The 114,388-nt window shown below is 61.5% G+C and carries 100 protein-coding genes and 6 tRNA genes (2 of these 106 only partly in view); 37 read left to right on the top strand and 69 right to left on the bottom strand.

What is annotated here, in order from left to right; all coding sequences use genetic code 11:
• The 3 genes from AC1D13_RS08745 to AC1D13_RS08735 all read left to right on the top strand — a co-directional run.
• Positions 1-519, top strand: the 3' portion of a protein-coding gene (locus tag AC1D13_RS08745; protein WP_457280352.1) for a ferredoxin--NADP reductase. 255 nt of this gene lie to the left of the window's left edge; 519 of the gene's 774 nt are visible here — the last part of the coding sequence; the start codon falls outside the window, past its left edge; its stop codon occupies positions 517-519.
• 102 nt (positions 520-621) lie between these two features.
• A complete protein-coding gene (locus tag AC1D13_RS08740; RefSeq protein ID WP_457280351.1) occupies positions 622-1,320 on the top strand; it encodes a TetR family transcriptional regulator in 699 nt (232 codons plus the stop codon).
• Positions 1,321-1,350: 30 nt separating this feature from the next.
• Positions 1,351-2,544 (top strand): amidohydrolase family protein, encoded by a 1,194-nt coding sequence (locus AC1D13_RS08735; protein ID WP_457280350.1) that lies wholly within the window; start codon positions 1,351-1,353, stop codon positions 2,542-2,544.
• Between the two features lie 176 nt (positions 2,545-2,720).
• Here AC1D13_RS08735 and AC1D13_RS08730 read toward each other — a convergent pair.
• From AC1D13_RS08730 to AC1D13_RS08675, 12 genes are all read right to left on the bottom strand, one after another.
• A tRNA-Pro gene (locus tag AC1D13_RS08730) sits at positions 2,721-2,797 on the bottom strand.
• Positions 2,798-2,832: 35 nt separating this feature from the next.
• Entirely contained in the window at positions 2,833-3,321 is a 489-nt protein-coding gene (locus AC1D13_RS08725) for a MerR family transcriptional regulator (RefSeq protein WP_457280349.1), read from the bottom strand.
• A 171-nt stretch (positions 3,322-3,492) separates the two neighbouring features.
• A complete protein-coding gene (locus tag AC1D13_RS08720; RefSeq protein WP_457280348.1) occupies positions 3,493-3,819 on the bottom strand; it encodes an integration host factor subunit alpha in 327 nt (108 codons plus the stop codon).
• 48 nt (positions 3,820-3,867) lie between these two features.
• Positions 3,868-6,294, bottom strand: coding sequence for a phenylalanine--tRNA ligase subunit beta (gene pheT / locus AC1D13_RS08715; RefSeq protein ID WP_477689365.1), 2,427 nt, complete (start codon positions 6,292-6,294; stop codon positions 3,868-3,870).
• Positions 6,295-6,325: 31 nt separating this feature from the next.
• Positions 6,326-7,390 carry a phenylalanine--tRNA ligase subunit alpha gene (gene pheS / locus AC1D13_RS08710; protein ID WP_457280346.1) on the bottom strand — a complete coding sequence of 355 codons (1,065 nt, stop codon included), beginning with the start codon at positions 7,388-7,390 and terminating at the stop codon, positions 6,326-6,328.
• A 175-nt stretch (positions 7,391-7,565) separates the two neighbouring features.
• Positions 7,566-7,925 (bottom strand): 50S ribosomal protein L20, encoded by a 360-nt coding sequence (rplT, locus tag AC1D13_RS08705; RefSeq protein WP_348046678.1) that lies wholly within the window; start codon positions 7,923-7,925, stop codon positions 7,566-7,568.
• A 25-nt stretch (positions 7,926-7,950) separates the two neighbouring features.
• Complete coding sequence (rpmI, locus tag AC1D13_RS08700; RefSeq protein WP_007870723.1) at positions 7,951-8,154, bottom strand: 50S ribosomal protein L35; 204 nt, start codon at positions 8,152-8,154, stop codon at positions 7,951-7,953.
• Between the two features lie 207 nt (positions 8,155-8,361).
• Positions 8,362-8,961, bottom strand: a complete 600-nt coding sequence (gene infC / locus AC1D13_RS08695) for a translation initiation factor IF-3 (protein WP_457280968.1) — start codon at positions 8,959-8,961, stop codon at positions 8,362-8,364.
• 95 nt (positions 8,962-9,056) lie between these two features.
• A complete protein-coding gene (gene thrS / locus AC1D13_RS08690; protein WP_457280345.1) occupies positions 9,057-10,964 on the bottom strand; it encodes a threonine--tRNA ligase in 1,908 nt (635 codons plus the stop codon).
• Positions 10,965-11,252: 288 nt separating this feature from the next.
• Positions 11,253-11,432: a hypothetical protein gene (locus tag AC1D13_RS08685; RefSeq protein WP_431095808.1), complete on the bottom strand. Its 180-nt coding sequence runs from the start codon at positions 11,430-11,432 to the stop codon at positions 11,253-11,255.
• 167 nt (positions 11,433-11,599) lie between these two features.
• Complete coding sequence (gene aceA / locus AC1D13_RS08680) at positions 11,600-12,919, bottom strand: isocitrate lyase (RefSeq protein ID WP_457280344.1); 1,320 nt, start codon at positions 12,917-12,919, stop codon at positions 11,600-11,602.
• 321 nt (positions 12,920-13,240) lie between these two features.
• Positions 13,241-13,675 carry a gamma-glutamylcyclotransferase family protein gene (locus tag AC1D13_RS08675; RefSeq protein ID WP_457280343.1) on the bottom strand — a complete coding sequence of 145 codons (435 nt, stop codon included), beginning with the start codon at positions 13,673-13,675 and terminating at the stop codon, positions 13,241-13,243.
• 172 nt (positions 13,676-13,847) lie between these two features.
• On the opposite strand from AC1D13_RS08675, the gene AC1D13_RS08670 reads away from it, so the two are divergent.
• Positions 13,848-14,795, top strand: a complete 948-nt coding sequence (locus AC1D13_RS08670) for a DMT family transporter (RefSeq protein ID WP_477689364.1) — start codon at positions 13,848-13,850, stop codon at positions 14,793-14,795.
• Here AC1D13_RS08670 and AC1D13_RS08665 read toward each other — a convergent pair.
• The 4 genes from AC1D13_RS08665 to AC1D13_RS08650 form a co-directional block, all read right to left on the bottom strand.
• Positions 14,740-15,570 carry an ABC transporter permease gene (locus AC1D13_RS08665; protein WP_457280967.1) on the bottom strand — a complete coding sequence of 277 codons (831 nt, stop codon included), beginning with the start codon at positions 15,568-15,570 and terminating at the stop codon, positions 14,740-14,742. The two genes, AC1D13_RS08670 and AC1D13_RS08665, sit on opposite strands and share 56 nt — an antisense overlap.
• Positions 15,571-15,631: 61 nt before the next feature.
• Complete coding sequence (locus tag AC1D13_RS08660) at positions 15,632-16,573, bottom strand: ABC transporter permease (RefSeq protein WP_457280341.1); 942 nt, start codon at positions 16,571-16,573, stop codon at positions 15,632-15,634.
• A 36-nt stretch (positions 16,574-16,609) separates the two neighbouring features.
• Complete coding sequence (locus AC1D13_RS08655) at positions 16,610-17,713, bottom strand: ABC transporter ATP-binding protein (RefSeq protein WP_457280340.1); 1,104 nt, start codon at positions 17,711-17,713, stop codon at positions 16,610-16,612.
• Between the two features lie 100 nt (positions 17,714-17,813).
• Positions 17,814-18,977: an extracellular solute-binding protein gene (locus tag AC1D13_RS08650; RefSeq protein WP_457280339.1), complete on the bottom strand. Its 1,164-nt coding sequence runs from the start codon at positions 18,975-18,977 to the stop codon at positions 17,814-17,816.
• A 512-nt stretch (positions 18,978-19,489) separates the two neighbouring features.
• Between AC1D13_RS08650 and AC1D13_RS08645 the strand changes: the two genes are divergently transcribed.
• Complete coding sequence (locus AC1D13_RS08645) at positions 19,490-21,625, top strand: acyl-CoA dehydrogenase (RefSeq protein WP_457280338.1); 2,136 nt, start codon at positions 19,490-19,492, stop codon at positions 21,623-21,625.
• Positions 21,626-21,634: 9 nt separating this feature from the next.
• Here the strand turns inward: AC1D13_RS08645 and AC1D13_RS08640 are convergent, their stop codons facing one another.
• The 7 genes from AC1D13_RS08640 to lgt form a co-directional block, all read right to left on the bottom strand.
• Positions 21,635-23,167: a malonate--CoA ligase gene (locus tag AC1D13_RS08640; protein ID WP_477665746.1), complete on the bottom strand. Its 1,533-nt coding sequence runs from the start codon at positions 23,165-23,167 to the stop codon at positions 21,635-21,637.
• On the bottom strand, positions 23,154-23,984 hold the full coding sequence (locus AC1D13_RS08635; RefSeq protein ID WP_477665745.1) for an enoyl-CoA hydratase/isomerase family protein: 831 nt from the start codon (positions 23,982-23,984) through the stop codon (positions 23,154-23,156). The genes AC1D13_RS08640 and AC1D13_RS08635 overlap by 14 nt, the downstream gene beginning before the upstream one ends.
• Positions 23,985-23,991: 7 nt before the next feature.
• On the bottom strand, positions 23,992-24,975 hold the full coding sequence (locus AC1D13_RS08630; RefSeq protein WP_457280335.1) for a Bug family tripartite tricarboxylate transporter substrate binding protein: 984 nt from the start codon (positions 24,973-24,975) through the stop codon (positions 23,992-23,994).
• A 55-nt stretch (positions 24,976-25,030) separates the two neighbouring features.
• Positions 25,031-27,157 (bottom strand): alpha/beta hydrolase domain-containing protein, encoded by a 2,127-nt coding sequence (locus AC1D13_RS08625; protein WP_477689363.1) that lies wholly within the window; start codon positions 27,155-27,157, stop codon positions 25,031-25,033.
• Between the two features lie 62 nt (positions 27,158-27,219).
• Positions 27,220-28,698 carry a malonyl-CoA decarboxylase domain-containing protein gene (locus AC1D13_RS08620; RefSeq protein ID WP_457280333.1) on the bottom strand — a complete coding sequence of 493 codons (1,479 nt, stop codon included), beginning with the start codon at positions 28,696-28,698 and terminating at the stop codon, positions 27,220-27,222.
• Positions 28,695-29,363 carry a GntR family transcriptional regulator gene (locus AC1D13_RS08615; protein WP_457280332.1) on the bottom strand — a complete coding sequence of 223 codons (669 nt, stop codon included), beginning with the start codon at positions 29,361-29,363 and terminating at the stop codon, positions 28,695-28,697. The genes AC1D13_RS08620 and AC1D13_RS08615 overlap by 4 nt, the downstream gene beginning before the upstream one ends.
• A gap of 303 nt (positions 29,364-29,666) precedes the next feature.
• Entirely contained in the window at positions 29,667-30,503 is an 837-nt protein-coding gene (gene lgt, locus AC1D13_RS08610) for a prolipoprotein diacylglyceryl transferase (protein ID WP_477689362.1), read from the bottom strand.
• Between the two features lie 91 nt (positions 30,504-30,594).
• On the opposite strand from lgt, the gene AC1D13_RS08605 reads away from it, so the two are divergent.
• Positions 30,595-31,188: a DUF4124 domain-containing protein gene (locus AC1D13_RS08605; protein WP_477669055.1), complete on the top strand. Its 594-nt coding sequence runs from the start codon at positions 30,595-30,597 to the stop codon at positions 31,186-31,188.
• Here AC1D13_RS08605 and AC1D13_RS08600 read toward each other — a convergent pair.
• A complete protein-coding gene (locus AC1D13_RS08600) occupies positions 31,175-32,146 on the bottom strand; it encodes a LysR family transcriptional regulator (RefSeq protein WP_457280329.1) in 972 nt (323 codons plus the stop codon). The two genes, AC1D13_RS08605 and AC1D13_RS08600, sit on opposite strands and share 14 nt — an antisense overlap.
• Before the next feature lie 133 nt (positions 32,147-32,279).
• On the opposite strand from AC1D13_RS08600, the gene ilvD reads away from it, so the two are divergent.
• Positions 32,280-33,980: a dihydroxy-acid dehydratase gene (gene ilvD, locus AC1D13_RS08595; protein WP_457280328.1), complete on the top strand. Its 1,701-nt coding sequence runs from the start codon at positions 32,280-32,282 to the stop codon at positions 33,978-33,980.
• 127 nt (positions 33,981-34,107) lie between these two features.
• On the opposite strand, the gene AC1D13_RS08590 is transcribed toward ilvD, so the two are convergent.
• Positions 34,108-34,353, bottom strand: coding sequence for a TIGR04438 family Trp-rich protein (locus tag AC1D13_RS08590; RefSeq protein WP_457280327.1), 246 nt, complete (start codon positions 34,351-34,353; stop codon positions 34,108-34,110).
• Between the two features lie 124 nt (positions 34,354-34,477).
• Here AC1D13_RS08590 and AC1D13_RS08585 point away from each other — a divergent pair, with 124 nt between their 5' ends.
• Positions 34,478-34,792, top strand: a complete 315-nt coding sequence (locus AC1D13_RS08585; protein ID WP_457280326.1) for a c-type cytochrome — start codon at positions 34,478-34,480, stop codon at positions 34,790-34,792.
• A gap of 185 nt (positions 34,793-34,977) precedes the next feature.
• On the opposite strand, the gene acs is transcribed toward AC1D13_RS08585, so the two are convergent.
• Positions 34,978-36,975, bottom strand: a complete 1,998-nt coding sequence (gene acs / locus AC1D13_RS08580) for an acetate--CoA ligase (protein WP_457280325.1) — start codon at positions 36,973-36,975, stop codon at positions 34,978-34,980.
• 149 nt (positions 36,976-37,124) lie between these two features.
• On the opposite strand from acs, the gene AC1D13_RS08575 reads away from it, so the two are divergent.
• Positions 37,125-37,739, top strand: a complete 615-nt coding sequence (locus tag AC1D13_RS08575; protein ID WP_457280324.1) for a YqhA family protein — start codon at positions 37,125-37,127, stop codon at positions 37,737-37,739.
• Between the two features lie 18 nt (positions 37,740-37,757).
• Here AC1D13_RS08575 and nhaA read toward each other — a convergent pair whose 3' ends face one another.
• The 4 genes from nhaA to fumC form a co-directional block, all read right to left on the bottom strand.
• A complete protein-coding gene (nhaA, locus tag AC1D13_RS08570; protein ID WP_457280323.1) occupies positions 37,758-38,951 on the bottom strand; it encodes a Na+/H+ antiporter NhaA in 1,194 nt (397 codons plus the stop codon).
• A gap of 144 nt (positions 38,952-39,095) precedes the next feature.
• Positions 39,096-40,430 carry an oxalate/formate MFS antiporter gene (gene oxlT, locus AC1D13_RS08565; RefSeq protein WP_457280322.1) on the bottom strand — a complete coding sequence of 445 codons (1,335 nt, stop codon included), beginning with the start codon at positions 40,428-40,430 and terminating at the stop codon, positions 39,096-39,098.
• Positions 40,431-40,806: 376 nt separating this feature from the next.
• Complete coding sequence (locus AC1D13_RS08560; RefSeq protein ID WP_477689361.1) at positions 40,807-40,935, bottom strand: hypothetical protein; 129 nt, start codon at positions 40,933-40,935, stop codon at positions 40,807-40,809.
• Between the two features lie 104 nt (positions 40,936-41,039).
• Positions 41,040-42,431 carry a class II fumarate hydratase gene (gene fumC, locus AC1D13_RS08555; protein WP_457280320.1) on the bottom strand — a complete coding sequence of 464 codons (1,392 nt, stop codon included), beginning with the start codon at positions 42,429-42,431 and terminating at the stop codon, positions 41,040-41,042.
• A 182-nt stretch (positions 42,432-42,613) separates the two neighbouring features.
• Here fumC and AC1D13_RS08550 point away from each other — a divergent pair, with 182 nt between their 5' ends.
• Both AC1D13_RS08550 and murI read left to right on the top strand, forming a co-directional pair.
• The gene (locus AC1D13_RS08550) at positions 42,614-44,164 is read left to right on the top strand and encodes a fumarate hydratase (protein WP_477665742.1); all 1,551 of its coding nucleotides are present in this window, start codon (positions 42,614-42,616) and stop codon (positions 44,162-44,164) included.
• Positions 44,161-44,964, top strand: a complete 804-nt coding sequence (gene murI / locus AC1D13_RS08545; RefSeq protein ID WP_477689360.1) for a glutamate racemase — start codon at positions 44,161-44,163, stop codon at positions 44,962-44,964. Before AC1D13_RS08550 ends, murI begins: the two co-directional genes overlap by 4 nt.
• Before the next feature lie 79 nt (positions 44,965-45,043).
• Here the strand turns inward: murI and AC1D13_RS08540 are convergent, their stop codons facing one another.
• Positions 45,044-46,039: a Bug family tripartite tricarboxylate transporter substrate binding protein gene (locus tag AC1D13_RS08540; protein ID WP_477689359.1), complete on the bottom strand. Its 996-nt coding sequence runs from the start codon at positions 46,037-46,039 to the stop codon at positions 45,044-45,046.
• A gap of 287 nt (positions 46,040-46,326) precedes the next feature.
• A complete protein-coding gene (locus AC1D13_RS08535; RefSeq protein ID WP_457280316.1) occupies positions 46,327-47,232 on the bottom strand; it encodes a LysR substrate-binding domain-containing protein in 906 nt (301 codons plus the stop codon).
• A 131-nt stretch (positions 47,233-47,363) separates the two neighbouring features.
• On the opposite strand from AC1D13_RS08535, the gene AC1D13_RS08530 reads away from it, so the two are divergent.
• The 5 genes from AC1D13_RS08530 (at position 47,364) to AC1D13_RS08510 (ending at position 53,036) form a co-directional block, all read left to right on the top strand.
• Entirely contained in the window at positions 47,364-47,951 is a 588-nt protein-coding gene (locus AC1D13_RS08530; RefSeq protein WP_457280315.1) for a cysteine dioxygenase family protein, read from the top strand.
• Positions 47,952-48,009: 58 nt separating this feature from the next.
• On the top strand, positions 48,010-49,602 hold the full coding sequence (locus AC1D13_RS08525; RefSeq protein ID WP_477689358.1) for a rhodanese-like domain-containing protein: 1,593 nt from the start codon (positions 48,010-48,012) through the stop codon (positions 49,600-49,602).
• 67 nt (positions 49,603-49,669) lie between these two features.
• Positions 49,670-50,665, top strand: a complete 996-nt coding sequence (locus AC1D13_RS08520) for a Bug family tripartite tricarboxylate transporter substrate binding protein (RefSeq protein WP_477689357.1) — start codon at positions 49,670-49,672, stop codon at positions 50,663-50,665.
• A 26-nt stretch (positions 50,666-50,691) separates the two neighbouring features.
• Positions 50,692-51,897, top strand: a complete 1,206-nt coding sequence (gene metC, locus AC1D13_RS08515) for a cystathionine beta-lyase (RefSeq protein ID WP_457280312.1) — start codon at positions 50,692-50,694, stop codon at positions 51,895-51,897.
• A 122-nt stretch (positions 51,898-52,019) separates the two neighbouring features.
• Positions 52,020-53,036 carry a YeiH family protein gene (locus tag AC1D13_RS08510; protein WP_457280311.1) on the top strand — a complete coding sequence of 339 codons (1,017 nt, stop codon included), beginning with the start codon at positions 52,020-52,022 and terminating at the stop codon, positions 53,034-53,036.
• Positions 53,037-53,102: 66 nt separating this feature from the next.
• Here AC1D13_RS08510 and oppF read toward each other — a convergent pair whose 3' ends face one another.
• The 8 genes from oppF to AC1D13_RS08470 all read right to left on the bottom strand — a co-directional run bounded on the left by oppF (position 53,103) and on the right by AC1D13_RS08470 (position 65,318).
• Complete coding sequence (oppF, locus tag AC1D13_RS08505; protein WP_457280310.1) at positions 53,103-54,089, bottom strand: murein tripeptide/oligopeptide ABC transporter ATP binding protein OppF; 987 nt, start codon at positions 54,087-54,089, stop codon at positions 53,103-53,105.
• Positions 54,082-55,086: an oligopeptide/dipeptide ABC transporter ATP-binding protein gene (locus AC1D13_RS08500; RefSeq protein WP_477665741.1), complete on the bottom strand. Its 1,005-nt coding sequence runs from the start codon at positions 55,084-55,086 to the stop codon at positions 54,082-54,084. The genes oppF and AC1D13_RS08500 overlap by 8 nt, the downstream gene beginning before the upstream one ends.
• A gap of 8 nt (positions 55,087-55,094) precedes the next feature.
• Positions 55,095-56,018, bottom strand: coding sequence for an ABC transporter permease subunit (locus AC1D13_RS08495; protein ID WP_457280308.1), 924 nt, complete (start codon positions 56,016-56,018; stop codon positions 55,095-55,097).
• A gap of 12 nt (positions 56,019-56,030) precedes the next feature.
• A complete protein-coding gene (gene oppB, locus AC1D13_RS08490) occupies positions 56,031-56,951 on the bottom strand; it encodes an oligopeptide ABC transporter permease OppB (RefSeq protein ID WP_457280307.1) in 921 nt (306 codons plus the stop codon).
• Positions 56,952-57,116: 165 nt separating this feature from the next.
• The gene (locus AC1D13_RS08485; protein ID WP_477689356.1) at positions 57,117-58,739 is read right to left on the bottom strand and encodes a peptide ABC transporter substrate-binding protein; all 1,623 of its coding nucleotides are present in this window, start codon (positions 58,737-58,739) and stop codon (positions 57,117-57,119) included.
• 611 nt (positions 58,740-59,350) lie between these two features.
• A complete protein-coding gene (locus AC1D13_RS08480; RefSeq protein WP_477689355.1) occupies positions 59,351-60,841 on the bottom strand; it encodes an efflux transporter outer membrane subunit in 1,491 nt (496 codons plus the stop codon).
• Positions 60,842-60,848: 7 nt separating this feature from the next.
• Positions 60,849-64,028 (bottom strand): efflux RND transporter permease subunit, encoded by a 3,180-nt coding sequence (locus tag AC1D13_RS08475; protein WP_457280304.1) that lies wholly within the window; start codon positions 64,026-64,028, stop codon positions 60,849-60,851.
• A gap of 12 nt (positions 64,029-64,040) precedes the next feature.
• Entirely contained in the window at positions 64,041-65,318 is a 1,278-nt protein-coding gene (locus tag AC1D13_RS08470) for an efflux RND transporter periplasmic adaptor subunit (protein WP_457280303.1), read from the bottom strand.
• 174 nt (positions 65,319-65,492) lie between these two features.
• Between AC1D13_RS08470 and AC1D13_RS08465 the strand changes: the two genes are divergently transcribed.
• Positions 65,493-66,164: a TetR family transcriptional regulator gene (locus AC1D13_RS08465; protein WP_457280302.1), complete on the top strand. Its 672-nt coding sequence runs from the start codon at positions 65,493-65,495 to the stop codon at positions 66,162-66,164.
• Here AC1D13_RS08465 and AC1D13_RS08460 read toward each other — a convergent pair.
• The 11 genes from AC1D13_RS08460 to AC1D13_RS08410 form a co-directional block, all read right to left on the bottom strand.
• Positions 66,161-66,796 carry a DUF6806 family protein gene (locus AC1D13_RS08460; RefSeq protein ID WP_477689354.1) on the bottom strand — a complete coding sequence of 212 codons (636 nt, stop codon included), beginning with the start codon at positions 66,794-66,796 and terminating at the stop codon, positions 66,161-66,163. The two genes, AC1D13_RS08465 and AC1D13_RS08460, sit on opposite strands and share 4 nt — an antisense overlap.
• A 63-nt stretch (positions 66,797-66,859) precedes the next feature.
• Positions 66,860-66,952: transfer RNA gene (locus AC1D13_RS08455), tRNA-Leu, on the bottom strand.
• Between the two features lie 82 nt (positions 66,953-67,034).
• Positions 67,035-67,108 (bottom strand) — tRNA-Cys (locus AC1D13_RS08450).
• A 99-nt stretch (positions 67,109-67,207) separates the two neighbouring features.
• A tRNA-Gly gene (locus AC1D13_RS08445) sits at positions 67,208-67,283 on the bottom strand.
• Between the two features lie 74 nt (positions 67,284-67,357).
• Positions 67,358-69,787 (bottom strand): endopeptidase La, encoded by a 2,430-nt coding sequence (lon, locus tag AC1D13_RS08440; protein ID WP_477689353.1) that lies wholly within the window; start codon positions 69,785-69,787, stop codon positions 67,358-67,360.
• 116 nt (positions 69,788-69,903) lie between these two features.
• Complete coding sequence (gene clpX / locus AC1D13_RS08435) at positions 69,904-71,169, bottom strand: ATP-dependent Clp protease ATP-binding subunit ClpX (RefSeq protein WP_457280299.1); 1,266 nt, start codon at positions 71,167-71,169, stop codon at positions 69,904-69,906.
• Positions 71,170-71,290: 121 nt separating this feature from the next.
• On the bottom strand, positions 71,291-71,947 hold the full coding sequence (gene clpP / locus AC1D13_RS08430; RefSeq protein WP_477689352.1) for an ATP-dependent Clp endopeptidase proteolytic subunit ClpP: 657 nt from the start codon (positions 71,945-71,947) through the stop codon (positions 71,291-71,293).
• A 157-nt stretch (positions 71,948-72,104) separates the two neighbouring features.
• Positions 72,105-73,415 (bottom strand): trigger factor, encoded by a 1,311-nt coding sequence (gene tig, locus AC1D13_RS08425; RefSeq protein ID WP_457280297.1) that lies wholly within the window; start codon positions 73,413-73,415, stop codon positions 72,105-72,107.
• Positions 73,416-73,523: 108 nt separating this feature from the next.
• Positions 73,524-73,610 (bottom strand) — tRNA-Leu (locus AC1D13_RS08420).
• A 118-nt stretch (positions 73,611-73,728) separates the two neighbouring features.
• Complete coding sequence (locus AC1D13_RS08415; RefSeq protein ID WP_457280296.1) at positions 73,729-76,974, bottom strand: efflux RND transporter permease subunit; 3,246 nt, start codon at positions 76,972-76,974, stop codon at positions 73,729-73,731.
• A gap of 7 nt (positions 76,975-76,981) precedes the next feature.
• Positions 76,982-78,169 (bottom strand): efflux RND transporter periplasmic adaptor subunit, encoded by a 1,188-nt coding sequence (locus AC1D13_RS08410; protein WP_477689351.1) that lies wholly within the window; start codon positions 78,167-78,169, stop codon positions 76,982-76,984.
• Between the two features lie 134 nt (positions 78,170-78,303).
• On the opposite strand from AC1D13_RS08410, the gene hpnC reads away from it, so the two are divergent.
• The 4 genes from hpnC to hpnE all read left to right on the top strand — a co-directional run bounded on the left by hpnC (position 78,304) and on the right by hpnE (position 82,248).
• Positions 78,304-79,167 (top strand): squalene synthase HpnC, encoded by an 864-nt coding sequence (hpnC, locus tag AC1D13_RS08405; protein WP_477689350.1) that lies wholly within the window; start codon positions 78,304-78,306, stop codon positions 79,165-79,167.
• Positions 79,168-79,227: 60 nt separating this feature from the next.
• Positions 79,228-79,962: a hypothetical protein gene (locus AC1D13_RS08400; protein WP_477689349.1), complete on the top strand. Its 735-nt coding sequence runs from the start codon at positions 79,228-79,230 to the stop codon at positions 79,960-79,962.
• Between the two features lie 38 nt (positions 79,963-80,000).
• Entirely contained in the window at positions 80,001-80,843 is an 843-nt protein-coding gene (hpnD, locus tag AC1D13_RS08395) for a presqualene diphosphate synthase HpnD (RefSeq protein ID WP_477665732.1), read from the top strand.
• A gap of 133 nt (positions 80,844-80,976) precedes the next feature.
• Complete coding sequence (gene hpnE, locus AC1D13_RS08390; protein WP_477689348.1) at positions 80,977-82,248, top strand: hydroxysqualene dehydroxylase HpnE; 1,272 nt, start codon at positions 80,977-80,979, stop codon at positions 82,246-82,248.
• Positions 82,249-82,343: 95 nt separating this feature from the next.
• On the opposite strand, the gene AC1D13_RS08385 is transcribed toward hpnE, so the two are convergent.
• A complete protein-coding gene (locus AC1D13_RS08385) occupies positions 82,344-82,976 on the bottom strand; it encodes a glutathione S-transferase family protein (RefSeq protein WP_477689347.1) in 633 nt (210 codons plus the stop codon).
• Between the two features lie 28 nt (positions 82,977-83,004).
• Positions 83,005-83,700 (bottom strand): HAD family hydrolase, encoded by a 696-nt coding sequence (locus AC1D13_RS08380; protein WP_457280289.1) that lies wholly within the window; start codon positions 83,698-83,700, stop codon positions 83,005-83,007.
• Positions 83,701-83,733: 33 nt separating this feature from the next.
• Here AC1D13_RS08380 and hemH point away from each other — a divergent pair, with 33 nt between their 5' ends.
• Complete coding sequence (gene hemH / locus AC1D13_RS08375) at positions 83,734-84,864, top strand: ferrochelatase (protein ID WP_457280288.1); 1,131 nt, start codon at positions 83,734-83,736, stop codon at positions 84,862-84,864.
• Positions 84,865-84,886: 22 nt separating this feature from the next.
• Here the strand turns inward: hemH and AC1D13_RS08370 are convergent, their stop codons facing one another.
• From AC1D13_RS08370 to AC1D13_RS08350, 5 genes are all read right to left on the bottom strand, one after another.
• A complete protein-coding gene (locus AC1D13_RS08370; protein WP_477665728.1) occupies positions 84,887-85,882 on the bottom strand; it encodes a Bug family tripartite tricarboxylate transporter substrate binding protein in 996 nt (331 codons plus the stop codon).
• 161 nt (positions 85,883-86,043) lie between these two features.
• Positions 86,044-87,069, bottom strand: coding sequence for a Bug family tripartite tricarboxylate transporter substrate binding protein (locus AC1D13_RS08365; protein WP_457280286.1), 1,026 nt, complete (start codon positions 87,067-87,069; stop codon positions 86,044-86,046).
• 24 nt (positions 87,070-87,093) lie between these two features.
• The gene (locus AC1D13_RS08360; RefSeq protein WP_477689346.1) at positions 87,094-88,599 is read right to left on the bottom strand and encodes a tripartite tricarboxylate transporter permease; all 1,506 of its coding nucleotides are present in this window, start codon (positions 88,597-88,599) and stop codon (positions 87,094-87,096) included.
• Positions 88,599-89,117, bottom strand: a complete 519-nt coding sequence (locus tag AC1D13_RS08355) for a tripartite tricarboxylate transporter TctB family protein (protein WP_457280284.1) — start codon at positions 89,115-89,117, stop codon at positions 88,599-88,601. Before AC1D13_RS08355 ends, AC1D13_RS08360 begins: the two co-directional genes overlap by 1 nt.
• Before the next feature lie 145 nt (positions 89,118-89,262).
• Positions 89,263-90,222, bottom strand: coding sequence for a Bug family tripartite tricarboxylate transporter substrate binding protein (locus tag AC1D13_RS08350; protein ID WP_457280283.1), 960 nt, complete (start codon positions 90,220-90,222; stop codon positions 89,263-89,265).
• A 408-nt stretch (positions 90,223-90,630) separates the two neighbouring features.
• On the opposite strand from AC1D13_RS08350, the gene AC1D13_RS08345 reads away from it, so the two are divergent.
• The 3 genes from AC1D13_RS08345 to AC1D13_RS08335 all read left to right on the top strand — a co-directional run bounded on the left by AC1D13_RS08345 (position 90,631) and on the right by AC1D13_RS08335 (position 93,262).
• On the top strand, positions 90,631-91,329 hold the full coding sequence (locus AC1D13_RS08345; protein ID WP_477689345.1) for a response regulator: 699 nt from the start codon (positions 90,631-90,633) through the stop codon (positions 91,327-91,329).
• The gene (locus tag AC1D13_RS08340) at positions 91,326-92,789 is read left to right on the top strand and encodes a sensor histidine kinase (RefSeq protein ID WP_477689344.1); all 1,464 of its coding nucleotides are present in this window, start codon (positions 91,326-91,328) and stop codon (positions 92,787-92,789) included. Before AC1D13_RS08345 ends, AC1D13_RS08340 begins: the two co-directional genes overlap by 4 nt.
• A 71-nt stretch (positions 92,790-92,860) precedes the next feature.
• Complete coding sequence (locus tag AC1D13_RS08335) at positions 92,861-93,262, top strand: RNA-binding S4 domain-containing protein (RefSeq protein ID WP_457280280.1); 402 nt, start codon at positions 92,861-92,863, stop codon at positions 93,260-93,262.
• Positions 93,263-93,388: 126 nt separating this feature from the next.
• Here AC1D13_RS08335 and AC1D13_RS08330 read toward each other — a convergent pair whose 3' ends face one another.
• Both AC1D13_RS08330 and AC1D13_RS08325 read right to left on the bottom strand, forming a co-directional pair.
• On the bottom strand, positions 93,389-94,147 hold the full coding sequence (locus tag AC1D13_RS08330) for an aspartate/glutamate racemase family protein (protein ID WP_457280279.1): 759 nt from the start codon (positions 94,145-94,147) through the stop codon (positions 93,389-93,391).
• A gap of 161 nt (positions 94,148-94,308) precedes the next feature.
• Positions 94,309-95,202: a transporter substrate-binding domain-containing protein gene (locus tag AC1D13_RS08325; protein ID WP_457280278.1), complete on the bottom strand. Its 894-nt coding sequence runs from the start codon at positions 95,200-95,202 to the stop codon at positions 94,309-94,311.
• A gap of 254 nt (positions 95,203-95,456) precedes the next feature.
• On the opposite strand from AC1D13_RS08325, the gene AC1D13_RS08320 reads away from it, so the two are divergent.
• Positions 95,457-96,668, top strand: a complete 1,212-nt coding sequence (locus AC1D13_RS08320; RefSeq protein ID WP_477665726.1) for a D-amino acid dehydrogenase — start codon at positions 95,457-95,459, stop codon at positions 96,666-96,668.
• Positions 96,669-96,671: 3 nt separating this feature from the next.
• Here the strand turns inward: AC1D13_RS08320 and AC1D13_RS08315 are convergent, their stop codons facing one another.
• Together AC1D13_RS08315 and AC1D13_RS08310 are read right to left on the bottom strand one after the other, a co-directional pair.
• Entirely contained in the window at positions 96,672-97,595 is a 924-nt protein-coding gene (locus AC1D13_RS08315; RefSeq protein ID WP_457306945.1) for a LysR family transcriptional regulator, read from the bottom strand.
• Positions 97,596-97,648: 53 nt separating this feature from the next.
• Positions 97,649-98,512 carry a LysR substrate-binding domain-containing protein gene (locus tag AC1D13_RS08310; protein ID WP_457280275.1) on the bottom strand — a complete coding sequence of 288 codons (864 nt, stop codon included), beginning with the start codon at positions 98,510-98,512 and terminating at the stop codon, positions 97,649-97,651.
• 109 nt (positions 98,513-98,621) lie between these two features.
• Here AC1D13_RS08310 and bla point away from each other — a divergent pair, with 109 nt between their 5' ends.
• Together bla and AC1D13_RS08300 are read left to right on the top strand one after the other, a co-directional pair.
• Complete coding sequence (bla, locus tag AC1D13_RS08305; protein ID WP_477689343.1) at positions 98,622-99,530, top strand: class A beta-lactamase; 909 nt, start codon at positions 98,622-98,624, stop codon at positions 99,528-99,530.
• Between the two features lie 296 nt (positions 99,531-99,826).
• A complete protein-coding gene (locus AC1D13_RS08300; protein WP_477689342.1) occupies positions 99,827-100,153 on the top strand; it encodes a hypothetical protein in 327 nt (108 codons plus the stop codon).
• Positions 100,154-100,370: 217 nt separating this feature from the next.
• On the opposite strand, the gene AC1D13_RS08295 is transcribed toward AC1D13_RS08300, so the two are convergent.
• The 7 genes from AC1D13_RS08295 to cysS form a co-directional block, all read right to left on the bottom strand.
• A tRNA-Ser gene (locus AC1D13_RS08295) sits at positions 100,371-100,463 on the bottom strand.
• Between the two features lie 35 nt (positions 100,464-100,498).
• Positions 100,499-101,767 (bottom strand): aspartate kinase, encoded by a 1,269-nt coding sequence (locus AC1D13_RS08290; protein WP_457280272.1) that lies wholly within the window; start codon positions 101,765-101,767, stop codon positions 100,499-100,501.
• Positions 101,768-101,897: 130 nt separating this feature from the next.
• Positions 101,898-102,866, bottom strand: coding sequence for a tRNA lysidine(34) synthetase TilS (tilS, locus tag AC1D13_RS08285; RefSeq protein WP_477689341.1), 969 nt, complete (start codon positions 102,864-102,866; stop codon positions 101,898-101,900).
• Positions 102,863-103,456 (bottom strand): hypothetical protein, encoded by a 594-nt coding sequence (locus AC1D13_RS08280; RefSeq protein ID WP_477689340.1) that lies wholly within the window; start codon positions 103,454-103,456, stop codon positions 102,863-102,865. Before AC1D13_RS08280 ends, tilS begins: the two co-directional genes overlap by 4 nt.
• A 35-nt stretch (positions 103,457-103,491) precedes the next feature.
• The gene (locus AC1D13_RS08275; RefSeq protein WP_092131429.1) at positions 103,492-104,472 is read right to left on the bottom strand and encodes an acetyl-CoA carboxylase carboxyltransferase subunit alpha; all 981 of its coding nucleotides are present in this window, start codon (positions 104,470-104,472) and stop codon (positions 103,492-103,494) included.
• 27 nt (positions 104,473-104,499) lie between these two features.
• The gene (locus tag AC1D13_RS08270) at positions 104,500-105,207 is read right to left on the bottom strand and encodes a DNA-3-methyladenine glycosylase family protein (protein WP_457280269.1); all 708 of its coding nucleotides are present in this window, start codon (positions 105,205-105,207) and stop codon (positions 104,500-104,502) included.
• A 76-nt stretch (positions 105,208-105,283) separates the two neighbouring features.
• Positions 105,284-106,660, bottom strand: a complete 1,377-nt coding sequence (gene cysS / locus AC1D13_RS08265; protein ID WP_457280268.1) for a cysteine--tRNA ligase — start codon at positions 106,658-106,660, stop codon at positions 105,284-105,286.
• A 322-nt stretch (positions 106,661-106,982) separates the two neighbouring features.
• Between cysS and AC1D13_RS08260 the strand changes: the two genes are divergently transcribed.
• The 9 genes from AC1D13_RS08260 to AC1D13_RS08220 all read left to right on the top strand — a co-directional run.
• A complete protein-coding gene (locus AC1D13_RS08260) occupies positions 106,983-108,026 on the top strand; it encodes a L,D-transpeptidase Cds6 family protein (RefSeq protein WP_457280267.1) in 1,044 nt (347 codons plus the stop codon).
• Between the two features lie 86 nt (positions 108,027-108,112).
• The gene (locus AC1D13_RS08255; RefSeq protein ID WP_477689339.1) at positions 108,113-109,357 is read left to right on the top strand and encodes a L,D-transpeptidase family protein; all 1,245 of its coding nucleotides are present in this window, start codon (positions 108,113-108,115) and stop codon (positions 109,355-109,357) included.
• Positions 109,357-110,073 (top strand): peptidylprolyl isomerase, encoded by a 717-nt coding sequence (locus AC1D13_RS08250; protein WP_477689338.1) that lies wholly within the window; start codon positions 109,357-109,359, stop codon positions 110,071-110,073. Before AC1D13_RS08255 ends, AC1D13_RS08250 begins: the two co-directional genes overlap by 1 nt.
• Positions 110,074-110,099: 26 nt before the next feature.
• A complete protein-coding gene (locus tag AC1D13_RS08245; protein ID WP_477689337.1) occupies positions 110,100-110,609 on the top strand; it encodes a peptidylprolyl isomerase in 510 nt (169 codons plus the stop codon).
• Positions 110,610-110,672: 63 nt separating this feature from the next.
• A complete protein-coding gene (locus tag AC1D13_RS08240) occupies positions 110,673-111,449 on the top strand; it encodes a UDP-2,3-diacylglucosamine diphosphatase (RefSeq protein ID WP_477689441.1) in 777 nt (258 codons plus the stop codon).
• 37 nt (positions 111,450-111,486) lie between these two features.
• Positions 111,487-112,254: a M90 family metallopeptidase gene (locus AC1D13_RS08235; RefSeq protein WP_477689336.1), complete on the top strand. Its 768-nt coding sequence runs from the start codon at positions 111,487-111,489 to the stop codon at positions 112,252-112,254.
• A 204-nt stretch (positions 112,255-112,458) separates the two neighbouring features.
• Positions 112,459-113,370 (top strand): hypothetical protein, encoded by a 912-nt coding sequence (locus AC1D13_RS08230; protein ID WP_477689335.1) that lies wholly within the window; start codon positions 112,459-112,461, stop codon positions 113,368-113,370.
• A gap of 164 nt (positions 113,371-113,534) precedes the next feature.
• Positions 113,535-114,134 carry a sigma-70 family RNA polymerase sigma factor gene (locus AC1D13_RS08225; RefSeq protein WP_477665722.1) on the top strand — a complete coding sequence of 200 codons (600 nt, stop codon included), beginning with the start codon at positions 113,535-113,537 and terminating at the stop codon, positions 114,132-114,134.
• On the top strand, positions 114,131-114,388 hold the 5' portion of the coding sequence (locus AC1D13_RS08220; RefSeq protein ID WP_477689334.1) for an ankyrin repeat domain-containing protein. 909 nt of this gene lie beyond the right edge of the window; the window shows 258 of its 1,167 coding nt (coding positions 1-258); it begins with the start codon at positions 114,131-114,133; its stop codon lies beyond the right edge, outside the window. Before AC1D13_RS08225 ends, AC1D13_RS08220 begins: the two co-directional genes overlap by 4 nt.

Here is a 114,388-nt window from a genome sequence, read left to right as displayed (position 1 = left end):
GGCGACAAAATCATCGTTGGACGCAAGCCAACCGGCACACTGGTAATTGATTACCTGCTGCCGGGCAAAAGGCTTTACCTGCTCTCGACCGGCACGGGCCTGGCGCCATTCATGAGCATCATCCGGGACCCGGAGACTTACGAACGGTTTGAGCAGATAGTGCTCGTCCATGGCGTGCGGCAGGCAGACGAGCTGGCCTATCACGACCTGGTTGTGGATCACTTGCCCCAACATGAGTTTCTCGGTGAGCTGATCTCCAGGCAGTTGCTGTACTACCCTACCGTTACGCGGGAGGCTTACCGCAACATGGGTCGCGTCACCGACCTGATCGAAAGCGGGAAGATGTTGGCCGACCTGCAGTTGCCGGCACTGGATCCGGCGCATGACCGTGTGATGATCTGCGGCAGCCCCGCCATGCTCAAGGACCTCAAACACATGCTCGAAGGCAAAGGCTTCATCGAAGGCAATACGTCCAAGCCGGGAGATTTCGTGATCGAACGCGCCTTTGCCGAACAATGAAGATGGCCCAGCGCTTGCTTTCAAATCATTGCATTTCCCCGGGAAGCCATCCATCACACCTTTTCGCTTGATCACGCATAAACCGCGACTGGACACCTCTACATGACAGCGAAGACGGCCAAAACCATCAAGCCGCGCACTGCCACAACCAAACGCACGATTGCCAAGCGGCCCGGCGTACGGGAGCAAGCCGCGCAGACCACGCGCGACAACATCCTGCGGGCAGCCACCCGCGTCTTCGCGCGCTATGGGTATGACGGCGGGAGCGTAGAGAAAATATCCAGGTCGGCCAAGTCATTCGACCGCATGATTTACTACTACTTCGGCAGCAAGGAAGGCTTGTTCATCGAAGTGTTGGAAGACATGTACCGCCGCATGAATGACGCCGAGCTCGAGTTGTCGCTGGACATCGAGCATCCCGTGGAATCCCTGACCGACGTGATTTGCTTCGTGGTGTCCTACTACAGCAAAAATCCGGAGTTCATCACGCTGCTCAATACGGAAAACCTGCACCGCGGCAAGCACATTGCCAAATCGCAACGCGCCCGGGATTACTCGTCTCCCGCCATCGCCATCATCCGGCAACTGCTGGAAAGCGGTGTGCGCAAGAAAATTTTCCGGGCAGACATCTCCGCCCGCAATGTCTACCTGCTGATTGCCGCCACCGGCTACTTCTATATCTCTAACCGCCACACGCTGTCAGCCTTCCTCGGCGAAGACCTGCAAACACCTGAGGCGCTGGCGCAATGGCAGGCCTTCATCATCAGCACCGTGCTGCGCACTGTCATGCTGAATCCTTGAGCTCAACCCCACGCATTTGAAAGGCCACCCATGGCAGAAGCGGCATCAAGCGGAAAATCAGGAAAGGTCGTCATCAGGAACATTGGCCTGCTGCTCTCCGGAGACATCGACCAGCCTATCCTGGACGCGGACACCATCGTTGTGAACGACGGTCTCATCGTAGCTATCGGAAAGGCCAAGGACTGTGACACGGCGCATGCGCAGACCGTGATTGACGCGCACCAGACTTGCGTGGCACCCGGTTTGATCGACAGCCATGTGCATCCGGTTTTCGGCGACTGGACGCCGCGCCAGAACCAGATCGGCTGGATTGACTCCACCATGCACGGCGGCGTCACCACCATGATTTCTGCCGGCGAGGTTCACCTGCCAGGGCGCCCCAAGGATATCGTGGGCCTCAAGGCGCTGGCCATAACCGCACAACGGGCATTCGACAACTTCCGCCCAGGCGGCGTCAAGGTACTTGCCGGTGCACCCATCATCGAAAAAGGGATGACCGAACAAGATTTCAAGGACCTTGCCGACGCCGGCGTAACCTTGCTCGGCGAGGTGGGCCTGGGTTCAGTCAAGGCGGGCTACGAAGCCAAAGAGATGGTGGGTTGGGCGAGGAAATACGGCATCCAGAGCACCATTCACACCGGTGGCCCTTCCATTCCCGGCTCAGGCCTGATTGACAAGGACGTGGTACTGGAAGCAGACGCCGATGTCATCGGCCATATCAATGGCGGTCATACGGCACTGTCGGAAGCACATGTTTGCGAACTCTGTGAGAAATCATCGCGCGCCATTGAAATTGTCCATAACGGCAATGAAAAAGTCGCAATTGCAGCCGCGCAGGCGGCGCTGCAGCTCAAGTGCCCGCATCGCGTCATCCTGGGTACCGACGGGCCGGCCGGGTCCGGTGTCCAGCCGCTGGGTGTGCTGCGCCTTATCGCCCTCCTTTCCAGCCTGGGCAATATCCCGGCGGAGCTGGTTTTTTGCTTTGCCACGGGTAACACCGCGCGCATTCGCAAACTCAATTGCGGTTTGATAGAAACAGGCCGTGATGCTGATCTGGTCTTCATGGACAAAGCCCAGCACTCAGCGGGGCTCAACCTGCTGGACAGTGTGCAACGCGGGGATATTCCCGGCGTTGGCATGGTGATGATTGACGGCCTGGTTCGCTGCGGCCGCAGCCGTAACACCCCGCCGGCCACGCAGATCCCCAGCATTGTTCCGGCCTGATACGCAGGCGCTTGCGACTTGCCATCGCGTTTTCCCCAGACACAATTGCGTCGAGCTAATCGACGGGCAATCCTCTGACGTCGATCTCAAAGACAGCCGACCGGATACTTCAACAAATATTCGATCCAAACAAAAAAGCCGGTTAGCGTTAGCTAACCGGCTATCTGTTGGTTTTATGGTCGGTGTGAAAGGATTCGAACCTTCGACCCCTTGCACCCCATGCAAGTGCGCTACCAGGCTGCGCCACACACCGACAAGCCTTTTATTATAGCGTGCCGAAAATGCTTCTCAGTGCCCGGCGCTGAGGAGATCACGAATTTCAAACAACTCGCGCCGTACCAATTGCAGTCGTTGCTGAGCCGCGCTGCCGCTGGGCAAATCCGCGCCCTCCGGCTCGCTGTCTTCGAAGTCCGAGTGGTCACTGGAATCCTCAAAATCCTCCAGCAGGGACTCACCGCCTTCCAGCACTTCTACGCCGTCAAGCATGACTTCACCATTACGGCGCTTGTCGCGTTCGGTCTGAACGATTTCCTGAAGCTTGTTGCGTGCGCCGCTGATGGTGAAGCCCTGGTCATAGAGCAAATCACGGATCCGGCGGATCATCAGCACCTCATGGTGCTGGTAGTAGCGGCGGTTGCCACGCCTTTTCATCGGGCGTAGTTGCGTGAACTCTTGCTCCCAATAACGGAGCACGTGAGGTTTGACGCCGCACAAATCACTGACTTCACCGATGGTGAAATAGCGTTTCGCGGGAATGGGTGGGAGCGTTTTCTCCAATTAAATCAATGCGCTAAGGAGGAAACCTCCAAATCTACTCTAAGTCGAAACTTAGCGCAAAGAGTTGCGCCGGTTTTTTGGGATGTGTTGTTCCGTCACACAGGTGACATTTAATTACAAACACCTACCCGGATACGTAAACCCGGCGGACGAAGCCACCGGGTTTAGTACTTATTCGGCAACAGTTTCGCCCTGGATCTGGTCTTTGAGCTTGTGGCTGGCATGAAATGTCACCACCCTGCGAGCCTCGATGGGAATGGCTTCTCCGGTGCGGGGGTTGCGGCCGGGGCGAGGTGCTTTGGTGCGAATCTGGAAATTGCCAAATCCGGAAATTTTCACGTCATTTCCGTCCACCAGGCTGTCCGAGATCAAGTCGAAAAACGCGTCAATCATGTCCTTTGATTCGCGTTTGTTGAGCCCGATCTGTTCAAACAGCAACTCGGCCAGATGCGCCTTTGTCAGCGCCGGGGTTTCCAGGCTTTCTACAGAAAAATCCATGCAACGGTACTCCTGGCGACTTTTATTGTGAGCGGTATTCGTGAAAGGTCAGGCCCGCAAGCGGGCACCCAACTGACCTTGCAGATTGTCGAGCACCGACTGAACGGCCGCCTCAATCTCCTCGTCTGTCAGTGTAGCGGCGCCGCTCGAAAGCACCAAGCGCACGGCCAGGCTTTTTTCGCCGAGCTGCATGCTCGCGCTTGCCTGCTGCGGCCGATAGACGTCAAACAGCGTTGCCCCCTTGAGCAGGCCTTTCGTATTGGCGCCATGGATGGCCGACATCAGCGCGGCATGGCTGACACCCTCCGCCACGATGACGGCGATATCACGCTCTACCGGCTGTAGCTTGCTGACCGGCTTGAACTCGGGCACCGGCCGTTGCAGCACGGCATCCAGTTCCAGCTCAAACAGGAGTGGCGCCTGGGCCAGGTCGTAGCCCTGGCGCCACTGCGGGTGCAGCTCGCCCACAAAGCCGATCGACTTGCCGCCTACAGACACGCTCGCGCAGCGGCCGGGGTGCATGGCGGGGTGCGCCGCAGGCGAAAAGACAGCCTGAAGCGGCGCGAGCAAAGCCTCCACGTCGCCCTTGATGTCGAAAAAATCCACCCCCTTGTCAGGCTGGCTCCAGTTCAGTGCCGCCCGCGGGCCATAGGCCAAGCCAGCCACACGCATGGGCTGGTTGAAGCCGGCCACGGTGGTATCGGTATTCCGGACATCTGCGTCACGCAGGAAAACGCGGCCCAGTTCAAACACGTTCACGCGGGGCGCCTTGCGATCCAGGTTGAACTTGAGCACCTGCAGGAGCGAGCCCAGCAACGAGGAACGCATCACGCTCATCTGGCTGGCGATGGGATTGAGCAGCTTGATGGGGTTGGGATTATCGGCAAGCTCATGCTCCCAGCGCTCTTCCACGAAGCTGAAGTTAATGGTTTCCTGGTAACCCAGTGACGCCAGGGCGCGACGCACGCCAAAGGGGCTGCGTTCGGCTTCAGCGCGCAACCTGGCGGTGATGGGGGCCAGCGGCGGCGTCTCGGGAAGCTGGTTGTAGCCCACCATGCGCACCACTTCTTCAATGAGATCTTCTTCAATCTGCAGATCAAAGCGGTAGCTGGGTGGTGTCACGGTCAACGTGCCCTCGCCCTGCGTCACCGGCAGGCCGAGGCGCTGGAGCGCATCGAGGCATTGAGCCTGTGTGAGCGGCATGCCGATCACCTTGGCTGCACGCGCCACCCGCAAAGTGACTGGCACCGCTTTGGGAACGTTAACCTGCTGGTCATCCATGGGGCCGCACACCGTTTCCGGTGTGCCGCAGATATCGATGATCAGTTGGGTGATGCGCTCGATGTGCTCGACGGTCTGCCCGGGATCAACGCCTCGCTCAAAACGGTGGCCTGCGTCGGTCGAGAAGTTATAACGGCGCGAGCGACCAGCGATGGCCTTGGGCCACCAGAAGGCGGCTTCGACGTAGACATGTTTCGTGTCGTCCGAGACGGCGGTCGCATCGCCGCCCATGATGCCGGCCAGCGACTCCACCTGCGCGTTGTCGGCAATCACGCCGACCTTTTCGTCAACCGTCACGGTATTGCCGTTAAGCAGCTTGAGCGTCTCGCCGGACTTGCCCCAGCGGACATCGAGCCCGCCATGGATTTTTTCGAGGTCAAAGATGTGCGAGGGACGGCCCAGCTCGAACATCACGTAGTTGGAGATGTCCACCAGCGCCGTCACGCTGCGCTGGCCGCAGCGCACCAGGCGATCGACCATCCATTGTGGTGTGGCAGCTTTCGTATTGACGTTGCGCACCACGCGGCCGGAAAAGCGGCCGCACAAATCGGGCGCGCTGATCTTCACCGGCAGTTTCGCGGTGTCGGCGGCAGCCACGGCGGGAATGGCCGGCGTCTTCAGCGGTGCACCCGTGAGCGCAGCGACTTCGCGCGCAACACCGTAGACGCTCAGGCAATGCGCCAGGTTGGGCGTGAGCTTGAGGGTGAACAGGGTGTCGTCGAGCTTCAAATGCTCGCGGATGTCCTGGCCCAGCGGCGCATCGGCCACCAGTTCGAGCAGGCCGCCGTGGTCTTCAGAGAGCTTGAGTTCGCGCGCCGAGCACAGCATGCCCTGGCTTTCCACGCCGCGCAGTTTGCCGACCTTGATCAGGAAGGGCTTGCCGTCTTCACCGGGAGGCAACTCGGCGCCGACCAGGGCACATGGCACCTTGATGCCGACGCGGGCGTTGGGCGCACCGCAAACGATGTTGAGCAGGCTGCCCTGCCCCACGTCGACCTGGCAGACGCGCAGGCGATCGGCATCCGGGTGTTGGACGGCTTCCTTGATTTCACCAACAACAATCCTGGTGAACGGAGGTGCCACCGGCTTGAGTTCTTCGACCTCCAGGCCGGCCATGGTGAGTGTGTCGGCGAGCTGCTGGGTCGTCAAAGGCGGGTTGCAGAATTCGCGCAACCAGGATTCTGGGAATTGCATGGTCTAACCTTGTTTTCTTGTTCTTGTTATTTCAGGACTGAAACTGGGAGAGGAAGCGGATGTCGCCGTCGAAGAAGAGACGCAGGTCGTTGACGCCGTAGCGCAGCATGGTCAGGCGGTCAGGGCCCATGCCGAAGGCAAAGCCGATGTATTTCTCGGGGTCCAGCCCCATGTTGCGCACCACATTCGGGTGCACCTGGCCAGAGCCGGCCACTTCCAGCCAGCGGCCGGCGAGCGGGCCGGTCTGGAACTGGATGTCGATCTCGGCGCTGGGTTCCGTGAACGGGAAAAAGCTGGGGCGAAAGCGCAGCACCAGGTCATCGCTTTCGAAGAAAGTACGGCAGAAATCAGTGAAGACGAATTTGAGATCCTTGAAGCTTACGTTCTCGCCTATCCACAGGCCTTCGCACTGGTGAAACATGGGCGAGTGCGTGGCATCGCTGTCGACACGGTAGGTGCGACCCGGTGCGATGACGCGTATCTCGGGCATACGGCCGCCTGCGTCGATGAGCGCGCGGTGCTTCTTGACATGCTGGACCGCATAGCGGATCTGCATGGGGCTGGTGTGGGTGCGCAGGAGATTGGGCGCGGCCTCGGTGCCGCCCTCGACATAAAACGTGTCATGCATCGAACGCGCTGGATGGTCTTCGGGCGTATTGAGCGCAGTGAAATTGAACCAGTCCGTCTCGATTTCAGGGCCTTGGGCCACATCGAAACCCATCGAGCCAAAAATACCTTCAATGCGCTCCAGCGTCAGTGACACCGGATGCAAGCCGCCCTGCGTGCGCTGACGGCCGGGCAGGCTCACGTCGAGCGCTTCCGCCTTGAGCTGCTTTTGCAGTTCGGCGTCGGCCAGCGCCTGCCGGCGCTCGGTCAACGCGGTTTCAATCGCCTGTTTGGCGAGGTTGATAGCGGCGCCACGGGACTTCTTCTCTTCGACGCTGAGCGCTGCCATGCCTTTCATCAACTCCGTGACGCGGCCGGTTTTTCCCAGGAACTGCGCCTTGGCGTTTTCCAGGTCGGCGGGCGTGTTCGCCTGCGTAAAACTGGCCTGGGCGCTGCTAACCAGTTCTTGGAGGGCATCGGGTTGAGTCATACGTTCTCTTGTTCGAAATACAAAACAGCGAAGGCGCTTTCAGCAGCACTTCTGTTCCGTGAGTACTGCAGTAAGGGCCATGAAAAAGGGCCAGAGCCTTTTCAAGCCCCAGCCCTTTATTTTCGTGCGCAAGCAGCTATTGATTTAATAGCACCAACACTGCCCGGCTTGAAAATCAGGCAGCCAGCTTGGCTTTCACCTGTTCAACGATGGCGCCGAAAGCAGCGCTGTCATGAATGGCCATGTCGGACAGAACCTTGCGGTCGATCTCGATACCGGCTTTCTTCAGGCCGTTAGCAAACTGGCTGTAGGTCAAGCCGAAGGAACGGCTTGCAGCGTTGATACGGGCGATCCACAACTGGCGGAACACGCGTTTCTTGGTACGGCGGTCACGGTAGGCATATTGCCCAGCCTTCATTACCGCTTCTTTGGCGATACGGAAGACATTGCCGCGGCGGCCGCGGAAACCTTTTGCAAGGGCTAAAACTTTTTTGTGGCGGGCGCGAGCCGTTACACCACGTTTGACGCGAGGCATGTGTGTACTCCTTGTTCGTCGTTAATTAAATGCCCTGGCCTGGGAGCATCTGTGCCATGTGACCCATATTGGTCTCATGAACAGTCACCGCACCACGCAGATGGCGTTTGTTTTTGGTGGTCTTCTTGGTCAGGATGTGACGTTTGAAGGCTTGGCCGCGCTTGACGGTACCACCCGGACGAACGCGGAAACGCTTTTTAGCGCCGCTCTTGGTCTTCATTTTGGGCATGTAAATGCTCCTTTTCATTTGTGCTCGTGAGGCGCTGCGAACCTTCCGCAGACTTGATGGCCCCGAGACACTTGTTAAGCGGGAAATCTTGCGACTTCCCGCTGCTCGCAAAAGGTTTGACCCTTCTGCTTTTGGAAAGCCGGCTTGCACCTGCTTTCACCGGAACGCCGCAAAGCGCCCCTTATCTTTACCCTCTGCTCGCCAGCCTCAGGCTGCGGACGGTGCCGGGGCCGTCTCGGCTGCCGGTTTGGCAGCACCCGGCTTTTTACGGCCCGGCGCGATCATCATGACCATCTGCCTGCCTTCAAGCTTGGGGAACTGCTCCACCACAATCAAATCGGCCAACTCATCACGAATACGCGCCAGCAGGGCCAAGCCCAGTTCCTGGTGCGTGATTTCGCGACCACGAAAACGCAAGGTAATCTTGCATTTGTCGCCTTCTTCCAAAAAGCGCTTGATATTGCGCAGTTTGATGTTGTAGTCCCCATCGTCAGTGCCGGGCCGGAATTTGATTTCCTTGATCTCGATCACTTTTTGCTTGGACTTCGCTTCCGCCGCCTTCTTCTGCTCGGCGTACTTGAACTTGCCGTAATCCATCAACCGGCACACCGGTGGAACCGCTGTGGGGGAGATTTCGACGAGGTCCACATCGGCCTCACCCGCAAGGCGCAAAGCCTCGGTGATGCTGACAATGCCCAGCGGCTCATTGTCTGGCCCGCTCAGACGTACTTCAGGGGCCATGATTTCACGGTTCAAGCGATGCTTGCGTTCTTCACGGTGACGGCGGTCACGAAATTCAGTAGCGATGGTTCTATCCTTTAACTCTTGCTATAAAAGCTATAGCTGCTTGCGCCCGTCCTGTAAGGACGACAGGCCAAATTCATCAACAATTTTGTTAAAAATCAGGCTTTTTTCGCGATGTCGGAAGCGATCGTTTCAGCGAAGGCTTCGAGAGGCATCACTCCAAGGTCTTTGTTACCCCGGGCGCGCACTGCAACGGCACCTGCCGCTTTCTCCTTGTCGCCTACGACAAGGATATACGGCAGCTTTTTCATCGAGTGCTCCCGTATTTTATACGTAATTTTCTCGTTGCGCAGGTCCAGATTGACCCTAAGCCCTTGATTTTGCAGTGTTTTGGCAACTTCCCGGGCATATTCAGCCTGGGAATCGGTGATATTGAGGACCGAAACCTGCTCGGGGGCCAGCCAGACTGGTAGCGCGCCGGCGTGTTCCTCGATCAAAATCCCGATAAAACGCTCCAGGCTGCCCACAATCGCGCGGTGCAGCATTACAGGCCGGTGACGGTTACCGTCTTCGCCCACATATTCGGCATCCAGCCGCTCCGGCATGGAGAAATCGACCTGCATGGTGCCGCATTGCCACTGGCGGCCGATGGCGTCTTTGAGCGTGTATTCGATCTTCGGGCCGTAAAAAGCGCCGTCGCCGGGGGCGATTTCAAATTCGCAGCCGGACGCGCGCAGGCTTTCCATCAGCGCATGCTCAGCCTTGTCCCAGCTTTCGTCCGAGCCGATGCGAGCCTCGGGGCGCGTGGCGACCTTGTAGATGATGTTCTTGAAGCCGAAATCTGTGTACACCTTCTGCAGCAAGGTCGTGTAGTCCACGCATTCCTTCAGGATCTGATCTTCGGTGCAGAAGATATGGCCGTCGTCCTGCGTGAAGCCGCGCACGCGCATGATGCCGTGCAACCCGCCCGAAGGCTCGTTGCGGTGGCACTGGCCGAACTCGCCGTAGCGCAGCGGCAGGTCGCGGTAGCTTTTAATGCCCTGCTTGAAGATCAGGATATGGCCGGGGCAGTTCATGGGCTTGAGCGCATATTCGCGCTTTTCGCTCTCGGTCGTGAACATGTTGTCACGGTACTTGTCCCAATGGCCGGTTTTTTCCCACAGCGTCTTGTCGATGATCTGGGGGCCCTTGACCTCCTGGTAGCCGTTGTCCTGGTAGACCTTGCGCATGTACTGCTCGACGCCCTGCCAGACCGTCCAGCCTTTGGGGTGCCAGAACACCAGGCCGGGCGCATGGTCGTCGATGTGAAACAGGTCCAGTTCCTTGCCGAGCTTGCGGTGGTCGCGCTTTTCAGCCTCCTCCAGCATCGTGAGGTACTGCTGGAGTTCGTCCTTCGTGGCCCAGGCCGTGCCGTAAACGCGCTGCAGCATTTCATTGCGGTGATCGCCGCGCCAGTAGGCACCGGCCACCTTCATGAGCTTGAAGAACTTCAGCTTGCCCGTGCTGGGCACGTGGGGGCCGCGGCACAGGTCTTCAAAAGCACCTTCGCGGTAGAGCGACACATCCTCATTGGCGGGAATGCTCGCAATGATTTCCGCCTTGTAATGCTCGCCTATGCTCTTGAAATGCGCCACGGCTTCATCGCGTGGCAGCACACGGCGGGTCACCGGCTCGTCCCTGGCGGCAAGCTCGGTCATGCGCTTTTCGATCGCCACCAGGTCTTCCGGCGTGAAGGGGCGCTTGTAGGAGAAATCGTAGAAAAACCCGTTTTCAATCACCGGGCCTATGGTGACCTGCGCATCCGGGAACAGTTCCTTGACGGCGTAGGCCAGCAAGTGGGCTGTCGAGTGACGGATCATGTCCAGTCCATCGGCGTCCTTGGCTGTGATGATGGAAACCGAGCTGTCCTTATCAATCAGATAGCTGGTGTCGACCACTTTGCCGTCAACTTTGCCGCCTAGGGCCGCTTTGGCCAGGCCGGTGCCGATTGAGGCAGCGACTTCGGCCACCGTAATGGCCTGGGGGTATTCGCGCTTGGAAGCATCGGGGAGCGTGATTTGAATCATGGGAATAACTTCTATAAGCAGGCTGAAATCAGAAAAAACAAAAAAGCGCGGAACCTGCCGCGCTTTGATAGGGGGATATGGATTTAAGCTATGAAATCAGTAGCTAACAATCACCAAGGGGTGCGGACTAGCGCCCTGGATGACTCCAGAAAACGGACGAGGGCGTAGTTCGCGGTGTCATAACCCGAACGATCCTTCCTGTTTCCAGCTTGATTGATTGCATGCGGCTATTTTACGGCAGCTTGCAGATGGCTCGCCGGCCACCTGTTCGCCTCGCGCCACAAAGTCCTATTGAGGCGAAGCCGGCGGCAAAAATCCCAGGCCAAGGCAACGCGGACATTCGGTAATCACCGTTTGTTTTTCGACTTCAAAATGCTCATTGATGTTTTCGCTTTCAATGCGCAGTTCGCCGGTGCCATTGCAATCGGGACAGGGAACACGCTTGAAACCCACGGTTAATTCCGACACGGCAACCTCCTCCTGTTAATGATGCACATCTTGTGTTTTATGTAACAAACTGCACTCTACGCTAAAAAACGCCCGTAAAAAAGCCCGGACAGGCCCTAGGTCCTGTCCAGGCTGAAAAGCTGCGCTTCAAGGGCGCAAGCGTCTGGGTAATCGTCGGTCAGGTGAGATCAGTGGAACTGCTCTTCTTCGGTAGAGCCGGTCAGTGCGGTCACGCTGGATTTGCCGCCCTGAATGGCGGTGGTCACTTCATCGAAGTACCCAGTGCCAACTTCCTGCTGGTGCGACACAAAGGTGTAGCCGCGGTCACGTGCTGCGAATTCGGGCTCCTGCACCTTCTCGATGTAAGCCGTCATGCCGCGCTTGACGTAGTCTTGCGACAGGTCGTACATGTTGTACCACATGGAGTGAATGCCAGCCAACGTGATGAACTGGTACTTGTATCCCATGGCGCCGAGCTCGCGCTGGAACTTGGCGATGGTGGCATCGTCGAGGTTTTTCTTCCAATTGAAAGACGGCGAGCAGTTGTAGGCCAGCATCTTGCCTGGGTGAACCTTGTGCACGGCATCGGCGAATTTCTTTGCGAAGTCGAGGTCAGGCGTGCCGGTTTCGCACCACACCAGGTCGGCGTAGTGGGCATAGGCGTTAGCGCGGGCGACAGCCTGCTCCAGACCCTTGCGCGTCTTGTAGAAGCCTTCGGCGGTACGCTCACCCGTCAGGAAAGGTTTGTCGATCTCGTCGTAGTCGGAAGTCAGCAAATCGGCGGCTTCGGCATCGGTACGGGCAATCACCAGCGTGGGCACGCCGCAGACGTCGGCCGCCATACGCGCGGCAATCAGCTTCTGGCAGGACTCGCGGGTGGGCAGCAAGACCTTGCCGCCCATGTGGCCGCACTTCTTGACGGAAGCCAATTGGTCTTCCCAGTGCACGCCGCCGGCGCCGGACTTGATCATGGCCTTCATCAGTTCGAAGGCATTCAGAACACCACCGAAACCGGCTTCGGCATCCGCCACGATGGGTGCGAAGTAGTCGATGTAGTCTTTGTCGCCGGCATCAATGCCTTTGGAGTGCTGGATTTCGTCCGCACGGCGGAAGGTGTTGTTGATGGTTTCAACGACCTTGGGCACCGAGTCCACCGGGTACAGGGACTGGTCCGGGTACATGGCGGAGTAGCTGTTGTTGTCGGCAGCAACTTGCCAGCCCGACAGATAGATGGCTTTGACGCCGGCCTTGACCTGCTGCATGGCCTGGCCGCCTGTCAGGGCACCGAGGCAGTTGACGTAGGGCTCGTTGTGCAGCAGATCCCACAGTTTTTCGGCGCCGCGGCGGGCCAGCGTGTGCTCGATCGGGAAGGATCCGCGCAGGCGCACCACGTCGGCGGCGCTGTAGCCGCGCTTGATGCCTTTCCAGCGCGGGTTGGTGGCCCAGTCTTTTTCCAGGGCGGAAATTTGCTGGTCGCGGCTCAATTGTTCGGTCAGGGTTTGCGGCATGGTGGGCTCCGTAGGTTGAAAAAAAGAAATGGCGAATTCGATGGATCAACTTTAAGTCTTCTACAAGACCTTATGAAGCTCTTATGTCTTATATAAGACAAAAATAAAATTCAATAAAATCAACGATATTTATTTAACTTATCGTAATATAAAATTCTATCTCTCATATTGAGAAATAATTTTGCACTGCAGCATTTGTTGATTCCACATTACGGAATCAATTTATTGAATGATGAAATGTGAAGGGCGGCTTGCATCGGTGGTCAGCGCGCACATCAGCCCCTGCCTCCTCTCAGGGTCCTGAAGCCCTTTGCGAACGACTCAGCTGGCGCCGCCGGTTCGATGCAACACCCAGTCGCCCAGCGTAATCACCGGTTTGCCGTGAATCCGTTCGGGGGCGATCTCATAGAGGAAACACACCAGTTCCCGCGCGCGCTCCGGTTGACCAGACCCGGATACCGGCTCAAGTTGCACCGCCACTTCGCGCTTGGTGTATTCACCGGTCTGCTGCGGCCAGACCTCCTCGATTTCATCCAGCACACGCTCCAGCTCGGGCGCCACCGCATACACCTCTCCCTGCACGGTTCCCGGTCCGGTCAGCGTCAGGCCCGGATAGCTACCCAGATGGTGCATCACGCCTGCCACGCTGGCGCGCCCTATCCAGCGGGGTGGCGGCTGCAAATGGTTGATGTCGCGCTGCTCACCCTTGCGCAGGGTGCCGTAAACAAAAACATAACGGACAGGAGATTGAGGCATTGTTTGAGTGTCGTCGCCAGAGAGTCGTCATCGGATTGTGGGCTGTCCAGGCTGCGTGTAACCGGCAATGCCCCACTGAAATTAAGGCATGATTTCAACCTCTGCCAGGCCGTTCCCGGCCGGTACAAACGCAGGCCCCGCACTGGCCCGCACCACAGGAGTCTCCAGTTTAATGAACCGAATCGTGGCTTACGCCTGCCTGGCGCTCAGCATGTCGCTCGTTGGCAGCTACGTAGCGCTTTCCAAACCCCTCGTCATCGCCTTCCCCGTCTTTTTGCTGGCCTGGCTGCGTTTTGGCATCGGTGGCAGCGCCATGCTGCACTGGCTGAAAAAACCGGCAGGCGAAGTCCCCATGAGCCGGCAAACCGGCCGACTGCTGTTCCTCGAATCCTTTCTGGGCAATTTCCTGTTTTCCATCTGCATGCTGTTTGGCGTGAGCATGACCAGCGCGGTTGCGGCCGGTGTGATCATGGCGTCCATTCCGGCAGCCGTTGCGCTGATGAGCTGGCTCTTCCTGCGGGAACGCATCGGTGCGCGCGTATGGGGCGCTATAGCCTGCGCAGTGGTCGGCATTGGCCTTGTTTCGCTATCAAAAAATGAGCTGGTTGCGCCCGTCAGCATTGGCCCGGAGGCCGATTTGGCACACAGAAATGCCTGGCTGGGCAATTTGCTGCTGGTGGGCGCGGTTTTATGCGAGGCGGCCTACGCCGTGATCGGCAAGAAGCTGACCGGCGTACTCAGCCCCAAACGCATCACCGCACTGATCAACCTCTGGGGCTTTGCCCTCGTCACCCCTTTCGGCCTCTGGATGGCCTGGGGATTTGACTTTGGCAAGGTGGCGCCCTCCGCCTGGCTGTTGCTGCTGTTTTATTCGCTCGCGGCCAGCGTATGGACGGTCTGGCTCTGGATGACAGGGCTCAGGAAGATTCCGGCGAACCAGGCCGGCGTTTTCACCGTATTGCTGCCGGTCAGCGCCGCAGCGGTCGGCGTCATTGTTCTGGGAGAAAAGCTCAATGGCACCCAGATCGGTGCTTTTGCCATCGCGCTGACCGGCGTCGTGCTGGCTACTTTGCCCGGGCGGGGTCCGGGAAAGCCTGTTCCGGTCGAGCCGCCGCACTGATTTCGCGGTCCAGCCGTTTTTGCCGGCGCATCACGGAGATGCTGTAGGCAATGATGCCCAACGACACCACCGTGATCAAAATCGTGGCCGCTGCGTAAATCGACGGGTTCACACCGCGGCGGGCGTAGCTGAAGATCACCTGCGGCAAGGTCGTCACGCCGGGCCCCGACAAGAATTCGGAGATCACGACGTCGTCAAACGACAGTGTGAAGGTGAGCAGCCAGGCCGATACCAACGCCGGCGCAATGCTGGGCAAAGTCACCAGAAAGAACACCTGCACAGGCCGGCAACCCAGGTCCATGGCGGCTTCTTCCAGGGTGCGGTCCATTTCGCTGAGCCGCGACTGGATGACCACCGTGGCGTAGGCCATGCCGAGCAAGGTGTGCCCCGTCACGATGGTGATGAAACCCCGGTCCGGCCAGCCGATGGCGCGCTGCACCGCCACCATCAGCAGCAGCAGGGCCAGACCGATGATGACCTCGGGCATGACCAGGGGCGCATTGACCAACCCGTAGAACAGCGTACGCCCGGTAAAGCGCAAATAGCGAACCAGTACAAAGGCAGCGAAGCTGCCGAGCACCACCGACAGCGTGCCGGTGATCAGCGCCACCTTGAGCGACAGAAAAAATCCTTCCACCAACCGGGAGTCCGACAGCAGCGCCTCATACCAGCGCGTTGAAAAGCCGGTGAAAACACCGTCTTGCCGGGTACTGTTGAAAGAAAAGACGATGAGAAAGATGAGCGGAATGTACAGGAACAGGTATACCAGGCCCATCCAGATCCGGCCGACGTTGTTCTCAAAAAACCGGAGGATTGGTCTCAACACGTTTTTCATGTCAATGCCGTCCTTGCGCATCGCGGTCGCTGCTGGAGCGGTAGTAAAACGCCAGCGGCACCAGGATCAGGAGGATCATCACGACAGCCAGCGCGGATGCGCGCGGCCAGTTGTTGCTGCTGAACATCTCGTCCCACACCACGCGGCCGATCATGATATTTTCAGCGCCCCCAAGCAGCGACGGAATCACGAACTCGCCGACGCTGGGGATGAAAACCAGCATCGAACCGGCGATGATCCCGGACTTGCTGAGTGGAACAGTGATCAGCCAGAAAGCCTTCCAGGCGCTGGCGCCCAGATCATGGGCAGCCTCCAGCAGACGAAAATCCATCTTCACCAGGTTGGCGTAAAGCGGCAGGATCATGAAGGGGCAGTACACATAGGTCATACCGACCAGCATGGAAACGTCGGTGTAGAGCATCACCATCGGCTCCTGGATGATGCCCAGCGATAGCAGCAGGTTATTGAGCACGCCCTGATCGGCCAGGATGCCCTTCCACGCATAGACCCGCAGCAGGAAAGACGTCCAGAACGGCAACATGACCATCATCAGCAAGGCCGGGCGAATCGCCGGCCGCGAGCGCGCGATGAAGTAGGCAAACGGATAGCCGATCACCAGGCAAGACAGCGTGGTGAGCAAGGCGTACTTCAGCGAGGTCTTGTAAGCCTCCATGTAGATGGTGTTGCCAAAACCGCCTGCCGTATCGGCCGCCTTGTCGATGAAGATGGACGCATAGTTGTTGTAGCGCAGCATGACGTGCCAGGACCCCTGCACCGTCTCGATCAGCGGCGCGAAGGGATCCACGCCATTGCCCATGTCCGTGACACTGATCCGCAACAGGATCAGGAAAGGCAACACAAAGAACAGCAGCAACCAGACATAAGGCACGCCGATCACGAAGCGCCGCCCCAGGTTGAGTTGAAGCCAGGAATGAATTTTCATCGCGGTAGTGAGATAGCTTGGCGTCGCAGCAGCAGCTTATTGAGTCAGCACCACGGGCGCCGAATCGTCCCACCAGAAGAACACCGCGTCTTCCCAGGTGATCAGGGAGCTCTCGTGGCGCGTGGTGTTGGTCTCGGTGATTTTCACCCTGCGACCGCCCGGCATTTCCACAATGAAGGTGTTGTAGCTGCCGAAGTAAGCGATCTCCCGCACCTTGCCGGTGAACAGGTTGACGTTCACCTCAGGACGGGTCTTGGCAATGTGAATCTTCTCCGGCCGCACCGCGATGGCCACCGACATCCCCAGCGTGCCGCTGATGCCGTGGCCCACGTTCACCACGCCCTGCTCCGTCGTGACTTCACAGCGGTCCGCCTCGTCCAGCGTGAGCTCGCCTTCAAACATGTTGACGTTGCCGATGAAGTCGGCCACAAACCGGCAATTGGGGTGCTCGTAAATTTCCTTTGGCGTGCCGACCTGCAGGACGCGGCCGTGGCTCATGACGGCAATGCGGGAAGCCATGGCCATGGCCTCTTCCTGGTCGTGGGTCACCATCACGCAGGTGACGCCCACGGATTCAAGAATGTTGACCAGTTCGAACTGGGTGCGTTCGCGCAGCTTCTTGTCGAGCGCGCCCAGCGGCTCATCGAGCAGCAGCAACTGGGGCCGCTTGGCCAGGCTGCGCGCCAGGGCCACACGTTGCTGCTGGCCGCCTGAGAGCTGGTGCGGCTTGCGTTTGGCAAAGGTCTCCAGCTGGACCAGCTTGAGCATCTCCTGCACACGCGCCTCGATCTCACCCTTGGGCATGCCTTCGCGCTTGAGTCCGAAGGCAATGTTGTCCCACACCGTCAGATGGGGAAAGAGCGCGTACGACTGGAACATCATGTTGATGGGCCGTTCGTAAGGCGGAAAAGAGGCGATGTCCACACCGTCCAGGATCACCGAGCCTTCGGTCGGTTTTTCAAAACCCGCCAGCATGCGCAGCAAGGTCGACTTGCCGCAACCCGAGCTCCCGAGCAGCGCGAAGATTTCGCCCTTGTGAATCGACAGGGACACATCGTCCACCGCCGCCACGCCATCAAAGCGCTTGACCAGCTGCTCAGTCCGCAAAAATCCGTCACCGGCCGGGAGGGGTAGATTCATGAACAGGGGTTCTCACCAAGAAAAAAGCTGCGCACACAAAGCATTGCATGCACAGCCGGATTCACACTGAAATCAGCGCTTGCCAGAGATCAGTAAAACGTCACTTGCCTTTTTTGAAGGCCGTGAACACATTGCTCATGGATTCACGCGCTTCGTTGCTGAAGCTGGCCGGAGACACCATTTTCTTCAGATTGTCCGCATCGGGAAATACCGCCTTGTCCTTGGCGATCTCTGGCTTGACGTTGGCCAGGCTGGCCTTGTTGGCGGTGGCGTAACCCAGCTCGTTGGTCAGAGATGCAGATACCTCGGGACGCAGCGAGTAGTTGATGAAGGCCAGCGCGTTGTTCGGGTGCTTGGCATCCTTCGGAATGGCCAGCGTGTCAAAGAAGATCAGGCCGCCGGTGCTCGGCAACAGGGCCTCGACGTCATTGCCGCTCTTGTTTTCAAGGGCTCGGGCACGGGCGATGTTGATGTCGCCGGCCCAGGCCAGTGCCACGCAGGCCTTGCCGCCGGCCAGGTCGTCAATCATGGTGCTGGAGAACATGCGGATGTGCGGACGCACCTTGGCCAGCATTTCGGCCGCAGCCTTGTGGTCGGCCGGGTCGTTCGAATAGGCGTTTTTGCCCAGGTAATGCATGGCGGGCGGCAGCACTTCGGTTGGCGAGTCGAGGTAGGCAATACCGCAGGATTTGAGCTTGGCGGTGTAGACCGGGTTGAACACCAGGTCCCATGCGTTTTCAGGCATGGGGGTGGAGCCCAGCGCCTTGGTCACCTTGGCCTTGTTGATGCCGACCGTGGTGAAGCTCCAGGCCCAGGGGACGAGGTAGGCGTTACCCGGGTCGATGGTGCCCAGCTTTTCCATGATGGCGGGGTCGAGGTTGCCGTAGTTGGCGACCTTGGACTTGTCGAGCTTGGAGAGCAGGCCGCCGTCGATTTGCGGCTTGGCGAATACAGCGCCGGGCACCACGATGTCGTAGCCGGTGTTGCCTGCCACCAGCTTGGCATGCAGGGCTTCGTTGTTTTCAAAGGTCTGGTAGTTGACCTTGATGCCGGTTTCTTTTTCGAAGTTGGCGATCATGTCCTTGGCGACATAGTCAGGCCAGTTGTAGACATTGAGCACCTTTTCTTCGGCGGGGGCAGCGGCGGGTGCGCTGGCTGCGGGAGCCGGAGTGGCCGCGACAGGCGCCTCCTCTTTTTTACCGCAACCGGCCAGCATAGCTGCCAGGATGGTTGAAATCGCCAGATAGCCAAGATGCTTTTTCATAATGTCCGTAACTCCTCTTAAAACTTGGAAGTAAAAACCAGGAAACTCAAGCAAAAATCAGACCGGAGCAATTGTATAAGAGGGCTAGGGCCTGTCATCATATAAATCGCCCCCGCGCTGGGGCTGCAAGGGGCGCAGCGCTAGGCGCAGGCCCTTGACCGGGGTATCCCCCGGTCAAGGGCTGCAACAACGCGAGGCGCCCCTTGCAGCCCCAGCCCTACGGGTGGCACCCGGAAAAGGCCGCACTCGTCGTTGCGAAGCCTCACCGGGGGCCTACCCCGGCTTCATTTCGCGCCTAGATTGCGACCTTTTCCGGGTGCCACACAGCGGCGATTTATATGATGACAGGCCCTAGAGCCGCGGGAACTTTTTCTCCCCGGGGCCTGCCTCCACGGCAGCCCGGCATCTGGGCCAATTCGCCTACAGCCAGATACGCCCAAGGACGGCTGCCCAAATGGCTCGCGCTGCATACGCTAAGGGCAATTCCCTTACTTTCAGCTCAGGAGAAACCCATGGGACTTACCCAATGGTTAGGCCAGGCCGCCATGAAGCCCTTTGCCCGCGCGCTGCCCGCCATGGGCGACACCGAGCGGGCAGCGCTGGAGGCGGGCACGGTCGGGTTCGAAGGCCGGCTGTTCTCGGGAACACCCCATTTTGATGCCCTGCTGGCCGCTGGACCCAATGTACTGAGCGCCAAAGAGCAGGCCTTCCTGGACAACGAGGTCACGGCATTGTGCGCACTGCTGGACGATTTCGCCATCGACCAGGCCGGCGACCTGCCAGCCGAGGTCTGGGCTTTCATGCGCGGCAGGCGCTTCTTCGGAATGATCATTCCCGAGGAATGGGGTGGCCTCGGGTTCAGCCACTACGCCCATGCCACGGTAGTGACGCGTATCGCCACACTCAATATTTCTGCCGCCGTGACCGTCATGGTGCCGAATTCGCTGGGCCCGGCCGAACTGCTGCTGCGCTATGGCACAGCGGCACAAAAAGAGCACTACCTGCCACGCCTGGCCGATGGCCGCGACCTGCCCTGCTTCGGACTGACCTCGCCTTATGCGGGCTCCGATGCCGCGTCCATCCCTGACCGCGGCGTTGTCACCGAGCGCGAGATCGACGGCGTCATGGTGCGCGGCTTCAGTGTGGATTTCTCCAAGCGCTACATCACGCTGGCGCCCATCGCCACCGTGGTCGGCCTGGCCTTCAACGCGGTGGACGAAACCCTGCCTGAAGGCCAGCGCAACCTGGGCATCACCTGCGCGCTGATTCCCGTGCCGCAACCGGGCATGCAGATCGGCAGGCGGCACCGGCCGATGGACGCCGCCTTCATGAATGGCCCCATCGAAGGCCGTGAAGTCTTCATCCCCATGGACTGGATCATCGGCGGCGAGCAGCAGGTCGGCCAGGGCTGGCGCATGCTGATGGAATGCCTGGCCGCAGGACGCGCCATCTCATTGCCTGCGCTGGGCTCGGCCATGCAGCAAACGGCTCTTTTCGTCGCCAACGGTTACGGCCAGGTGCGGGAGCAGTTCGGGCTTCCCATCGGCCGCTTCGACGCCATTGCCGGCGTGATTGCGGAGATGGCCTGCGAGCTCTATGCGACGGACGCCGCACGCCGCTACACCGCTGCCGTGCTCGACAAAGGAGAGCAGCCCAGCGTGGCCAGCGCCATCCTGAAAGTGCACCTGACCGAAGCTGGGCGGCGCGCCGTCAGCCACGGCATGGACATTCTGGGCGGGAAAGGCATCATCCAGGGCCCGTCCAACCTGCTGTCGGTGGCCTACCGCGGTGCGCCCATCGCCATCACCGTCGAGGGCGCCAACATCCTCACCCGTTCCCTGATCATTTTTGGACAAGGCGCGGTGCGCTGCCACCCCTACGTGATGAAGGAAATGCAAGCCGTGCAGGGCAACGATGCGCAGGCGCTGGGGGAAGCGCTGATCGGCCATGGCGGACACGTGCTGCGTAACTTCTGGCACAGCATCGCCGGCGCACCCTTGCGAGGCTCGCCCCCCGCGGGCCTGGAAAAAGAAGCCCGACTCATCGCCCGCTTGAGCAGCCAGTACGCATTGACCTGCGACCTGGCCATGGGCTTGCTGGGCGGCAAGCTCAAACGCATGGAGTTGCTGTCGGCAAGGCTGGGCGATGTGCTGGCCCATCTCTACATGGCCAGCGCCTGCCTTTGGCGCTATGCCTTCGACAAGGATACGACCATGCTGCAGGTCGCGCAGGCGGCCATTCGCGTGCAGCTCGATGAAGCCGGCAATACGCTGGAGGCCCTCTACGCCAACTTTCCTTCGCCGCTAAGGCGTGTAGTGGGTGCGCTGGTGCTGAACCGCAGCACACGCCTGGCACCGCTTCGGGATGTTCAGTTGCTGGAGCTGGCCAAACTTCTGCGAACCCACCCCGTCGTGGTGAAACGCTTGTGCCCTGACTTGGCAACGCCTACCAGCGGCGGGCTGCGCGACCTGATGGACGCGCTCGATCTGGCAACGCAGCTCGGCGAAGAAACCGTGGCGCTGAACAAGGCCGTGCGCAGCAATCAGTCCATGGAGCACGCCGCGCAAGCCTCAAGCCGCCCGAACCTGGCGTTGGCTTATTTGCGCGCCGCCGACAAGGTGATCCAGGTCGACGACTTTGCGCCTTAGAACCTGTTCTTAAGCCGCGGCCCGGGTAAACAATCCCTTGTACTGCTCACGCAGCAAATTCTTCTGTACCTTGCCCATGGTGTTGCGCGGCAACTCGTTGACCACAAAGCAGTGCTTGGGAATCTTGAAGTTGGCCAGCTTCGATTTCAGTTCGCCCACAATCCTGCTTCCCTCGAGCACGACGCCCGGCTTGGCGATCACGACGGCCACGCCGACCTCGCCGAAATCCGGGTGCGGCACACCGACCAGCGCGCTTTCGGCCACGCCGGGCATGTCGTTGATGTAGCCTTCAATTTCGGCGGGATAGACGTTGTAACCGCCGCTGATGATGAGGTCTTTGCTGCGGCCCACGATGACGATGTAGCCGCGCTCGTCGATCTTGCCCACGTCGCCGGTCTTGAAGTAGCCGTCTGCGGTGAACTCTTCTTTTGTCTTCTCCGGCATGCGCCAATAGCCCTTGAAAATATTCGGGCCCTTGACCTGGATGCCGCCGATCTCACCGGCCGGCAATGACTCGCCGCCTTCGTCCTGCACTCGCAGGCTGACACCGGGTAACGCAAAGCCCACCGTACCGCCGCGCCGCTCGGCACCCTTGTAAGGGTTGGACGTGAGCATCACGGTTTCCGACATGCCGTAGCGTTCCAGAATGGTGTGGCCGGTGCGCTCTTTCCACTCGTTGAAGGTCTCGATCAGCAAAGGCGCCGACCCCGCCACAAAGAGCCGCATGTTGCGGCAGGCTTCGCGGGTCAGCCCCGGCTCGGCCAGCAGGCGCACATACAGCGTGGGAACGCCCATGAACACCGTGGCTTGGGGCAGCCTTTTCACCACCAGCTTGGGGTCGAATTTGGCCAGCCAGATCATCTTGCTGCCGTTGATGAGCGCACCGTGAATGGCAACAAAGAGTCCGTGCACATGAAAAATCGGCAGGGCATGGATCAGCACATCGCCTTTTTTCCAGCCCCAGGCATCTTTGAGCACCAGCGCATTGCTCAACATGTTTCCGTGCGAAAGCATGGCGCCCTTGCTGCGGCCGGTGGTACCACTGGTGTAGAGGATGGCGGCCAGGTCGTCCGCCCGCCGTGTCACCACTTCATGCTGGTCGCTGCAATGCGCCGCACGGTCCAGCAGCGAGCCTGTGCGGTCATCGTCCAGTGTGAACACGTTCTGCGTGCCGGCCTTGAAGGCGATCTTGCTGACCCAGCCAAAATTCTTGCTGCTGCAGACCATCACGGACGGCTCCGCGTTGTCGATGAAGTATTCGATCTCGGCGCTTTGGTAGGCAGTGTTGAGCGGCAAAAACACATAGCCGGCGCGCAGCGTCGCCAGGTAAAGCATCATGGCTTCCACCGACTTCTCGACCTGCACCGCCACCCTGGCCCCTTCAGGTAACCCCAGCGAGGCCAGCAGGTTGGCCATCATCGCAGTGCCGCGTTCGAGGTCGCGCCACGAATAGCAGAGGCCGTTGTCAGTTTCGACGGCGACTTCATTGAGCGAAGAAGGAAATGCGGCTCGAAGCGCTGCAAACAGGTTATGGTTTTTCATGGGTCAGGCTGGCTATGGTTGGAATGTCGGCCGCCCGGCGATCAAACCGGGGCAGGCGTTTTTCAGTGAAAGCGGCAATACCTTCGCGGTGCTCGGCAGAAGGGGCATAACGGTAGGCTGTTGCTATCAAATCAGTAGCTGGTTGCGCTGATCCAGTGGGCGCCAGAGCCCTGAATGCCTGTTTATTCAGGCGCGCGGCGCCAGGCGCAAGGGCACAGGTGCGATCCACGCACGCCATGACCAGGGCCTCGACGTCCTGGCCTGGCGCAACCTGGTTGAGAAAGCCGCGCTGCTTCATCTCGGCGGCCCCCAGAACGGCAGCCGAAAGCAACATCTCCCGAGCGGTCAGCTCTCCGGCGGCACGCATCACCAGCGCAGCCTCGCGCGGCGCCATCGGGAAGCCGAGCTTCGCGATGGGCGCACCGAACTTTGCCGTATCGCCGGCAATGCGGATGTCGCAGCAGCAGGCAATCTCGACGCCGGCGCCCATACAGTTGCCTTCGATCTGCGCGACGATGGGGACGTCGCAGTCCAGCATGGCCTGCAAGCCGCCCCATACATCGTCTTCATGAAACGCGCGCAGGCCCGCTTCTTCAAAGCGAAAGCCGGCGTATTCGGAGATGTCGCCGCCCGCGCAAAACTGCCCGCCCTCTCCCCGCACCAGCACGCAACACAACGCTGCGCTTTGCTGGATGCGCTCAAACGCCGCGCGCAACTCGCGCCACATGGCGCGAGACATGGCGTTGAGCTTGCCGGGATGGGACAGCGTCACAAAGGCAACGGGGCCTTTCACTTCCAGTAAAACGACACCGGTCATCAAGGGGTCAGTCGAGTTTGGCGCCGGAGGCTTTCACCACCGCCGACCAGCGTTTGACCTCGTTGCTCACAAACGTGCCGAACTGCTGGGGCGTGAGGTTGCCGAAGTCCGCGCCGTTGTTGGCCCAGATGGCTTTGAGCTCGTCGCTGGTGGCGGCCTTGCGCAGGTCTTCCACGATGCGTGCCTGCACGTCGGCTGGTGTGCCCTTGGGCGACCAGATGCCGTACCAGGTGGTCACGGTGTAGTCGGGCAGGCCGAGTTCGCCGGCGCAGGGCACGTCCGGGAAAGCCGGGTTGCGTTTTGTGCCCGACACCATGAGCGCCTTGATGCGGCCGCCCTTGATGTGGTTGGCGGAAGAGCCCAGGCCGTCAAACATCATGTCGACGTTGCCGCCAATCAAGTCCTGCAGCGCAGGGCCCGCGCCGCGATAAGGGATGTGCGTGATGAAGGTCTTGGTTTGCTGCTTGAAGAGCTCCCCGGCCAGATGGTGCGAGGTACCCGCACCGGCGGAGCCGTAGTTGTATCTGCCGGGTGCCTTGCGCACGGCCGCGATGTAAGCCTTGAAGTCTGCGAACGGCATGTTGCGGGGATTGACCACCAGCACCTGCGGCACATTGGCCATCAGGGCCAGCGGCACAAAATCTTTCTCGATGTCGTAGTCCAGCTTGGGATACATCGACGGCGCAATCGTGTGATGCACGGCACCCATGAACAGCGTATAGCCGTCGGGCTGCGCCTTGGCGGCGATGCTCGCGCCCAAGGTGCCGCCGGCTCCGCCGCGGTTGTCGATGATGAGCTGCTTGCCTGTGAGTTTGGCGAACTGCGCCGACAGCGGCCGTGCGAACGCATCGGTACCGCCGCCGGCTGGAAACGGCACGATCATCGTCACCGGCTTGGTGGGCCAGGCTGACTGCGCATGCAGCAGGGGTGATGCGGTTGCAGCGCTGGCCGCAGCGATGCGCAGGACGTCGCGCCGGTTAAATGAAATCATGGTTTGTCTCCTTTGATAAGTTTTACTACGGGATGATATTCGTTAAAAATCGCCTTCAACGCAGCACCGCGCTGGCTTCGGCAGCCTTGATTAAGCGCACCGCGTCTTCGGCCAGCAGGAAACCCTGGGCCTGGGCTTTGTCGGCGGCCTTGCGCACGGCGACCACATAGCCCTCGTGCGAACCGTAGCGCTCCTGCAGCGACAGGCGCGGGTCGCCGTTGGCACTGCGCTCCTGCGCCGTGCGGGCAAAGGGCACCATGCCGCCCACGTAATTGCAGATTTGTCCCTGATGGAACGGCCGGGCGCCGCCCGTCGTGATGTTCCAGCCCAGGTAGGTGCCCAGCGGCGCTTCGAGCAGCACTACCGGCACGCCGCCCAGCTCATTGCCGTCGGCGTCCACACGCGGCGCCAGCATGGGCAGCACCCGGCGGATGGGCGGCGGCGCATTGGATGCCACGCCCGAGCCATCGGCAGGGTTGAACGCGGGGCCCCAGTCATAGTCAAGCACCGGCATGATGAAGTCCGGCTCGGGCACGGTGGGGCGCAACTGCGGCAGCGTGGGAAAGCCGATGCCTTCCTTGGTGGCCAGCGCCAGCGAGCCGCGCGGCTCGCCGGCACGCGGCGCCAGGGTAGGCCAGCGGCTGGGCGGTGGCTCGGCGCCACGCATCACCCAGTTGCGAAAGTGCGCGCGCAGCGCGTTCACGGTTTCGGTATGCGGCACCGGGTTGGCGGGTAACACACCCATGCCGAAATTGTTGCCCGGACAACTGGCGCCTGCCGTTGGAAGGCCCACGCCCGGCAGGCTGGTGTCAAAGCCCCCTGCCCCGCCGCCGTGGCTGGAGCTGGCAATGTAATAGCGCCGCACGTTGGCAGGCAGAGGCAGGTCGGCCCTGGCATCGGTACCCACCCATTCCGGCGTAAGTTTCAGGGCCCAAACCTCGGCCGAGCCAAAGTGCTCAACGATTTTCGGGCAGGTCTTGCTGGCTTCGCAACGATCAAGAATACCGGCAGGCGGCCCACCGCGCACCGGGTCGGCCGCGCGTGCCCACCACTGCGGCCCTTCACTGCCGGCCTGGTACAGCTCCAGCACGCCATCGGGCTGGGCCCAGCGGAAGTTCAGCGCGATGCGCCGGCCCGCAATGATGGGCCAGAGGCCGTCATGCACCTGGCGCCCGGCTTCGTCCCGGTTAAAGCCCAGGTGCAGCCAGCCGCGCAGAAAGTTACCGGACTGCGAGACGCCCCGGCCAATGCTGTGGGTCACCACCCCAGCCACCGGGTTCGGTGTGCCGGCGTCATCGGCCCTGGCCGTCTTGAAGAACACCCCCATATCGCGCCAGGCGGCAAAGCCCACGCCCAGCAGGTAGGGGTCGGCGGCCTTGAACACTACCTGGTAAAGCTTGCTGGCATCGAAGCCGTTCTTCAGGCAAATCTGCGTGGCATCAGGTATGCCGGGAAAAGGATTGGCCGCATCGCATTTGGCCCAGGCCCAGTCGGTGGAAGGAATCACTGTCTCGCCGGTCACATCGCCACGGGTGGATTCAGCCGTGCGCGACACCAGGCGCGACTGGCGCGTGTCCAGGCTCACTGGCTTGTACGGAACAGGATTTGTTTGCACGACCAGCGGCTGCGAACCCGGGCCGGTGCGATTGACGATGCGGCCAAACACCTCACCGGTGACGGGTGAGCCGTCGGCATTCCTTGCCACCGGCACCTTGAGCCAGTGGGGAAGCTCGACCGCAGCAGTGGCCCGCACCATGGTGGCGCCGGCGTTGTCGCCCTGCCAGGCGCTGGTGAGGTCGATGTCACCCAGCGCACGCTCCTGCACCACATTGGGCCGGCGCAGACCACGGTTTGGCACCTCATGCCACATCAGGCCGCTGGCCCTGGACGAATCAACCGGCTTGGTCAACACAAAGGTGGCCACGTAACGCACCTTGCCATCGGCCTCTTTGCCCAGTTCAATGTCCTGGATGATGGCATTGCCAGGCGCCTTGGGGTCCAGCTCGCCGAACGCGCGGCCGGCAACCTGTTCAAAGGCAACACCACCTGACAGGTCTGCCGCCAGGGGAACGGTTTCGTCAATCACGATCCGCGTGACGCGGGCCTGGGCGGAATGTCCCAGCAAAAACACGGCGGCCAGCGACGCAAGCGCCAACCTTCCCATCAGGTGAACGGGTCTCATGTCTGTCTCCTTCGTTTTTATCTGTCTACATCTGTCTACTGCTCGTCTGCAACTGCAAAAAACTACAAAAGCGATTCAATAGCGCCGGACACAGCCACCTTTCCTTGGGCCAGCAAGGCGCGGTGCTTGTCCAGGCGCTTGAGGTCATAGAGGTAATTCACCATCAGGCCGTACGATTGCCTGAGCCCTTTGGGCGTCGGGTCGCCTGCCCAGTTGATGCGCTCTACGCGCGCCCCGTTGCCCAGATGAAAGCGTGCCACCGGATCCAGCGGCTTGCCCTCTTCCAGGGCCCGGCCCAGGTAATGGGCGGCGCAGTGCAGCAGCATCTTTCGCACCGGCGACTTTTCGTTGAGGGCCAGCGGATTCTCTGCGGCGGTCAGCAGGTGCCCCGCAGTGGGCGGCTCAAACCCCACCGCCCGGCCCAGGGCGGCAAGCTCCTTGTCTCCCAGCGTTTCCAGCATGGCCGCCGCGTTCTTGCCCAGCCAGCTGCGAAACCCCGGAATCGGTGAAAGGGTGGCAAAGGTCTTGAGCTTGGGAAACTCCTCTTTCAGGGTCTCCACCACGCGCTTGATCAGTGAATCGCCAAAGCTCACGCCGCGCAGGCCGGCCTGCGTATTGCTGATGGAGTAAAAAATCGCAGTGGTCGCACGGCTCAGGTCCGAGGGCGCTGCCAGCTCATCAAGCAAAGGCATGATGTCGCCCGCAATCGTCTCGACCATCGCGACCTCGACAAAAATCAGCGGCACTTCTGGAAGACGCGGGTGGAAGAAGCCATAGCAGCGACGGTCACTGTCAAGCCGGTTTTTGACGTCGGCCCATCCCTTGATGTCATGGACCGCTTCGTACTTGATCAGCTTTTCAATCAGTGACGCCGGTGAATCCCAGGTGATGCGGCGCAGGTCAAGGAAACCGACATCGAACCATGTCGAGAACATGTATTCCATTTCGACATCCAGCGCCAGCAGACGCTTGTCGGCCTTGAGGCTGGGCTGCATGTCGGCACGCATCTCGACCAGGAACTGGATGCCGCCCGGATAGACGCTGAAGCGCTGCAGCAGACGCCGGCGCGGCGAAACTGTGGCACGGCGGTAACGCACCTCGGCCACGGCCTCTTCGGGTGTACCCACGGCAGCCGCAAACTGCGCCTGCGCGGCCTTGACCTTCTGCGGATTGGCGACGAACTGCTCACTCATCAGCATCCACAGGTCGCGCCGGCGAGCCGGGGTGGCGCCCTGGTACCAGGCCGCGATGGCCATGGCGCGCCGGCCGCCTTCCACCTCACTGACGCGGGGATCAATGATGGCCTGCAACTCCTGCAAGGTGCGGCGAAGTACACGCGGCGACAGCGCTTCGTCCTTATGGCTCAAAGTTGCCAGAAGCCGTTCATGCGTGCTTCGTGCGGGCAATTCGACGCTAGCCGCTATCTTTTTTGTAGCTGCTTGCGCACGGTCTGTTTGCCCTGCGGCCGTTTTTTCTGTAAGGCCTTTTTCGCCTGCCGTGAGCCGCGAAACATTGCGGCTGAGCCAGTCTGCGGCGCTCATGAGGCCACCCTGGAGCGCTGGCTGCGGGAAAGGTCACGCAGCGCTTCGCGTTGGCGCGTCAGGTGCGTGCGCATGGCGGCATCGGCACCTTCGCTGTCACGGCTTTTGAGGGCCGCAAACACCGTCATGTGCTCTGAAAGACTTTGCGCCAGCCGGCCCGGCGCGTGCAACTGCTGGAGCCGGGCAAGCTTCAATATTTTTCGCAGGTCCGCAATCGCCTGCGCGAGCCAGCGGTTGTTGGCCAACAGGATGATGGCCTCGTGAATGGCGAAATTGGTCGCGTAATAGTCATTGATCCGGCCGGCTTTGGCGTGACTGTTAAGCCGCTCATGCAAAGTAGTGAGCGCAGCCAGATCGGCGTCGGTGGCATTGCGTGCCGCCTCATAGGCGCAGCGCCCCTCCAGCAAGGCGATGACCGGGAAAATGTCGTCCAGGTCTTGCTCGGTCACCTCATTGACAAAGCAACCACGCCGGGGTTCGTGGCGCAGAAGCCCTTCCGAGGTCAGTACCTTGAGCGCCTCGCGCAGTGGCGTGCGGGAGATTTCCAGCCGTTCGCATAGCGCCACCTCGTCCAGAAAACTCCCGGGCGCCAGCTGGCCGGCAAAAATCTGCTCGCGCAGGGTATTGGCGACCTCCTGATGCAATGAACTCTGGACCAGACGCATGACAGATCCCTTTTGACCGGCTGACACAATGAACCCAAATACACGACACATCCACCGAACCCGGCAACTGCGGTGGCCCGGCACGTCCCGAAAAATCCACCTGCTTCCATACAACTGCCCCGGCAGCGTCTGGAGTTTTCAGAATTCCAGCGGTAATTTCAAGTAATTACACATAATTATGAGAGTTAAAAAGCAGTCAGACAAGTGAGTTGTGCCTGAAAACGACAGGGAGAAACCCTAGCGCCCCGAAGCGAGAGGCTCAGGGCACCAGACAGTCCTGACGCCCGGAGCTATCGCCACAAGTCAATAGCTGCCTGCGATGGATTTTGGGGGTTGACCCTGCCGGGAAGCCCACACCCAGAGCCAGGCACCCGCTGCGATCATGGGCACGCAAAGCCATTGGCCCATGCTCATGCCCAGGGCGAGGATGCCGAGGAAGTCGTCTGGCTCACGGAAAAACTCGGCGATGAAACGAAACACGCCGTAGCCGACCAGGAAGGCCCCGGAGACCTGCCCCACCTTACGCGGCTTGCGCGCGTACAACCAGAGCAGCACGAACAGCAACAAGCCCTCCATCAGGAATTGATAGATTTGTGAGGGGTGACGCGGCTGCATGGCGCCGCTGCCCGGAAATACCATGCCCCAGGGCAAAGCAGGGTCGCTGAAGCGTCCCCAGAGCTCACCGTTAATGAAGTTGCCAACGCGCCCCGCCGCCAACCCGGTCGGTACGCAAGGCGCGACGAAGTCCATGACCTGCAGCCAAGGCCGCTGGCGCGAACGGGCAAACCACCATTGCGAGGCCAGCACACCCAGCATCCCGCCGTGAAAGCTCATGCCGCCCTGCCACACAAAAAAGATTTCAAGCGGGTGCGACAGGTAGTAACCGGGCTTGTAAAAAAGGCAGTAGCCGAGCCGCCCACCGACCACCACACCCATGACACCCAGGAACAGGATGTCTTCAATGTCCCTGCGCGACCAGGCGCCGGGGCCGGTGATGGACGCATAGGGCTCGTGGCGAAGGCGCCGCGTAGCCAGGAAGAAGAAGAGGCCAAAAGCCGCCAGATATGTCAGGCCATACCAATGGATGGCCAGGGGACCCAACTGCAGGGCAACCGGATTGATTTGCGGATGAATAAGCATGGGCCGTATTTTTGCATGCGAGGCTCGTAGGAAAGGGCTTACAGTGAGCCCGCTCGCTTAAACTGGGAGCAACGCCGTACAGGATCACACCATGCGTCATTTATTCTGTTTTACCGTTGTTTCAGGCTTGGGTTTGTTGTGCATCCAACCCGCTGCGGCACAGGTCTACCAATGCCTTGATTCAGCCGGCAAAAAGGTGTTTTCACAAACGCCCTGTGCGACCAGCGGCGGTGGCAATGAAAAGCTCATTGTCCGCGCACCGGCCCCTGCCGCGGCACCAGCATCAACTGACGGCACACCTGTAACAGGCGTGCCCGGCGTGCTTTATGGCAATGGCGGAGCCGCCGCAGCACCCAAGGATTGGGCAGCGGAAAACGCTGCGGCGAATGCGCGGGCAGCTGCTGCTGACCGATCCAGCGGCGGATCGCGCCAGGCCATGCCCTCGGCACTGGGTGGCCTGCGCAAAGGCGGTGCCCAAACCCAGGCGCAGGCTTCCGACAAACAGATCATTGCCAACTGCGAAGCCAACCACGGCGCCCGCTGCAGCAGTGCCGGCGAAATAGCCCAACGAAGAATGGAGCAGCGGGAACTCACCCCAGCGGAAAAGCAGCAGCAGCAAAGTGCGGTGGCGGCGCGCCGGCAACGCGAACGGGAAGAAGCCTTCGAGCGGTCTATGCGCCGATAAAGGTGATAAAGCGGGCAAGCGCCGGGTTGGCGCTGGCCCGCGGCCAGACCAGACTGGTCTCACAGCCAGGCACCACGGCCGAAGCACCCCGTGCACCACTACGCATGGAAGGCCTGCCACCAGGCAGGCTGCGATACACCACGCCAGGGCGCTGAAACTGCCGCACGCTCTCGGGAACCCAGGCCACGCCGAGCCCGGCGGATACCAGGTTCACGATGGTCTGCATCTGGATGGCTTCCTGGGCAACCTGCGGCAATTGCCCTGCGGCGTGATACATCGCAAAAATCGCGTCGTAAAGTGACGGAACGATTCGCCGCGGAAAGATCACTAAAGGCTCGCCCAGCAGATCAGGGAGCGCTAGCGTCGCCTTGCTTGCCAGCGAGTGCTGCCCGGGTAGCGCCACCACCAACGGGTCCTGGCTGATGTGCCGGCAGGCCAGGCCTGGCGGCGCGAAACCAGGGGAATGCAACATGAAGCCCGCGTCGATCTCTCCGCGCTCAAAAGCCTGCAGCTGCACGTCGCCGGTCGCCTCTATCAATTCCAGCTGCACCTTGGGGTATTGCTCGCGAAAGGCCTGCACCCAACGCGGCAACAACTCAAAACCGACCGTAGACACAAAAGCCAGCCGCAAGCGCCCGGCCTCGCCGTCCGCGCTGGCGCGCGCATATGCCGGAAGAGCCAAGGCACGTGTCAGCAGGTCACGCGCTTCGGGCACCAAGGCAGCACCTGCCGTCGTGAGCTGCACGCTACGCTTGGTGCGGTCGAACAATCTGAGGCCCAAATGCGCCTCCAGCTGCGCAATGGCCTGCGTGAGCGGCGGCTGGGTCATGTTGAGGCTTTTGGCAGCGCGGCCGAAATGAAGTTCCTCGGCCACTGCCAGAAACTGACGCCACAGGCGAAGCTCGATCAAGGGCGGTTTACGGGAAGCCATGCCCGTGGTGCCGAGAATATCTTTCATATGCCATACATATTAATAGATGATTAATAATGGATTGGAAAGAATCAATCAAAGCACGCATACTCTGTTTCTCCCGATGAATGCCCAAGGTCAAACGCGGGCAAGCCACAGTAGCCAACACCACGAGACACCCATGGAAACCAAAACCGTCAACATCGTTGCCAACCCACGCAGCAGGAACATCACCGAGGGTAAATCGCGCGCGCCGAACCGCTCCATGTACTACGCCATGGGCTACGAGGCCGACGATTTCAAAAAACCCATGATCGGCGTGGCCAATGGGCACAGCACGATCACGCCCTGCAACAGCGGCCTGCAAAAACTGGCCGACGCGGCAATTGCCGGTATCGAGGAAGCTGGCGGCAACGCGCAGGTATTCGGCACACCCACGATTTCCGACGGCATGGCCATGGGCACCGAGGGCATGAAGTACTCCCTCGTGAGCCGCGAAGTGATCTCCGACTGCATCGAGACCTGCGTGCAGGGCCAGTGGATGGACGGCGTGCTGGTGGTTGGTGGCTGCGACAAGAACATGCCGGGCGGCCTGATGGGCATGCTGCGCGCCAACGTGCCGGCGATCTACGTCTATGGCGGCACCATCCTGCCGGGCACCTACAAGGGCAAAGACCTCAACATCGTCAGCGTCTTTGAAGCCGTGGGCGAAAACGCCGCCGGGCGCATGAGCGACGAAGACCTGCTGCAAATCGAGCGCCGCGCCATTCCGGGCACCGGCAGCTGCGGCGGCATGTACACGGCCAACACCATGTCCAGCGCTTTCGAGGCCCTGGGCATCTCACTGCCCTACTCCAGCACCATGGCCAACCCGCATGACGAAAAAATGAATTCGGCCAAAGAGTCGGCCAAAGTGCTCGTCGAAGCCATCAAGAAGGACATCAAGCCGCGCGACATCGTCACAAAAAAGGCGATTGAAAATGCCGTAGCCGTGATCATGGCCACCGGTGGCTCCACCAATGCCGTGCTGCATTTCCTGGCCATCGCCCACACAGCCGGCGTCGAATGGACCATTGATGACTTCGAACGCGTACGCCAGCGTACGCCAGTGCTGTGCGACCTGAAGCCGTCGGGCAAATACCTTGCCGTGGACCTGCATCGCGCCGGCGGCATTCCACAAGTGATGAAAACGCTGCTGGCCGCCGGCCTGCTGCATGGCGACTGCCTGACGATCTCCGGCCAGACCATCGCAGAGACGCTCAAGGATGTACCCGAGGTGCCGCGCGCCGACCAGGACGTGATCCGCCCCATCAACAATCCGATGTATGCGCAGGGCCACCTGGCCATCCTGAAGGGCAATCTCTCGCCCGAAGGCTGCGTAGCCAAAATCACCGGCCTGAAGAACCCCGTCATGACCGGCCCGGCCCGGGTGTTTGATGACGAACAGTCCGCGCTGGCAGCCATCCTGGCCGGCAAGATCAAGGCCGGCGATGTCATGGTGCTGCGTTACCTCGGGCCCAAAGGAGGCCCCGGCATGCCTGAAATGCTGGCCCCCACCGGCGCGCTGATCGGTGCCGGCCTCGGCGAAAGCGTGGGCCTGATCACAGACGGCCGCTTCTCGGGCGGCACCTGGGGCATGGTGGTCGGCCACGTGGCGCCTGAAGCTGCGGCTGGCGGCAATATCGCCTTCATTAATGAAGGCGATTCGATCACCATTGATTCGAAGCAACTCCTGTTGCAACTGAATATCAGTGACGCCGAATTGGCTAAACGCAAGGTCGGCTGGAAAGCCCCTGCGCCACGCTATACCCGGGGCGTCCAGGCCAAGTTCGCTTTCAATGCATCAAGTGCCAGCAAGGGTGCGGTGCTGGACGACTATTGATTTGATCCGCTGAAACGCAAAGAGCCCGTGAAGTTACAGACTTCACGGGCTCTTTGCTTTGGGGCCAGCTGCCAGTTGCGAAAACCGGGTAACTTGACTGGCGTCTTAGCTAGTTGCGCTGTATCAGCTATTTCTTTTTCTTCGCCGAAAGCATGCCCATGGCTTCACGCTGCTTGTCGATGCGGTCTTGCCTGCGTTTGTCCATCTTGTCCACTTCCTTACGCTTGGTATAGCCCGATGCATCCGCCCACCACCACCAGAGGGCTGCAAGCGCGAATGGAGAAAGCACAATCCACCAGCTCAATGTAGCAACGGGACCGATTTCGAGATACTTCAGTGCCAATGCAGCAATTCCAACCAATAGAAAAAACATCTGTAACTCCTCTGAATGTGTGGTGGTTTGGCCGGGTCAACCCTTGAAACCCGGGTCAACCGGCACCACTACAATGACGTTAATTGACTGTAACCGAATCCACAACTCCCCACGAGGACAATCCATGAAACGCATTCTTTCGGTCATCGCTTCCATGGCTGCAGTTTTTGCAGTATCAACCCCTGCACTGGCGGATCTGCAACTGGCAACCGCAAAAAACTGCATGGCTTGCCACGCCGTTGACAAAAAACTGGTTGGACCCTCCTACAAGGATGTCGCAGCCAAATATGCAGGGCAAAAAGACGCAGCAGACAAGCTGGCCGCCAAAGTCATCAAGGGTGGTTCAGGCGTCTGGGGCCCGGTGCCCATGCCAGCCAACGCCCAGGTAAGCCCAGACGAAGCCAAAAAGCTGGTTGCCTGGATCCTGACCCAGAAATAACCGAGGGCTTCTGGCCCAAAAAAAGCCCGTCATTGACGGGCTTTTTTTATGCCGCTTCAAATCACTGCTTTTCAGACAGCTGATCGAGAATGGCAGGGTTTTGTGGCCACGTCACATCGCTTCGCGATATGAGTGTCCCCCAACCCTGCCCCAGCTTCGCTGACGCGGCTACGCCACGTTCTCGATCACTGCTTTTCAGACAGCTGATCGAGAATGGCAGGGTTTTCAAGCGTCGAGGTGTCCTGGGTGATGGTCTCGCCCTTGGCGATGCCGCGCAGCAGGCGGCGCATGATCTTGCCGCTTCGGGTCTTGGGCAGGTTGTCGCCAAAGCGGATGTCCTTGGGCTTGGCGATCGGGCCGATTTCTTTGCCCACCCAGTCGCGCAGCTCCTTGGCAATCGCCTTGGCTTCCTCACCCGTCGGGCGTGAACGCTTGAGCACTACAAAGGCCACAATGGCTTCGCCCGTCAAGTCATCGGGCCGCCCCACCACGGCGGCCTCGGCCACCAGCGTAGAGTGCGCTACCAGTGCCGATTCGATTTCCATGGTGCCCATGCGATGGCCCGACACATTCAGCACGTCATCGATGCGGCCAGTGATGCGGAAGTAGCCGTTGTCGACATTGCGCACTGCCCCGTCGCCGGCCAGGTAAATCGTGCCGCCCATTTCTTCGGGGAAATAGCTTTTCTTGAAACGGTCCGGATCGTTCCAGATCGTGCGGATCATGGAGGGCCAGGGCCGCTTGACGACCAGCATGCCGCCTGCGCCATTAGGGAGATCCTTGCCGGTTTCGTCGACGATGGCGGTCATGATGCCGGGCAATGGCAGCGTGCAGCTGCCGGGCACCAGCGGCGTAGCGCCGGGCAGCGGCGTGATCATGTGGCCACCGGTTTCGGTTTGCCAGAAGGTATCGACGATGGGGCAACGCTCGCCACCCACGTTCTTGTAGTACCACATCCAGGCTTCGGGATTGATCGGCTCGCCAACAGAGCCCAGGATGCGCAGGCTGCTCAAGTCTGAGCGGGCCGGATGCACCTTCTCGTCAGCCTCGGCGGCCTTGATCAATGAACGGATGGCCGTAGGCGCCGTGTAGAAAATCGTGACCTTGTGTTTTTCGATCATCTGCCAGAAGCGGCCCGCATTCGGGAAGGTCGGTATGCCTTCAAAGATGATCTGCGTTGCGCCGGCAGCCAGCGGGCCGTAGGCCACGTAGGTGTGGCCGGTGATCCAGCCGATGTCGGCGGTGCACCAGAACACGTCGGCGGGCTGGATGTCGAAGGTCCAGTCCATGGTGAGTTTGGCCCACAGCAGGTAGCCGCCGGTACTGTGCTGCACGCCCTTGGGCTTGCCGGTCGAGCCCGAGGTGTAAAGGATAAAAAGCGGGTGCTCTGCGCCGACGAACTCGGGCTCACACACCGGTGCCGCCTTGGCGGTGATCTCGTGCATCAGGCTGTCGCGGCCGGCCACCATGTTGCAGGCAGTGGCGGTGCGCTGGTAGACGATCACGTTCTTGATCGACTCGCAGCCGCCCATGGCGATGCCTTCATCGACGATGGCTTTGAGCGGCAGCTCTTTGCCGCCACGCAACTGGTAATTGGCGGTAATAACGGCCACGGCGCCGGCGTCCTGAATACGCTCCTGAAGGCTCTTGGCCGAGAAGCCGCCGAAAACCACCGAATGCGTGGCGCCTATGCGCGCGCAAGCCTGCATGGCCACCACGCCTTCGACCGTCATTGGCATGTAGATGATGACGCGGTCGCCCTTTTTGATGCCGGCGCCTTTCAGCGCGCTCGCAAACTGACTGACCCTGGCATGCAATTCTTTGTAAGTGACGTTGGTGACCTTGCCGTCGTCGCTTTCAAAGATGATGGCTTTTTTGTTTTCGACCGGTGTGCCCAGATGGCGGTCCAGACAGTTGTAGGAAGCGTTGAGTTCACCATCGGCAAACCACTTGTAGAACGGAGCATTGGACTCATCCAGTGTCTGGGTGAATGGCTTCTTCCAGCTCAGGTTTTCGCGCGCCAGGCGAGCCCAAAACCCTTCAAAGTCCTTCTCGGCTTCGGTGCACAGCGCCTGGTAAGCCGGCATACCCGAAATACGCGCGGCCTTTACGGTGGCTGGTGTCGGCGGAAAGATGCGATTTTCAACCAGGGTGGATTCGATCGCGGATGAAGGGGCGCTCATTGGTTTTGTCTCCTGTTTGTCACTGAATGCGTGGTACTGTCTTCTGCCGCACTTACAAGCCACTGACTGGCTTGAACCTTACAACTTCTGCAATTCAGGGGGTACCTGCGCTCCCCCTACAATGCCGCAAACCCCCAGCTTACGCCATCATGACTGAATCCACCCAATCCCCCACCCCCGCCAAAATTTCGCCCCTGCGCCCCTTGCCCAACCTGATTTTTGCCAGCCGCTGGCTGCAATTGCCGCTGTACCTCGGGTTGATCGCCGCTCAGGCCGTGTACGTGCTGCACTTTCTGGTGGAGTTGTGGCACCTGATTGAAGCCGCCTTCGGCAGCCAGACCGCACTGCAGTCGCTGATCACCAGCATCGGCTACAAGACCTCCACGCCCATCGTGTCGCTCAACGAGACGGTCATCATGCTGGTAGTGCTGGCGCTGATCGACGTGGTCATGATCTCGAACCTGCTGATCATGGTGATCGTGGGCGGCTACGAAACCTTTGTGAGCCGCATGAACCTCGAAGGCCATCGGGACCAGCCCGAATGGTTGAGCCACGTGAACGCCTCGGTATTGAAAGTGAAGCTCGCAACGGCCATCATCGGCATCAGCTCCATCCACTTGCTGAAGACCTTCATTAACGCCGACAATTACACCGACAGGGTCCTGATTGCGCAAACGGTGATCCACATCACCTTCCTGTTGTCGGCGATTGCGATCGCCTACACCGACAAGATCATGTCCGCCATCGCCGCGCAAAAGCACTAAGCGAGCCACGCCGGACAGCTAGTCCGGCGCCTTTTTTGGGGTGCTGGCGCGCATCAGCATCACCGCACCCAGCACCCCTGACAACAACGAACCGCACAGCACACCCAGCTTTAGTTGCGTCTCGTATGCCGCATCCTGGCCGGCAAATGCGAGCGCACCGATGAAAAGGCTCATGGTAAAGCCCACGCCGCACAGCAGGCAGACACCAAAAAACTGGCTCCAGCCAGCGCCGGCGGGCAGGCGTGCACCGACAAAGCGAATCAGCAGCCAGGAAGCCCCAAACACGCCGACCGCCTTGCCCACCAGCAGGCCTGCCGTGATACCCAAGGGCACGCTCTGAAGAAGCGTTCCGACGGTCACCCCCTGAAGCGACACTCCCGCATTGGCAAACGCAAACATCGGTAACACCGCAAAAGCCACCCAGGGGTGCAGCGCGTGCTCAGCGGTTTTCAACGGCGAGCCGCCTTTGCCGTCTGAAAGGGGAATCGCCAGCGCGGTAATGACGCCCGCCAGCGTTGCATGAATGCCCGACTTGTAGACGAAAAGCCAGATCACCAGGCCCACTGCCACGTAGGGCCCTACAACCATCACCTTCGCCCGGTTAAAGGCCAGCAAGAGCAACCCACCGATCGCGGCGGCCACCAACGCCATCACCGACAAACCCTCGGTGTAGAAAAACGCAATGATCAGGATGGCGCCCAGGTCATCAATGATGGCGACAGCCGTCAAAAACACCTTGAGCGATGCCGGCACGCGGCTGCCCAGCAGCACCAGGATGCCCAGCGCAAAGGCAATGTCGGTGGCGGCCGGAATCGCCCAGCCGCGCATCGCGACCGGGTCGCCGGCATTGATCGCCATGTAGATGAGCGCCGGCGCCACCATGCCGCCCAACGCAGCGCCCGCCGGCAACAGCGCCTGTGCACGCGAGGCCAGCTCGCCCTCGATCAATTCGCGCTTGATCTCCAGGCCCACCAGAAAGAAAAACACCGCCATCCACAGGTCATTGACCCAATGCAGTAGCGACTTGGAAAGCACCAGCAGATCACCGCCCACCCGCAGTTCGCCTGGCAGTTGCACAAACCGGTTGTAAGTCTCACTCCATGGCGAGTTGCTCAGTACCAGCGCCGCCACAGCGGCCAGCGCCAGCACCACGCCCGAAAGCGACTGCGAATTGATGAACTGGTTCAGTGTGCGGTAGACAAACTTGAGCATCCCGCCATTGTCCCAGAGACGCAGCCTGGCAGGCAGGTACTCCCACACAGCGGAGGCCGCAGCTCATGGCTCAGCCGTGATGTCAGCCATTGCGGCCAAGCGCCACTGAAGGCATCGGACCGCAAGCCCTGACCTCTACTCTATTTATTGCGCGGACTGCGGAAGATGACCGAAGCTGGCAGCCTTGCCGGAGGCGGCCGCCGGCAGCACAGCCTTTTCCATCTCGGCGCGCCGCATCGGGCGCAGCACATACCACGCCATCAGGGCAGCAATCGCGTTCATGACGCTGCCGACAATGAACACGGCGTGCCAGTTGCCCGTCATCGCCGTGAGCACGCTGGACAGCGGAACCAGCAGCGACGCCGTGCCCTTGGCGGTGTACAGCAGGCCGGCGTTGGATGCGGCGTACTTGGAGCCAAAGGTATCGGCGCAGGTTGATGGAAAGAGACTGTAGATCTCGCCCCAGGCGAAGAACACCATGCCCGTCAGTACCACGAAGGCAACCGGGTTGTGGCCAAACTGGTAGAGAGCCAGGATGCCCACCGACTCGATGCCAAAGGCGATCAGCATCGTTTTTTCACGGCCGATCTGGTCCGACACCCAACCAAAGAACGGACGGGTGAGCCCGTTAAGCACGCGGTCAATGGCCAGGGCAAATGTGAGCGCCGGCAGCGCCAGACCCATGATGCTGACGGGCACGTCGCCGACGTTGAAATCCTTGGCGATAGGTCCGAGCTGGGCCGTAGCCATCAGCCCGCCGGCCGCCACCATCACGAACATGACGTACATCACCCAGAACACCGGTGAACGCAGGACTTCGGACGGTGTGTAGTCGCGCCGGCTCTGCTGCACATTGATCGTGGAGATCGAGCCGCTCTTGGCCAGGTTCGCCGGTGCCCGCGTCAACAGGAACGACACGACAAATACGATCACGCCCTGAATGATCCCGAAGTACAGGAAGGCAGACTGGTAGCCGCTGCCCTTGATCATGGCCGAGATCGGAAGAATAGTGAGCGCGGAGCCCGCGCCAAAACCTGCAGCCGTGAGACCCGCAGCCAGGCCTCGGCGATCCGGAAACCACTTCAAGGCATTGCCGACACAGGTACCGTACACCGCACCCGCGCCAACGCCACTGATCGCAGCAGCGATGTAGAGCAGCATCAGTGAATCGGCAAAGGAATTAATAACCCAGCCCACGCCGCAAAGAATGCCGCCGACCATGACCACCGGACGTGGCCCGAAACGGTCGACGAGATAGCCTTCAATCGGCACGAGCCAGGTTTCAGTCAACACAAAAATCGTGAAAGCAACCTGGATGGCGGCCTTGCTCCAGCCGTACTTGTCGGCAATCGGATTGACAAAAAGGGTCCAGCCATATTGCAGGTTGGCAATCATCGCCATGCAGACGATGCCCAAGAGAAGCTGTATCCAGCGATGAGCGTTCGATGGCGCGGGGGTGGCCGTATTGGCGTGTGTCATGAAAGTCTCCTGTCGTTGTATGCCGTGGAAATTGCGTTTGCAATCGCTGATGCTGTTGTTGTGGGCGGATTGTGAGAGCGCGCATTTCGAAGCCCGCTTGATCGCGATCAAGTTTGGAAAAAACTTTACGCAACGCGAAAAAAACGAAAGCTGATTGAAAGAATCATGCAGCGTTACCCCCCGGTTTCTGCGACGGATTCAATTCACAAGATGAGGGTGTGCGGGTAATGGCCGAGCTGAGCCTGAACACGCAATTCGAGGGTCAGCAAACGCCCGGCGTTGCACCGGGCCTGGGAGGCACTGAAAAAAAACGAGAGAGAGAAAAGCAACCGCGTCACGCGGTCTATCGATGGCGGCGCAAACCGCCCGGCAACAATTAGCGGGGCCGCAGCGCGCTGATAAAAATATGCAGAGGCGTAGCAGCAAGCAACTCACGCAGCATAAGGCGTGCGCGCGCCCTGACGGCGGGTTGGGCAATTTTCAGATACAGGGCGAAAGCGGTCATGAGTTTCCTTTGTTGCGTGAGCATCTACAGAAGCAATCATAGGGTAAACCCTTGGCCTCTTCAAACCCTCAGCCAACCACCGCCGAACCGGGTTGCGGCCGGCGTCAGCCCACCATGTTTTGAGGCCGCACCCAGGCATCAAACTGCTCGCCCGTGACATGGCCCGAGGCCAGCGCCGCATCGCGCAGGCTGCTGCCTTCCTTGTGCGCCTTTTTGGCGATGAAGGCGGCCTTGTCATAGCCGATGTGCGTGTTCAGTGCCGTCACCAGCATCAGCGAGCGGTCAACCAGCTCGGCGATGCGTTCGCGATTCGGCTCAATGCCGACGGCGCAGTGGTCGTTAAAGCTCACCATGCCATCGGCCAGCAGGCGCACGCTTTGCAAAAAGTTGTGCGCCACCATGGGCCGGAACACATTGAGCTCGAAGTTGCCCGAGGCACCGCCGAAGTTGATGGCCACGTCGTTGCCGAACACCTGCGCCGCCAACATGGTCACGGCTTCGCTCTGCGTCGGGTTGACCTTGCCCGGCATGATGGACGAGCCAGGTTCGTTCTCGGGAATGCTGAGCTCGCCGATGCCGCTGCGCGGGCCGCTGGCCAGCCAGCGCACGTCGTTGGCAATCTTCATCATGCTGGCTGCCAGTGTTTTGAGGGCGCCGTGCGCATGCACCAGGCCGTCGACCGAGGCCAGCGCTTCGAACTTGTTGGGTGCGGTCACAAAAGGCAGGCCTGTCAGCGTGGCCAGTTCGGCCGCCACTTGCTCCGCATACCCCTTCGGTGCATTCAGCCCCGTACCAACGGCAGTACCGCCGAGCGCCAGTTCATACAGGTGCGGCAAGGCGGCACGCACATGCTTTTCGCCGTGGTCAAGCTGCGCGACATAACCCGAGAACTCCTGGCCCAGGGTGAGTGGTGTCGCATCCTGCAGATGGGTACGTCCAATCTTCACGATGCTGTCGAAGTCTTTGGCTTTTTGCGCCAGCGTCGCGCGCAACTTCGCAATCGCTGGCAGGAGCTTGTGGGTCATGGCCTCTACAGCGGCAACATGCATGGCGGTAGGAAACACATCGTTGGACGACTGGCTGCGGTTGACATCGTCATTGGGGTGCACCAGGCGGCCCTCGCCGCGCTCGCCGCCCAGAATTTCGCTGGCGCGGTTGGCCAGCACTTCATTGACATTCATGTTGGTCTGCGTGCCGGAGCCCGTCTGCCATACCACCAGGGGGAATTCGTCCGCATGCCCGCCCGCGATCACCTCGTCGGCTGCGGCCACGATGGCTTTGGTTTTTTTCTCGTCCTGAAGGCCCAACGCATGGTTGACCCTGGCCGATGAGCGCTTGACCTGCGCCAGCGCCTTGATGATTTCACGTGGCTGCTGCTCGCCCGAGATGTCGAAATTCTGCAACGAGCGCTGCGTCTGCGCACCCCAGAGTTTGTTGGCCGGCACCTCGATAGGGCCAAAGGTATCGCGCTCCGTGCGCGTGCTGCTTGTCGTCATGGAAATATCCTGCGCGTCAAAAAAGATGGTTAAGAGTCCTAGTATGACTGCAGACGAGAAAGATTCTCATCTGAAGGGTTTTGGATCCTCTCGCCCGACATGCCCGAGTTGCCCGCCAAGGGCGGATAATTGCGGGGTTTGCCCGAAATTTCCCCGAAACGCCCTCATAACGACGACCCACCATGACCACGATCAAGCAAGCCGACCTCATCGAATCCGTAGCCGCTGCCCTGCAGTACATCAGCTACTACCACCCCACCGACTACATCGCCCACCTGGCGCGAGCCTATGAGCGCGAGCAAAGCCCGGCCGCCAGGGATGCGATTGCACAGATCCTCACCAACAGCAAGATGAGCGCGACCGGCCAGCGCCCGATCTGCCAGGACACCGGCATCGTCAACGTGTTCCTTAAAGTCGGCATGGACGTTCGCTGGGAAGGCTTTACCGGCAGCCTGGACGACGCCATCAACGAAGGCGTGCGGCGCGGCTACAACCACCCTGACAACACCCTGCGCGCCTCGGTGGTGGCCGACCCGCAGTTCGACCGCAAGAACACCAAGGACAACACACCGGCCGTGATCTTCACCGAGCTGGTGCCCGGCAACAAGATCGACGTGACCGTGGCGGCCAAAGGCGGCGGCAGCGAAAACAAAAGCAAGATGGTCATGCTCAACCCCGGCGATTCGGTGGTCGACTGGGTGCTCAAAACCGTGCCCACCATGGGCGCCGGCTGGTGCCCGCCCGGCATGCTGGGCATCGGCATTGGCGGCACCGCCGAAAAAGCCGTGCTGATGGCCAAGGAAAGCCTGATGGACGACCTGGACATGTATGAGCTGCAAGCCAAATCGTCTTCGGGCGCCAAGATGACCAAGACCGAAGAGCTGCGCCTTGAACTGTTTGAGAAGGTCAACGCGCTGGGCATAGGCGCGCAGGGCCTGGGCGGCCTGACCACCGTGCTGGACATCAAGATCAAGATGTACCCGACGCACGCCGCCAGCAAGCCCGTCGCGATGATTCCCAACTGCGCTGCCACACGCCACGCGCACTTCGTGATGGACGGCAGCGGCCCGGTCTATCTGGACCCGCCTTCACTGGACCTCTGGCCCAACGTGAACTGGACGCCCGACTACAAGAAGAGCAAGAAGGTCGATCTCAATACGCTGACCAAAGAAGAAGTTGCCAGCTGGAAGCCCGGCCAGACCCTGCTGCTCAACGGCAAGATGCTGACCGGCCGTGACGCAGCGCACAAGCGTATCCAGGACATGCTGGGCAAGGGCGAAAAGCTGCCGGTTGATTTCACCAACCGCGTCATCTATTACGTCGGCCCGGTTGATCCGGTGCGTGATGAAGCCGTAGGACCTGCCGGCCCGACCACCGCCACCCGCATGGACGGTTTCACTGAAATGATGCTGGCTGAGACCGGCCTGATCTCGATGATCGGCAAGTCCGAGCGCGGCCCGGTTGCCATCGAAGCCATCAAGAAGCACAAGAGCGCTTACCTGATGGCCGTCGGCGGCGCCGCCTACCTGGTCAGCAAGGCCATCAAGACAGCCAAGGTCGTGGGCTTTGCCGACCTGGGCATGGAAGCGATCTATGAGTTCGACGTGGTTGACATGCCGGTGACCGTGGCGGTGGATGCGGGCGGCACCAGCGCGCACATCACCGGCCCAGCCGAGTGGCAAAAGAAAATCGCCACCGGCGAGTTCAAAAACATTCCCGTCGCAGCCGCGTGAGCGAAGGCCATGCCGGCGCCGACCGGCCGGTCGGCGTGTTCGACAGCGGCGTGGGCGGCCTTAGCGTCTTCAAGGCGTTGCGGGCCCAATTGCCCGCAGAGTCCTTCGTCTACCTGGCCGACGCGGGCTTCGCGCCTTATGGCGAGCGCGGCGACGCTTTTGTCATTGAGCGCACGCGCGCCGTCGTGCGCAAATTGCGCGAAGAGCATGCGATTAAGGCACTGGTAATCGCGTGCAATACCGCGACGGCGGCCGCCGTTCACCTCGTACGAACCGAGCACCCGGACTTGCCGCTGGTCGGCGTCGAGCCGGCACTCAAACCGGCCGTCGCGTTGAGCAGGACAGGCCGCATCGGCGTCATGGCGACGCGCGGCACGGTGGCAAGCGCCAAGCTGCGCGCCCTGCACGATTCGCTGAAAGGCCAGGCCGAGTTCATCCTGCAGCCGTGCGACGGGCTGGCCGATGCGATCCAGAACCATGATGTTGCGCAGATCAGTGCTTTATGCCGTGGATACACGCAAGCGATCGGCCCCTTCGGCGGCCAAGCCGGGCAGGTCGATACTCTGGTGCTGGGCTGCACGCATTACGCCTTCGCGTGGGACACACTGCAGAAAATGGTGGGCACCGACGTCCGCCTGATCGAGACCGGCGAGCCGGTCGCGCGGCAGACCCGCCGTTTGCTCGAAGCCGCCGGGCAGTTGCGGCAAGGCGACGCACCCGGCCACATCACTTTGCTGACAACGGGTCTGCAGGAGTCGCTGAACGCAGCCGCACGACGCTGGCTGGGCCTGCAGCTATAGCACCACAGCGCCGGCTGGACTCGCCGGCGCTGGTACTCATCGACTCAGTGATGAGCCGAATCCGTTGAAGCAACTGAAGTTATTGCGGCTTCAGTCCCACGTTACGCGCCAGGGTGCGCCAGCGCTCCGACTCCGCCCGAAGGAATCCACGCAACTGGTCGCGTGAAGTACCTTTCATTTCCACGCCCAAAGCAGACATACGTTCCACCACCTTGAAATCCGACATCGCACTCAGGAGTTCGAGGCGAAGCCGCTCGGTGACTTCAAGCGGCGTGGTCGCTGGCGCAACAAGCGCCCACCACTGCGCCACATCCATGTTCTTCAAGCCGAGCTCAGTCATCGTCGGCAAGGAGCGCAGGATGGGGACGTCCGAACGCTTGCGGCCCGTCACCGCCAGCGCCTTGACCTTTCCGGCGGCCATGAGACTGGAGCCGGTCGCCAGCGTGGCGAAGTAAGAGGACACCTGGCCGGCAGCCAGGTCAACCATCGCCGGCGCGCCGCCGCGGTAAGGCACCATGTTGAACTTGATTTTGGTCTCTTGGGAAAACAGCTCGCCCACCAGGTGGCTGATAGACCCTGTGCCGCTGTTCGCCATGGCAGGAGGCCCGCCCTTGGCGGTCGAAGAAGTTTTCAGGAAAGTCTTGAAGTCGCTGTTTTCGGGACCCATGCCGGTAAACAGCACCATGGGCGATGTACCCACCAGCGTGATCGGCGTGAAGTCGCGCAGCATGTCGTAAGGCAGGTTGGCAACAACTGCGGGCGCGTACACGTGCGACAACTCCACGATCGCCAGCGTATAGCCATCGGGTGCCGACTTGGCAGCCTGGTCAATTCCGACGTGGCCCGCGCCACCCGGCTTGTTGTCGACGATCACGGGTTGCTTCAGCCCTTCGCTCAGCCGCTGTGCCAGCACGCGGGTAATGGCATCGGTGCTACCGCCCGTTGCCCAGGGAACGATGATCTTGATGGGCTTGTCGGGGTAGGCAGCCCATGCGGGCGCAGCGCCAAGCGCCAGGGTGGCTGCGGAACCAGCAAGCAGCGTGCGCCGCTTGATGGGGAATGTTGAAACTGACATGAGCTCTCCTTGCATTGATCGGATACGCGAGACAACCCCACCTCCTCGTGGGCATCGTCAGCGTCCGGCGAGCGTACACCGCGGATGACGCATGCACCGTGTTACCACGCAGATACAACCGCTACATGTGGCTCGCGTCCAACGTTTTTCGCGCGTTTATTTTTTGTGATCTCGCGACACCGAAAATTCACACGCGATTATTTTTAGCAAAGTAATTAAAAAGTCTGCAGTGCATCGTGGATACGTTTTCCGCCGGAATTCTGGCCGTTTATTTTTCCCGACGCTGCTTAAATTTCCCGATCAGCACGCGCGGCAGGGATAGCCGGGTCCGCCGCGCTGCGAATCAAACCGAGGTTGGATTTCAGCATCTCGAACACCTTGCGTGTCACCGGGTTAATGACATTCTTTCGAACGAACAGGTAGTAATCAAGCTCAGGCAAGCGCGGCAGTCCATCGTTTTCGCCCAGCACGCGCAGGTCGCTGCCCGCCATCTCGATGCCGCGCGCAGTCACGCCCAAACCCGCACGCAGTGCAGCCTTGATGCCGATCAGGCTGGAAGCGGTATAGCTCGGCGACCAGGGAATTCCGGCAGCGTCCAGCGCCTCGCGTGCCAGCCTGTGAAATACGCTGGGGCCCTCCACCAGGATCAGCGGCACCGGCTTGGCGCGGTCATGTACGTAGCTGGCTGAGCACAACCATACCGTGGGTGAGGTACGCAGCACCACGCCGTCGAGTGCCGGGTCGTTGCGGTTGGAGATAGTCATGTCGATCTCGCCGCGCTTGAGAGATTCCATCAGGAAAGGGCTGCGCCCCACATGGATGTCTAGCTGCAACAGCGGCGAAGCACGCGCCACCTGTGCCAGCAGCGTCGGCAGCATGGTGTCGGCCACGTCGTGCGGCGCGCCTATGCGCAGTACACCCTCCAGGTTGCCTTGCTGCAGGCTGCGCAAGGCATCGTCATTGATGGCCAGCAGGTGGCGCGCATAACCGAGCAGCTTTAACCCATGCGGCGTCAGGCGCTTCTGGCGCCCATGCTTTTCAAACAGCGGGTGGCCGATCTGGTCTTCCAGCCGCTGCATTTGCTGCGTCACCGCCGACTGTGTTTTGCCCAGCTGCACGGCGGCGCTGGCAAAGCTGTCCTGCTCGTCGATGGCCACCAGCGCTCGCAGCAATTCCAGATCAAGGGTTTTCATTTCCAGGCGTTTTGCAAATATCTACTTATTACAAATGCTAATGTATTTATCTCTATTTCTGAGTTGTTTCAGAAATACGAGTTGACTATATTAGGCCAAGTAAACCCAAAACCTCACTCAGGAAGATGCCCATGACCGCAGCAGCCGAGCGCAACCAGGTAGTTGGCGCCGCCATTCAAAACATTAAGATTATTGTTGGGAGCGGCGAAGCAAATCGCCAGTCGCTGGCCAAAGTGCTCGCGGTCCTGAACCAGCTGGCCGGCCAGAAGGAGCTGTGGAACGCTACGGATTTCGCTGCGCCCGAAAGCCCCGAACTGCAGGCGCGCTACCTGATCGCTGAAGACGCCGACCAGAGCTTCGCGCTTTACCTCAACGTGATGCGTCCCGGCAAACGCATCGTGCCGCACAACCATACGACCTGGGCCTGCATCAGTGCCGTGGAAGGCTCCGAGATCAACCGCGTGTACGAACGCCAGGACGATGGCTCAGTGCCGGGCAAGGCGCAGCTCAAAGAGGTCAACTCCGTCGTGGTCGAGCCCGGCACGGGCATCGCCCTGATGCCCGAAGACATCCATTCGGTGGAGATTCCGGCCGGCCAGGTGATACGCCACTTGCACATGTATGGCCGCGCGCTTGAAACGCTGAACACGCGCACCGGCTACGACCTGGAAAAAGGTACGTACGAAACCATGGGCATCGGCGTGCAGACGCGCCGCTGAACACCCGCGCGCCCTTACCCCCTTCCCTGAATTTCCGAACCTACACGCCCCCTATCCCATGACACGTTTTGTAGACGCGGCCACGCTGAAAGCCTGGCTGCACGACGGCGCGGAAATCGCCCTGTTTGATGTGCGCGAGCACGGCCAGTACGGCCAGTCGCATTTGTTTTACGGCATCCCTCTGCCCTACAGCCGGCTTGAGCTGGACGCACCGCGCCTGGCGCCGCGCCGCAGTGTGCGGCTGGTGGTGTATGACGACGACGGCAGCGGCGCAGCGCCTTTGGCCGCGCGCCGCTTCAGTGCACTCGGCTACAGCGATGTGCAGGTGCTGCAGGGCGGCACAGCCGGCTGGCAAGTCGCTGGCTTCCCGTTGTTTGCCGGCGTCAACGTGCCGTCCAAAACTTTCGGCGAACTGGCCGAGCAGGTCTATCACACGCCCCGCGTCAGTGCGACTGAACTTGCAGCCATGCTGGAGCGGCAAGACGACGTGGTGGTGCTCGACGGTCGGCCGTTTTCGGAGTTCCGCAAGATGAACATCCCGACGGCGATCAGTTGCCCGAACGGCGAGCTGGCCCTGCGCATCCGCGACCTGGTCCCCAGCGAAAGCACGCACATCGTGATCAACTGCGCAGGCCGCACGCGCAGTATCATCGGCGCGCAAACGCTGATCAACCTCGGCTTGCGCAACCCCGTATCGGCGCTGGAAAACGGTACCCAGGGCTGGTACCTGGCAGACTTCAAACTCGAGCACGGCGGCACGCGCCGCTACAAGGACTCGGCCCAGCCCACAGAGCCCGCGGGCATGCGCGCGGCAGCCCAGGCGCTGGCAAAGCGTTTCGATGTCCCTGTCGTCAACGCACAGACTGTACGCGGCTGGGCCGGCGACGCGCAGCGCACGCTCTTTTTGTGCGATGTCCGCAGCCCCGAAGAATTTGCACGCGGCAGCCTGCCCGGCGCGCAGCACACGCCGGGCGGCCAGCTGATCCAGGCCACCGACCAGTATGTGGGCGTGCGCCAGGCGCGGCTGGTGCTGTTTGATACGGACGGCATACGCGCGCTGACGGTCGCCAGCTGGCTGCGCCAGCTGGGCCACGACGCCAGCGTGCTGGACCAGGGCCTGGCCAGTGGCCTGGCGCTGCCCGCCACGGCGCCCGTGGCCCTGCCCGCGCTGCCCGCCACCACCGCGCAGGCCCTGTCGGCCGGGCTGGCCGATGGCACCGTGGTCGCCATCGACCTGCGTCCCAGCATGCAGTTTCGCCAAAACCATATCGCGGGTACACGCTGGTCCATCCGCCCACGCCTGGCACAGGCGCTGGCCGGTGAACACCGCCCGGTGGTGCTGGTTGCCGACGAGCCCGCTGCGGCCGCCTGCGCGGCCGTTGACCTCCAGGCGTTGGGCCTGAAAGCCAGCCTGCTCGAAGGCGGCCTCGACGCCTGGCGCGCCGCCGGCTTTGCGCTGCAGGCCACTGACAACATTCCGGCCGACAGCGACTGCATCGACTACCTGTTCTTCGTGCATGACCGGCACGACGGCAACAAGGAAGCTGCCCGCCAGTACCTGGCCTGGGAAGTGAACCTGATCGGGCAGCTCGACGCGCTGGAACTGAAGGCATTCCAGTTGCCTGATGCCGGGGCCACCCACCCCGCGTAATACCGATTTGGCCCCGCGCCGCCTCATTTTTTTTTCATCTTTTGCCCCAATTCATTCAGGAACCCCCATGCTTGCCAAACTGAAATTCACCGCAGCCTCACTGTGCTGCGCCCTGCTCGCCGTGCACGGCGGCGCCTCAGCCCAACCCATGCCGCAGGTCGGCGGCTTCCCGAACCAGGCCATCAAGTTTGTGTCGCCGTTCCCGGCCGGCGGCGGCAATGACGCCACGACGCGCTTCGTGACGAGCCGACTGTCCGACATCACCGGACAGAGCGCCATCGTCGACAACCGCGGCGGCGCCGGCGGCAACATAGGCGCCAAGGCCGTGGCCGACGCCAAGCCAGACGGCTACACCGTGCTCACGGGCCAGGTCTCGTTGATGGCCGTCAATCCCTCGCTGTATGCCTCGCCGGGTTTTGACCCGCTGAAAAACTTCCTGCCCATCACCCAGATCAATGCCGCACCGCTGGTGCTGGTAGTGGCCAGCAACTCGCCCCTGAAAAGTTTTGCCGACCTCGCCGCGCAGACCAAAGTCCCAGGCGGTCGAGTTACCTATGCCACGCCCGGCAATGGCACACTCTCGCACCTCGTCGGCGTGGTTCTGGAAAAAGACAGCGCCATCAGCATGACCCACGTGCCCTACAAGGGCGCGGCGCCGGCCATCACCGACCTGCTGGGCGGCCAGGTGGACGTGCTCATCACTTCCACCGCCTCGGTGTCCAGTTTCATCCAGAACGGCAAGATGCGCGCCCTGGCCGTCACCAGCCCGCGCCGCATCGGCGTGTTCACCAAGGTACCGACACTGGAAGAGCTGGGCTACAAGAACACGACCTTTGAAGACTGGTACGGTTTCTTCGCACCGGCGGGCACGCCACCCGAACGCGTGGCTTACCTGCACGACAGCATCGTGCGCTCGCTCAAGTCGCCGGAAGTCAGCAAGCTGATCACCGACGGCGGCAGCGAAGTGGTGGGCAACACGTCGGCGGCTTTTGCCGCGCAGCTCAAGGCGGACATTGCCCGCTGGTCGCGCGTCGTCAAGCTCTCGGGCGCCAAGCTAGACTGACCCCGGATTCATCAAACCGCCCCGACATGAGCAAAAAAACACCACCGGCCACCGCACCCAGTGCGTCACCCCTGACCCGCCTGGTCCACGCCGGCAAGCAGCCGGCCTATGACGGAGGCCGGCCGGTCAACCCGGCCGTGGTGCGCGCCAGCACCGTACTGTTTGACAACACAGCGCACCAGCGCGAGATGCGCCTGCGCCGCGGCGATGAGCGCGTGTTCACCTACGGGGCGCGCGGCAACCCGACCAACTACGCACTGGAAGACATGGTCAGCGAGCTGGAAGGCGCCTGGCGCACCCGGCTCTTTCCCACAGGCCTGGCCGCCATCGCGATGACGCTGTTGTCCTACCTCAAGCCCGGTGACCACCTGCTGATGTCGGACAGCGTCTACGAACCGGCGCGCAAGCTGGTGGAGTCCTTCCTCACGCCCTACAACATCCGCTGCACTTTCTTCGCGGCCGACGGCAGCGACGTGGAAGAAAAAATCGAGGCCGGCACGCGCATGATTTATGCCGAATGCCCGGGTTCGCTGGTGTATGAAATGTGCGACCTGCCGCGCCTGGCCGGCATCGCCCGTGCACGCGGCCTGCTGCTGGTGGCCGACAACACCTGGGGCTCCGGCTACCAGTACCGGCCGCTGGCGCTGGGCGCCGACGTGTCCATCATGGCGGCCACCAAATACCTGTCGGGCCACTCCGACGTGATGATGGGCACCGTAGCCACCACGCAAGCCGCCTGGCAGGCGCTGAACGAACGCAGCGATGCCTTCGGCATGACGGTAAGCCCCGACGATGCCTACCTGGTGCTGCGCGGCACACGCAGCATGGCCGCGCGCCTGGCCCTGCATGAACGCGGTGCCCTGAAGGTGGCTGCCTGGCTGCAAACACGCAGTGAAGTGGCGACCGTGTTCTGCCCGGCCCTGCCCGGCCATCCAGGCCACGCCATCTGGCAACGCGACTGCAAGGGCACCAACGGCCTGTTGTCCTTCGAGCTTCAGCCCGCCTTCGACCAGACCGCCGCCGAGCGGCTGATCGACGGCCTTCGGCTGTTCGGCCTGGGCGCTTCGTGGGGCGGCTATGAAAGCCTGGTCACGCTGACCAACATGCGCGGTGCCCGCAGCGTGACCGACTGGTCGGGCCACGGCCAGATCGTGCGCCTGCACATCGGGCTGGAAGACCCGGCCGACCTGGTGAGCGACTTGCAGCAGGGGTTTGCCGCATTGGCGGCCTGAGGGTTTTACCTCTGCGCCCTTGCCCTTCGCATCACCCCCAGCCCCTTTCCTCTCCCCCATTCGATTTCATCCGCCCTCTGCGGCGGCCCTTGCCTGCCTTTTTCCTTCCGGTTTGCATCACCATGCCCAGCAACGCATACCTTTGGCTCCAACGCACCCGCAGCCTCTGGCCGGGCATCGCCTCGCCGCTGCTCATCATGCTGGCCGCTACCTTTGTCTCTGAACATTACGGCGGCCCACAACTGCTGTACGCCCTGCTGTTCGGTCTGGCCTTTCACTTCCTGCACCAGGACGAACGCTGCCGACCCGGCATTGAGTTCTGCGCCAAAACCCTGCTGCGCATCGGTGTAGCCCTGCTGGGCGCGCGCATCACGCTGGCGCAAATCGGCCAGCTCGGCATCGGTCCGCTGGCCACCGCCCTGCTGGGGGTTGCCAGCACCATTGCACTGGGCGCCTGGCTGGCGCGGCGCCTGGGCCTTGCCACCGACTTCGGCCTGCTCTGCGGTGCAGCCGTGTCCATCTGCGGCGCGTCGGCGGCACTGGCGGTTGCGGCCGTCATGCCGAAAACCGAGGAGAACGAGCGCCACACGCTACTCACCGTGGTCGGCGTAACAGGCTTGTCGACGCTGGCAATGGTGGTCTACCCCTTGCTGGTCAAGGTGCTGGGCCTGGACGAAACCAGCGCCGGCATCTTTCTGGGCGGCACGATCCATGACGTGGCGCAAGTGGTGGGTGCAGGCCTGATGATTTCCCATGATGCCGGCGATGTGGCGGTGATCGTCAAGCTGTTCCGTGTCACGCTGCTGGTGCCGGTGGTGGCAGTGCTGGCGTACTACTGGCGGAAGCAGGCCAGCACGCCAGGCGGTGCAGGACAGCGCGCACCTCTGCTGCCTTTTTTCCTGGTGGGCTTCATGGTGCTGGTGCTGCTCAACAGTGCGGGCCTGGTCAGGCAGCAACTCACAGACGCACTGGGTCATGTCTCCCGGGTCTGCCTGGTGATTGCCATTTCAGCGCTGGGCATTAAAACCTCGTTCGAGGAACTGGTGCGGCTGGGCTGGCGGCCCATGGCGTTGATGCTGGTAGAAACCGTGTGGCTCGCCGCGGTGTTCGCCGCCTACCTCTGCGTTCTTCGGGCCTGAACCAGATCGCTATAGTTTTGATAGCTGCTCGCGCCCGCCCTGATTAGGTCGCAGCCATAAAATCCCTCAAGCCAGCAGGCAAGCCGCTTCAGTCTGGTCGTCCAGGCGGCGAAGCTCGGGCACCTCTTCGGCGCAACGCGCGATGGCCTGCGGGCAGCGCGTTCGAAACACGCATCCCGAGGGCGGCGACATGGGCGACGGCAGGTCGCCTTGCAGCAACTGAATCACCTTCTTTCGCTCCAGCGCCGGATCGGGAATCGGGATCGCCGAGAGCAACGCCTGCGTGTAGGGATGGCGCGGCGCGGCATACAACGCTTTCTTTTTCGCCACTTCCATTTCATGCCCCAGGTACATCACCAGGATGCGGTCGCTGATGTGTTTGACAACCGCCAGGTCATGCGCGATGAAGATCAGCGCCAGGCCCATGGACTTTTGCAGGGCCTTGAGCAGGTTGATGATCTGCGCCTGGATCGAGACATCCAGCGCCGACACCGGCTCGTCGCAGATGATGAGCTTGGGCTCCAGGATCAGCGCCCGGGCGATGCCGATGCGCTGGCACTGGCCGCCTGAAAATTCATGCGGGTAGCGGTTGATCTGCTGCGGCATCAGGCCGACGCGGCTCATCATGGTTTTAACGCGCTGCATCACTTCGGCCTCGGGCATGCGCGGCCGATGCGTGCGCAAAGGTTCGGCAATGATTTGCGCGATGGTCATGCGCGGGTCCAGCGAAGCCAGCGGGTCCTGGAAGATCATCTGGATGTCTGACCTGACGCCCAGCCAGGCCCGGGGGGAGGCGCCGGTCATTTCCTGCCCCATCCACACAATGTTGCCGGCGGTGGCAGGAATCAGGTTCAGCACGGCACGCGCCAAGGTGGATTTTCCGCAGCCCGACTCACCCACCACGCCCAGCGTTTCGCCTGCATGGATGTCGAAGGAAATGCCGTCCACGGCCTTCAGGGTGCGGGCGGGCGACCAGGGCCAGGCGCCGCTTTTGATCCTGAAGTGCACTTTCAGGTCGCGCACCGACAAAATGGGTTGAGATGCATCACGCATGGACGGCTCCCTTGGCCGCAAGTTCAGACACAGCCTCGCTGGATTTGTGGCAAGCCCTCAGCACCGCCGGGTTGTGCGTGGCCGGCAGCAACGCGGGCATCACGTCACGGCATTGGTCACTGGCCAGCGTACAGCGTTCGCTGAACGGGCAGCCCTTGGGAAGCCGCGCCATGTTGGGCGGTGCACCGGGGATGGCCACAAGCGCTTCCTCATCCGCGTCCAGGCGCGGTATGGCGCCCAGAAGGCCCACGGTATACGGATGGGAGGCACCATAAAAAATGCTGTCGGCACTGCCCTGCTCCATCACCCGCCCACCGTACAGCACCATGACTTCATCGCACAGACCGGCCACCACGCCCAGGTCGTGCGTGATCATGACAATTGCGGTGCCAAAGTCGCGCTGCAGGTCGCGCAGCAAGGCGATGATCTGCGCCTGCACCGTCACGTCCAGCGCCGTGGTGGGCTCGTCGGCGATCAGCACTTCGGGCTCACAGAGCAAGGCCATGGCGATCATCACGCGCTGGCGCATGCCGCCCGAAAACTCGTGCGGGTACATGGTGATACGGCGGGCAGCTTCCGGGATCTTGACCGCATCGAGCAGTTGCACCGACCTGGCGCGGGCGGACTTCCGGTCCAGGCCCTTGTGGAACTGCAGCACTTCAGTCATCTGCCGCTCTACCGTCAGGTAAGGGTTCAGCGAAGTCATCGGGTCCTGGAAGATCATCGCGACGCGGTTGCCGCGTATCTTGTTGAGCTCGGCCGGCTTCATGGCCAGCAGATCCTGGCCCTTGTACAAGGCCTGGCCGGTGGCTTTGCCATTGCCCGCGAGCAGCCCCATCATGGCCAGCACGCTCTGACTCTTGCCAGAACCGCTCTCGCCGACGATGCCCAGGGTCTGGCCGCGCTCCAGCGAAAAGTTGATGCCGTTGACGGCGTAGATCAGCCCGTCCTGGGTCTGGAACTGAACCCCGAGGTTATTGACTTCAATCAGGCTCATGGTGCGGCTCAGCGGTCTTTGGGGTCGAGCGCATCACGCAGGCCGTCCCCGATGTAATTGAAGCAGTACAGCGTCAGCGAGAGCATCCCCGCCGGAAACAGCAGCATCCAGGGCGAGACCTCCATGACGGATGCACCGTCGTGGATCAGCACGCCCCAGCTTGTCATGGGCTCCTGGATGCCCAGCCCCAGGAATGACAGCACGGACTCGACCAGGATCACGGCCGGCACGGTGACCGTGGTGTAGATCGCGACGATGCCCAGAAGATTGGGAACAATGTGCTGGAAGATGATGCGCCGCGTGGGCACACCCAGCGCGCGGGCCGCTTCAATGAACTCCTTGGAACGCAGCGACAGCGTCTGGCCGCGCACCACGCGTGCCATGTTCATCCAGGAAAATACCGTGATGGTGATCACCACCAGGTAAAAGGCCCGCCCCAATATGGTCACCATCAGGATGGCGATCAGCAGGTAAGGCACGGCATACATCATGTCGACGACACGCATCATGAAGGCATCTACCCTGCCGCCTATGAAGCCCGCCGTCGCACCCCACACAATGCCCAGCGTCACGGCCGACAGCGTCGCCAGGAAACCCACCAGCAGCGAGACGCGGCCGCCCACCAGGCTGCGCACCAGCAGGTCGCGGCCCGACTCGTCGGTGCCGAAAAAATGCGCATTCTTGAGCGTGGGCGGCAGGCTCATCGCGTCCCAGTCGGCCGCATCGAAGGCATGCGGCAGCAGCCAGGGCCCGACGATGCAACACAGCGTGATGAATGCCAGCAGGTACAGGCTGAACACCGCGGCCTTGTTGCGCATGAAGCGTACGCGCGCATCCGCCCAGGGGCTGCGGCCGTGGATCTCGGCGTCGGCCAGCGTCTGGCCAACAGCCGCGGCGAGCTGGTCTTGTCTGGTTTTTTGTTCAAACAACATGCAGATCCCTGCTCAGTACCGGATTTTCGGGTCGAGCAAGGCGTAGGCCAGGTCCACCAGCAGGTTCAGCGTAACGGCGATCACAGTCACCAGTACAACGAGGCCCAGTACCAGCGTGTAGTCGCGGTTGGCGGCGCCATTGACGATCAGCTTGCCGATGCCCGGCAGGGAGAACACCGACTCGGTCACGATAGCCGACGTGATCGATGAGATCGCCAGAGGGCCCATGACGGATACCACCGGCAACAGCGCGGGCTTGAGGGCGTGGCGCAGGATGACGGTGCGCATGGGCAGGCCCTTGGCGCGCGCAGTGCGGATGAAGTTGCTGTGCAGCACCTCAATCAGGCTGCCGCGCATGACGCGCGCGATGGTGGCCACGTTGATGAAGATCAGCAGCAGCATGGGCAGGATCATGAAACGCGGGGCGAAATCGCTCCAGCCCCCGGCCGGCGCCCACTTCAGCCAGACGGCGAACACCAGAATCAGGACTGGGCCGATCACAAACGACGGAAACACATGCCCGGCGTTGCCGAGCAGCATCACGAGGTAGTCGACCGCGCTGTTCTGGCGCACGGCGGCCACCGTGCCCAGGAACACACCCAGAAAGAAGGAGATGACGATGGCACCCCCACCTATCGCCGCGGACACCGGCAGCGCGTTGGCCACCAGTTCATTGACAGACCAGTCGGCATAACGGAACGAAGCGCCCAGGTCGCCGTGCAGCAGGCTGTTGAGGTAATACAGGTATTGTTGCCACAGTGGCAGATCGAGGTGGTACTTGGCCTGCAGGTTGGCCAGCACCGCAGCGGACACCTTGCGTTCGTCGTCGAAAGGCCCGCCGGGCGTGCCGTGCAGCAGGAGATAGCAGACGGTGACGACGGCCAGCAAGGTGGGAATCGTCGCCAGGATGCGCCTGAAGGTGTAGGACCACATGGGGAATATCTCCGGGCTAGGTCTATGTCAGTGTGAGCGCCTGAGCGCGTCGGCCAGGCACAGCTTAGCCCTGAAAGACCTGCGAGGCATCAGAAAAAACATTGAAAGGCGGTGAAAAGCAGATCAAGGACAGGCAGGCACACAGGGCACCTGCCCGGACGGACATCAATGCTTGATGATGTACAGGTCCTTGCCACGGTAGCGGTCCAGCGCGTTGGTGGTCGAGTAACCACCCACATAAGGCTTGACCAGCCGCGGTACGGTGTATTGCAGCAAAGGGATGATGGGATAGTCTTCCATGATCATCTTTGCGGCTTGCGTCAGCAGCACCTTGCGCTTGGCCGGGTCCATCGACTGGTTGCCTTCATCGATCAGCGCAGAGGCCTTGCGGTTGCAGCTGTTGTGGTAGTTCTGGTCAGAATCGCACTGCACCAGCGTGAGCCAGGTGGTGGCGTCGTTGTAGTCGGCGATCCAGCCGTTGCGGGCGATCTGGTAATCCTTGTCGGTGCGCTTTTTGATGAGCACCTTGAACTCCATCGCTTCGAGTTCAACGTCCAGGCCCAGCTTGGTTTTCCACTCCGAGGCCGCGAAGATGGCCATTTTCTTGTGATAGTCGCTGGTGTTGTAGGAGAACTTCAGCTTGGTGCCGGCCGGAAGGTTGGCCTCCTTCAGCAGCTTTTTGGCTTCGGCGATGCGCTTGTCGGCGGGCCATTTGGCCCAATCGTAAGAGGTGACGTCGGCGCCCGAGGTGCCTTTGACGATCACGCCGTAAGCAGGGGTCTGGCCGTCGGCCGTCACGCGCTGCGCGAGGATGTCGCGGTCCAGCGCCATCGACAGCGCCTTGCGCACACGGATGTCCTTGAGTGCCGGGTCTGCATTGTTGAGCGAGTAATAGCGCAGGCCCAGCATGTCGGTGTTGCGGATTTCCTTGGGGTATTGCGCCTTGTACTTGTCGAAGGTGCCGGGCGGGAGCTGGTAGACCCAGTCGTTCTCGCCCGACTCATAGAGCTTCACATCGGCATTGCCGTCTTCGACAGAGAGATAGGTGAGTTTGGTGAGCTGGACATTCTTCGCGTCCCAGTACGACGGGTTCTTGACCAGGATGATCTTGCTGTTGACCTGCCAGTCTTTCAGCGAGAAGGCGCCGTTGTTCACCATGTTGGCGGGCCGGGTCCAGTCTTTGCCGAATTTCTCGATCGTGGCTTTATGCAAGGGCGCGAGCTGGGGATTGGAGACGACCTCGGGCAGAAAACCGACCGGGAAAGGCGTCTTGATCTCCAGGGTATAGGGATCGATGGCCTTGACGCCGAGTTCGGTGACGGGCTTCTTGCCTTCAATGATTTCTTTGGCATTGAGCAGGAAGACGCCGTAGGTGGAAGCGTATTTGGAGGCGGTCGCCGGATCGACGAAGCGGCGCATGCTGTAGATGAAATCTTCAGCCGTCACCGGGTCGCCGTTGGACCATTTGGCGTTCTTGCGCAGCTTGAAGACCCAGGTCAGAGGGTCGACCTGCTTCCAGCTCTCCGCTACGGCAGGGACGATCTTGCCGTTTTGGTCGGCAGCAGCCAGCCCTTCGAACATGTCGCGGATCACGTTGTTGGCCGGAACGCCCGTCGCCAGTGCCGCATCCAGGGTTTCAGGCTCGGAGCCATTGTTGCGGACCAGCTCCTGCGTCTCGTGCAGCTTCACGCCCGCGGGCACCGTGGCCGCAACCGCCAGGCCAGCCAGGCCGGCCAAGGCCAGCAGCACGGCGCTTGTCAGCGCCTTCATCGTCCAGTTTGAGTTCATGCCTGTTGCACTCCCGAATAGAAAATTGGCGGGCTTGTGGCCCGCCATGGTTGATGGAACGGGGCCCTCTCGTGAGAGGAGCCCCCGTTTGCCTGTCAGTCGGCGCGAATATACCGCCGCGCCAGACGCGGCCCCGTAGGGAGTAACCCTTCAGCAATTAACGTGCCTTCACGAAGCCATGGGTGGCGCGGAAGTCAGGGGGATACATAGGGAACACTTGCTCACAATTGAACGAGCGAGGCGACAGGATGCGGCAGCCACCGGGCACGGGCAGGTACCGCGATTCAAGCCGTGCATCGCGGCACGGCTGGAGCCACTGCCTGGCTCAAGCCTTCACGCAATTCCGGCGGCGAAGCGGCGGCGCCTTCTGACGCCATGGCGAGTGTCCGCAGGGTTGCTATTGTTTTGATAGCTGCTTGCGCCCATGATGATTGGCTTGCAGGCACAAGTCACCTGAATTTTGGGTACCGGAAGAAAATCGGCTGTCCTGCTTTTTGTGAGAATTCATACAAAAATAGCTGCCAGCCCAATAACCATGGGCGCAAGCAGCTATCAATTTTGTAACACGGGTGTCCGGTCCCTGCGGACACCCTCAGGCGCCGCGCACCCGCTCAGCGGCTGAGCTGGGTGGACGCCTTCAGGCTCAAGGCTTCCTCAGGCGGCTCTTTCCAGCCGCCACCCAGGGTCTTGTACAGCGTGACCTGGCTTTGCAGCTGGGCCAGCCGGGTTTGCACCACCGCCTGACGTGCGGCGAACAGCGAACGCTGCGCATCGAGCTGGTCCAGGTAGCTGGCCACACCGTTCTGGTAGCGCAGATCAGCCAGCTTGAAACGCGTCGCCTCGGCATTGGCCTGCGCCTGCTGGGCACGCAGTTGCTCGCCCAGGGTGTCGCGGCCCGCCAGCGCATCGGCGACTTCACGGAAAGCTGTCTGGATGGACTTTTCGTACTGGGCGATGGCAATGTCACGCCCGGCGTTGGCCGAATCCAGCCCGGCACGGTTACGGCCTGCATCAAAAAGCGGAAGGATCAGCTGCGGCGCCAGCGTCCAGCCGTAGGATCCGCTCTTGAACAGGCCCGACAGGTGCGAGCTGGCGCTGCCGGCAGAAGCCGTGAGCGAGATGCGCGGGAAAAAAGCCGCACGGGCAGCGCCGATGTCGGCGTTGGCAGACAGCAGCTGTTGCTCAGCCTGGCGGATGTCAGGGCGGCGTTCCAGCAAATCAGACGGCAACCCCGCCGGCACGTCCACCATCATGGGTGCGTCGGCCAGACCTTTGCCGGCAGGCAAGGCCACCGCCAGGTCACCGCTGAGCGGCTGGCCGATCAGCAGGGTCAGGGCGTTCTGGTCCAGCGCACGCTGGCGCACCAGTTGGGCCAGCGATGCACGGGCGGCTTCGGTCAATGACTCGGCCTGGCGGAAATCCAGCTCGGAAGCAACGCCGTTGTCAAAGCGCAGCTTGCTGAGCTTGAAGGACTCTTCCCGTGTAGCCAGCGTCTGCTGCGTGATGGCCAGCAGTTCTTCGTCGGCCAGCAGGCTGAGGTAGGTGTTGGCCACCGACGCAATCAGGCTGATCTGTGCCGTCTTGCGACCTTCTTCCGTAGCCAGGTACTGCGCCAATGCCGCTTCCTTCAGGCTGGAGACCCGGCCGAAAAAGTCGAGCTCATAGGACGGCATCAACAAACCGCCGGTGTAGGAGCTCGTGATGCTGCCGTTACCGTTGGCATTGGGCTGGCGCGAACCGGTGATGCCGGCATTGATCGTGGGGAACTGGTCGGCACGCTGGATCCGGTACTGGGCCCTGGCTTGCTCAATATTGAGCACGGCAATGCGCAGGTCGCGGTTGTTGCGCAGCGAGGCCTCGATCAGCTGCCGCAGTTTGGGGTCGCTGAAAAAAGCCTGCCACTCGATGTCGGCCGCAGCGACAGTCGGAGCCGGTGCGGTAGCAGCAGGCTGCGCCTTCGCGGAACCGGTGGTGAAACCGGAAACAGCCGGCCACTGGTCTGCAACAGGCGCAGCCGGGCGCTCATACTTCGGGATCATCGAGCAGCCGGCCAGCAGTGCCGCAGCACCAACCGCCAAAAGCTGCGGAAACCTGGGTTTCATGCTGGATTTATTCATGGGCTTTACCCTCACTTCCTTCTTCTCCGGTGATGCCTGCTGCTTTGGCATGCTCCGAATACATCCTGTTTTGCCGCTCGCTGCCCTTGAAGAGGCCGCGCACGACCACAAAGAACACCGGAACGAAAATCACCGCCAGGATCGTGCCGGTGATCATGCCGCCGATCACGCCGGTGCCGATGGCGCGCTGGCTCGCGGAGCCGGCGCCGGAAGCCAGTACCAGCGGCAGCACGCCCAGGCCGAAGGCCAGCGACGTCATGACGATGGGACGGAACCGTAGATGCGCGGCGGCCAGCGCCGACTCGATGACACCTTTACCCTGCGCCTGCAGGTCCTTGGCGAACTCGATGATCAGAATCGCGTTCTTCGCCGACAGGCCGATGATGGTGATCAGCCCCACCTGGAAGTACACGTCATTCGAATAACTGCGCAGCAGCGTTGCCAGCAACACACCGATCACGCCTAGCGGCACCACCAGGATCACCGCGAGCGGAATGCTCCAGCTTTCGTACAGGGCGGCAAGGCACAGGAACACCGCGAGGATGGCAAAGCCGTAGAGCAGCATGGCCTGCGCGCCTGCGAGTTTTTCCTCGCGCGACTGGCCCGTCCATTCGAAACCGAAGCCCTGCGGCAGTTGCGCTGCGAGTTTTTCCATCTCGGCCATCGCTGCGCCCGAGCTGTAGCCTGGCGCAGCGCTGCCGCTGATACGCACGGCCGGGTAGCCGTTGTAACGCACCGTTTGCATGGCACCCTTGATCCACCGCGTGCTGGCAAACGACGACAACGGAACCGGCAGGCCGCGGCTGTTGATGGCGTTGAGCCGGAGCAGGTCGTCGGGCTGCATGCGCGAAGGCGCGTCGGCCTGGACCACCACGCGCTGCAGGCGTCCCTGGTTGGGGAAGTCGTTCACATAGCTGGAACCCAGCGAGGTGGACAGTACCGCGTTGATCGCGTCAAACGGCACGCCCAGCGCATTGGCTTTGTCGCGGTCAATGTCGAGCTGCAGCTGCGGCGCATCTTCCAGGCCATCGGGCCGTACTTGTGTGAGCACCGGACTCTTGGCAACCATGCCCAAAAGCTGGTTGCGTGCGTTGATAAGCGCATCATGTCCCGCACCGCCGCGGTCCTGCAGGCGGAAGCTGAAGCCCGAGGCCGTGCCCAGTTCGGGAATGGGTGGGGGGCTGAGCGGAAAGATGAAGGCATCACGCACACCCATGAGGGCGCCGAAAGCCCGTCCTGCTATCGCTGAGGCCGAATGCGCTTCGCCGTCGCGCTCGTTCCAGTCCTTGAGCGTCACGAACGCCAGCGCGGCATTCTGGCCCTGGCCGGAAAAGCTGAAGCCAAGCACGCCGACCATGCTTTCGACTTCCGGCTGCTTGAGCATGAAACCCTCGACTTTTTCCATCACCGAAAGCGTGCGCTCGTAAGTTGCGCCCGGCGGCAACTGCACGTTCACCAGCAGGTTGCCCTGGTCTTCATTGGGCAGGAAGGATGTGGGCAAACGCAGGTATACCACCGCCACAGCGGCAATGATGGCCACATAGATCACCAGGTAACGTGCGGCGCGTTTGAGAATACGCGCGACCATGCTTTCATAGCTTTTTGCGGTGCGCGAGAACCCCCGGTTGAACCAGCCGAAAAAACCCTTTTTCTCGTGATGGTGCCCAGCCTCAACCGGCTTGAGCAGCGTGGCGCAAAGTGCCGGCGTGAGGGACAGGGCCAGGAAGGCGGAAAAGCCGATGGACGAAACCATCACGGCGGAGAACTGGCGGTAGATGTTGCCGGTCGAGCCCGCGAAAAATGCCAAAGGCACAAACACGGAAATCAGCACCACGGTGACGCCAATGATGGCGCCCGAAATCTGGCCCATCGCCTTGCGGGTGGCCTCCAGCGGCGGCAAGCCCTCTTCGGTCATGATGCGTTCGACGTTTTCGACGACCACGATCGCATCATCGACGACGATACCGATCACCAATACCATGCCGAACATGGTGAGCACGTTGATCGAGAAACCGAGCGCCAGCAAAGTGGCAAAAGTACCCAGCAATGCAATCGGGACCACGATGGTCGGGATGATGGTGTAGCGCCAGTTCTGCAGGAACAGGAACATCACGAGGAACACCAGGGCCACCGCCTCAAACAGCGTTTCTGCGACCTGGGAGATCGAAATCTTGACAAAGCGCGAGCTGTCGTAGGGGATGCTCCACTTCATGCCTTGCGGAAAATAGCGCTCGAGCTCGGTCATCTTGGTTCGAACGGCCTTGGCAGCGGCAAGCGCGTTGCCGCTAGGTGCCAGCTGAACACCGATACCGATCGCCGTCTTGCCGTTCAGGCGAGCCGACGTGGCATACGTCTGGCCCCCCAGTTCGATGCGGGCCACGTCTTTAAGGCGCACCGACGACCCGTCGGTGTTGGCGCGAAGGACAATGTTGCCGAACTGCTCGACATTGGCAAGCTGGCCGGTGACTACCACAGTGGCAGCAATGCCTTGCCCCGCCACATTGGGGCGGTCGCCGATGCTGCCGGCCGACACCTGGGCATTTTGCGCGCGGATGGCGTTGTTAACGTCATTTGCCGACAGGCTGAAACCCGTGAGCTTGGCCGGGTCCAGCCAGATGCGCATGGCGCGCTCACTGCCGAAGAGCTGGGCCTGGCCGATTCCTTTGACACGCTGGATCTCGGGCACGATGTTGCGCGAAGCGTAATCACCGAGCGCGACGGGGTCGTGCGCGGGATTGTCGGACGACAGCATGATGAACAGCAGGAAGTTGGAGCGTGATTTGTCGACGCGAACGCCTTGCTGCGTGACCGCGGCGGGCAGCCGCGGTGAGGCGCGCGACAGGCGGTTCTGCACATCCACCTGCGCGAGATCGGGATTGGTGCCGGGCTCGAAGCTCAGCGTGATGCTGCCGGAGCCGTCGGCCTGCGCCACCGACTCCATGTAGATCAGGCCGGGTGAACCGTTCATCTCTCGCTCGATCACCGACAGCACGCTGTCTTCGAGCGTCTGGGCAGAAGCGCCGGGATAGGCGGTGTTGACGACAATCGAAGGCGGCGCGACCGGCGGGTACTGGGCTATCGGCAGCTGCGTGATCGCCACGCCGCCAACCACCAGGATGAACAGTGCGATCACCCAGGCAAAGATCGGCCGATCAATAAAAAACTTGGCCATGTAGTTGGCTCCTTACTTCGCTGCTGCAGAAGCAGCGGAGGCAGCAGGCGCAGCAGCTTGCGCACCGGAGGCGGCGGATGCGGGGGCGGAAGCCGCATCGGCCGGCTTCGCACCGGCCGGTTGCCACGGCACGGGCTTCACCGGTGCGCCCGGCTGCAGTTTCTGGAACCCGTCCACCATGACTTTTTCGCCGGTCTTTAAGCCGTCGAGCACCACCCACTGGTTGCCCTTGGCGGAGCCGATCTTGATGGGACGCGGGCTGACTTTTCCATCGTCGCCCACCACCATGACAGTGTCGCCCTGCGCGGTGCGCGTGACAGCTTGCTGGGGCAAGGTGATGGCGTTGCTGGCCTGCGCCTGCTCCAGGCGTACGCGCACATAAAGGCCGGGAAGCAGCTGGCCCCCGGGATTGGGCACTTCAGCCCTCAGGGTCACCTGCCCCGTCGTGGAGTCGACCGTCAGGTCGGAAAACAGCAGGCGGCCGGGACGGGCGTATTCGGTGCCATCTTCGAGCACGATGCGCACGCTGGCCGCTTCGGCGCCCGTGGCACGTTTGAACTGACCACTTTCCATGGCAGCACGCAGCTTCATGATTTCAGGGGCGGATTGCGTGAAGTTCACATACATCGGGTTGATCTGCTGGACGACAGCCAGCTGGGTGGCCTCGCCTTGGCCGACCAAAGCGCCTTCGGTGACCAGCGCACGGCCAATGCGGCCCGAGATTGGGGCTGTCACTGCGGCGTAGCTCAGGTTGATGCTGGCTGTCTGCACATTCGCCTTGCCCACAGCAACGTCGGCCTCCGCCTGCTTTTGCGCTGCAACGGCGTTGGCATATTCCTGCTTGCTGATGGCGTTGGCCTCTACCAGCGGCTTGTAACGCTCGGCCAATGCGGCGGCCTGCGCCAGGTTGGCCTCAGCGCGCGCCTGGCCCGCTTTCGCGCTGGCGGCGGCGGCGGCATATGGTGCGGGATCAATCGTGAACAGCGCCTGCCCTTCTTTTACGTCGCTGCCTTCACGGAACAGCCGTTTTTGCAGGATACCGGCCGCGCGGGCCCTGACCTGTGCCACGCGTGAAGCCTCCAGGCGGCCCGGCAACTCGGTCACCAGACCGACGTCACCCTGGGTAACTGTCACCACACCCACTTCCGCAGGAGGCGGTGCCCCGCCGGGAGCACCGGCACCCTTGCCGCATCCGGCCAGGAACAATGTGAGTGCAGCAACCAGGACGAGAGGCTGGTATGGCGCAAAAGAGGAGAATAAAGGCGAATGGACAATGCGAGACTTGGGCATGCTGATCCTCAAAATTTGGGAAAAAAGCGGAAAGCGGAATATGTGAGCGGCGTTTGATGCAAGTCATCGTTTTGCCGAAAACAAAAAGAATAAGGGTTTTTACGAGTGATATAGTTTACATACATTTGTGAATGTATACGACAACCCGCTAAATTGACTTGCAGGAGACATGGATTGGCCCGTCGGACAAAAGAAGAAGCCATGGCGACCCGGCACAAGCTGCTGGATGCGGCTGAACATCTATTTCAGGCTCAAGGTGTCTCACGCACGAGCTTGCAGGACATTGCACGCCGCGCAGGCGCCACACGCGGTGCGGTCTACTGGCATTTCAAGGACAAGGCAGACCTGTTCAACGCCATGATGGAGCGGGTTACCCTGCCCATGGAGAACTCGTTCAACCAGGAAATAGACCCGCAGCAACATCCGGGCGAGGACTTCCTCAATCCGATGGACAGGATACGACGCTCCACTGCCAACGCGCTGCGACAAATTGTGACCGACGCGCAAACGCGGCGCGTCTTTGAAGTCGCGACCCAGAAGGTCGAATATGTGGAAGAACTCCAGGCGGTTCGCCTGCGTCATCTGGCAGTGCGCGGTGGTTTTTTATCCGGCATCCAGCAAAGCATAGAGGCGGCAGCTGCACAAATGCGCCTCCAGTTGCCTGCGCCGGCTTCAGCGGCGGCGCAGGGGCTGCATGCGCTGATCGATGGCCTGATACAGAACTGGCTGCTGGATCCGGGGGCTTTTGACCTGCTGGAAGTCGGCCAGCATGCGATAGACGTTTACCTGCGGGGACTCGGCTTTCCTGGCTCGCCCGCAGCCTCAGACTCACCCAAGCCGGCTTAGTGCAAATGCCGGGGCTTGCGGCCACCGCCGCCATGGCCGGAGCCACCTTGGGGTCCGCCCAGGCCGCGCGGCGGTTTACCGAGTTGCATGGAGTTCACCAGTGCATCAAAGCGCTGCTCGAACAGCTTGTCGACGGCCGCAACGACCTCACCGAGCTCTGATCCGTCAAAGTGGCGCTCCATCAGGCCGATCATGTCCTGGACCAGGAGATCGCGCTGCACCTGCATGATCGCTGCCGGCGTGGGACCTACAAAATACATCGCGAAATCATCACGGGCGTCCTCTTCGTCTGCGCCTTCATCTTCGTCAAAGTCGGAGTCGTAGAAGGTCACTTCGATGGGAGCGCCCGCTTCAGCGAGGTCGTTCAGGCCCATGCACATTTCGTCGAGCGCCTGGCGAAAGTCTTCGTCGCCAGGGACTGTCCAGCACATTTGAAGCAAATGTTTTTGCGCGTCGAACCGGATGCCCGGCTCTTCCTCATAAGCGCTGGCAGCACCGGCCGCCAGGGACTTGGAGCCGGTGTATTTCCACAGTGGCTTGAGAGCCTCCTGCAGCTGTTCAAAATTAACGTCCGCGCGCAATGGCACTTCGCCGTGGACGTGGATCTCAAAAGGTGTGTTGTAGCGGGACATGATGGAATTTATCTTACCCAGTTTTCGAAAGCGCGCCCGGCGCGTGGGTGAGCCGCCCAATCGTGGTGCCTGAGACCGGAATCGAACCGGTACGCCCGTTATTCACGAAGCGGCGGATTTTAAGTCCGCTGTGTCTACCTATTTCACCACTCAGGCTCAAACGCCGTTTTCAAACGGCCGGCAGCGTATTGTCAAACAAAAAAGCCCCTTAACTGGGGCTGGTTGCAGGGAGCTGTGATGGAGGCGCGGGCCGGAGTCGAACCGACCTACTCGGATTTGCAATCCGGTACATAACCGCTTTGTTACCGCGCCGTATTCTGTCTGCTTGATAAAGCCCGACGGCTTTACCCAATAATCCAACGAAACCCCCAATGAAAAAGGACAGCATTTTTAAAGTGCTGCCCTTTGAATTGGAGCGGGAGAAGAGTCTCGAACTCTCGACCTCAACCTTGGCAAGGTTGCGCTCTACCAACTGAGCTACTCCCGCGATTACAGCCTCAAATTATAGCGTAGTTTTTTGAGCTTTTCCAAAAGCCGCAAAAAACTTTGCGAAAGGCCTCATTAATGCTTCACCGTACCGGCTGCTTCCGCAGGCGGAACCACAGCAGCCGGCGCAACAACAGCGGCTTCCTCGTCGGTCAGCGGAACAGGCTGGCGCTCGAGCGCAACCTGCAACACCTGGTCGATCCATTTCACCGGCACGATCTCCAGGCCGCTCTTGACGTTGTCTGGAATCTCCTGCAGGTCCTTGGCATTTTCCTCGGGGATCAGCACGGTCTTGATGCCACCCCTCAAGGCGGCGAGCAGCTTTTCCTTGAGCCCGCCGATGGCCGTGACCTCGCCGCGCAGGGTGATCTCACCCGTCATGGCCACATCACCACGCACAGGGATACCCGTCATCGCGGAAACAAAAGCAGTGGTCATCGCGGCGCCCGCGCTTGGACCGTCCTTGGGCGTCGCACCGTCCGGTACGTGGATATGGATATCGCGCTTTTCGAACATCTCGTCCTTGATGCCGAGAACCTTGGAGCGGCTGCGCACCACCGTGCGTGCGGCTTCGACGGATTCCTTCATGACATCGCCCAGCGATCCCGTACGTGTGATCACGCCCTTGCCGGGCATCATGGCAGCCTCAATCGTCAGCAAGTCGCCGCCGACTTCCGTCCAGGCCAGCCCCACCACCTGGCCGACCTGGTTTTGTTGTTCGGCACGGCCATAGTTGAACTTGCGCACCCCCAGAAAATCGTTGAGGTTATCGGGTGTCACGACGACCTTGGGTGTCATCTTCTTGAGCTGGATTCCCTTGACCACCTTGCGGCAGATCTTGGAGAGTTCGCGTTCAAGCGAGCGCACGCCGGCTTCACGTGTGTAGTAACGCACGATGTCGCGCACGGCCTGCTCCTGCACTTCAAGCTCTTCTTCCTTCACGCCGTTGTTCTTGACCTGCTTGGGCAACAGATAGCGCATCGCGATGCTGGTCTTTTCGTCTTCGGTGTAACCGGACAGGCGAATAACCTCCATGCGGTCCAGCAAGGCCGGCGGAATATTCATCGAGTTCGAGGTTGCCACGAACATCACATCGCTCAGGTCGAAGTCCACCTCGACATAGTGGTCACCGAAGGTGTGATTCTGCTCAGGGTCGAGCACCTCCAGCAGCGCGCTGGAGGGGTCACCACGGAAGTCGGTGCCCAGCTTGTCAATCTCATCCAGCAGGAACAGCGGATTGCGCGTGCCGGCCTTGGTCAGGCTCTGCAGAACCTTGCCCGGCAAGGCGCCGATATAGGTGCGGCGATGGCCGCGAATTTCAGCCTCATCGCGCATGCCGCCCAAAGCCATACGCACGTACTTGCGGCCCGTAGCTTTGGCGATCGACTGGCCCAGGGAGGTTTTACCAACCCCCGGAGGCCCAACCAGACACAGGATCGGAGCCTTGAGCTTGTCCACGCGCTGCTGCACCGCAAGATACTCAACAATACGGTCTTTGACTTTTTCAAGACCGTAGTGGTCTTCGTTAAGAACGTTCTCGGCGTTGCCCAGGTCGTGCTTGATCTTGGTCTTTTTGCTCCACGGCAGGCCGGTCAACACATCGATATAGGTGCGCACCACGGTCGCCTCGGCGGACATGGGCGACATGAGCTTGAGTTTTTTGAGCTCGCTCTCGGCCTTTTTACGGGCTTCCTGCGGCATCTTGGCGGTCTTGATCTTTTTCTCGATCTCTTCGATGTCCGCCCCCTCTTCGCCTTCGCCTAGTTCCTTCTGGATGGCCTTGACCTGCTCGTTGAGGTAGAAATCGCGCTGGTTCTTTTCCATCTGACGCTTCACACGCCCACGGATTTTTTTGTCGACGTTGAGGATGTCGACCTCACGCTCAAGCTGTTCGTACAGGTTCTCTAGCCGGGCCTTGACCTTGTCAAGATCCAGGATCACCTGCTTCGCATCCAGCTTGAGGGGAAGGTGCGCGGCGATCGTGTCGGCCAGGCGTCCCGCATCGTCGATGCTGGAAATCGAGGTCAGTATCTCGGGCGGAATTTTCTTGTTCAGTTTGACGTAGTGGTCAAACTGCTGCATCACGGCACGGCGCAGAGCTTCAATCTCACTGGTCTTGTCACCGGCGATCACCACCACCGGCTCAACAGGTGTGACATTGGCCGTGAAATGCTGCTCGCCCTCTTCGATCTTGTTCACGCTGGCGCGCTGCTGTCCTTCCACCAAAACCTTGACGGTACCGTCAGGCAATTTGAGCAGTTGCAGGATCGTGGCAACACAGCCCACCTGGAACATATCTTCCACCGAAGGCTCATCCTTGGCAGCGGCTTTTTGTGCCACCAGCATGATGCGGCGCTCGGCTTCCATGGCCGACTCCAGCGCCTTGATGCTCTTGGGGCGACCCACGAACAGCGGGATCACCATGTGCGGAAAGACCACCACATCCCGCAGAGGCAGGAGAGGAAGGTCAATGGGGGTGGAAGGCAATGAAGTTTGTCCGGACATATAAACCTTAAACGTTGGCCGTGGCAGCCAGTTGCATGGCCCGGCGAAACACAATCAACCCAGACATGGGGCGCAGGAGGCGCTTTTCAAGCATTCCGGCCAGCCTTTTGGGGTGTTCAGGCTTTCTTGGCCGCTTCACGGTACACAAGCAAGGGAGCTTTGTTTTCTTCGATTGTGGACTCGTCCACCACCACTTTATCCACATTGCTGGCATTCGGCAGGTCGAACATGGTGTCGATCAGCGACTGCTCCAGGATGGAACGCAAGCCGCGCGCACCGGTTTTACGGGCCAGCGCCCTGCGGGCAATGGCTTTGAGTGCGGAGGGCCGGATTTCCAGATCAACCCCTTCCATGGCCAGCAACTTGCTGAATTGTTTGACCACGGCATTTTTGGGTTCTGTCAGGATTTGCACGAGTGCGTCTTCTGTGAGCTCGGCCAGCGTCGCCACGACCGGCATCCGGCCGACCAGCTCAGGAATCAGCCCGAACTTGATCAGGTCTTCAGGCTCGACATCCTTGAAGGCTTCGGTCAGGCTGCGGGCCTTCTTGCTCTTGACGGCGGCGCCAAAACCGATCCCGGAAGCTTCGGTCCGGTTCTCGATGACCTTTTCCAGACCTGAGAATGCACCGCCGCAGATAAACAGGATATTCGTGGTGTCCACCTGCAAGAAGTCCTGGTTGGGGTGCTTGCGGCCGCCCTGTGGCGGCACCGACGCCATCGTTCCTTCAATCAGCTTGAGCAGCGCCTGCTGCACACCCTCGCCTGACACGTCACGCGTGATGGACGGGTTATCGGACTTGCGCGAAATCTTGTCAATTTCGTCAATGTAGACGATTCCCTGCTGGGCACGTTCAACTTCGTAATTGCAGCTCTGCAGCAGCTTTTGGATGATGTTTTCGACGTCCTCACCGACATAACCGGCTTCGGTCAGCGTAGTAGCGTCGGCCATCACAAAGGGAACGTTGAGCGTACGCGCGAGCGTTTGGGCCAGCAGGGTCTTGCCGGAACCGGTGGGGCCGATCAGCAAAATATTGCTTTTGGTCAGCTCCACATCGTCTTTTTTGGCTTTTTCCTTATGGCGCAGGCGTTTGTAATGGTTGTACACCGCCACTGCAAGGGTGCGCTTGGCCGGTTCCTGGCCAATAACATAGCCGTCCAGTGTTCCCTTGATCTCTGAGGGCGTGGGCAGGTCGGTGCGCGTCTCGCGAACGTCGTCACCAGCGGGAAGTTCGTCGCGAATGATCTCGTTGCAAAGATCGATGCACTCGTCACAGATAAAAACCGAAGGGCCAGCGATCAGTTTTTTGACTTCGTGCTGACTTTTACCGCAGAAGGAGCAGTGCAAAGTCTTTTCGCTGGAGGAGCCTTTTTTCTCGGCCATTGGGGGGATGCCTTTAAGGAGCCTGAAGGGGGAACTGTTACCTAATGATAACCAATAAAAAAACGGCGTTTCTGTTACAGAAAACGCCGTTGTTGCGGTGCAACTGAAGAACTTTCGACGCTCAGGGCCGCTTGGAAATGACCTGGTCGACCAGCCCGTACTCTTTGGCGTCTTCCGCAAACATGAAATAGTCACGTTCGGTGTCGCGCTCGATCTTTTCGATAGGCTGGCCGGTATTGGCCGCCAGGATGCGATTGAGCTGATCCCGCGTCTTGAGAATGTCTCGGGCATGGATTTCAATGTCCGACGCCTGGCCTTGCGCACCACCGGATGGTTGGTGAATCATGACGCGCGAGTTGGGCAGCGAAAAGCGCTTGCCTTTGGTGCCGGCCGACAGCAGGAAAGCACCCATGCTGGCCGCCATGCCCACGCACAGGGTGGAAACGTCGGGCTTGATGAATTGCATGGTGTCGTAAATCGCCATGCCGGCCGTCACGGAACCGCCGGGGGAGTTGATGTAGAAGGAAATGTCCTTGTCCGGGTTTTCGCTTTCCAGGAAGAGGAGCTGGGCCACCACCAGGTTGGCCGTCTGGTCATTCACCGGACCCACCAGGAAAATCACGCGCTCCTTGAGCAGGCGCGAGTAAATGTCGTAAGAGCGCTCGCCGCGGCCGGACTGCTCGATGACCATGGGCACCATGCCCAGGCCTTGCGCACCCTGAGCGCCTGCTTGCGGGCCGGTATAGCTGCCGCCGTAAATACTGTTTCGGACCATCATGTTTTCTCCAGAGATGTTTGTACTGTACCCAAAAACTCCCCCAGGGAGTTTCGGCGATGGCTGACAACAGACTCGCGAGCCGTTGTGCCGTAGCTCAAAGAAATTGGGGCCTGTGCCGCAAAGCACAAGCCCCAATGTCAGCAATAGCGCTGAAGAATCAGTTCTGGCCCATCAGCTCGTCGAAGGAGATGGTTTTTTCGCTGACTTTGGCCTTGCCCAGCACGAAGTCGGTCACGTTGTTTTCAATCACAACAGCCTCGACTTCGGCCATGCGGCGGTTGTCGCTCAGGTACCAGCGCACCACGTCTTGCGGCTTCTCGTAGCTGGCGGCCAGCTCTTCGATGTGCGCCTTGAGCTGCTCAGGCTTGGCCTGCAGGTCATTGCTGCGCACCAACTCGGCCACCACCAGGCCCAGGCGCACGCGCTTTTCGGCTTGGGGACGGAAGATTTCTTCGGGAATCGGCGCCTTGTCGGCGTCCTTGATGCCGCGCTGCTTCAAGTCGGCGCGGGCGCCTTCGATCATGCGGTCCAGTTCGGCCTGGACGCTGGACTTGGGCAGGTCGAGTTCGGCGTTGGCCACCAGCGCGTCCATCACTGCGTTCTTGTTACGGGCCAACAGGCGGAACTTGACTTCGCGCTCGAGGTTTTTCTTGATGTCGGCGCGCAAGCCTTCGACCGTGGAGTCAGCGATGCCCAGGGACTTGGCCAGTGCTTCATTGACTTCGGGCAGGTGAGCTGCTTCGATCTTTTTGACCGTCACGAGGAAATCGGCCTGTTTTCCGGCCACATCTTTACCGTGGTAGTCGGCGGGGAAGTTCAGGGGGAAAGTCTTGCTTTCGCCGCTTTTCATGCCGCGCACGGCGTCTTCGAATTCCTTGAGCATCTGCCCGTCGCCGATCAGGAACTGGTAGTCCTCGGCCTTGCCGCCTGCGAAAGGCTCGCCGTCGATCTTGCCTTCGAAGTCGATGGTGGCGCGGTCACCGTCTTGCGCCGGCGCATCGGCTGCGCGCTGGGCAAAGGTACGGCGCTGCTTGCGCAGGATATCCAGCGTCTTGTCGATGGCGGCGTCGCTGACTTCAGCGCTGACCTTTTCGACTTCGGCGCCCGACAGGTCGGCGATCTTGACTTCAGGGTAAACCTCAAACACCGCGTCAAACACCAGTTCGCCCTCAGGCGCACCTTCTTTTTCGCTGATGCGCGGCTGGCCGGCAACGCGCAGCTTGGCTTCGTTGGCGGCCACGGCAAAAGCCTCGCCGACCTTGTCGTTCATGACTTCGTAATGCACCGAATAGCCATAACGCTGGGCCACCACGTTCATGGGGACTTTGCCCGGACGGAAACCGTCCATCTTGACCGTGCGGGCCAGCTTCTTCAGACGGGTGTCAACTTCCGACTGGATGGTGTTGACGGGCAGCGTGAGCGTCATTTTGCGCTCGAGCTTTTCAAGGGTTTCAACAGTCACGGCCATGATGGTTCCTAAGATCAAAAATAGTCAAAACAGGTTTTCACCTGGCATGTTGCGGGATTTCCGCAACGGCTGAGCGCACGGGGCAACAGGTGCCCACAGGTCTCAGGGTGGTGCGCGGGGGGGGACTCGAACCCCCACACCATTGCTGGCGTCAGGACCTAAACCTGGTGCGTCTACCAATTTCGCCACCCGCGCGCCGGAAACAAAAACGGGAATCCGAAAAACCTCCGAATCCCCGCTTGAAATCGGTCAACTCTCTATTTTAGCCGTTATCGGGCCCGGTTTTCCGTCCGCAACCGGCGGCCAGAGAGAATCACGCCGGCAGTGGCTTGGCGCTGTCTTGTGGCTTGATGTCCTGCCCGTCTTCCCGTTTGACACGGAACCACGCTGCATACATGGCAGGCAGAGCCAGCAAGGTCAGCACCGTCGCCACCACCAGGCCGCCCATAATGGCGACCGCCATAGGCCCCCAGAACACGCTGCGCGACAGCGGGATCATCGCCAGCACCGCGGCGGCAGCCGTCAGCACGATAGGCCTCAACCGGCGCACGGCGGATTCGACGATGGCGTCCCAGGTGGGCACGCCTCGGGCACGGTCCTGCTCGATCTGGTCGATCAGGATGACGGAGTTGCGGATGATCATGCCGAACAGTGCAATCACGCCCAGCAGCGCGACGAAACCAAACGGCCGGTTCAGCAGTAGCAGTGCTCCGGCCACGCCTGCGATGCCCATGAAGCCCGTCAGAAAGGCGAGGATCGAACGGCTGAAACTGTGCAGTTGCAGCATCAACAGCGTGAGGATGATAAACAGCGCCACCGGCAATCCAGCAACAATGGAAACCGAACCCTTGCTGCTTTCTTCCACCGCGCCAGCCACCTGGATGCGGTAGCCCGTCATGCCATTGCCCTGCCATTTGGCTTCCAGCGCCTTGAGCTTGGGCATCAACTCCTGCGTCACCGTGGCGCCTTGCAGACCTTCAACGATGTCGCTCTGCACCGTGATGGCGTAGTCGCGGTTCTCGCGCCACATCACACCCGGCTCCCAGGTAAATACCGGCTTGGCAATCTGCGTCAGCGGAATCGCTTTGCCCGACGCCGTGGGCAGATAGGCGTTGCCGATGTCGGTGATGGCGTTGCGCTCGTCCAGCGGCTGGCGCAGCACGATGTCAATCAGCTTGTCGCCCTCACGGAATTGGCCCACCTGCGTGCCTGCCAGGATGGTGCGCGAAGCCTGTGCAATCGACTGGCTGGTCACGCCCAGCGTGCGCGCCTTGGCCTGATCCACTTCCAGCCGCAGCACTTTCACCGATTCATTCCAGTTGTCGTTGACGCCGCGCGTGTTGCCGCTTTCGCGCATCACCGCCTTGACTTCATCGGCGCGCTCGCGCAGCACCAGCGGGTCAATGCCCACGACACGGAACTGAACCGGGTAAGGCACCGGCGGGCCGTTGGGCAGCAGCTTGACGCGGCCCCGCACCTCGGGAAATTCGGTGGCCAGCAGCGCCGGCAGCTTGATGCGCAATGATTCGCGCACCTTCAAATCCTGAGGCACCACAATCATCTGCGACACGTTGGTCTGCGGAAAGACCTGGTCCAGCGGCAAATAAAAGCGCGGCACGCCCGAGCCTATCCAGGTGCTCACCGTGCTCACGCCCTCTTCCTTCATCAGGCGCGCCTCAACCCGTTTGGCCGTAGCCTCGTTGGCGGCGAAGGAAGTCCCTTCCGGGAACCAGATGTCGACCATGATTTCAGGGCGGCTGGAGTCGGGGAAGAACTGCTGCTGCACCTTGCCCATCCCCACGATGCCCAACGCGAAGATCAGCACGGTGGATCCGATCGTGATCCAGCGGTGCTGCACGCACCAGTTCACCGTTTTGCGGAAATTGCTGTAGAACGGGCTGTCGAACATTTCGTGCGGGCTGTCCTGGCCCGCGGCCACTTCCTGCACATGCGGCGGCACCTTGAGCAGCAGCGTGCCCAGGTAAGGCACGAAATACACGGAAACGATCCAGCTGAGCACCAGCGCGATCACGGTCACCGCAAAAATCGCGAAGGTGTATTCACCGGTGGTGGACTTGGCCAGGCCGATAGGCAAAAAGCCCGCGGCGGTAATCAAGGTACCCGTCAGCATGGGCATGGCGGTGATCTCATAGGCGAAGGTGGCGGCGCGCACCTTGTCGTACCCCTCCTCCATCTTGCGCACCATCATTTCGACAGCGATGATGGCATCGTCCACCAGCAGGCCCAGCGCGATGATCAGCGAGCCCAGCGAAATCTTGTGCAGCCCGATACCGTAGTACCACATGGCCAGAAAGGTCAGGCTCAGCACCAGGGGAATGGTGATGCCCACCACCAGGCCGGGCCGCATGTCGATGTAATAGCGCTTCCACAACGGCAACTGGCCGGGGCCGTTGTGTGGCCGCTTGTGAAAGCCCAGGGCGATGAAACTGACCGCCAGCACGATCACCACGGCCTCGATCAGCACGCGCACAAATTCATTCACCGAGGTCGCCACCGCCTTGGGCTGGTTCTGCACGTTCACCAGTTTGATACCGGCGGGCAGGGTTTTCTCGATGCGGGCTGAGAGCGCGGTGAGCGACTTGCCCAAAGCGATGATGTCCCCGCCCTTACCCATGGACACGCCCAATGCAATCACTTCCTTGCCCTGGTGGTGCACCTTCACGGAAGGCGGATCCACATAGCCGCGCTTGATCTCGGCAATGTCACCCAGTTGTAGCTGGTTGCCCGAACTGCCCCGGATCGGCATCACCCGCAGCTGCTCAATCACTTCGAACTGGCCCGCCACGCGCACCTGCACGACATCCAGCGGCGTCTGAACCGCCCCGGCCGACTCAATCGCGTTTTGCTGGCCCAGCTGCGCCAGCACTTGGTTCAGGTCCAGCCCCAGTTGCGCCAGGCGCTTTTGCGAGATTTCGATGAAAACTTTTTCATCTTGCACGCCGAAAAGTTCAACCTTGCTCACGTCGGGTACGCGCAGCAGTTGCTGGCGCACATCGTCGGCAAAGGTCTTGAGTTCGGCGTAATTAAAACCGTCGGCCTCCAGCGCGTAGATCACGCCATAAACGTCGCCGAAATCGTCGTTGAAGAACGGCCCCTGGATACCGCCGGGCAGGGTGCCGCGCATGTCTGCGACCTTCTTGCGTACCGAATACCAGACGTTGGGCACGTCCGCGGGCTTGGACGAATCCTTGATCTGGAAAATGATCTGCGACTCGCCCGGCTTGGAGTAGCTGCGTATCTTGTCGGCGAAGGGCGCTTCCTGCAGCGTGCGCTCCAGCTTGTCGGTCACCTGCTCGGCCACCTGCTGCGCCGTGGCCCCCGGCCAGTAGGTGCGCACCACCATGGCGCGAAAGGTAAACGGTGGGTCTTCGTCCTGTCCGAGCTGAAAGTAGGCGGCAAAGCCCAGAATCATCAGCACCAGCAGGAGGTAACGGGTGAGCGCCGGATGGTCCAGCGCCCATTTGGAAAGGTTGAACCGGGTCGAGGGCGAAGCCAGTTCGCCGGCAGCGCTGCTGCTGTCTGGGTGGGGTTGCGTCATGCCGCCCTCACTTCGCAGCAGAAGCTGCGGAAACGGCAGCCGGCACCGTGACAGGGGCCGCGGGCACCACAGGTGTTGCTACGGAATTAATAGCTGTTTGCGCAGGACTGGCACCGGCTACAGCCACACTCGGCTGGTAAATACTGACTTTCTGGCCCGGTGAGAGCACATGCACGCCGGCGCTGACCACCATCATCCCGGGCTGCAGCCCGGAAGCCACCACCACGTCGTTGCCGTCTGCCGTGGCAACCTGAATGAGTTGCGGCTTGACGGTCATGGTGGCCTTGTCAACCACCCATACCGCCGTGGCCTTGCCTTCCTGGCGCAGCGCCGTTGTCGGCAGCTTGATGACCGGCGCGCCGACCACGCTGCCGGCCTGCGGCACCACATACACCGTGGCGCCCAGCGGCGGCGGTTCTTTCGCGTCAACAGAAACCTTGACGGTGTAGGTCCGCGTGACGGGGTCGTTGCTGGCCGCCACTTCGCGCACTTTTCCGGTCAATTCGGCGGTCTGGGACCACACGCGGATACTGACCGGCGAGCCGACCTTGATCGCCGCCACCTTGTCTTCGGGCACAGAGAACACCACATCACGCACACCATCCGCTGCAATCCGCACCACCGGCGCGCCGGCCGTCACGACCTGGCCCGGCTCGGCCTCGATGGCGGTGACGACACCTGACACGTCGGCGACCAGCGCCGCGTAGTTTGCCTGGTTGCCCTGCACTGCCAGCTGGGACTGGGCTTGCTCCAGTTGCGCCTGGGCCGCCTTCAGCGTGGTTTCACGGCGCTCAAGCTCGGCACCGCTGATGAAGTTCTGCTCTTTCAGCTCCCTGTAGCGCTTGAAATCGGCAGCAGCAAGGTCGCGGTTGGTGGCCGCAGCTGCCACCTGCGCACGGGCTGCATCGGCCGCGAGCTTGTAATCCTGGGGATCGAGGTTGGCAAGCACTTGCCCGGCCTTGACGCGCTGGCCCAGTTCAGCCTGCCGCTTGATGATCTTCCCCGCAACCCGAAAGCCGAGCCTCGATTCCACCTGGGCGCGGACCTCGCCGGCATATTCGTGGCTCGATGAAAAGGCGTTGGTCCCGACAGTGACCACCTTGACGGCGCGAACCGGCTCTTCTGGCGGGGCGGGTTTGGAACAGGCTGCCAGCAGGACGGCGGCGCCCACCAGGGAGAAAACGGTTTTGTTCATGATCTGATCGGGATGAAACCCGCTTGGATGGCAGGGTAAAAAATGAGCCTGGAAAAGAGTCAGGAAGCTGCTACTGACTGACCGGTTAGTAATCTAGGGTAATTGCCAGGGCTTGTCAAGCGACAATCGCCCGCATGACCCAAGGCTCCCAATCGCCAGCCACCCTGACGCCGTCTCTGCAGGGTGTGGCGCACTATGAAAACTTCCCGGTGGCTTCGCTGCTGTGCCCACCGCGCCTGCGCCCGCCCATCGCGGCGATTTACTGGTTTGCCCGCACGGCGGATGACATGGCCGATGAAGGCGATGCCCCGCCGCAAGCACGCCTGGATGACCTGGCGGCCTACCGCGCCGACCTGGTGGCCGCCTCCACAGGCCTGGCGCCCTCGTCTCGCTGGGCGCCGGTGTTTGCACAGCTGGCGCCCATGATGGCGGAATTCCAGCTGCCGGTAAACCTGCTGGCTGACTTACTCAGCGCTTTTGAGCAGGACGTCGTCAAGCAGCGTTATGCCGATGAGGCCGAACTGGCCCATTACTGCAACCGCTCGGCCAATCCCGTGGGCCGGCTGCTGCTGCACCTGTACGGCATCCATGACGCCGCCTCGCTGCACATGAGCGACTGCATTTGCACCGCCCTGCAGCTCATCAACTTCTGGCAAGACCTCAGCGTGGACATTCCGCGCGGCCGTATTTACCTGCCGGCCGATGCCTGGGCCCGCCACGGCGTTGACGAAGCGCAGCTGCTGGCGCTGGATGTCAACCCCTCTACTATCAATTTGATAGCTGCTTGCGCACGCTCTGCAAGGGCCACGATGCTAAAAGGCTTGCCACTCACGAAAAGAATACCGGGCCGCGGCGGCTGGGAGTTGCGCCTGGTGGTGCAAGGCGGCTTGCGCATCCTTGAGAAGATCGAGTCCCAGGGATTCAATACCCTGCAGCGGCGCCCCAAGCTGGGCCCCCGGGATGTGCTGGTGATGGGCTGGCGTGCGCTGTTCATGTAGGCAAACAACCGGATCTCACCGGGGACGGACAGATCCATCAACAAACCCACAGAAAGCCACATGGCAACGCCACCGGTAAAACTGCCGCCCTCGGGCCTCTATCGCGCGCTGGTGTGGGGCCTCTTTCTCTTTTGCATCAGCTTCGCGCTGATCGGCGGCGTCATTGCAGAGCAGGCCCTGGCCGCCCTCAATTGCCAATTCCATGCAGACCCGCGAGCCGGAACGTGTTCCTTCCTCCAGAACGCGTTGGCCTCAAGGCTCACACCCTTTTTGTCTGCAGAGACGCCGCTGGACTACCCCTTCATGCTGCTGCGCAGTTTCTGGGGGCTCATCCTGGCCTGGCTGGTTGCCATCGGCTGGAGCCGCCATGCCGCCCAGAACCCCCGCAAGCCCGTGACCACTTCGCGTGCGCCTGTCCCGGCAGCAATTTCCTTCCGGCGGGCCTTGCACCGTTTTCTGCAATCCAGCTTCTGGATTCTGCTGCTGGGGTTGATTGCGTTTTGCATCGCCTTCGGCACGCCCTTCCTGAGCACGTATGTATCGCGCGAAATACTGCAGGCCCTCGGATGCAATCCGGGCAGCTTCGATCCCCTGGTATCGGCCTGCATGTCCAGGCCTGGTTTCTGGACACCGCGGCTGCAGCCGTTCCTGCTGCCCTTGCTGGGTCAATTAGGCTCTCCGCTCTGGCTCTTCTGGCAATTCGGCGATGTATTGATCGTCTGGGTCGTCCTGATTGCCGTGGTGTTTGCGCTGAAGCTTTACTTCGCCGAACGCACTGCCCCCAAAGCATCCTGATACCCATCGGCCAACAAGTCCCATGTGACAATTACCGCATGACGCCTGAGCAATATGTCCAGCAAAAAGCCGCCGCATCCGGCAGCAGTTTCTATTACGCCTTCCTGTTTTTACCCAAGGAACGGCGCGCCGCCATCACCGCGTTCTACGCCTTTTGCCGCGAAATCGACGACGTCGTCGACGAAATCACCGACCCCGGTGTAGCGCGCACCAAGCTCGCCTGGTGGCAAGGCGAAGTGCTAAACGCCTATGCCGGCACCCCGACGCATCCGGTGATGAAAGCGCTGATGCCGCACGCCCCAACTTACCGCATCGAAGCGCGCCACCTGCAGGCTGTCATCGACGGCTGCCAGATGGACCTGGAGCAGAACCGCTACCTGGATTTTCCCGGCCTGCGGCAGTATTGCCACCTGGTGGCCGGCATCGTGGGCGAAGTGGCGGCGCGCATCTTCGGCCAGACCGACGAAGCCACCACCGCCTACGCGCACAAACTCGGCCTGGCGTTCCAGCTCACCAATATCATCCGGGACGTCGGCGAAGACGCGATGCGCGGCCGCATCTACCTGCCCGTCAACGAGCTGCAGCAATTTGACGTGAAGGCGCATGAGGTCCTCAAGCGCCAGTACTCCGACCGCTTCAGCGCGCTGATGAAATTCCAGACCGACCGCGCGCTGGCACTTTACGACGAAGCGCTGGCCATGCTGCCCGAAGCCGACCGCCGCGCCCAGAAACCCGGCCTCATGATGGCCAGCATCTACCGCACCCTGCTGCGCGAAATCGCCGCCGACGGCTACCAGGTGCTGCACCAGCGCGTCAGCCTCACACCGCTGCGCAAATTCTGGTTAGCGTGGAAGACCCAGGCCTTCGGCAAAATCCAATGAGCCCCCACGCTCCCCACTTCGTGTGGTTCGCAGCCCCCCGCGGGGGCGCTGCGCCTGCGGTCTGGCAAAGCCAGTCCCGCGGCCCCGGCTGGTATGGAACTCGCGCAACCCCCGGCCTGCAAGCGTGCCCGTCATGAGAGTCGCCGTGATCGGCGCCGGCTGGGCCGGCTGCACTGCGGCTGTCGAGGCCACGCGCCTGGGTTATCAGGTCACGTTGTTTGAGGCCACCCGCATCGCCGGCGGGCGGGCGCGCCGCGTTGGCGGCACTGTGGCAGGCAAGCCGGTCGTGCTCGACAACGGCCAGCACATCCTGATTGGCGCTTATGCCGAAACGCTGCGCCTGATGAAGGACCTGGGTGTCGACGCAGAAACTTCCTTGCTGCGGCTGCCGCTGACGCTGCGGTTTCCGGACGGCAGCGGCCTGAAGCTTCCGCAACTGCCGGCCCCCCTCGATGCGCTGGCCGGCATCCTCCTGGCGCGCGGCTGGTCCTGGGCCGACAAACTTTCGATGCTCAAGGTCGCCGTTGGCTGGCAGCTCGCGAAATTCAAGTGCGACCCCGGCGTGTCGGTGGCCGACCTGTGCCGCAGCCTGTCACCCGGTGCCATGGCCTCATTGATCGAGCCCCTCTGCGTCTCGGCGCTGAACACCCCTGCAGAGCGGGCCAGCGGCCAGGTTTTCCTGCGCGTTATGCACGACTCGCTGTTTTCGGAAAGCGGCGGTTCCAACCTCTTGCTGCCGCGCGCCGACCTCAGCGCGCTGCTGCCCGACGCCGCCCTGCGCTGGCTGGCGGCCCAGGGCAGCACCGTGCGGCTGGGCGCCCGCGTGCAATCCATTGCGCCCCTCGGTTCCAGCTGGGTGGTCAACACCGACATCAGCGCAGCCTTCGACTGCGTGGTGCTGGCCTGCCCGCCCCATGAAGCGGCGCGGCTTGCGGAAGACAGCGGCCTGCAACCCGGCGACTGGCTGGCGCAGGTGAAAGGCCTTCAACACGAAGCGCTGACCACGGTCTACGCCTGGGCGGCAGGCGTGCGCCTTCAGCAGCCCATGCTGTCCTTACCCGCCGATGCGACCGCACCCGCGCAATTTGTGTTCGACCGCGGGCAACTGGGCGGACCCACCGGCCTGCTGGCTTTTGTGATCAGCGCCAGCACGGGCGATGGCGCGACGCTTGCCGCGCAGGTGCTGGCGCAGGCGGCCCAGCAACTGGGCCTGGACACCTTGCAGGTGGTGCAAACCATCGTGGAAAAACGCGCGACTTTTGCCTGTACGCCAGGCTTGCTGCGTCCGGCCACTGATGTGGCGCCTGGCCTTTACGCCTGTGGCGACTACATCGCCGGGCCTTATCCGGCCACGCTGGAAGGCGCCGTGCGCTCGGGGCTGGAAGCGGCGCAGCGCCTGCATTGATCTGCCCCGGCACATCCGCGCTCCGCGGTCATTGCGGCCACGTCACCCGTATTGCTATCAATTAAATAGCTGTTTGCGCAAAGCCACAAAGGGTTTCAGGAACTTTTCGCCATCAATCTCACTGCACGGTACGCCGGACGCGCAAGACAGCGCTTGAGCCACTCGTCCACTGCCGGGCATTGCGCCATCAGACCGGCAGCACCCTGAATCCACGCCAGCACGGAAGCCACGCAGATATCGGCCGTCGTAAAGCGTTCACCCGCCAGGTAGCTGCGCGACTGCAAATGCTGCTCAAGCACCCGCAGTGGGCCCAGCAGATGCCGCTCGGCGTCCTCGGCCAACTGGGGCTTGCGGCGCTCTGCCGGCATCATGATGCGATGCATCAGGAACGCCAGGGCGTCTTTTTCGCACTCGGTCACCACCCAGAAGCTCCAGCGCAGGATGTCTGCCTGCTCCGCAGGGTTCTGTGCGGCAAGGCCTGGCGCATCGTTTTTTTTGAATCGCTCGGCCAGGTAAAGCACGCAGGCCATGGACTCCCAGACCAGAACCCCATCGTCGTCCACTACCGGGATGCGGCCGTTCGGGTTGATGGCGAGAAATTCCGGCGTGCGCGTGGCGCCACCCACATACGGCAACGCAACGTGCTCATAGGCCAGGCCCATTTCCTGCGCCGCCCACAGGGGGCGCGCTGCGCGTGAGGCAGCTGTGCCGTAGATTTTGAGTGTCATGGAAAGCGCCTCCTGAAAGTCAACCCGTTCAGCGCGGGAACAAATCGCACAGCTCGGTCAGCGTGGTCACTGTTTCGTGCGGCACCGCGGGGTGTGCCCACATCTGGTCGGAGCGATTCACCCACACCGTCTGCATGCCGCAATTAAGCGCGCCCAGCACGTCCAGCGTGGCGTCGTCACCCACATGCAATACTTCCTGGGGCTGCACCTCCACGGCCCCAGCTGCCGCATGAAAAATGCGCGGGTCGGGCTTGCCCACACCGAACTGCTGGGCACTGATAGCCGCCCTGAAATAGCGGCCTATACCGATTCGTTCGACGTCCGCGTTGCCGTTGGAAACCGCCACCAGCGGGTAACGCCCGGACAGGAATTCCAGCGCCAGCACCGCGTCTTCAAACAAGGTGACCCGGTTGCGCTCTTCAAAGAAGACGTTGAACGCGGCTTCCGCCAGCAACGGGTCTTCGCCGGAGCGGTACAGCGCCACCCGTATCGCCTCCCGGCGTATCGCGCTCAGGTTGTATTTGAGCTCCGGGCGCGAGCGTGTGACGTGCTCCCGGATCTCATGGCGCGCCGCCGGATTGGAGAACAGCGCCGCGGTCATCGGTGCATGCTGGCTGAGCCAGTCGTCCAGTGCTTTCTCGGCCCTTTCAATGGCAGGCCAGATGGGCCACAGGGTGTCATCGAGGTCAAGTGTGATGGCTTTTATGGTGGACAGGTCAAGCATAGGCAGCGTCAATGGGATAGGCGAGAATAACCCATGTCTTTTCGCTCGCGCATCCTCACACCTTTCAACCCCGAGCCCCCCTTCACGCACGGTGCAGCGCCGGCCACGCCCACGGCCTGCGGCACGGCCGTCCTGCTCTGCAACCTGGGTACGCCCGATGAGGCGACGGCACCGGCATTGCGCCGCTACCTCGCGGAGTTTTTAAGCGACCCGCGCGTGGTGGAGATCCCCAGAGCGCTCTGGTGGCTGATCCTGCACGGAATCATCCTGCGCGTGCGGCCCAAAAAGTCCGCGGCCAAGTACGCCAGCATCTGGATGAAGGAAGGCTCGCCGCTGCGGGTGTGGACGCAAAAGCAGGCTGTCTTGCTGCGCGGTTACCTGGCAGTGCGCGGACTGCCCGTCGAGGTGCGTTACGCCATGCGTTACGGCCATCCATCCATCGCCTCGCAGCTTGACCAGCTCAAGGCCGACGGCGTCATGCGCATCCTCATCCTGCCGGCCTATCCGCAATACAGCGGCACCACCACCGCCAGCGTCTTTGATGCGGTCTACACCTGGGCGGCGCGCATACGCCGCATCCCCGAGTTCCGCTTTGTCAACCACTACCACGATCATCCCGGCTATATCAGCGCGCTGGCGGCACGCGTGCGCGAACACTGGCGCACCGCCGGCCGCGGCGAACAACTGGTGATGAGTTTTCACGGCGTACCCGAACGCACCCTGAAGCTGGGCGACCCGTATCACTGCGAATGCCATAAAACCGCCCGGCTGCTGGCCACCCAACTGAACCTGCAGCCTGCGCAGTACAAGGTGACCTTCCAGTCGCGCTTTGGCAAGGCCAAATGGCTTGAGCCGTACACCGAGCCCACACTGGTGGCCCTGGCAAAGGCAGGTGTCGGGCGCGTCGATGTAATCTGTCCCGGCTTTACCGGCGACTGCCTCGAAACGCTGGAGGAAATCAACATGGAAGCCCGCGAGGCTTTCCTGCACGCGGGCGGCAAGGAGTTCAGCTACATCCCCTGCCTGAACGACAGCCATGAATGGATTGCGGGGCTTGCCGAGCTGGCGCAGCAGCATCTTTCAGGCTGGCCGGCAGCCGGTGCAGACACCGCGGAATTGGCCAGCACACGCCAGCGCGCGCGGGCCCTGGGCGCCACCCAATAAGCCATATTCCTTGCGGTGGCTATCAAGCCTTGAGCTTGAGCAGCTGCATCATCAGCTGTGTGGTCTTGGTATCAAAGTCGATAAAGTTGGTAAGGTCAGCCCCGGACAGCCAGGACTGCTCCCAATAACTTTCCTTGAGCGTTTTTTTCCAGAGCTCATAGGCCAGCGATGCCTTGACGCCTTCAACCATCTCCGACTGGCGCGCGGGCGTGACGCCCTGGCCGGTGAAGACAGCCCGCCAGTTCGCCATGTCCAGATCCAGCCCCTGCTCTCGCACGGACCGCACACCGTAGCTTGTCTTCTTGGATGACACACCCACCGCGCGCAGCTTGCCGCTGGCCAGTTCTGCGCTGAAAGTTCCGTATCCGGAAACACCAGCCACTGCTTTCCCGGTCAATACCGCATCCACCAGCTCAAAATTGCGGGCAAAGGGCAGGTACACCGGGTCTTCAGGGCGGCTACCGGCCGACTTGGCCAGCAGGCCGGCGAACACGTGGTCCACACCCCCAACAGAACCAATCGCCATGGGCGTCAGCCTGGGGCTGGTGCGCAGGCGCTCAGCCAGTTCGTTGACGGTCTTGATGGGCGAGTTGCCAGCGACCACCACCACCAGGTAGTCACTGGTCAGGCGGGCCACCGGGCGGAGCCGGGTCAGATCCACGGCTGGTTTTTGCAAAGCCACTGCGCCGACCAGGTTGCTGTCGCCCATGAAAAGCGCATTGGGATCGGAGCCGTACTTGCCGGCATACAAGGCCAGCCCCGTGGTGCCGCCGTTGCCCTCCTTGTTTTCGTATTCAATCTCGTCGCTCAGGCCCAGACCGACCAGGGCATCGCCGAGGGCACGGCCCGCTTCGTCCAGCGTGCTGCGCGAGGCGGCTGGTATGACGATGCGCAACCTGGGCGCAAGCTTGCCCTTCACGGCAGCCTGTGCCCACAAGGGTGCAGGGACAACGCCGGCGGCAGCTGCGCCCAGGCAAGAGAGCCCACCGAGAAAAATACGTCGTCGAACAGTCGGCATGAGATTCTCCAGCGGTGGTGGCATGTATCAGGCAACAGGCCGGCATTTGCCGGCTTCCCCAACAGGTACAGCACTTTCCATGCCATCCATCAGATGGATGCCGGAGAAAGAAAAGGGGTGACCCACGCGGTCGCCCCTTCCGAAAACCCTGCCGCAGAGTGTCAGGCTTTGAGCTTGAGCAGGTGCACCATGACTCGCGAGGTCGTCAGGTCAAAGTCAATGAAGCTGGCAAAACCGGGCCCCGAGAGCAGCGAAGAGTCCCAGTGGTTCTGCTTCAGTGTTTTTTGCCAGGACTCATACCCTGCGGCGGCTTTCACCGCTTCGACCATTTCGGCCTGGCGGGCGGGTGGCACGTTTTGGCCGGTAAACACGCCACGCCAGTTGGCCATGTCCACATCGAGCCCCTGCTCGCGAATCGAGGGAATGCCAAAAACCGTGCGCTTGGACGACACGCCAATGGCACGCAATTTTCCGCTGGCGAGTTCATCGCTGAACTCGCTGTAGCCCGATATGCCGGCCACTGCCTTGCCACCCAGCACAGCCTGCACCACCTCGGCACCGCCGGCGAAAGGCAAATACACCAGTTCTTCCGGTTTGCTTTGGGAGGCTCGGGTCAACACCCCTGCAAACACGTGGTCCACACCACCGGCCGACCCGCCGGCGATCGGCACGTCTTTGGGGTTGGTGCGCAGCCGGCTGGCAAGATCGGCAACGGTACGGATCGGCGAGCTGGCAGCCACCACCACCACGAGGTAGTCACTGGTCAGGCGGGCTATCGGCTGGATGCGAGTCATGTCGACCGCGGGTTTTTGCAAGGCAACCGCGCCCACCATGACCATACCGCCCATCAACAGGGTGTTGGGATCGTTGCCGTATTTTTCGGCGTAATAAGCCAGGCCGATGGTGCCGCCCTTGCCGCCCTTGTTTTCGTATTCAATCTCGTCAGCGGCGCCGACACCCAGCAAGGCCGTACCCAGCGCACGGCCGGTCTGGTCCCAGCCCCCGCCGGCGTTGGCCGGTATCACAATGCGCAGTTTCGAAGTTAGTTTGGCGGCCTTACCTTTTGGAGAAGCGACAGCTGCCGCTGCCTTGGCGGATTGCGCCAATGCAGGGAATGTACTGCCCAATGTGGTCAGGCCCAACCCGGCGAGCCCACCCAATGCGGTGCGTCGTTTGATGTTCAGCATGTCATCTCCTTTTAGTAATAAAACTCAACTTGCAGGTTTTTTCGCCTTCCAGTATTTAGCCATACGCGGAAGCACCAGCACCGCAACCACAATCACGACCAGCGTGATCGACATGGGGCGCTGGAAAAACACGGCGGGGCTGCCTTCGCCAATCGACATGGCATTGCGCAATTGAGCCTCAGCCAGCGGGCCAAGGATCATGCCCACCACCACAGGGGCGGTCGGAAAGTCAAAGCGTCGCATCAGCACACCGAGCAGGCCGATGGCGTACAGCAAAAAGAGGTCGAATGCACTTTGCCGCATGCCGTATGCGCCCACCGTCGCAAAAATCAGGATACCCGCGTACAGCTGCGGTTTGGGAATTTTCAGCAGTTTGACCCACAGGCCCACCATGGGCAGGTTCAGCACCAGCAGCATCACGTTGCCGATGTAAAGCGAAGCAATCAGCGCCCACACCAGGGCGGCTGACGTGGTGAACAGTTGCGGACCGGGCTGGATGCCGTAGTTCTGGAACGCGCCCAGCAAGATCGCCGTGGTGTTGGAGGTCGGTATGCCCAATGTGAGCAGCGGGATCAGCGCAGCCGTCACGGTCGCATTGTTGGCAGCCTCGGGGCCGGCCACGCCTTCGATGGCGCCTTTGGTGCCGAACTCCGCACTGTGCGGCTGGTTTTGGGCCAGCTTCTTTTCCGTTGCATAGCTCAGGAAGGTCGGGATCTCGGTGCCGCCCGCCGGGATGCACCCGAAGGGCGCGCCGATGGCCGTGCCACGCAACCAGGCGGGGATCGACCGCTTCCAGTCCGCCTTGGTCATGTGCACGCGGCTGAGCTTGTTCTGCTCTTCCACCATGCGGCCTTCATACAGCACCGCATAGAGCACTTCGGCAACCGCAAAGAGGCCCACCGCCACCAACACGATTTCAATGCCGTCCAGCAGTTCCGGGATGCCGCCGGTATAGCGACCCTGGCCGGAGATCTGGTCGAGTCCCACGCAGCCTGCGGCCAGGCCGACCAGCAGCGCCGTCATTCCGCGCAAGGTGCTTTTGCCCAACACCGCACTCACCGTGGTGAAGGCCAGCAGCATCAAGAGGAAGTATTCCGGTGGACCCAGCTTGACTGCGAACTCGGCCACAAAAGGCGCAAACAGCGTGACGATGACGGTGGCAATGGTGCCTGCCACAAACGAGCCGATAGCAGCCGTGGCCAGTGCCGCGCCCGCGCGCCCGCTCTTGGCCATCTTGTTACCCTCCATGGCCGTCACCATGCTGGCGGTTTCGCCAGGCGTGTTCAGCAGGATGGACGTGGTCGATCCGCCATACATCGCGCCGTAGTAAATGCCTGAGAAGAAGATCATCGAGGCCGTGATATCGACCTTGCCGGTAATGGGCAGCAGCATCGCCACCGCCACCGCCGGGCCGATGCCGGGCAGCACACCCACCGCTGTGCCGAGAGCACAACCCACCAGACACCAGAGCAAATTAACCGGCGTGATCGCTGTCGCGAAACCCGCCATCAGGGCATTGAAAATATCCATCAGATCCACCCCGTGCTGGTCAGGCCCGGCAGATTAATCGCCAGGAATTTCGTGAACATCCAGAACACCGGCGCAGAAATCGCGAAACCCACCCCAAAATCGGTGACCCAGGTAAGCGGCGCATTGACGCTTGCCTGGCCACCCGCACGGCGCAGGCCTTGCACAGCCAGCAAATAACACAGCGTGCAGCTCAGAATAAAACCGATGGTGGTGATGAGGGCGGCATTAAGCAACAAGCCCGCCGAGACCCATACAAAACCCGGCCAGTAGGCCTGCGCCGCACCCGAAGGCAGGTCCAGGTCCCGAAAGCCGCCACTGCGCGCCTCCCAGATGATGAAGGCGCCACAAATGGCGAGGCCCACCGACACCACCCAGGGCAGGAAATTGGGGCCTACACCGCCATAACCTGCCTCGGAAGAAATGCTGATCGCACCAAAGGCCAGCGCCAGGCCGGTCAGCAGCACACCGGCACCGACCAGAGTTTGCGGCCAGACGGCCGAGGGATCTGAAGTTGTCATCGTTATAGTTCCCGAAAGGCGGGGAAGGTTGGCCAGACATGAGCAGTCTGGGGGCACGCGGGCCTTTCGTCAAATTTTCATCAAATTTGACGGCGCCGCGTGCCGCTGATACGCGAAAGCGTGGGGGGCGTAAAAACGCCGAAGATCAGACCATGCCGGACTTGACCATCGTGGCGCGCAGCGCCGCAAAGTCGTCATCCACGAACTTGGCAAATGCCTCGCCCGTCAGGACTGCGGGAGTCCAGTCGTTCTTCTTGACGGCTTCGGCCCAGGCCGGCGACTTGAGCGCGGCCAGCACCATGTCGGTCAGGGCCTTGCGCTGTGCGTCCGTGATTCCAGGCGCACCGTAGACCCCGCGCCAGTTGCCGATTTCGACGTCAATGCCCTGCTCCTTGAGCGTCGGCACATCCACACCGGGGAGGCGCTTGCCCGAGGTCACGGCAATGGCCTTCATCTTGCCGGCCTTGATGTACTCGGCAAATTCGCTGTAGCCGCTGCCGCCCACTGTGACGTTGCCGCCCAGGATGGCAGCCGTGGCTTCGCCGCCGCCGCGGAAAGCCACATAGTTGATCTTCGAGGGATCGGCACCGACCTTCTGCGCGATCATGGCCGCTGCGATGTGCTCGGTGGAGCCGCGCGAACCGCCGCCCCACTTCACACTGCCGGGGTCTTTCTTGAGCTGCTCGACCACGTCCTTCATGGACTTGAATGGCGAGTTGGCAGGCAGCACAAACACGTTGTATTCGCTGGACAGGCGTGCAATCGGGGTGGCTTGCGACAGGCTGACCGGCGGTTTGCCGGTGATCAGGCCACCCAGCATGACGGCGCCCATCACCATCAGTGCGTTGGGGTCGCCCTTGGAGCCGTTGACGAACTGGGCCAGGCCCAGTGCGCCGGCGGCGCCGCCCTTGTTGTCATAGGTCACGGTATCGGCGGCCTTGGAGTCCGTCAGGGCCTTGCCCAGGGCACGGCCCGTGGTGTCCCATCCGCCGCCGGGATTGGCGGGAATCATCATCTTGACGTTGGCCGCGGCAAAAGCCGGCAGGGGCAAGGCGCCCGCAGCCGCCATGGCTGCCAGGGATTTGAGAAAGGTATCGCGACGCATGAATGTCTCCTTGAAAATAGGATTGTGAAATTGTTGAGCTTGCCGGGCTGGCGAAGGCATCCAGCCGATCACGGGCTTATCATGCGCTTCGTTTCTGTCAAACGGCTGTCCGGAAGCATTGGGGAAAGTGCTAATGTCTAGGGCCTGTTAACACTATGTTTGCAAATGCGAATGGGGTGAGAAAGCCGCCAATCAAGGCGCGTGACGACGCCCAGACCTTCGTCTGGGCTAGGAGCGCAACGCCGAGTGGCGGCTTTCTCACCCCATTCCCTCCGGGTTGCGATCAAAAAAGCCTTGCGCGTCGTTGCAAAGCCTTGACGGGGTCCACCCCGCCTGCGTTTTGCGCCTTGCTCAAGGCCTTTTTGACTCGCAACGCATCTTGCAAACATAGTGTTAACAGGCCCTAACATGTTGCCCCCCATGAAATTGTTACTGATCGAAGACGATGCCTCGATGCAGGCCGCGCTGCAGCGAGCACTGGGCCGCCGCGGCATGGAGGTTTTCAGCTGCACCGACGGCCGCCAGGCGCTGGCGCAATGGACGGACACCCAGCCCGATGTGGTGGTGCTGGACCTCAGCCTTCCCGGCATGGACGGCTTGCAGGTGCTGGAGCAGGCGCGCCTCAAGGGGCTGGCCACACCGGTGCTGATTTTGACCGCACGCGGCACGGTAGGTGACCGCATCATGGGCCTGAACACCGGGGCCGACGACTACCTGCCCAAACCCTTCGACCTGGACGAACTGGAAGCACGCCTGCGTGCCCTGAGCCGCCGGCGTGCGGCAACCGCCCTTCCCATGGAAAACGACGCCGGCGCACAGATCGTGGGCGAGTTGCGCTATGAAAAAGACAGCGGGGCCATCTACCACCGCGACCAGGTGCTGGAGCTGACGCCCCGTGAACTGGCGCTGTTGCAGGCACTGATCGCCAAACCCGGCCATGCAGTGTCAAAAGAGCGCTTGTTCGAGCTGGTGTTTCCCGGCGAGGCGGACGTGCAATACGAGGCGGTGGAAGTGGTGGTGTACCGCCTGCGCAAGAAACTGGCGCAAACCGGCGTCACGCTGGTCACACTGCGCGGCCTGGGCTATTTGTTGAAAGTGGATGCATGAGCTCCCCGCAGCCGCGACAGGACGTTCAGGCAGTTCCCTCCGCAGCACCCGAAACAAAACCCGGCGCAAGCGCCATCTCCCTGCGCAGATACCTGCTCATCGGCATTCTTTTGCCGGTGGGCCTGCTGGTAGTGGCCAACACCTTCAGCCTGTACCAGCAGGCATTGGGCGCGGTGAACACGGCTTATGACCGTACGCTGCTGGCTTCTGCCAAATCCATCGGCGAGCAGCTCGATGTTACGGGCTACGACGAGCAGTCCGAGCTGCGCGTCACAGTGCCCTACGCGGCGCTGGAAGCTTTTGAAGCTGACAACCAGAGCCGGCTTTTTTACCGGGTCTCCAGCCTCGGCGGCAGCATGGTGTCCGGTTTTTCGGAGTTGCCGTTCTGGCACGGGCGCATCCCGGCACGGCCCCCCTATTCGGCGCTGGTGGATTTTTATGACGACGTCTTCATGGGCGACGATGTGCGGGTCGCGGTTCTGCTCCAGCCCGTGTCCAGTGCAAAAGGCCGCGCCATGGCGGTAATCCAGGTGGCCGAAACCCTGGAACTGCGCAAAACACTGGCCCGCAAAATCCTGTTCGACACGTTGTGGCGCCAGGCCCTGCTGCTGGCGGTGATCGCCCTGGTGGCGATCGTCGTGGTGCAGCGCGCCACCCGGCCCGTACGGCGCCTCAGCGCCGAGCTGCAGGCCCGTCCCGAAGGCGACCTGACGGCAATTACCGCGCCCGATGCGCCCCGCGAACTTCTGCCGCTGGTGGATGCCACCAACGAGGTTATGGGCCGGCTGCAGCACCTGCTGGACAACCAGAAGCGCTTTGTCCGGGATGCGGCCCACCAGCTGCGCACACCGCTGGCGGTGCTCAAGGTACAGGTGCAATCCGCACTGCGCGGCGACATGGATGCCCGTGACGCGCTGGCGGAAATCAACCAGACGGTGGACCGCGCCACCGTCCTGGCCAACCAGATGCTGGCGCTGGCCAAGGTGGAGCAATTGCGCCAGCAGGCTGACCTGCAGGCCATCGACCTGGCGCAGGTGGTGCGCTCTGTGGCGCTGGACCTCTCGCCCCTGATCGCCGAGAAGGACATCGATTTCGAGATAGAAACCGTGCCGGCGCGCGTCACATCGCATGAATGGATGCTGGGCGAACTCACGCGCAACCTGCTGCACAACGCCATCAAGCATACGCCGGCCGGCGGCACGCTGACGGTGCGCATTGTGCGCGATGCAAGCGTTGTCGCCATGACCATCAGCGACAGCGGGCCGGGGGTGTCGGCAGAGTTGTCGGCGCGGCTCTACCAGCCTTTTTCCGCAGGCAACGTGCGCCACGGCTCCGGGCTGGGCCTGGCCATTTGCCGCGAGATCACCGAAACCATGCATGGCAGCATTACGCTGGAAAACCGCGTCGTGCACGGCCGTGTGACGGGCCTGGACGCCACGGTACGCCTGCCCACGACGTGAGAACCTGTTCACGATCCAAACGCGGCGCGATCCTACACAGCGCCCCATGCCTTGGTACAGAATAGGCCCCAATGGACAAATTGCGAATCGACAAGTGGCTGTGGGCCGCCCGCTTCTACAAGACCCGCGCCCTGGCAGTGGAAGAAATTGACAAGGGCCGCGTACGCATCAACGGCATCGAAGCCAAGCCCGCGCGTGAAGTCAAATCCGGCGACACCGTGACACTGCGGCAGGGCCCCTACACCCGTACCCTGATGGTGCGCGGCATCAGCAAGCTGCGAGGCGCAGCGCCGGTGGCCCAGCAGCTCTACGAAGAAACCGAAGAAAGCCTGCGCCTCAAAGCCGAGGCCGCCGAGCAGCGCCGGGTGGCAGCCGATCCGGCCGGCAGCCAGGAACATGGACGCCCCACCAAACGCGACCGGCGCACGCTCGACAAGGCCTGGGACAACCGCTGGAGCGCATCAGCCGATTGAGAGACTGGGAAACTGCCCCGTTTTCGCTATCATTTTTATAGCTACTCGCGCACATTCCCATTGGACTAGAGGCCTATTTGATTCAAAAATTGGCTGTTCTGAGCCATGCAGGATGGTGATGAACGCTCAGGCATACGCTCGCTGCGCCAGCGCCCGCGCCAGCAGGGCCGCCGGATCCACCAGTTCAAGTGAATCCATGCCAGGCACCGCGCTGAGTGCCAGCGGAATCTCGGTGCAGCCCAGAACCAGCACTGAAAGACCGTGCCGCCCTGCAAGCGCGCTGGCCACGCCTGCAAAACATTCACGCGCCAAAGCCATGTTGCCGGCTTTCACGCCCTCATAGATGCCGCGCATCAGGCGTTCACGCTCTTCAACGGAAGGAATGTGGCATTGCAGCCCCGCCTGGCGCAAGGCCTGGTCGTAGAGGCCCGCCCGGTACGTACCCTCGGTCGCCAGCAAACCTACTTGCCCTACCCCGCGGCCGGCCAGGTTTTGCGCGACCTCACGCGCCACGTGCAGCACTTCAAGCTGGGGAAAGCGCTCCTGCAATTCGGCGTGCCACGCATGGGCCGTGTTGCACGCCACCGCGACAGTGGTGGCACCTAACGCGGCGAGTTTCCCCATTGCTTGCAACATGGGATCCAGGGGCTGATGGCCGCCCGGCCCCGGTGAACCCAGCGCGTTGCTGCGGTCCGGCACCGGCACCTGGGCCAGCCAGTGCTCGGGAAATGCCTGGTCAGACACGGGAATCTGCAGCGACCGCATGTGATCCGCGCACGCCTGGACAAACAGCCGCGCAAAGTCCGCGCCGGCCGCCGGGCCCATGCCGCCCAGGATGCCGACCACATGGGCTCTGTGCAGGGCCTGTCTTTCAGTGCTGCTCATGGCTCAAACTCCAAAACAAAATTCAAGGCGCGCACCCACCCACTGGCGCCAAAGGCTCCGGGTTGGGGATTTCTGGGGGAGGAGAAGCTGCGGACCCGATCGGGCGCGGCAGCTGTGAAAGCAGGACGGGGAGCGGCGCGCAGGCGCTCCCCGTCTGGTGCTTACATGGCCGGCTTGTCGCTCAGCGCCTTGAGGTTGGCCTTCAGCTCTTCGCTCATCGGCAGGTTCAGGTTCACGCCCTTTGGCGGGATGGGTGAGGTGAACCACTTGGCGTACATCTTGGCAAAGTCGCCGGACTTGATCAGGCGGATGATCGTGCCGTCCACCAGCTTCTTGAACTCAGGGTCGTCCTTGCGCAGCATGCAGGCATAGGGCTCCACCTGCAGCGAATCACCCACCACTTCCAGCGACGCCGGATTCTTGGAGTTGGCCATCAGGCCGAACAACAGGATGTCGTCCATGGCAAAAGCCAGGGCGCGATCGCTCTCGACCAGCAGCAGCGAATCGTCGTGGTCTTTGCCCAGAATGAGCTGCATGTCGAGTTTTTTGTCGGCGCTGTACTTGCGGATCACTTGCGCGTTGGTGGTGCCGGTCGTGCTGGCCACCGTCTTTTTGGCCAGGTCGGCGTAGTTCTTGATGCCGGATGATTTTTTAACCAGCAGGCGGGTGCCGGTGTAGAAGTGGTTGATGGCAAAAGCCACATCCTTGCCGCGCGCGCTGTTGTTGGTGGTCGAGCCGCACTCGAGGTCGTAGGTGCCGTTGACCAGCAAGGGGATGCGGTTTTGCGAGGTCACGGGCATGTAGGCGACTTCGAGATTGGGTTTTTTCACCTTCTTGCGAATGTCGTCAATGATGGCTTCTGTCAGTTCTGCCGAAAAACCCACCGAGGTTTTGGACCCGATCAGGTAGCTGAAAGGCACCGAAGCTTCGCGATAGGACACGGTGATCTTGTTGCTGTCGGCGATCTTTTTCAGGGTCGGCACCGTTTGCGCGCCGGCAGTGGTGGCCAGGCCGGCTGTCAGCAGCACGGCGGTCATGAGGATAGTGAATTTCATGCTTGTCCTTTCGGGGGGGCGGTGGGTTGGTAGTTTCGGGAAGCTGGCATCGCTAGTGTAGGAACAGCAGCGTCTGGCGTGTCATTCATTTTCGCGGCAAACCCATGACCAAAACTCATGGTTTACCCAGAATCCCTTCGGCCACCCTTCGCAGGAGGGCATAACCACACGTCATGACCCTCGCGCATTCAGCATTGTTCAAACCTGTACCCACTGCGTAAAGTGGCGCTCTTTCAGGGAACAAAGAGGCTTCTATGCATGTGTGTGTGCTCGGTGCAGGAATCGTGGGACTGGCAACCGCCTACAGCTTGCGGCGGGCCGGCCACGAGGTGACAGTGGTGGACCGCGCCAGCCCCGGCAGCGGCGCCAGCGGCGGCAACGGCGCACAACTGAGCTACTCCTACGTGCAGCCGCTGGCAGATCCCGCCATCTGGCGGCAGCTTCCCAAGCTGCTGCTGTCGCCCTCTTCCCCGTTGAAGCTGCGGCCTCGCCTGGATGTGCGCCAGTGGTTGTGGGGCGCGCAGTTTCTGGCGGCCTGCAACAGCAAGACCTCACGCAACACCACCAGCCATTTGCTGTCGCTGGCGGCGCTCAGCCGCCAGTCTTTTGACGCGATGATGGCCGAAGAAAAACTGGATTGCGATTTCTCGGCCACGGGCAAGCTGGTGCTGTACGCCAGCGATGCCGCGTTCGCTGCAGCGCGCCGGCAGATGTTGCTGCAACGTGAACTGGGCAGTACCCAGGAGGCGGTCAGCGCCGACCGCTGCGTGGAGATCGAGCCCGCGCTCAAAAACCGCCACGGACAAATCGCCGGCGCCATCTACACACCAGGCGAGTGTGCGGCCGACTGCCAGAAGACCTGCGATGGCTTGTTCGCGGTGCTGCGCCGGGAAGGCGTGCGCTTCCTGCTGGACACACCCGTCGAGCAACTGGTTGTGCGCGGCAACCTGGTTGCAGCTGTCGCGACGCCGCAAGGCCATCTCGAAGCCGACCGCTATGTGATGGCGATGGGCGCCGGGTCTGCGCGCATGGCACGCACGCTGGGTGTGCACCTTCCGGTCTACCCGCTGAAGGGTTACAGCATCACGGTGGACGTCGCACCTGGCGATGGCGCAGCACCGCAGGTGAGCGTGACCGACAGCGCCCGCAAGGTGGTATTTGCCCGCATCGGTTCGCGCCTGCGCGTGGCAGGCATGGCCGAGCTTTCGGGCTACGACACCGCCGTCGACCCGGCACAGATTGCTTCGCTGAAAGCGTCGACGCAGACAGTGTTTCCGGATTGCAGCCACTTTGAAACCCTGAACCCCTGGGCCGGCATGCGCCCTGCTACTCCCACCGGGCTGCCGGTCATTGGCACGCATGCCAAAGGCCCGGCCAACCTGTTGTTCAACACCGGGCATGGCGCCCTGGGTTTCACCCTGGCGTTCGGCTCTGCGCAGCGCATCAGCCGCATGCTGGAGCGCTGACCTTCAGGCTTTGCGCAACGCGGGAGTTGAAGCGCGCTGCGTCAGGGCTTGCTGAAAACACTTCACAAATGACCGCACGATGACCGAGCCGGGTTTGCCTGCGGGCAACAGCGCATTGATCGGCACCGGGATCAAGGGTTCCAGTTCCAGCAGGTCCACACGCGTCAGATCGGCGGACGCCGCTGTGCACGTGTCAATCACCGCAATGCCCAGCCCGTGGTGGGCCAGCGCCAGCGCCGAATGGTAGGTCTGCACGGTGATATGGAATTCGAGGCCCACCCCTGCCTCGCGGCAGGCCTGGTTGAGGCTGCGGCCCACCGGGTCCATCACGTCAAGCCCGACGACGGGTACCTTGGTGAGGTCCTCAAGCGTCACACTGCCACGCTTGACCAGGCGCGCAGGCAGCATGCCCTTGGGCGCAACGCACACCATGCGGCCGTCGGCCAGGTGTTCCTGTGCCAGCGCCGAATGTGCTGCCGGGCTGAAAAGGAAACCGACATCCCCCTCCTGCAACGCCAGTGCCGAAATAATTTGCGGTGAATGCAACGCCCGCACGGTAATGGCCACATCAGCATGCTTGACCCGAAAGAGCTTGATCGCGTGGGGCAGGATTTCGTAGCTGAGCGCCAGCACCGTCAGGATGCGGAGTTCCCTGGCGCTTTCCCCGGTTTTCAAGTTGGCCGCCAGGCGCTGCACTTCATCGAGCTGGGCAAACAGCCGCTCGATGTGCGGGTACAGCGTCAACGCCTCAGAGGTCGGCGTCAGCCGGCCCTTGCTGCGCTGGAAGAGGGCAAAACCCAGCTGCAGTTCGGCATGCTGCAGGATGCGGCTGACAGCGGGCTGGGTGACATTGATCAGGCGGGCCGCCCCGCTGACGCTGCCGGTGAGCATGACCGCGTTGAAGACTTCGATGTGGCGCAGGCGCATGGGTGGTTCCGTGGTGCGTGTTCAGGCGGGATGGTGCAGGCTCAGCACAGCAATTATCGTGCGCAGCATGTGCGGGTTATCCAGTCACGGAAAACGCCCATGGCCCCCGTTACGCGCCGGGATTTGAGCCGGGTCAGCCAGTAACTGCCATTTTCGATTTCCAGTGGAAACGGCCTTGCCAGGCGCCCTTCGTGCAGCTCTCGCGTAAACAGATTCACCGGGAGCAAGGCAACGCCGGCGCCCTGCGCGGCAGCTTCCGCCATGGTCAGGGACGAATCAAACACCGCCCCCCTGACCACCGGGCAGTCCACACCGGCCAGGGCAAACCAGCTCACCCATTCATCGGACCGGTAAGAGCGCAACAGCACCTCACCGGCCAGATCAGCAGGTTCTCGCAGACGGGAAGCCGTTACAGGAGAGCAAACGGGTGACAGCGGCGAGGGAAAAAGCAGGTCGGCTTCGGTGCCGTGCCATGCGCCGTCGCCAAAGCGTATGGCGTAGTCCAGGCCCTCGCCGGCCAGGTCCACGCGGTTGTTGTTGGTGAACAACCTGAAATCAACAAAAGGGTGGACCTGCTGGAACGCCGCCAGACGGGGGATCAGCCAGCCCACGGCAAAAGTCCCGACAGCCCCGACGCTCAGTACCTCCCTAAAGCGGCCATCGCGGAATTGCTCCAGCAAGGCGCCGATGCGGCCGAATGATTCCGACAGCGCGGGCAACAGTGCCTGGCCCTCGTCGGTCAGGGCAAGGCCGCGCGGAAGCCGCCGAAACAGGGGAACGCCCATGCGTTCCTCCAGGTTTTTAACGTGCTGGCTGATCGCGGTTTGCGTGACGTTCAGCTCGTCTGCGGCCCGTGTAAAGCTCAGGTGACGCGCGGACACCTCAAAGGCGCGCAAGGCATTCAAAGGAAGGTGCATCTGTTCAAGCCCAAGATTTACTTATGAGTTGCCTCGATTATTCCCGTTTGCCGGAATTGCAGCCCTTCAATATCGTTACCGTTTTCATACCAACCCGAGAGTAAAAATGATGCAGAGACGACAATTTACCGGCGCACTGGGAAGCTTCATAGCGGCGGGCATGGTTTCAGCTCATGCCCAGAATTTATGGGGTATGAGCGGCGCACCGCAAGCCGCTGATTCAAGTTTGGTCATCGGGCGGCTCAAAGCCCTTGAACGGGAAAGCGGCGGCCGGCTCGGTGTTGCCATCCTCAACACCGGTACCGGCGTGCAGCATGGACACCGCGCGGCGGAACGCTTCCCCCTGTGCAGCACCTTCAAGCTGCTGGCCGCTGCGCTGGTGCTGCACCGGGTAGACACCGGAAAGGAACGGCTGGACCGCCTGCTGCCTGTTGACGGCGCGGCACTGGTTTCCCATTCACCGGTCACCGGGCCAAGAGCCGGTGGCAGCATGTCGCTCGCGGAGTTGTGCGAAGCCACTATCACCGTCAGCGACAACACGGCCGCCAACCTGATGCTGGCCAGCTTCGGCGGGCCCAAGAGCCTGACCGACTACGCGCGCTCGCTCGGTGACCGCATGACACGACTGGATCGCATTGAAACCGCGCTGAATGAAGCCACGCCCGGCGATCCACGCGACACCACTACGCCTGCCGCCATGCTGGGCACCGTGCAAAAAATCGTGCTGGGCAATGCGCTGTCAGACACCTCGCGCCAGCAGATGCGCCAGTGGCTGATCGCGAGCAAGACATCCGACCGGCGATTGCGCGCCCTGCTGCCGCGGGACTGCCTGGTTGGCGACAAGACAGGTACAGGCGCCCATGGCACCACCAACGACATCGGCGTTTTGTGGCCTGCGGGATGCGCGCCTGTGGTGATCACGGTGTATTTGACCGGGAGCCCAAAGCCCCTGGAGGAACGCGAAGCCATCGTGGCAAAGGCCGGTCAATTGGCGGCTTCTTTGGCCACGCCAGCTTGAGAACACGAGACAACATAGTTGGCCGCCTCCGGGCGACTTTTTTGCGTTGCGGGGAAACACATTCTCAAACGGCAACGCTGTCACCAAGGTAAAGAGGTCGGGCATGAGAGCCTGCAGTCTATTGCCGGGGTTTGGCGCTTAACAAAAACGTTGGTTCCGACGAATTTTCTATTGCAATTGATGAAATTATTGAAAACGAAATGCCGTATTAACTAGAGATTGGTTACAACAGAGATAGAAAAATGTAATACTAAAGATCGATAATCAGGAGATTCCTAGAAGAGCTCACATACGACATGAAAATAAACCCGCAGGCAGTGATCGATGAACTTATCGACCACCTCACTGCCCTCGTTCTTCACACGCCTGAGATTGAAAAATTACGGCAGCGAAGAAAAGAGGGCAGGTTCAGCCGGGCTGGTTATCAACTCCTTGGGGCGCTTCCCGACGGTCCCGAAAAGCTCGACTTCATCTGCGAAATCACACTGCAGACGGAGAAGCAGCGCAGTTCATTCCTTGTAAAAGTACTCGGCCAGGCAAGCCATGACGGTTCGCACTGGAAAATCACTGAAATCTATGACGTGGAAGTCGAGCTGGCGGACAGCAGTCCTCCCGTGCCGTAGCAAAGAAAAATGGACGGCCATATTTGCGTGGTCGTTGATTGATTTTCATGCCCGTGCCAGGTATCTGACCTGGAAAAGCTTGAGTCCAAGAGCGTGGCAAGGTAACAGCGCGACGGACGCTTCGCGTTGAAAGCAAGGTTACCCATTCTTGAAACAATCGCAGAAATCCGGCGCAAAAAAACCGACTCTGCCCCATGCGGGAGAGAGTCGGTAGTCTTGGCGGAAACGGAGGGATTCGAACCCTCGATGAGGCTCTACACCCCATACTCCCTTAGCAGGGGAGCACCTTCGGCCACTCGGTCACGTTTCCAATAAATCGATTATCTCACGACTTCTCAGCCATTTTCAGGTGGCGGGCTGGTCCAGGTCAAAAGCCTTGTGCAGGGCCCGCACGGCGAGCTCCATGTATTTCTCGTCGATGACGACCGAGGTCTTGATTTCGCTGGTGGAGATCATCTGGATGTTGATGCCCTCTTCGCTCAGCACGCGGAACATCTTGCTGGCGATGCCCACGTGGCTGCGCATGCCGATGCCGACGATGCTGACCTTGCAGATCTTGGCGTCGCCGGTGACTTCCTGCGCGCCCAGCTTGGGCACCACCTGGGTTTTCAGCAGGTCGATGGCTTTGGAGTAATCGTTGCGGTGAACCGTAAAGCTGAAGTCGGTCTTGCCGTCCTTGCTGACGTTCTGGATGATCACGTCGACTTCGATGTTGGCATCGGCCACGGCGCCCAGGATCTGGTACGCGATACCCGGGGTGTCGGGTACGCCGAGCACGGAAATTTTGGCTTCATCGCGGTTGAAAGCGATGCCCGATACGATGGCTTGTTCCATGTTTTCGTCTTCCTCAAAGCTGATCAAAGTGCCTGACTTGGCTTCTTCGTTGATGTCGATGTCCCATTCGGTGAAGCTGGACAGCACACGCAGCGGCACCTTGTATTTGCCGGCAAATTCCACCGAGCGGATCTGCAGCACCTTGGAGCCCATGGAGGCCATCTCCAGCATCTCTTCAAAGCTCACGGTGTGCAGGCGGCGCGCCTCAGGCACCACGCGCGGGTCGGTGGTGTAAACGCCGTCGACGTCGGTGTAAATCAGGCATTCGTGCGCCTTGAGCGCCGCGGCAATGGCCACGGCCGAAGTGTCGGAGCCGCCGCGGCCGAGTGTGGTGACGTTGCCGGCCTCGTCCACTCCCTGGAAGCCGGTGATGATGACGACCTTGCCGGCGTCCAGGTCGGCGCGTACGCGCTCACCGTCGATGGACTCGATGCGGGCCTTGGTGTAGGCATTGTTGGTCTTGATGGTGACCTGCCAGCCGGCGTAGCTCACGGCCTGCATGCCTTCGGCCTGCAGCGCAATGGCCAGCAATGCGCTGGAAGCCTGCTCGCCGGTAGCAGCCAGCGCATCAAGCTCGCGGCCATAAGCATCGCTTGTCCTGGCGGGCGCCAGCTCTTTGGCCAGGCCGAGCAAACGGTTGGTTTCGCCGCTCATGGCACTGGGAACGACCACCATCTGGTGGCCGGCCCGCGCCCATTTGGCCACGCGTTTGGCGACATTGCGGATGCGCTCGGTGGAGCCCATCGACGTGCCGCCGTATTTATGAACGATCAATGCCATTGCAGGATGTCAATCAGGAGTTGTTGCGGATTTTTTGCCGGGAACCTGTGTAAAAGCGCCCGTTTGAGGGCTTTTAACGGCGATTTCGCGCCAGCAAAGCCTTCAATTATACCTAGGGACTACTACCTGGTTAGCTCGCCTTATCCCCTGCAGCCGCATAGTTCAGCACCGCACCAGTGCGCGTGATATGCCCGGTCGCCACCTTGAGGTGGATCTGGTGCCCGCGCGTGGTGCAGGCGGCGATTTGCAGGAGCAGTTGGTCGAGCTGTGCTGCGCTGGGAGTGGCTTGTTGCAGCGTCAGCCAATAACGCAGCACATTGGCCTGCCGCGGCTGTGACAGGGATTGCAGGGATTTGATCACCGGGGGGGTTCCCACGACAACCTGGTCTTGCTGTGCCACCTCGACCAATAACCCGTGCGCCTGGGCCGCGTGACGCGCGCTGCGTGCAAAGGTTTCACGAAACTGCGGAAAGGTTTGCGCCAACGCGGGCAGCAGGCGGGCCCGGATGCGATTGCGTGTGAACTGCTCGTCGGTGTTGGTCGGGTCTTCCACCCAGGTGATGCCGCGCGTCACCAGCCAATCGCGCAGCAATGCCCCGGGCACCGTCAGCAGCGGACGGTAATAGGTCATGCCGTCACGCTCCCATCTCGCCGGCATGGCGGCCAGCCCGGGCAGCCCCGCGCCGCGTGATAACGCCAACAGCATGGTCTCCACCTGGTCATCGGCGTGCTGGGCAATTGCTATGTTTTTAATAGCTGCTTGCGCATATCCTTCCTGGGCTGCAGCCTTAAACGCCGCATAACGTGCCTTGCGCGCCGCGTCTTCCGGACTCTCGCCAGAAGCATGACGGGCGTCCACACGCTGGACGATTAGCGGCACATTGAGCTGCGCGCAGAGGGCAACGCAGTGCTGCTCAAAGTCGTCGGCCGCCGCCTGCAAGCCGTGATGAATATGAATGGCGTGAACCTGCCCCGGCCATTTCTCGGCGCAGGCTACCAGCAAGGCGACAGAATCGGCGCCGCCGCTGAGCGCAACGGCCAGCGGCAAAGCAGGTTGAAATTGGGAAATCGCAGCGGCGATCACGGCGCTGTCATTCATGGCTTGGCTTCGGCGAATCTTTCCCGGTCAATCCTGGCACGCACCCATAGCACCCCGAGCGTGCCACCGATGGCGAACCAGCACCACAGGAGGTAGACGCCGCGTAGCGCTATGCCAAAAATACTCGAGACCAAACCATGGTCCCGCCAGGAGGGCACCCCACCGTCCGCAACAGGCCAGATGGCAGCAAAAACCAGCAGGAAACACCAGAACAGCAGGCTCCAGACCAACATACGGTTCGGGCTCTTGATTCGCGCGTAGCGGTCATGCTTGACTAGATAGTCCAGCCCAGCCCACAAGCCCACAAGGCCGGCAACAGGCGAAATCAGCCAGAGCACCGCGTAGTAAAAGCGCAGAAAAGGGTCATAACCAGGAGTCTTAGGCAACTGGTCCAGCATGGGCACGACATGGGCCATCGAGTCCATAAAGGAAACCGCCAGCGGCTCGGCGGCAAGCTCGCGTGGAACGAAACCGAACATGACCGACAGAAAAATCGCATAGAGCGCGGCAGAGGTCAACCAAAATCGCCGGCGCAACTTCGCCAGGGCTTGCTCTTCCTCGGCACTGTAAGGACCGATACGGGGGCGCACCATGGTCTTGTCGCTCCAGCTTGTGCCGGGGCGCCTTACTTGCCGGCGTCGGCCTTGGTGTCGGTGAAGCGGCCGTAGCTTTGCAGGCGCTCGTAGCGGCGGTCGAGCAGCTCCTTGACCTTCAGGTCACTGACCTGGCGGAAGGCGTCGTTGAGCGCACGTTTCAGGAAAGCGGCCATTTGCTTGTGGTCGCGGTGGGCGCCGCCCACGGGTTCGTTCACGATCTTGTCGATCACGCCCAGGGCCTTGAGCCGGTGCGCCGTGATGCCCAGCGCCTCGGCGGCTTCCTGCGCCTTGTCGGAGGTTTTCCAGAGGATGGACGCGCAGCCTTCAGGGCTGATGACAGAGTAGATTGAATACTGCAGCATGACCACCTGGTCGGCCACCGAGATGGCCAGCGCGCCGCCGGAGCCGCCTTCGCCGATGATGGTGGTGATGATGGGCACTTCGAGCTGCGCCATCTCAAAGATGTTGCGGCCGATGGCCTCGGACTGGCCGCGCTCTTCGGCGTCAATGCCGGGGTAAGCGCCGGGCGTGTCGACAAAGGTGAACACCGGCAGCTTGAACTTCTCGGCGGTCTTCATCAGGCGCAGGGCCTTGCGGTAGCCCTCGGGCTTGCTCATGCCGAAGTTGCGCAGGCCGCGTTCCTTGGTGTCGCGGCCCTTCTGGTGGCCCAGCACCATGCAGGCGGTGCCGTTGAAGCGCGCCAGGCCGCCCACGATGGACAGGTCGTCGGCAAAATGCCGGTCGCCGTGCAACTCAACAAAATCCGTGAAGATTTCGTTGACGTAATCCAGGGTGTAGGGACGTTCCGCGTGGCGGGCGATCTTGGTGATCTGCCAGGGCGTGAGGTCGCTGTAGATGTCTTTGGTGAGCTGTTGGCTCTTTTTGGCCAGCTGGTCGATTTCTTCAGAGATATCGACAGCCGACTCGGTCTGTACGTAGCGCAGTTCTTCAATTTTTCCTTCAAGCTCCGCAATCGGTTGCTCGAAATCGAGGAAGGTCTTCTTCGCCATGTGCTGCTCCTCAGGGCTTCATGAAACTTAAATTTGCTCGGTACCCGTGGGGGTACCCAGAACCGGTAATGGGTCCAGAGAGCGCCAAATATACCAAGTTGCCACGCTGCAGTAAGGCGACCAGGCGGCGGCCACCTCTCGCGCGTCGCTTCGGCTGACGGATTCACCCGAAAAGTAATTCTGGCTGATGCCGGTGATCAGCCCCACATCGTCCAGCGGCAGGACATTCGGTCGCATCAGGTAAAAAATCAAAAACATCTCGGCCGTCCAGCGGCCGATGCCGCGAATGGCCACCAATTCTTCGATGATGGCCTCATCGTCCATCGCCGCCCAGTCCTTGACGTGGACGGTGCCGGCGTCAAAGTGGATCGCCAGGTCCACCAGGTATTCGACCTTGCGGGCGCTCAGCCCGGCCGCGCGCATGTCGTCAACTTTAAGGCGCAGCACATTGGCAGGCGTCACTTTTTTCGGCAACGCCGAAAATTTGGCCCAGACACTTTGCGCCGCCTTGACCGAAATTTGCTGGCCCACGATGCTGCGCGCCAGGGTGCCAAAGGCATCGCCGCGGGTTTGCAGGCAGGCGTCGCCGAACAAGGGAATCAGCCGCTTCATCACGCGGTCTTTTTTCACCAGGTGTTTGCAGGCATCGGCCCAATACTCGGGCACCGTGGTGGCCGGCTCGGGAACGTCGGCCAGCTCGGCGCTGCCCGGGCCGCTTTTCACTATCTTTTTCATAGCTGCTTGCGCCGGTCCTTATTGGTCTGGAGGCCGAAATGGCTTGAAAAACAGGGTGAAAAAACAACCCGGAACCTCACGATTGCACCTCCCAGGTGGTGCCGGCGGGCGAATCCTTCAACACAATGCCTTTGGCCAGCAGGTCCTTGCGGATACGGTCGGCTTCGGCGAAATCTTTTGCCAGCTTCGCAGCTGCCCGCTGCGCGATCAGCTGCTGGACGCTGGCGTCGTCAAGGCCGGCGCCTGCCTGAAGGTAGGCCCCAGGCGCGCCCTGCAGCAGGCCCAGGCAGCCGCCCAGGTTTTTCAACAGCCCTGCGAGTTCGGCAGAGCCCGTCCGGTTGACTTCACCCGCCAGCTCAAACAACACTGCCACGGCCTCCGGCGTTCCGAAGTCTTCGTCCATGGCCGCCTTGAAGCGCTGCGCAAACGGGTGCGCCCAGTCGGTCGGCAGCGCTGCCGGCTTGACGAGATCCAGCGACGTATAAAGCCGCTTGAGCGAGTTGCGCGCATCGTCCAGGTGGGCGTCGCTGTAATTCAGGGCGCTGCGATAGTGGGCGCGAACGATGAAGAACCGCACGGTTTCGGCATCGTATTTGGCCAGTACTTCGCGGATGGTGAAGAAGTTGCCCAGCGACTTGGACATTTTTTCGTTGTCGACGCGCACAAAACCGTTGTGCACCCAGAAGCGGGCCAGCGGCTTACCGTTGGCCGCCTCGCTCTGGGCGATCTCGTTTTCGTGGTGCGGAAACTGCAGGTCCGCGCCGCCGCCGTGAATGTCGAAGGTCTCGCCCAGCGTGCCGCGGCACATGGCCGAGCACTCGATGTGCCAGCCTGGACGGCCGGGGCCATAGGCGCTGTCCCACCTGGCGTCGTCGGGCTCGGTGGGTTTGGCGCTTTTCCAGAGCACAAAGTCCAGCGGGTCTTCCTTGCCGTCGAGCACAGCGACGCGCTCGCCGGCGCGCAGCTCGTCGAGTGACTTGCCCGAGAGCTTGCCGTAGCCGGGAAACTTGCGCACCGCGTAATTCATGTCACCGGTGGAGCCCTTGTAGGCCAGGCCTTTTTCCTCCAGCGTGGCGATCATGCCCAGCATCTGCGGCACGTACTCAGTCGCACGGGGTTCCAGCGATGGAGGCTCTATGCCCAGCGCGCCGATGTCCTGGTGCATGGCCGCGATCATCTCGTCGGTCAGCTGGCGGATGGTGATGCCGCGCTCAACCGCCCGCTTGATGATCTTGTCGTCGATGTCGGTGATGTTGCGCACATACGTAACCTTCAGGCCGCTTGCCTTGAGCCAGCGTTGCACCACGTCGAACGCCATCATCATGCGCGCATGGCCGATGTGACAGAGATCGTAAATCGTCATTCCGCACACATACATGCGCACATGGCCGGGATCAAGCGGGGAAAATTCTTCCACGGCACGCGACAGCGTGTTGTAAATGCGAAGGCTCATGAAAATTATGCTGCGAAGCCTGGCATCGGCCGGAAGCAGCCGGTGGTCAGGCAAAGGAAAGAAGCTTTATCTCACGGACGCCGCGGGCGGGCAAGGGCCATTCGGCGTACACGCGAAAACGTGCGATAAAAACGGAAAGTACGGGATTCTGGGGGCCATGAACTATACCCCCCTCAGTTACAATCGCCCAGTATATCCAGCCCGTCGGACAACGTTCAGCGGCTCCCGGAGCGCCCTGAAAAGCCTGGCTGTTTATGTTGACTTTCCGCCCAACGGCTGCCAAAACAGCACCGGGGGCTTTAAAACAAATCGCGAGAGTGCCATGCCCACGCCAAACTTCCTTACACGCAATCCGCTGTCCGCCGCCCTGCGCATGCTGGCCGTGGCGGTCACCCTGTCGGTGTCCGTTGCCCATGCCGACGACTACGCCGACGTCAGCCGCCTGATGCGTGCCGGCCAGTATGCCGAGGCGCAGGCCAAGGTTGACCAGTACCTCGCCAGCAAGCCGCGCGACCCGCAAATGCGTTTCTTCAAGGGCGTGATCCAGACCGAAACCGGCAAGACCAGCGACGCGATCGCGACCTTCACCAAAATCACCGAAGACTACCCCGAGCTGCCTGAGCCCTACAACAACATGGCCGTGCTGTATGCCGGCCAGAGCCAGTTCGACAAGGCCCGGGCGGCGCTTGAAATGGCGATCCGGACCAACCCCAGCTACGCCACCGCACATGAAAACCTGGGCGACGTCTACGCCAGGCTCGCCAGCCAGGCCTACAGCAAGGCCCTGCAACTCGACGGCGGCAACGCTGCCGTTCCGCCCAAGCTGGCACTGATCCGCACCCTGTTCTCCGCCGAATCAAAAAGCCCGACCAAGCCGGCTGCCGGCGCACCGACGTCTGGCCCGGCCACAACGGCCCCTGCGGCTCCCGCAGCGGCTGCCAAGCCAGCGCCGGCAGCCCCGGTGGCCGCAGCGCCTGCTCCTGCCGCGCCACCGGCAACACCCGTAGCACCGGCTGCCGCCGCAGGCACCGAAAAAGAAGTCGAAGCAGCCGTGCGCAGCTGGGCTCAGGCCTGGTCCGACAAGGACATGAACGGCTACCTCAGCAGCTACGGCCAGAACTTTGCGCCTCCCGGCAAGCAGGCACGCAAGGCCTGGGAAGAAGACCGCCGCGCGCGCATCGTCGGCAAGTCACGCATCAGCGTGAAGCTCTCCGACCTGGCCATCGCCGTACAGGGCGCCAAGGCCACGGCCAGGTTCAAGCAGGACTACAGCGCCGACTCCATCAATATTTCCAGCCGCAAGACGCTGGAGATGGCCAAGGCCGGTGATCGCTGGGTCATCGTCAAGGAATCCACAGGCGGCTGATCGCTGGCGGCCGGCCTGACCCAAGTGCATTGTTCAGCCTGTTCCTGTCCGTCTGTGTTGGCCGGCAAACTTTCGTGGAAGCCCGCATGAAAAAAGCGGCCGCAATGCTTCTCTTCATCGCACCGTCCCTGGTGCTGGCCTTTTCGCCTGCGCGGGCCGAAACCCGCGCGCACACAACCAAGCGGCCCGCCCCGACAAAAGCCTCCGCCCCGCATGAGGCGCGCGGCGGCGAAGCGGAAGCCCGGTTGATTGAAATCTACAAACTGATCGGCCAGGCAAATTCACGCGAAGCCCTGCGCAAGGCCGAAGGCCTCGTGAAGGACCACCCCAACTTCCAGCTGGCCCAACTGGTTTACGGCGACTTGCTGGCCGGCTTTACACGCCCTGTGCGCACGCCCGGCGATGTTCCAGACGCTGCTGCCAAGGCCGCGGCAGCCCTGCTGGCCGAGTTGCGGCAGGAGTCGCTGCTGCGCCTGCGCGCGCTGCGCGAGAGGCCCGCCCCCGGCCTGGTGCCGTCGCAATTCCTGGTGCTTTCATCGCGTAACAAACACGCCATTGCCGTCGATGCGTCCAGGTCACGCCTTTACCTGTTTGAAAACACCAGCGCGGGCCTCAAACTCGTGGCGGACTATTACATCTCGGTTGGAAAATCCGGTATTGAAAAATCCGTCGAAGGCGACCTGCGCACGCCGGTCGGCGTCTACTACATCACCAGCAACCTGAACCCCAAATCGCTGCGCGACTTTTACGGCTCGGGCGCGCTGCCCATCAACTACCCCAACCAGCTCGATGTCAAGCGCGGCAAGACCGGCGGCGGCATCTGGCTGCACGGGACACCACCGGCGCAGTTTTCCCGGGCACCGCTGTCCACCGACGGATGCGTCGTGCTGGCCAACCCCGACCTGGAGCGCATCATCCGCACCGTCGAGGTGCGCAGCACGCCCGTCGTGATTGCCCACAGCCTCAAATGGGTGGCGCCGCAATCACTGGCGGCCGACACCCGGTCGTTCGAAACCGCGCTGCAAAGCTGGCACCATGCCAAGTCCAGCGGCGACATGGCCAAACTTACAACCTGGTACACACCCGACTTCACAAGCTACGGCAAGACGCTGGCCGAATGGACGCCGCTGCTGCAAAGCGAGCTCAAGCAACTCGGTGGGCGCGACATCCTGCTCAAGGACGTTTCTTACCTGCGCTGGACCGACAGCACCGATACGATGGTGGTAACCTTTGGCGAACTGATCAAGGGCGCCAAAACCGGCCGCACCAAACGCCAGTACTGGATCCGCCAGGGAAACCAGTGGAAGATATTTTTCGAAGGAACCATTTGATGGCAGTTCACAGGACGTTTGCCGCATTCGCGGCGTTTTCTCCCTTGCGCCGCGCCGCATTTGCGGTGGCAGCCGCCGCAGGCCTGGCCCTCCTGGCCAGCCCGGCGCTCGCGCAAAGCGCACCCAAGGTCAAGTTCGTCACCAGCGAAGGCGACTTCGTGGTCGAGGTCTATCCCGACAAGGCGCCCAAGACCGTTGAAAATTTCCTGCAGTACGTCAAGGACAAACACTACGACGGCACGATTTTCCACCGCGTGATCAGCAACTTCATGGTGCAGGGCGGCGGCTACGACGCCACCTACGCCGAGAAGAAAACCCGCCCGCCGGTGCCGCATGAAGGCCGTGAGGCGCTCGCCAAGGGCGGCCCCAAAAACGTGGTCGGTACCCTGGCCATGGCGCGCACCAACGACCCCAACTCCGCCTCGTCGCAGTTCTTCATCAACGTGAAGGACAACGATTTCCTGAACCCCACGGTGATTCCCCCCGGCGACCCGGTTCCGAAGTTTGAATACCAGGGCCGCGTCTATGAAAACACCCCGCGCGCCCAGCTCGTCAACGCACCCCAGCTCTTTGGCTACACCGTTTTCGGCAAGGTCGTCAGCGGCATGGACGTCGTGAACAGGATCAAGGCCGTGCCCACCGGCGCCGGCGGCCCCTTCCCGACGGACGTTCCCAAGACGCCCGTTCTCATCAAATCAGCAACCCTCGTCAATTAATTGACACAGCCCTACAGGACACCATCATGAGCAATCCCAAAGTAGACCTCCACATCGCCGAATACGGCGTCATCACGCTGGAGCTCGACGCCGCCAAGGCACCCAAGACCGTTGCCAACTTCCTGAACTACGTCAACAAGGGCCATTACGCCAACACGGTGTTTCACCGCGTCATCCCGGGCTTCATGGTGCAGGGCGGCGGCTTTGAGCCGGGCATGAAACAAAAGCCTACCGACGGCGAAATCGAGAACGAAGCCAACAACGGCCTGAAGAACAACAACTACACCGTAGCCATGGCGCGTACCAACGCACCGCACTCGGCCAGCTCGCAATTCTTCATCAACGTGGCCGACAACGGCTTCCTGAACCACACCGCACCGAACGCATCGGGCTGGGGTTATGCCGTGTTCGGCAAGGTGGTTGCCGGCGCCGATGTCGTCGACAAGATCAAGGCCGTCAAGACCGGCCGCAAGGGCTTCCATGATGATGTCCCGATGGAAGACGTGATCATCCAAAAAGCCGTTGCAGTGGCCTGAGTGCCCTTTCGGGCCGCGCTTGCCGAAATCCAGCCGGTGAACACCCCCCAGGCCGTGCCCCCCATGGCGGAGCTGCCGGCTCCGCCCGTGTGGCGCACGGTCGATTTCATTTCCGACCTGCATTTGCAAGCCTCGGAGCCGGCTACTTTTGCGGCCTGGCAGCACTATCTTGAAACCACGCCGGCCGATGCGGTCTTCATCCTGGGCGACCTCTTTGAAGTCTGGGTCGGCGATGACGCCGTGGAAGGCGACCTGCTGGACCCTGCCGCCGGCTTTGACGCGCGCTGCGTGCAGGCCATGGGCAATGCTGCAGGCCGGCTGGCCCTGTTTTTCATGCACGGCAACCGTGACTTCCTGGTGGGCCAAGCCCTGATGGACCTGTGCAACGCCACCTTGCTGGCAGACCCGACCGTGCTGGTTTTTCCCGCCGGCACCGGGCGGCGCTGGCTGCTGTCGCATGGTGACGCCTTGTGCCTGGATGACACCGACTACATGAACTTTCGCAGCCAGGTCCGCAGCCCCGAATGGCAGCGCGCCTTCCTGGCCAGGCCGCTGGCCGAACGCCAGGCGATTGCGCGCGGGCTGCGCGAGCAAAGCGAAGCGCGCAAGCAGTCCGGTGCGCAATATGCCGACGTCGACACCCGGGCTGCGCGCCAATGGCTGCGGGCGGCCAATTCCCGCACGCTGATTCATGGCCACACGCACAAGCCTGCCGTGCATGACCTGGGCGGCGGCCTGTCGCGCGTGGTGCTCAGCGACTGGGACCTGGGCACCCCGGCGCCGCGCGCGGAAGTGCTGCGCCTGACGGCCGGCGGGCTGCAAAGGATTGCGCTGTGCTGACCCTTGTTTCATTTCGTTTAACCACCACCTCCACCTTATGCTGAACTGGTTACGAACACTTGGCGGCGCCAAGGCCCCTGAAAAAACCATCCCCGAAACCCTGTGGATGGACACCCTGCTGCGGTTTCCTTTCCTGGGCCGGCGGCCGGTTGCGGAGCTTCAACAGCTGAACACCCTGACAGAAAAATTCCTCAAGCAAAAGGAATTTACCGGTGCGCACGGCCTGAAGGTCACCGATGAAATGGCGGTCGCGATTGCCGCACAGGCCTGCCTGCCGGTGTTGCACCTGGGCCTGCGCTGGTACGACGACTTCAAGGGCATCGTGGTTCACCCCGGCGCCATGCTGGCGCGCCGCCAGGTCACCGACCAGGCCGGCGTGGTGCACCACTACAGCGAAGAGCTGCTGGGCGAAGCCATGCAGGGCGGCCCCGTCACACTGAGCTGGCAGGACGTGGCGGGCGCGGGCGACTCGGCCGAGCACGGCCACAACGTGGTAATTCACGAATTCATCCACAAGATCGACATGCGCGATGGCGCCGCCGACGGCTGCCCGCCCTTGCCCACGCGCAGTGCCCTCACCTCGTGGCATGCGGTCATGCAGCCGGCTTACGACGGGTTCTGCGAAAAAGTCGCCATGGCCACACGTTTCGGCGCCGAGCCGCCATGGCTGGACAGCTATGGCGCCAGGTCACCGGCCGAATTTTTTGCCGTGGCGTGCGAAGCCTACTTTGTGAACCGCACACGGTTCACGCAGGACTTCGCGCCCCTGACGGTGCTGTTCGACAAGTTTTTTATGCCGAAATAAGCGCCCGGCGGCTTTCCGGCCGTCTGGCGTGCTGGGCTAGCAATTTCTGCAAGGGAAATCACCCCGCAGCCCAATTTGGCCAAGCGCGAGAAGCTATCAAATACATAGCAACCGGCCGGCCCGGTCTGGCCCTTTTCAGGCCGGCTTAACCCCATTTCCCTCGCCCCTTCGTTTCAATGGGCTCCACCACTTTCTGGAGCTCACGTGAAAACCCCCCTTCTTGCCTCTTCGATCCTGCTGGCCATCCTCACCATGGCCGCCCTGCCCGCGCAGGCCGTCGGCCGGCTGGCCGACGTGACCGTGATTGACCGCAACACCGGCGCCACACTGCCGCTGTACCACCACCGCGGCGAGTACTGGGTGGCCGGCCAGTACGGCGCCAAATACGCCATCGCCGTGCGCAACAAGCTCGGTGAACGGGTACTGGCCGTGACCGCCGTCGACGGCGTGAACGTGCTGAGCGGCGAAACCGCAGCCTGGGACCAGACCGGTTATGTGTTTTCACCCTGGCAGCAGTACCAGGTCACCGGCTGGCGCAAAAGCAGCAGCGAAGTCGCCGCATTCGAATTTTCTGCGCTTGGGGATTCTTACGCCGGCCGCACCGGCAGGCCCGGCAACGTCGGCGTGATCGGTGTGGCGCTCTTCAGGGAGCAAGCTCCCGAGCCGGTCGCCCAGGCGCCCGCCTATTCCGGCCGCAACGAGCGCGAAGCCGACGCATCGCTGGGCCTGCGAAACGCCCCCTCGCCTTCATCAGCTCCACCGGCACCTTTGGCGGAATCATCCACCGCCGGAAAATCCGCGCTGGCCGACCGCGCCAGCGGCAGCGCGGAAGCTTCTGCCCTGTCCGAAGGCCGGGTCAGAAGGCTGCCTTCCGCCCCCCTGCCAGCCCCCAAACTGGGCACGGGCCACGGCGCACGGGAAAACTCACTGGTATCGCACACCACCTTCGCGCGCCTGCAAACACAGCCCAACGAGGTCATCCGCATCCGCTACGACAGCCGCGAGAACCTCATCGCCAGCGGTGTGATCCGCGAACCCGTCGCGCGCAACCCCATCCCTGATCCGTTCCCGCAGTCAGGAAACCCGTCTTATGTGCCTGACCCTCCACGGTATTGAGCCCCCACGTTCGTTCACTTCGTGTAACTCTCTGCCCCCCGAGGGGGCGCTGCGCCTGCGGCCCGGCAAAGCCGGTTCCGCGGCCCCTGCTGGTCTGGAGAGCCCCTGCGCGGTGGTCTGTTGTCGTGAGAAAGATCGCGCGTTGCGCCGTGATAATCTGGTACATGCCCAGCGCCACGCCGACCAACGATGCAGCCGAAGACAGCGACGAATCGCTGATGCTGCGTTATGCGGCCGGGGACATGGCGGCTTTTGATGCGCTGTATGCGCGGCATGAACTGGGCGTGTGGCGCTATGTGTTTCGCAGTGTGCGGGTGCAGGCGGTGGCCGACGACCTGCTGCAGGATGTCTGGTTTGCCGTGGCCCGCAGTGCCGCCACCTATACGGTGACAGCGAAGTTCAAAACGTGGCTGTTCACCATGGCGCACAACCGGATGGTTGATTACTTCCGCACGGCAAAGCAGCACGTCAGCATCGATGGACGCGGCGACGATGAAGAAGGCCTGGGCCTTGGCGATACGCTGGCAGCCGACTCGGGCTTCGGCCCGGTGCGCCGTTTGGAGTCCAGCGAGCAGGCCGAGGCCCTGATCGCCGCGGTGGAACGGCTACCGCTGGAGCAGCGCGAAGCCTTCCTGCTGCAGGCCGAAGCCGGCATGAGCGTGGAAGACATCGCCACCGCGACCGGCGTCAGCTTTGAAACCGCCAAGAGCCGCCTGCGCTATGCCCGGAACAGCCTGCGCCAGCAGCTACAGGAGTTTGCATGACAGAGCCTGATCACAGCCCGCACAGCGACGAGCTGTTGCAGCGCTACCGTGAGGCCAGCGCAGACGACACACGCCGCCCCGGCGCGCATGTGCGTGACGCCGTGCGCGCCCACGCGCAGATGGTGATCGAAGCCGGCAAGCAGGCAGACGCACCACAAGCCGGCGCCACCATCGATGCAGCGCAACGCCCGGCAGCCAACCAGTCGCGCTGGAAAATCTCCGCGCTGGCGGGCTTTGCGCTCGCCGGCCTGACC

The sequence above is a fragment of the Polaromonas sp. P1_E12 genome (assembly GCF_056405975.1).
This window is presented reverse-complemented; position numbering and strand designations above follow the sequence as displayed.

What these genes read in the sequence shown, in the direction of transcription:
- AC1D13_RS08740 (WP_457280351.1), top strand. Translation starts at nt 622, where the DNA reads ATGACAGCGAAGACGGCCAAAACCATCAAGCCGCGCACTGCCACAACC.
- AC1D13_RS08735 (WP_457280350.1), top strand. Translation starts at nt 1,351, where the DNA reads ATGGCAGAAGCGGCATCAAGCGGAAAATCAGGAAAGGTCGTCATCAGG.
- AC1D13_RS08720 (WP_457280348.1), bottom strand. Translation starts at nt 3,819, where the DNA reads ATGGATTTTTCTGTAGAAAGCCTGGAAACCCCGGCGCTGACAAAGGCG.
- pheT (WP_477689365.1), bottom strand. Translation starts at nt 6,294, where the DNA reads ATGCAATTCCCAGAATCCTGGTTGCGCGAATTCTGCAACCCGCCTTTG.
- pheS (WP_457280346.1), bottom strand. Translation starts at nt 7,390, where the DNA reads ATGACTCAACCCGATGCCCTCCAAGAACTGGTTAGCAGCGCCCAGGCC.
- rplT (WP_348046678.1), bottom strand. Translation starts at nt 7,925, where the DNA reads ATGCCTCGCGTCAAACGTGGTGTAACGGCTCGCGCCCGCCACAAAAAA.
- rpmI (WP_007870723.1), bottom strand. Translation starts at nt 8,154, where the DNA reads ATGCCCAAAATGAAGACCAAGAGCGGCGCTAAAAAGCGTTTCCGCGTT.
- thrS (WP_457280345.1), bottom strand. Translation starts at nt 10,964, where the DNA reads ATGATTCAAATCACGCTCCCCGATGCTTCCAAGCGCGAATACCCCCAG.
- aceA (WP_457280344.1), bottom strand. Translation starts at nt 12,919, where the DNA reads ATGCCGCAAACCCTGACCGAACAATTGAGCCGCGACCAGCAAATTTCC.
- AC1D13_RS08675 (WP_457280343.1), bottom strand. Translation starts at nt 13,675, where the DNA reads ATGCCTCAATCTCCTGTCCGTTATGTTTTTGTTTACGGCACCCTGCGC.
- AC1D13_RS08670 (WP_477689364.1), top strand. Translation starts at nt 13,848, where the DNA reads ATGAACCGAATCGTGGCTTACGCCTGCCTGGCGCTCAGCATGTCGCTC.
- AC1D13_RS08665 (WP_457280967.1), bottom strand. Translation starts at nt 15,570, where the DNA reads ATGGGCCTGGTATACCTGTTCCTGTACATTCCGCTCATCTTTCTCATC.
- AC1D13_RS08660 (WP_457280341.1), bottom strand. Translation starts at nt 16,573, where the DNA reads ATGAAAATTCATTCCTGGCTTCAACTCAACCTGGGGCGGCGCTTCGTG.
- AC1D13_RS08655 (WP_457280340.1), bottom strand. Translation starts at nt 17,713, where the DNA reads ATGAATCTACCCCTCCCGGCCGGTGACGGATTTTTGCGGACTGAGCAG.
- AC1D13_RS08650 (WP_457280339.1), bottom strand. Translation starts at nt 18,977, where the DNA reads ATGAAAAAGCATCTTGGCTATCTGGCGATTTCAACCATCCTGGCAGCT.
- AC1D13_RS08645 (WP_457280338.1), top strand. Translation starts at nt 19,490, where the DNA reads ATGGGACTTACCCAATGGTTAGGCCAGGCCGCCATGAAGCCCTTTGCC.
- AC1D13_RS08640 (WP_477665746.1), bottom strand. Translation starts at nt 23,167, where the DNA reads ATGAAAAACCATAACCTGTTTGCAGCGCTTCGAGCCGCATTTCCTTCT.
- AC1D13_RS08635 (WP_477665745.1), bottom strand. Translation starts at nt 23,984, where the DNA reads ATGACCGGTGTCGTTTTACTGGAAGTGAAAGGCCCCGTTGCCTTTGTG.
- AC1D13_RS08630 (WP_457280335.1), bottom strand. Translation starts at nt 24,975, where the DNA reads ATGATTTCATTTAACCGGCGCGACGTCCTGCGCATCGCTGCGGCCAGC.
- AC1D13_RS08625 (WP_477689363.1), bottom strand. Translation starts at nt 27,157, where the DNA reads ATGAGACCCGTTCACCTGATGGGAAGGTTGGCGCTTGCGTCGCTGGCC.
- AC1D13_RS08620 (WP_457280333.1), bottom strand. Translation starts at nt 28,698, where the DNA reads ATGAGCGCCGCAGACTGGCTCAGCCGCAATGTTTCGCGGCTCACGGCA.
- AC1D13_RS08615 (WP_457280332.1), bottom strand. Translation starts at nt 29,363, where the DNA reads ATGCGTCTGGTCCAGAGTTCATTGCATCAGGAGGTCGCCAATACCCTG.
- lgt (WP_477689362.1), bottom strand. Translation starts at nt 30,503, where the DNA reads ATGCTTATTCATCCGCAAATCAATCCGGTTGCCCTGCAGTTGGGTCCC.
- AC1D13_RS08605 (WP_477669055.1), top strand. Translation starts at nt 30,595, where the DNA reads ATGCGTCATTTATTCTGTTTTACCGTTGTTTCAGGCTTGGGTTTGTTG.
- AC1D13_RS08600 (WP_457280329.1), bottom strand. Translation starts at nt 32,146, where the DNA reads ATGAAAGATATTCTCGGCACCACGGGCATGGCTTCCCGTAAACCGCCC.
- ilvD (WP_457280328.1), top strand. Translation starts at nt 32,280, where the DNA reads ATGGAAACCAAAACCGTCAACATCGTTGCCAACCCACGCAGCAGGAAC.
- AC1D13_RS08590 (WP_457280327.1), bottom strand. Translation starts at nt 34,353, where the DNA reads ATGTTTTTTCTATTGGTTGGAATTGCTGCATTGGCACTGAAGTATCTC.
- AC1D13_RS08585 (WP_457280326.1), top strand. Translation starts at nt 34,478, where the DNA reads ATGAAACGCATTCTTTCGGTCATCGCTTCCATGGCTGCAGTTTTTGCA.
- acs (WP_457280325.1), bottom strand. Translation starts at nt 36,975, where the DNA reads ATGAGCGCCCCTTCATCCGCGATCGAATCCACCCTGGTTGAAAATCGC.
- AC1D13_RS08575 (WP_457280324.1), top strand. Translation starts at nt 37,125, where the DNA reads ATGACTGAATCCACCCAATCCCCCACCCCCGCCAAAATTTCGCCCCTG.
- nhaA (WP_457280323.1), bottom strand. Translation starts at nt 38,951, where the DNA reads ATGCTCAAGTTTGTCTACCGCACACTGAACCAGTTCATCAATTCGCAG.
- oxlT (WP_457280322.1), bottom strand. Translation starts at nt 40,430, where the DNA reads ATGACACACGCCAATACGGCCACCCCCGCGCCATCGAACGCTCATCGC.
- AC1D13_RS08560 (WP_477689361.1), bottom strand. Translation starts at nt 40,935, where the DNA reads ATGACCGCTTTCGCCCTGTATCTGAAAATTGCCCAACCCGCCGTCAGG.
- fumC (WP_457280320.1), bottom strand. Translation starts at nt 42,431, where the DNA reads ATGACGACAAGCAGCACGCGCACGGAGCGCGATACCTTTGGCCCTATC.
- AC1D13_RS08550 (WP_477665742.1), top strand. Translation starts at nt 42,614, where the DNA reads ATGACCACGATCAAGCAAGCCGACCTCATCGAATCCGTAGCCGCTGCC.
- AC1D13_RS08540 (WP_477689359.1), bottom strand. Translation starts at nt 46,039, where the DNA reads ATGTCAGTTTCAACATTCCCCATCAAGCGGCGCACGCTGCTTGCTGGT.
- AC1D13_RS08535 (WP_457280316.1), bottom strand. Translation starts at nt 47,232, where the DNA reads ATGAAAACCCTTGATCTGGAATTGCTGCGAGCGCTGGTGGCCATCGAC.
- AC1D13_RS08530 (WP_457280315.1), top strand. Translation starts at nt 47,364, where the DNA reads ATGACCGCAGCAGCCGAGCGCAACCAGGTAGTTGGCGCCGCCATTCAA.
- AC1D13_RS08525 (WP_477689358.1), top strand. Translation starts at nt 48,010, where the DNA reads ATGACACGTTTTGTAGACGCGGCCACGCTGAAAGCCTGGCTGCACGAC.
- AC1D13_RS08520 (WP_477689357.1), top strand. Translation starts at nt 49,670, where the DNA reads ATGCTTGCCAAACTGAAATTCACCGCAGCCTCACTGTGCTGCGCCCTG.
- metC (WP_457280312.1), top strand. Translation starts at nt 50,692, where the DNA reads ATGAGCAAAAAAACACCACCGGCCACCGCACCCAGTGCGTCACCCCTG.
- AC1D13_RS08510 (WP_457280311.1), top strand. Translation starts at nt 52,020, where the DNA reads ATGCCCAGCAACGCATACCTTTGGCTCCAACGCACCCGCAGCCTCTGG.
- oppF (WP_457280310.1), bottom strand. Translation starts at nt 54,089, where the DNA reads ATGCGTGATGCATCTCAACCCATTTTGTCGGTGCGCGACCTGAAAGTG.
- AC1D13_RS08500 (WP_477665741.1), bottom strand. Translation starts at nt 55,086, where the DNA reads ATGAGCCTGATTGAAGTCAATAACCTCGGGGTTCAGTTCCAGACCCAG.
- AC1D13_RS08495 (WP_457280308.1), bottom strand. Translation starts at nt 56,018, where the DNA reads ATGTTGTTTGAACAAAAAACCAGACAAGACCAGCTCGCCGCGGCTGTT.
- oppB (WP_457280307.1), bottom strand. Translation starts at nt 56,951, where the DNA reads ATGTGGTCCTACACCTTCAGGCGCATCCTGGCGACGATTCCCACCTTG.
- AC1D13_RS08485 (WP_477689356.1), bottom strand. Translation starts at nt 58,739, where the DNA reads ATGAACTCAAACTGGACGATGAAGGCGCTGACAAGCGCCGTGCTGCTG.
- AC1D13_RS08480 (WP_477689355.1), bottom strand. Translation starts at nt 60,841, where the DNA reads ATGAAACCCAGGTTTCCGCAGCTTTTGGCGGTTGGTGCTGCGGCACTG.
- AC1D13_RS08475 (WP_457280304.1), bottom strand. Translation starts at nt 64,028, where the DNA reads ATGGCCAAGTTTTTTATTGATCGGCCGATCTTTGCCTGGGTGATCGCA.
- AC1D13_RS08470 (WP_457280303.1), bottom strand. Translation starts at nt 65,318, where the DNA reads ATGCCCAAGTCTCGCATTGTCCATTCGCCTTTATTCTCCTCTTTTGCG.
- AC1D13_RS08460 (WP_477689354.1), bottom strand. Translation starts at nt 66,796, where the DNA reads ATGTCCCGCTACAACACACCTTTTGAGATCCACGTCCACGGCGAAGTG.
- lon (WP_477689353.1), bottom strand. Translation starts at nt 69,787, where the DNA reads ATGTCCGGACAAACTTCATTGCCTTCCACCCCCATTGACCTTCCTCTC.
- clpX (WP_457280299.1), bottom strand. Translation starts at nt 71,169, where the DNA reads ATGGCCGAGAAAAAAGGCTCCTCCAGCGAAAAGACTTTGCACTGCTCC.
- clpP (WP_477689352.1), bottom strand. Translation starts at nt 71,947, where the DNA reads ATGATGGTCCGAAACAGTATTTACGGCGGCAGCTATACCGGCCCGCAA.
- tig (WP_457280297.1), bottom strand. Translation starts at nt 73,415, where the DNA reads ATGGCCGTGACTGTTGAAACCCTTGAAAAGCTCGAGCGCAAAATGACG.
- AC1D13_RS08415 (WP_457280296.1), bottom strand. Translation starts at nt 76,974, where the DNA reads ATGACGCAACCCCACCCAGACAGCAGCAGCGCTGCCGGCGAACTGGCT.
- AC1D13_RS08410 (WP_477689351.1), bottom strand. Translation starts at nt 78,169, where the DNA reads ATGAACAAAACCGTTTTCTCCCTGGTGGGCGCCGCCGTCCTGCTGGCA.
- hpnC (WP_477689350.1), top strand. Translation starts at nt 78,304, where the DNA reads ATGACCCAAGGCTCCCAATCGCCAGCCACCCTGACGCCGTCTCTGCAG.
- AC1D13_RS08400 (WP_477689349.1), top strand. Translation starts at nt 79,228, where the DNA reads ATGGCAACGCCACCGGTAAAACTGCCGCCCTCGGGCCTCTATCGCGCG.
- hpnD (WP_477665732.1), top strand. Translation starts at nt 80,001, where the DNA reads ATGACGCCTGAGCAATATGTCCAGCAAAAAGCCGCCGCATCCGGCAGC.
- hpnE (WP_477689348.1), top strand. Translation starts at nt 80,977, where the DNA reads ATGAGAGTCGCCGTGATCGGCGCCGGCTGGGCCGGCTGCACTGCGGCT.
- AC1D13_RS08385 (WP_477689347.1), bottom strand. Translation starts at nt 82,976, where the DNA reads ATGACACTCAAAATCTACGGCACAGCTGCCTCACGCGCAGCGCGCCCC.
- AC1D13_RS08380 (WP_457280289.1), bottom strand. Translation starts at nt 83,700, where the DNA reads ATGCTTGACCTGTCCACCATAAAAGCCATCACACTTGACCTCGATGAC.
- hemH (WP_457280288.1), top strand. Translation starts at nt 83,734, where the DNA reads ATGTCTTTTCGCTCGCGCATCCTCACACCTTTCAACCCCGAGCCCCCC.
- AC1D13_RS08370 (WP_477665728.1), bottom strand. Translation starts at nt 85,882, where the DNA reads ATGCCGACTGTTCGACGACGTATTTTTCTCGGTGGGCTCTCTTGCCTG.
- AC1D13_RS08365 (WP_457280286.1), bottom strand. Translation starts at nt 87,069, where the DNA reads ATGCTGAACATCAAACGACGCACCGCATTGGGTGGGCTCGCCGGGTTG.
- AC1D13_RS08360 (WP_477689346.1), bottom strand. Translation starts at nt 88,599, where the DNA reads ATGGATATTTTCAATGCCCTGATGGCGGGTTTCGCGACAGCGATCACG.
- AC1D13_RS08355 (WP_457280284.1), bottom strand. Translation starts at nt 89,117, where the DNA reads ATGACAACTTCAGATCCCTCGGCCGTCTGGCCGCAAACTCTGGTCGGT.
- AC1D13_RS08350 (WP_457280283.1), bottom strand. Translation starts at nt 90,222, where the DNA reads ATGCGTCGCGATACCTTTCTCAAATCCCTGGCAGCCATGGCGGCTGCG.
- AC1D13_RS08345 (WP_477689345.1), top strand. Translation starts at nt 90,631, where the DNA reads ATGTTGCCCCCCATGAAATTGTTACTGATCGAAGACGATGCCTCGATG.
- AC1D13_RS08340 (WP_477689344.1), top strand. Translation starts at nt 91,326, where the DNA reads ATGAGCTCCCCGCAGCCGCGACAGGACGTTCAGGCAGTTCCCTCCGCA.
- AC1D13_RS08335 (WP_457280280.1), top strand. Translation starts at nt 92,861, where the DNA reads ATGGACAAATTGCGAATCGACAAGTGGCTGTGGGCCGCCCGCTTCTAC.
- AC1D13_RS08330 (WP_457280279.1), bottom strand. Translation starts at nt 94,147, where the DNA reads ATGAGCAGCACTGAAAGACAGGCCCTGCACAGAGCCCATGTGGTCGGC.
- AC1D13_RS08325 (WP_457280278.1), bottom strand. Translation starts at nt 95,202, where the DNA reads ATGAAATTCACTATCCTCATGACCGCCGTGCTGCTGACAGCCGGCCTG.
- AC1D13_RS08320 (WP_477665726.1), top strand. Translation starts at nt 95,457, where the DNA reads ATGCATGTGTGTGTGCTCGGTGCAGGAATCGTGGGACTGGCAACCGCC.
- AC1D13_RS08315 (WP_457306945.1), bottom strand. Translation starts at nt 97,595, where the DNA reads ATGCGCCTGCGCCACATCGAAGTCTTCAACGCGGTCATGCTCACCGGC.
- AC1D13_RS08310 (WP_457280275.1), bottom strand. Translation starts at nt 98,512, where the DNA reads ATGCACCTTCCTTTGAATGCCTTGCGCGCCTTTGAGGTGTCCGCGCGT.
- bla (WP_477689343.1), top strand. Translation starts at nt 98,622, where the DNA reads ATGCAGAGACGACAATTTACCGGCGCACTGGGAAGCTTCATAGCGGCG.
- AC1D13_RS08300 (WP_477689342.1), top strand. Translation starts at nt 99,827, where the DNA reads ATGAAAATAAACCCGCAGGCAGTGATCGATGAACTTATCGACCACCTC.
- AC1D13_RS08290 (WP_457280272.1), bottom strand. Translation starts at nt 101,767, where the DNA reads ATGGCATTGATCGTTCATAAATACGGCGGCACGTCGATGGGCTCCACC.
- tilS (WP_477689341.1), bottom strand. Translation starts at nt 102,866, where the DNA reads ATGAATGACAGCGCCGTGATCGCCGCTGCGATTTCCCAATTTCAACCT.
- AC1D13_RS08275 (WP_092131429.1), bottom strand. Translation starts at nt 104,472, where the DNA reads ATGGCGAAGAAGACCTTCCTCGATTTCGAGCAACCGATTGCGGAGCTT.
- AC1D13_RS08270 (WP_457280269.1), bottom strand. Translation starts at nt 105,207, where the DNA reads ATGAAAAAGATAGTGAAAAGCGGCCCGGGCAGCGCCGAGCTGGCCGAC.
- cysS (WP_457280268.1), bottom strand. Translation starts at nt 106,660, where the DNA reads ATGAGCCTTCGCATTTACAACACGCTGTCGCGTGCCGTGGAAGAATTT.
- AC1D13_RS08260 (WP_457280267.1), top strand. Translation starts at nt 106,983, where the DNA reads ATGCCCACGCCAAACTTCCTTACACGCAATCCGCTGTCCGCCGCCCTG.
- AC1D13_RS08255 (WP_477689339.1), top strand. Translation starts at nt 108,113, where the DNA reads ATGAAAAAAGCGGCCGCAATGCTTCTCTTCATCGCACCGTCCCTGGTG.
- AC1D13_RS08250 (WP_477689338.1), top strand. Translation starts at nt 109,357, where the DNA reads ATGGCAGTTCACAGGACGTTTGCCGCATTCGCGGCGTTTTCTCCCTTG.
- AC1D13_RS08245 (WP_477689337.1), top strand. Translation starts at nt 110,100, where the DNA reads ATGAGCAATCCCAAAGTAGACCTCCACATCGCCGAATACGGCGTCATC.
- AC1D13_RS08240 (WP_477689441.1), top strand. Translation starts at nt 110,673, where the DNA reads ATGGCGGAGCTGCCGGCTCCGCCCGTGTGGCGCACGGTCGATTTCATT.
- AC1D13_RS08235 (WP_477689336.1), top strand. Translation starts at nt 111,487, where the DNA reads ATGCTGAACTGGTTACGAACACTTGGCGGCGCCAAGGCCCCTGAAAAA.
- AC1D13_RS08225 (WP_477665722.1), top strand. Translation starts at nt 113,535, where the DNA reads ATGCCCAGCGCCACGCCGACCAACGATGCAGCCGAAGACAGCGACGAA.